Consider the following 114419-nt stretch of genomic DNA (forward strand, 5'->3'; position numbering starts at 1 on the left):
AGCTCAACACCAACGCGAAATACCCCGCCGTCCACGGTGAGCTGCCCGAGGCCGGCCACAACCAGGTCGAGGTCTTCGACGGGCCGCTGGCCGAGCGTGACATCTTCGCCGACACCGCCGGGCGCACGCTCAGGCTCGTCGTGCTGCGCGACATCGAGGAGCATCCCCAGGTGACGCGGCGGCGCGAGACGTCGGTACGGCTGGCGCGAGAGCGCGACGTCCCGGTGACGGAGCTGTCGGCGGAGGGCGTGCACCCGCTGGAACGGATGGCCACGCTGATCGCGCTCGGCGACTACGCGAGCACGTATCTGGCGCTGGGATACGCCATCGATCCGACCCCTGTGTCAGCGATCACGGAGCTGAAGGCCAGAATTTCGCAATAGGATCCCCTTTCAGGCCTTTGTAGTACGTGATCTTTATGAGTGGAGAAGACCGGTGAGCGCGAGCGGCGGTACTAAAGCGATCATTGCGGCCTTGACCGCGAACCTGGCAATCGCCGCGTCCAAATTCGTGGCCGCGTTCTTCACCGGGTCGTCCTCGATGCTGGCGGAGGGCATTCACTCGGTCGCCGACTCGGGCAACCAGGTGCTGCTGCTGGTGGGCGGCAAGCGGGCGGCCAGGGCCAGCACGAAGGAACATCCGTTCGGCTACGGCCGCGAACGCTACTTCTACGCCTTCGTGGTGGCCGTCGTGCTGTTCACGATCGGCGCGGCGTTCTCGATTTACGAGGGCATCCACAAGCTCTCGGATCCGGAGCCCGTGGACGCGCCGATCTGGGCGTTCGCGGTGCTGATCTTCGCGATCATCGCCGAGAGTTTCTCGTTCCGCACGGCCATCAAGGAGTCGAACGCGGTACGCGGCAAGCAGTCGTGGGTCGCGTTCGTCCGCCGGTCCAAGTCGCCCGAGCTGCCGGTCATCCTCCTGGAGGACCTGGGCGCGCTGCTCGGTCTGATCTTCGCGCTGTTCGGCGTGACGATGGCGGTCGTCACCGACGACGGCACCTGGGACGGCATCGGCACCCTGATGATCGGCGTGCTGCTGGCCGTGATCGCGGTGGTGCTGGCCATGGAGACCAAGTCGCTGCTGGTCGGCGAGGGCGCCACCCCCGAGATGGAGGCCCAGATCCGGTCCGCGCTGGAGGGCTCGCCCGAGGTGGCCAGGGTCATCCACATGCGCACGCTGCACCTGGGCCCCGAGGAGCTGCTGGTGGCGGCCAAGATCGCGGTGGAGTACAACGAGACGGCGGCCGAGGTCGCCAAGGGCATCGACGAGGCCGAGCGCCGCATCCGCGAGGCCGTGCCGATCGCCCGCGTGATCTACCTGGAGCCCGACCTCGACCGCCTCCGAAGCAGCACCTCCGCCTCCTGAGGTTCACGACGTGAGCTGGGCCGGGCGCAGGTGCGGGAGGCGCAGCCGGGGCCTGCCGGGCCGGCCCAGGTTGATGAACGCCTCGGCCTGCAACGCCGAGACACCGATGCGGGGCAGGTCGCGGGCGTTCGGATAGACCACGAAGCGGGGCTCCCAGATCGGCCGGAACTTGGCGTTGAAGCGATACAGCGACTCGATCTGGAACCAGTGCGACAGGAAGATCAGCATCCCCCGCCAGGCCCGCAGCACCGGTCCGGCCCCGAGGCGCTCCCCGCGGGCCAGGACCGCGCGGAACATGGCGAAGTTCAGTGAGACCTGCGTGATGCCCAGGGCGGGCGCCGCCTGGAGGGTCTTGACGATCAGGAACTCGTTCAGCCCCGGATCGGCGCCGCGGTCGCGCCGCATCAGGTCGAGCGAGATGCCGCGCGGCCCCCACGGCACGAAGTGCAGCACGGCCCTGAGCTCGCCGTCCTTGTGGGCGGTGGCCACCAGGCACTGGGAGTCGGCCGGGTCGCCGAAGCGGCCGAGCGCCATGGAGTAGCCGCGCTCGGTCTCGGTGCCGCGCCAGGAGTCGGCCGCCTGCTGGATGCGTTCCCGATCGTGGGCGGTCAGGTCGGCGGTGCGGCGCACGCGGCACGTGTAGCCGTTCCGCTCGGTCCTGTTGACCATCTGGCGGACGTTGCGCATGGCGCGGCCCTCCAGCGTGAAGTCGGCGACCTCGACGATGGCCTCGTCGCCGATCTCCAGCGCGGACATCCTGGCCTCGCGCGTCCACACCTCGCCGCCGGTCTCGCCGCAGCCGATGACGGCGGGCACCCAGGCGTGCCGCCTGGCCTCGTTCATGAACGCCTTGATCGCCGCCGGCCAGGCCTCGCGGTCGCCGATCGGGTCGCCGCTGGCCAGCATGACCCCGGACACGACGCGATAGGCGATGGCCGCCTTCCCCGAGGGGGAGAACAGCACGCTCTTGTCCCGCCGCAGCGCGAAGTAGCCGAGAGAGTCGCGTTCGCCGTGCTGGGCGAGCAGCGCGCGCAGGCGCCGCTCGTCGTCCTCGGTGAGCTCGGCGGCCGGGCGTTCGGGACGCAGCGCCAGGTAGAGCGTGGAGACGGCGGTGAGCGTGCCGAGCGCGACCAGGGAGAAGTAGACCAGGTCGGAGACCCGCTCGACGGTGAACGTGACCGGGCCCTCGATCCCGAACAGGCCGAGGAGGACGTGTTCGAGGCGGTCGAGCACGCTGGGACGGCCCACGATCACGTGGGGGCGGGCGCTGACGATCAGGTAGCCGAGGCCCACATCGATGGCGCCGAGCACGAGCAGGTTCCCCAGGGCGCGCCAGCGCGAGCGCGGGTCGGGCAGCGCGGAGAACTCACCTCTGCCCCACACGAGCAGGGCCAGCAGGGCCAGGCTGATCACGGCCGAGGCCGGGCGCAGATGGACGAAGCTCACGGCGGCGCTCACCGGAAGCAGCACCACGACCGCGCGCCAGGCCCGTACCTTCCCGCGGCGCAGCGCGTGCGCGAGCATGATCAGCATGATGCCGACGACCAGGGAGGAGGCTCTGGCGACGGTCGTGACGATGCCGGGCAGGATGTCAGTCCACTCGCCCATGCGGCTGTGCTCGAAACGGGGGAACACAGCCTTGCTGATGTCCAGCAGGCCGACCACCAACGACGCGTAGGCGGCGACGGCGCGAATCCAGGAGCGCTTCACACTCTGAGATTGAAGACCCGGCCGGGTAATCTCCATGTTAACTCCCTGCTTACGGCCCTCCCTGTATCCCATGCCTCATGGGACTGAACTCAATCGGCCTGCTGGCCACCTTCTCGGTGCTGGCGGTGGCGGCGTTGGCGACGACGGTGTGGCAGTGGCCGCGGCTGAGCGCGGCGCGCTGGAGCGCGGTGCTGGGCCGGGTGGGCGCGCTGGCCGTCTGCCAGGCGTTCACGCTGGCCGCCCTGGGGCTGGCGGTGAACCAGTACTTCGCCTTCTACAGCTCCTGGAGCGATCTGCTGGGCACCGACACGGCGACGGCGCCGATCACGGTCGCCGCCTCGGGGCTGCAGGTGCTGAGCACCCGCTCGGTGCCGGGCGGGCGGATCGAAGAGGTGATCATGCCGGGGCCGTCCACGCGCCTGAGTGAGGAGGCGTACGTGTTCCTGCCGACGGCGTACCTGAAGCACACCACGGAGCGCTTCCCCGCGATCCTCGCGCTCACCGGCTATCCGGGTGACCCGCGCAACCTCATGACCCGGCTCGACCTGCCGGGCCGGATGGCGAAGGCGATCGCCCAGCACCAGGTCAAGCCCACGGTCCTGGTCATGATGCGGCCCAGCGTGGTGCTGCCGCGCGACACCGAGTGCGTGGATGTGCCGAACGGGCCGCAGGTCCAGGCGTACTTCGCGAACGACGTCAAACATGACATGACCACTCACTACCGGGTGGCGGAGGGCCGGGACTCGTGGGGCATCCTGGGCGGTTCGACCGGCGGCTACTGCGCGCTCAAGATCGTCATGAGCCATCCCGAACAGTTCTCGGCGGCGGTCTCGCAGTCGGGCTACTTCAAGACGATCGTCGACGGCACGACCGGCGACCTGTTCCACGGGGACAAGTCGGTCGAACAGCGCAACGATCTCATGTGGCGGCTGGCCAACCTGCCCGCGCCTCCTGTCAACGTGCTTGTCACCAGCAGCAGGAAGGGCGAGAGCGACTATCCGGCGACCATGAGGTTCCTGAGCGCGGTGAAGCCGCCGATGCGGGCGTCCTCGCTGATCCTGCCCAGCGGCGGGCACAACTTCAACACCTGGAACCGTGAGCTCCCTCAGGCCCTCCCGTGGCTGGCCCAGCAACTCGCCGCCTGAACGGGGTCAGCGGCCCGAGGGGCGAAGGAGGCGCAGCGCCTTCTCCTTCTCGAAGTCGAGGGCCCGGCGCGGCACCTGGATCCGCCCGATCCGTATCCCGAGGTCGCGGACGGCCGCCGCCACCGTGGGCTCGCTGAGCACCCGCAGCGCGAACGCCAGCTCCGCGGGCGAGACGTCGAACTGTTTCTCCAGCTCCACCCCCTGCGCCACCGCCGCCAGCTCCTCGGGCCCGAACCGCCGGTGTGCCCCCTGCTCCCGCACGGGCGGCAGCAGACCGAGTGCCTCCCGGTATCGGAGCATTCGAGGGGACATGCCGAGCCGCTTCGCGGCCTCCGTGATACGCATTCTTACATTCTTACGTCAGTTTCGGCCGCCCCGAGATGCGCACCCCTCGAAAGGCCGCCTAAACTCGTCGGGACAACCATCAGTGACGCGAGGGGAAACCCGATGGACTTCAAGGTCGCAGACCTTTCACTTGCCGACTTCGGCCGCAAGGAGATCCGGCTCGCCGAGCACGAGATGCCCGGCCTCATGGCGATTCGCAAAGAGTACGCGGCCTCCCAGCCCCTTCGCGGCGCGAAGATCATGGGCTCCCTGCACATGACGATCCAGACGGCCGTCCTCATCGAGACGCTCGTCGAGCTCGGCGCCGAAGTCCGCTGGGTCAGCTGCAACATCTTCTCCACGCAGGACCACGCCGCCGCCGCGGTGGTCGTCGGCCCCAACGGCACGACGGACGACCCGCAGGGCGTGCCGGTGTTCGCCTGGAAGGGCGAGACGCTGGAGGAATACTGGTGGTGCACCGAGCAGGCCCTTACCTGGCCCGGCGGCGACGCCCCCAACATGATCCTCGACGACGGCGGTGACGCCACGCTGCTGGTGCACAAGGGCGCCGAGTACGAGAAGGCGGGCGCCGTGCCGGCCGCCACCGCCGACGACCCGGAGGAGTGGCACGTCATCATCGACCTGCTCACCCGCACGGTCGGCGACGACAAGAGGTGGACCAGGATCGCCGAGAGCATCAAGGGCGTCACCGAGGAGACCACGACCGGCGTGCACCGTCTCTACGAGATGCACAAGAACGGCCAGCTCCTCTTCCCGGCCATCAACGTCAACGACTCGGTCACCAAGTCCAAGTTCGACAACAAGTACGGCTGCCGCCACTCCGTCATCGACGGCCTCAACCGCGCCACCGACGTGCTCATCGGCGGCAAGGTGGCCGTGGTGTGCGGCTACGGCGACGTCGGCAAGGGCTGCGCCGACGCGCTGCGCGGCCAGGGCGCCCGCGTCATCGTCACCGAGATCGACCCGATCTGCGCGCTCCAGGCGGCCATGGACGGCTTCCAGGTGACGACGCTGGACGAGGTCGTCGGCATCGCCGACATCTTCGTGACCGCCACCGGCAACTTCAACATCATCACCGCCGACCACATGGCGAGGATGAAGCACCAGGCGATCGTCTCCAACATCGGCCACTTCGACAACGAGATCGACATGGCCGGCCTCGCCAAGCTGCCCGGCATCGTCAGGAACAACATCAAGCCGCAGGTCGACGAGTGGGTCTTCGAGGACGGCCACTCGATCATCGTCCTCGCCGAGGGCCGCCTGATGAACCTCGGCTGCGCCACCGGCCACCCGAGCTTCGTCATGTCCAACTCGTTCACCAACCAGGTGATCGCGCAGATCGAGCTGTTCGCGAAGACGGCCGAATACCCGATCGGGGTCTACACGCTGCCCAAGCACCTGGACGAGAAGGTCGCCCGCCTCCATCTCGACGCCCTGGGCGTCAAGCTCACCGAGCTCACCAAGGAGCAGGCCTCCTACATCGGCGTCCACGTCGAGGGCCCCTACAAGTCCGACCACTACCGGTACTAGATCTGCTTCTTGAGCTCCGGGAGGGGGTTTCCCGCCTCCCGGAGCTTTCCGCTTCCTGTTTTTACGGCCGAGCACGGTGGGCCGCACGCGCCGACGTCAGTGGCCGTCCGTCATGGCCGGTCGTGAAGGCTCACGGGTCGCTCGCCGTGACGACGCGTATTCTCGGCCGTCTTCTTCGCTCAAAGGGCTGGCATGGATCTCTGGGAAAGTGGCGAGCGGCAGATCTCCTGGGCCGCTCGTTCGATGCCGGTGTTGACCGCGATCGGAGAGCGGTTCGGCATCGAACGGCCGCTGGACGGGCTGAAGATCGCCGCCTGCCTGCACGTCACCGCCGAGACGGCCGTCCTGATGGGGGCCCTGAAGGCGGGCGGGGCCGAGATCGCGCTCGCCGCGTCCAACCCCCTGTCCACGCAGGACGACGTGGCCGAGGCGCTGCGTGCCTACGGGATCGCCGTGCACGCGCGGGCCGGCGTCGATCGGGCCACCTACTACCGGCACATCCACCAGGCGCTCGACCTCGAGCCCGACCTCGTGCTCGACGACGGGTGCGACCTGGTGAACATTCTCCACACCGAACGTACCGACCTGCTCGAACACGTCACGGGCGGGTGCGAGGAGACCACCACCGGGATCATCCGGCTGCGGCAGATGGCCGCCGAGGGCGCGTTGAGATTCCCCGTCGTGGCGGTGAACGACACCCGTACCAAGCGCATGTTCGACAACCGTTACGGCACCGGGCAGTCCACCCTGGACGGCATCATGCGCGCCACCAACGCGATGCTGGCCGGGCGCACGGTGGTCGTGGCCGGGTTCGGGTTCTGCGGGCGGGGCGTGGCCGAGCGGGCCAAGGGGTTCGGCGCGCGGGTGATCGTGACCGAGATCGACGCCGTGAAGGCGCTCGACGCGACCCTCCAGGGGTACGAGGTCCGGCCCATGGCGCAGGCGGCGATGGTCGGCGACCTCTTCGTCACCGTGACCGGCAACCGCGACGTGATCAGGGCCGAGCACCTGTCGGTCATGAAGGACGGCGCGATCCTGGCCAACGCCGGGCACTTCGACGTGGAGATCGACGTGCGGGCGCTGGACGAGCTGGCCACCGAGGTGCACCGCGGGGTGCGGCCCAACACCGACGAGTACCTGATGCCCGACGGCCGGCGGCTGCTGCTGCTCGCCGAGGGGCGGCTGGTCAACCTCACCGCCGCCGAAGGGCATCCCGCGGCGGTCATGGACATGTCGTTCTCCGCGCAGGCCCTGGCCGTGGCGTGGCTGGTGGGCGAGCGTTCCCGCCTCGATCCCGGCGTCTACGACGTTCCGGAGGAGATCGACCACGAGGTCGCCAAGCTGAAGCTGGCCGCGGCGGGGATCGGCATCGACGAGCTCACAGCTGAGCAGGAGGAATACCTGCACTCCTGGAGGGTCGGCTCCTAGTACTCCAGTGACATTTCGCGATCATGGTTCGGATCTGCGCTGGTAGTGGCAGTCGCCGGGTGGCTGGGCGGCGGCGATGGCTGCCGGCGGGGCCGGGGCGGTAGCGGTGCCAGTGCCGATCGGACACTCGCGTCGCGACCTCGGCCGCGCTCACCAGGGCGCCATCGAGTTCGACCCGCCGGTTGCCCGCGATCGCCAGCACGTACCCATCCCGCGCGCCTCCAGGGCGACGCGCAGACGCGGATCTTGCCCGTAGACCTCATCCCCGCTCACCGGCACCCCGCCTCGATCGCGGCCAGGAGCATCTGGATGGCCAGGGCGGGCGTGGTGGCGAAGCCCGTCTCGTCCGGGACACCGGCGCCATGGCAGCGGCCGAGGTCGGCCAGCCAGGTGTGCTCGGGCAGGTAAAGCCGCCGGTCCAGCAGTGCTCGGCCGCGCGTGGTGGCGTAGCGGAGGAACACGCCGATCTGGCTGTCTTCGCGGACGGCGTGTGGACGGCGTCGGCGTCCCGGCGGGCGGTGCGCAGCAGCCGCCGCAGCGTCTGCGGCCCGGTCAGGCCGGCGTGTTCGGCCAGGTTCCAGCAGTTCTTGCGGTCGATGTCGGCCAGCAGCCCGCGCACGTAAGCGCCGGCGGCGCGACGTGGCTCGATGCGGCCGAACCGACCGGCGATCCCGGCCATCAGGTCGTTGAAGATGACCATCCAGCCGTCAGGGTCTATGCGGTGGCTCGCGGCCACCGCACGATCTTTCGTTGTCCTTACAAACACCGAATGATCACGCGGTGGCCGTCGCCATGTAACCCCAACACCTCAAGCCCACCCACGGCGACCTGGAGGCCGCGGTCGCCAAGCTCCCCACCGACCAGTAGATGGCGAAGGTCATGTGCCGGCGCCCAGCGTGACAGATTGCTCCTGCAACGGAACTCCTTGATCAGCTCTCTTGGTCCAACGGTGTTGTCAATGGAGTACTGGGCAGCGCCGATCATCAGCAAGGTCGGTTTCGGCGCCTGGGCCGGACGGTCCTGAGAAACAGCCCTTAATCCACGGATGAAACCGTTGGCGCGGCCGAGGCGTCGTACGCCGCGATCGACCAAGCCCCGGGACGCTTGCCGAGTTTGGCGGCCAGCCGGTCGGCTGTCTTCGGATTGTAAAGGTTGTACCTCCCCTTGCACGCATCCTTGGATGGGCACGAACCGCGTCCGCGCGCGACGGCGGGATCAGGGGGGAAGACCCAGACAGTGATTTGATGATCGCGGCCAAGCCAGCCCGGCTCGTGCGCCTTGTCCGCGAGCATGCTGAGCCCGCCGTCCGGGCCACATATGCCGCCGGCGCTGCTCGTTCCCTCATTGGTGAAGAAAACCGAGCCCGGCTCCTGGCAGAAGATCACGATCTTGATGTTTTCGCTTGTGGGACGGAAGCGAAGACGCTCTTTTGTCGCCGACCGCGGCACCGTCGTTGCCGATAGACGGTTGAGCCCCTTATAGGCGCGTGGTGGCTCTTCGAAGGCCGGCGGGGGCGCGGGCGGGGCCAGCGGCGCGGGTTCGGGAACGCCGATCAGGTTCGACACCAACATGACCACTGTCATGACGACCCCCGCGGTGACGACGGCGGCGCCCGCCGTCCAGCCCCAGCCCCATTGCCGGCGCGGGCGGGGCTGACGTACCGCAGCCTGGCGGGCGATCAGCCGCGCACGGGCCCTGGCCACGGTCTCGGCTGAAGGCGGCGGTTCATCCGGGATCTCCTGCGCGAGCAGCGTGATTTCATCCATCGTGCGCCTCCTTCAGCGGGTTGACGTCGCCCAGTGCCTTGCGAAGTTGCTTGCGTGCCCGGTTGAGCCGGGACGCGACGGTGCCAATGGGGATTTTCAGGGCGGCTGCGACTTCCCGGTGGGTGAATCCGCCCAGCGCCACCAGCAGCACCACGTCCCGGTCGCCGCTGTTCAGAGCGGCAAGCGCCCCCGCGAGTCTGCCAGTGAACCTTCCAGCCGTGACACGCGTGAGCGTCGTGTCCTCGTGGCTTTGCGCCTCGCGTTCGGATGTCCGGCTGAGCGCTCTCCATCTGCGGATCTCGCTACGGCGGTGTCTCGAGATGAGCTTGGTGGCGATGCCGTACAGCCAAGGTCTGACCTCGCCGCGCGAGGGTTCATATCCGCCTCCGGCAGCGATGAGAAAGACCTCGCCCGCCAGGTCGTCGGCGTCGTCTCTGGAAAGCCGCTGGGCGATGTAGCGGTGGATCTCGGCGAAGTACGCGTCGAAGATCTGATCAAGGTCCAGTCCCGGATGGGTGGAAACGCTCATGCGAGCGGCCCCGTTGGCATTCGTGATTGGGTCACGCACTGCTCTCCGTCCGATTCGAGAAGGCGGTCACCTCTGATTGCCCGATGTGCCGAAATGTTTTCACCATCCCTGCGAGGCATGCCGAACGGCCGGGTCGGGCTGATCGCGCCCCAGGAGGCCAAAGGCATCACCACCGACGGACGGGCGCGCACTGCAGCGCTGTGGCCCTGGCCAAGGCCGTTATGCACGCCCCCGGGCTACTGGCCGCACTCGTTCTGACCCGGCACCACTCGATCGTGGACGTTCTGCACTGGTCAGATTGGCGCCGCCGTCACCAGGCCACAGCCCGACGCTGCCACTACCAGCGCTGATCCCAGCCGTGATCGCGAAATGTCGCTGGAGTAATAGACGGGCTGGAGCGCGCTGTGGGGTTGGCGTGGCCGGTGATATTGCAGGATGATCGGATGATCCTGGAATGTCCGGCGGTGGAGAAAGGGTCTGCTGCGTGAGTCCGTCCCCCAAGTTCCTTCCGAGTGCAGGGTTCGTCTTCTCCGCCGCCGGTGTCGCCGGCGTGGTCATGCAGATGCTGTCCGTCGTTTACCCTGACGGCGACCCGGCCAAGGCGCGCGAGGCCGCCCGCCTGTTGCGGCAGCTGGCCACGCGGGTGGACGTCAGCCTGGACGACGTGGAGGAGGTCGCGCGCACGGTATGGCGGCCGCCCAGCTCCGGCGCGGGGATCGACGCCTTCAGGACATACTTCAACGACGAGGTGGCGCCCTATCCGCCGCACGTGTCCGCATACCTCCGCGGGCTGGCCGACGCGGTCGACGACTACGCGGACATGCTGGAGCAGACCCAGCACGCGCTCAAGACGATGGCCATGATCCAGTGGCTCGAGCTGCTGATGTTCTTCTGCTGGCCGGCGATCGACAAGAAGGTCCAGACGCTGATCAACTGGGCGATGCGCAGGAAGCAGGCGGGGCTGCTGCTCAGGATGTTCAATCATGAGGTGGGCAAGCGGTTCATCTACGCCGTGGGGGGCAGCTTCGCCTACATGGTTCTTGACCAGGGGCTCGTTGACGGGATCAAGAAGCTGAGAGGCGAGGACCTGGGGTCGTTGGGCGACCGCGGAAAGTACATGGTGACGAACTTCGCCGCGGCCTTGGTCTTCTACCATGTGGATCCCGCCAACTTCAGAGCGGCCACCAACCTGCTGTCGAAGAACAAGGTGACGCAGAACGCCGCCGCGTTCCTCGATAAGGCCGCCGACCTGCTGCCGAAGAACAAGGCGGCGCAGGACGCCATGTTGTTCGTGACCGGGTCCTCTATCTTCACCACCACGGCGAACGCGCTCAACCGGCCCGGCGACGTGATCGACGATCCGCGCAGCCTGTTGCCCACCTGGGAGCAGATGCTCGCCAAGCTGGGTGTCGCCGCAGGCCAGGACCAGTTCAGGCGCATGCGGGGATACTGACCGCCGGTGACCACGTAGCTAGTCCTGGCTGAAACGCCTGACCTCGTCGGCGAACGGGGTCAGGCCGTCCGTCATCATCCCGGCCATCTGCTTGGTCAGGTCCGTGGCGGCGGCGCTCGCGGCGGCGAGCACGGCCTCCGCCAGCGCGTCCGCGCCGAGCCGCATCGCCCGCGGGTCGATGCGCAGGCCGCCGAGCGCGCCGCTGGGCAGCACCTCGGCCTTCACCTGGCCATTGGCCGCCTCGCCGCGGCCGCGGACGCTGTCGAGGCTCTCTCGCAGCTCCTGCAGCGGCCGGATGTCGGCCTGGAACTGGGTGAGAAGGCGCTGCATCTCCTCGTCGAGGAAGGGGGCGCCGTCGTCTGGTGTGGGCATCGGGTCTCCGAACAACGTCAAGGGGTGAACTTCTTGTCCGACTTCGAGTACTCGGGCGGGTCGGACACTTTCGGCAGGGATTCGATGGTGGCCCAGTGCGCGACGTCGAAGCCGGTCTTCATGCCGGCCAGCCGTTCGGCGACCTCGGGATAGACGTCGCGTAACGCGTTGACGTACGTCTCGGCCTTCTTCAACGCGCTGGAATAGCCCTGTCTGAAGGTGTTCGCCGTCTCATCCGTGCCGGCGAAGTCGCCCAGGGAGGCGATGGCGTCGAGAATCCGGCGGGTGTCCCTTGCCAGCTCGTCGTGCTCGGCGACGAATCCGCCGGCCGCCGTGATGAAGGTGCTTCCGCGGACATCGGTGTTCGGCATGCCCGGGCGTTGAAGGCCGGGAGAGCTCGGCGAAGGGGTGGGGGCGGGGTACGTGGGAGACGGCGACGCCCCAGGCGTTCCGGTGGGTGACGGCGTCGGGGTCGGGGTCGGGGTCGGCGTCGGTGTGGGCGTGGGGGGAGGGCTTGGCGACGTCGGGCTCGGGCTGGGCGTCGGGGTCGTGGGGCTCGGGGTGGGTGTGGGGCTCGGGGACGTCGGGCTCGGGCTGGGCTCCGAGGTCGTGGGGCTGGGTGTGGGTGTCCCTGAGGGTGTCCCGGTGGGGGTCGGTGTCGGCGTCCCCGTGGCCGAGGGACTGGTCGACGGCGTCGGCGATGCGGTTGGAGCGTTTGAATCTGCCATGGACGTGACACTCTCCTCGCGCATTGCCTGCACTACCTGCAGGGATAGTGTACTTTAGTGCCGGGACGAGGCCCTCGTCCTCAGAGTCCCGGCCCTCCTAGAGGGCTGACTGCATCTGCTGCATGCGGCGGATCTCGGCGGCCTGCGTCACGCTGACGTCGCCGGCCAGCTCCTCGATCCGGATGTGCGAGCCGCTCGTCAGCACCTGCTCCGACATCTTGATCGCCCCCAGATGGTGGTTGATCATGAGCTCCAGGAACATCCGGTCGAAGTCCTTGCCCTTGGCGGCCTTCAGGGCCTCTATCTGGGCGGGCGTGGCCATCCCCGGCATGCCCTCGTGTGCGGCGTGGTGGTCGGGCACCGTCTGCTGCTGCTCCCGCAGCCACGTCGTCATGAACTGGATCTCCGGCCCCTGGGCGTCCTTGATCCGGCTCGCCAGATTCTTCAGCTGGGCCGACTCGGCCCGGCTGGGCGCGAGGAGCGACATGTCCAGGGCCTGGCGGTGGTGGACGATCATGTCCTGGACGTACTTGATGTCGGCCGCGTTGGCCGTGGCCGAGGGGACGGCGGTGGCGGCCTCACTTGGCGACAGCGTCCTGGCCTGCTCCCCGGGGCGACCGGGGGCGATCACGGGGGCGGTCGAGTCGGCCCGTGGGGCCGGCGGCGGAGAGGAGGAGGTGCAGCCGGAGAGGGCAACGACCGTGCCCATGACCACAATGAGCGCGGCGCGCACCCACAACCTCCCTGACTGACTCGGTCGAGAATGCGCACTCTAGGTCATAAGCGGACAAATTAAAAGAGGGTGAACAGGAACAAAATTTGACAAGTTGTCTGCTTGGCCGGTCGAGGGAGGAAAGGCGAGGATGGCGTAGATTTATGCCCCCTTTATAGGAGGATCCCGAGTGTTCACCCTCCGCAGGGCCCTCACCCTGGTCACGGCGGTCGTGGCGATGGCCGGCGTCGTCTTACCGGCCCAGGCCGCGGACATCCCGGCTCCTGGCGAGATCGTCATGAGCCCCAACATCAAGCACGTCACCAACGTGCCCAAGCCCGAGGCTCTGGCCGACATCCACACGGACATGGCCTTCCAGGGCGACTACGCCTACGTCGGTAACTACTACGGCTTCTCGATCTACGACATCAAGCGCCCGAAGCGGACATCGCTGGTGAGCTCCGTCGTCTGCCCCGGTGGCCAGATGGACATGTCCGTCTACGGCAACCTGCTCTTCGGCTCCGTGGACTCCTCGCGTAACGACGACTCGTGCAACAGCACGTCGCAGCCCGCGTCGGTCAAGGAGTCGTGGGAGGGCATCCGCATCTTCGACGTCTCCGACAAGGCCAACCCGAAGTACATCAAGTCGGTCGAGACCAACTGCGGCTCCCACACGCACACGCTGGTGCCCGACCGCAAGCGCGAGAACGTCTACATCTACATCTCGTCCTACAACCCGAACGCCACGTTCCCCGACTGCCAGCCGCCCCATGACCTGATCTCGATCATCAAGGTGCCGCTGCGCGACCCGACGGCCGCCACTGTGATCGCGACGCCGAACCTCTTCCCCGACGGCGGCTACGGCGGCGTCCAGCTGCCCTACCCGGACGGGAAGTCGGCCACCACCGGCTGCCACGACATCACGGCCTACCCGGAGAAGGGCATCGCCGCGGGCGCCTGCATGGGTGACGGCATCCTGCTCGACATCCGCAACCCCGAGCAGCCCAAGGTCACCGCGACCGTGCGCGACGAGACGAACTTCGCCTTCTGGCACTCGGCCACGTTCAACAACGACGGCACGAAGGTCATCTTCACCGACGAGCTCGGCGGCGGGACCAGGGCGACCTGCAACGAGGCCATCGGCCCGAACCGGGGCGCCAACGCGTACTACGACATCGTGAACGGGCAGCTCCAGTTCAGGAGCTACTTCAAGATCTCGCGCCACCAGGCCGACACCGAGAACTGCGTGGCGCACAACGGCTCGCTGATCCCGGTCAAGGGCCGCGACATCATGGTGCAGGCGTGGTACCAGGGCGGGATCTCGGTGGTGGACTTCACCGACTCTGCCCACCCGCAGGAGATCGCGTTCTTCGAGCGCGGCCCCGACAACACCGCTCCGGCGCTCAGCGGCGGCTTCTGGTCCGCGTACTACTACAACGGCTACATCTACGGGTCCGACTTCAACCTGGGCCTGGACGTGCTGAAGATCAACGACTGGCGTACCAACCGGGCGAACGGCGTCAGGATGCGCTCACTCAACGCGCAGACCCAGACGTCGTATCCCGAACACGGCCACTGATCACCCGGCGGCGAGGACCCCGACCGGGTCCTCGCCGTTTTCAGTTATCCGGACACATCGATAAGGAGTCCCGGAGTGTTCCATTCGCGCCGTGCCCTCGTCATGGCCGCGGCCGCCGTCGCGTTGGCGCTGACGAGCGTCCCCGCCCTGGCCGCCGACATCCCGCCGCCCGACACCGTGGTCACCAGCCCCAACGTGACCCACGTGCTGAACATCCCCAAGCCCGCCCCGATCGCCGGCACCATCAACACCGACATCGCCTTCCAGGGCGACTACGCCTACGTCGGCAACTACGGCGGCTTCTCGATCTACGACATCAGCAACCCCAAGAAGGCCAAGCCGGTCAGCTCCGTCGTCTGCCCCGGCTCGCAGATGGACGTCAGCGTCTACGGCAACCTCCTGTTCACCGCCGTGGACTCCTCGCGCAGCGACGACTCGTGCAACAGCACGGCGCTGACCGCCGACCACAAGGAGGCCTGGGAAGGCGTCCGGATCTTCGACGTCTCCGACAAGGCCAACCCGAAGTACATCAAGTCGGTCGAGACCAACTGCGGCTCCCACACCCTGACCCTGGTGCCGGGCAAGGGCCGCGACCGGAACAAGAACGTCTACATCTACGTCTCGTCCTACAACCCGAACGCGACGTTCCCCGACTGCCTGCCGCCGCACGACAAGATCTCGATCATCAAGGTGCCGCTCAGGGACCCGGCGTCCGCGGCAGTCGCGGCCACCCCGGTGGTCTTCCCCGACGGCGGCAACGAGACCCAGCCCGGCCTGCTCCTGCCGACCAGCGGCTGCCACGACATCACCGCCTACGCCGAGAAGGACATCGCGGCGGGCGCGTGCATGGGTGACGGCGTGCTGTTCGACATCTCGGACCGGCTGAACCCGAAGGTCACGGCCAGGACCACGGACCCGAACTTCGCGTTCTGGCACTCGGCCACCTTCAGCAACGACGCCAGGAAGGTCGTCTTCACCGACGAGCTCGGCGGTGGCGGCGGGGCCACCTGCAACGAGGCCACCGGGCCGAACCGCGGCGCGGACGCGATCTACGACATCTCGAACGGGCAGTTCACGTTCAAGAGCTACTTCAAGATCCCGCGCTACCAGGCCGACAGCGAGAACTGCGTCGCGCACAACGGCTCGCTGATCCCCGTCAAGGGCCGGGACATCATGGTCCAGGCCTGGTACATGGGCGGGCTGTCGGTGTGGGACTTCACCGACTCGGCCAACCCGAGGGAGATCGGCTATTTCGAGCGCGGTCCCCGCTCGGCCGGCGGTGGCGGCGGCATCTGGTCCGCTTACTACTACAACGGCTACATCTACGCGGCCGACTTCCACGAGGGCCTCGACGTCGTCAAGGTCACCGACCCGCTCACGAACGGCGCCAGGCACGTCCGTACCGACCGGTTGAACGTGCAGACGCAGGAGTCGTACCGCAACTGGTGGCACAACTGACCGACCGCCGCACTCACTGAGGCGGAGCGAACCCGCCCGGAGTCGCCCTCGGCGGCTCCGGCGCGGGAGGCCGGGGCTGAGGTTGTGGCTGGTACGGGCCCGGCTGCTGGTAGGGCACCGGAGGTTGCGGCTGGTACGGCCCTGGTTGCGCGTAGGGGGCCTGGGGCGGGCGGCCGTTGGCGGCGCGTTGCGCGAGACGTACCTGCTCTCTCCTGCGGCGCTCGGCCAGGATGGCGCTCAGGTACGCGTGCGGCGGCACCCCGGCGGGCGCCGCGGGCGAGACGAAGGACGCCACCTGGGTCGCGATCCGCACCCCCATCTCATGCTGGACCTGCGGCGACAGGTCGTGCCAGCGCGACAGGTACTGCCGGGCCGCCTGCGCCACCTCGTCGGGGAGCTGGGAGAGCTCCAGCGTGGCCGCCCAGGCCGCCAGCGGTGGCGGCATCACGATGAGCTGCCCGGAGTCGCGCGGCGCCCGGTCGGAGATCACGATGGTGCCGGCGAAGACGTCGCCGAGCCGCTTGCCCCGCTGCGAGACCAGCGACGCGATCAGCGCGGGCGCCCCGGAGAGCATCCAGAACTCCACGATCCCGGCCAGGCCGCGGAACAACGCCTGCCTGAAACGCTCGGGGCTGCCGTCGTCGCTGACCACCCGGAGCCCGAGCGCGAGCTTGCCGAGGCTGCGTCCCCTGGTGAGCGACTCGAAGATCACGGGGTAGCCGACCAGCACCAGCACCATGAACACGATCATCGCGGCCCCCAGCATGGCCGAGTCCGAGATGACCGAGAACGCGCCCAAGATCGCGTAGGCGGCGATCAGCACCGTGAACTGCACGGCCATGTCGATGACGATCGCCAGAGCGCGCGAGGGCATCTGGGCGATCCGCACTTCGACGACGACCGCGTCGCCGGTCACAACCTCAGACATATGTGGAGCCTAACGGCTATGTACTGGTGTTTGAGCGGCCAGAATGTTCGGGTGGACATCGATGCGTTCGTCACAGCTCACCGCCCCGTGTGGGACCGGCTCGATCACCTGGTCAAGCGCCGCTCGTCGCTGACGGGTGCCGAGGTGGACGAGCTGGTGGACCTCTACCAACGCGTGTCCACCCACCTCTCCATTGTGCGCTCCTCGTCCAGGGACGCGATGCTGACCGGGCGGCTGTCGGCGCTGGTGGCGCGGGCCAGGTCGGCGGTCACCGGGGCGCACACGCCCGCCTGGCGGGAGCTGGTGAGGTTCTTCACGGTGTCGTTCCCCGTGGTGGCCTACCGGGCGCGGTGGTGGTGGCTGGGGAGCACGGTGGCGTTCGTGGCGGTCGCGTGGGTGATGGGCGCGTGGGTGGCGGCCAACCCCGACGTCCAGGCGTCGATCGGCTCCCCGGACGAGATCGCCCAGCTCGTCGACCACGACTTCGTCAACTACTACTCCGAGCACCCGGCCGCCTCCTTCGCCAGCCAGGTGTGGGCGAACAACGCGTGGGTCGCGGCACAGACGATCATCTACTCGGTGCTGCTCGGCCTGCCGATCCCGTACGTGCTCTACATGAACGCCGCGAACGTCGGCGTCTCCGGCGGTCTCATGGCCTCCCGCGACAAGCTGGACATCTTCTTCGGCCTGATCACGCCGCACGGGCTGCTGGAGCTGAGCGCCGTGTTCCTGGCGGCGGCGGTCGGGATGCGCCTGGGCTGGACGGTCATCGACCCTGGGCCGCGCCGGCGGACGGAGGCCCTGGCCGAGCAGGGCCGGGCGGTGATGAGCGTGGCGCTGGGGCTGGTCGTGGTGCTGTTCGTGTCGGGCCTGATCGAGGCGTTCGTCACGCCCTCCGGGCTGCCGACGTGGGCGCGCGTGGGCATCGGCGTGCTCGCGGAGGCGGCCTTCCTGCTGTACGTGATCGCCTTCGGCCGCCGCGCCCTCCGCCAGAACGAGACCGGCGACCTCGAACGCGCCCCGGACGTCGCCCCCACGGCCTGACGCCCCCTACCAGCCGCCTCGCCCTTGGAGCCGCCCGCCCCTACAGCCGCCCGGCCGCCTTCAGAGCCAGGTACGCGTCCGCGATCGCGGGGGCGATGTCCTCCGGAGGCGCGTCCACGACCTCCACCCCGTGCCGCCGCAGCCGGGCCGTGATGCGCCTGCGTTCGAGCTGGGCGTGCTCGGCCGCCGCCGCGTCGTACACCTCCTCGGCCGACGTCCGGCGCCCCGCCATGGCCGCCACCCGGGGGTCGGACACCCCGGCCACCAGCACCAGGTGGCGCGAGGAGAGCTGGGAGAGCACCGGCATGAGCCCCTCGTCCAGGGCCGCCCCGTTGAGATCGGTGAGCAGCACGACCAGGCAGCGCCGCTTGGCCCGCGACAGGATGGCCGCCACCATGCCCTGCGAGTCGGCCTCGATCAGCTCCGCCTCGATCGGCGCCATCACGTTGACCAGCGACGACAGCAGCTCGGTCCGCGACGCCCCGCTCACCCAGGCGCGCACCGCCCGGTCGTAGGCGAGGAAGTCGACCTGGTCACCGGCCCTGGCGGCCAGCGCGGCCAGCAGCAGCGCGGCGTCCATCGACCAGTCGAGCCGCGGCCAGCCGGGCGCCGGACGCGGATCCGGCCGTACCAGCAGCCCGCCGCCGCCCGCAGTGGCCCCGGCCATGGGGATGGGCGCGTCGCCTACCCGGCCCGCCGAGGTGCGGCCGGTGTCGAGCACGATCAGCACGCGGCGGTCGCGTTCCGGGCGCCAGGTGCGTACGACCACGTCGTGGCGGCGCGCCGTGGCCCGCCAGTCGATGGAGCGCACGTCGTCGCCCACCACGTACTCCCGCAGCGAGTCGAACTCCGTCCCCTGCCCGCGCACCAGCGCCGGGTGCTGGCCGTCCAGCTCGCGGAGCCGGGCCAGCCTGGACGGCAGGTGCTTGCGCGACAGGAACGGCGGCAGCACGCGCACCGACCACGGCGCCCGATGGCTGCCCTGGCGGGCGGCCAGGCCCAGCGGCCCGAGCGAGCGCACCGTGACCGCCACGGACGAGCGGTCGCCGCGCCTCGTCGGGGCGAGCGTCACGACGATCTTGCGGCGCTCGCCCTTGGGCACGTCCAGGTCTGCGACACGTGGCGTGGCGCCCGCCGACGGCGGCCAGGCGTCCCTGAGCGCGCCGCGCACCCGCCGGGGACCGGGGTTCTCGACGATCAGCTCGACCGTGGCCCGCTGGCCGAGCCGTACGAGCGTGTCGCCGGAACGGTGGAACCTCAGCGGGCGCACGGCGCCGGCGAACACCAGGTCCACCACGATCGCGGCAGCCAGCAGCAGGCAGACCCCGGCCAGCGCGGCCCCGGGCTGGGGCGCCAGCAGCACCACGACGATCCCGATCGCCGCGACCAGCCCGGCACGTCCCGTGAGAGCCATCAGCGCGGGACCGGGACGGAGGCCAGGATGCCGTCGAGCAGGCCGTCGGCGGTCGCGCCCTCCAGCTCGGCCTCCGGCCGCAGCTGGACCCGGTGCCGCAGCGCCGGCCTGGCCAGCGCCTTGACGTCGTCGGGAGTCACGTACGGGCGCCCGGACAGCCACGCCCACGCCCGCGAGGCCGCCAGCAGCGCCGTGGCGCCACGCGGCGAGACGCCGAGCTGCAGCGACGGCGAGTTTCTGGTGGCGCGGGCCACGTCCACGATGTAGCCGAGCACCTCGGGCGCCACGTGCACCTTCGAGACCGCCTCCCGCCCGGCCGCCAGGTCGTCGGCCGTGGCGACGGCCTTGACCTCGCTCAGGTCGCGCGGGTCGAAGCCGCGGGCGTGCCGTTCGAGCACCGAGATCTCCTGCTCGCGCGGCGGCAGCGGCACGGTCAGCTTGAGCAGGAAGCGGTCGAGCTGGGCCTCGGGGAGCTGGTAGGTGCCCTCGTACTCGACGGGGTTCTGCGTCGCGCACACCACGAACGGGTCGGGCAGCGGCCGCGCCGAGCCCTCGACGCTGACCTGCCGCTCCTCCATCGCCTCCAGCAGCGCCGCCTGGGTCTTCGGCGGGGTGCGGTTGATCTCGTCGGCGAGCAGCAGGTTCGTGAACACCGGCCCCTCGCGGAACTCGAACTCCGCGGTCTTCGCGTCGTAGATCAGCGAGCCGGTCACGTCGCCCGGCATCAGGTCCGGCGTGAACTGCACCCGTTTGAAGTCAAGGGACAGGGCGGCCGACAACGTGCGCACCATCAACGTCTTGGCCACGCCCGGCACGCCTTCGAGCAGCACATGCCCCCTGCAGAGCAGTGCGATGACCAGCCCCGTCACCACCGCGTCCTGGCCGACCACGGCCTTGGACACCTCGGCGCGCAGCGCCCCCAGCGCCTCCCTGGCCGAGTCGCCGAAGCCCGTGACGCGGAACGTCTCCTCAGAGTTCACTGACCTGCCTTTCGATGAAGTCCAAATATCCGGCCAACCCGACGAGCCCGGCGTCGTCCGCCGGCGGCGGCCCGTAGAGCGCCGCGCCGACCTGGTGGGCGTCCTGGCCGGTGCGGGCGGCGAGCGCCGCGACGACCTCGTTCGGGCCGGCCCCCGATCCGAGCCCCAGCCTGGGCGTCAGCCGGTCGATCGTGCCCTCGCGCAGCGACTCCGCCGCCCGCTGGCGCGCGCGCCTGGCCCGGTAGAGCCTGCCGCGGCCCTCGACGGTCTCGGCCGCGCGCACGACGACAGGCAGCTTCTCCGTCACCACGGGGCCCAGCCGCCTGCCCCGCCAGAACGCCGTGACGGCCAGGGCGATGAGGGACATGTAGACGGTCCAGCGGATGCTCTCGGGCATGAGGTCGTACATCGACTTGCCGCGCTCGCCCGGCAGCTCGGCGACCGGCGGCGGGGTCGCGGGTCGGACCAGCCAGGTCACGGGCCTGCCGGTGCCGATCAGGTTGAGCGCGAGCGCGGCGTTGCCGTCCTCGGCCAGGCGCAGGTTGGTCATGAAGGCGCCGTCGCCGACGAGCGTGGTGACGCCGCCCGCGTTGGGGAAGCTGACCAGCGTGTAGCCGTCGCCGGCCGGGTAGCAGCCGGTGGCTCCCGAGGGGCCACTGAAGACGGCGCCGCCCAGGTGGACGCTGCCCGCGGCCCGGGCGGCGGGTAGCGCGCACTCGGGCTCGCGCGAGCGCGTGCGCACCAGGCCCGGCTCGCTGCGCACGCCGGGGGCGAGGGCGTGGAGGCCGGGGACGTCGCCGACGATCAGCCGGTCGCCCTGGATCCGGGCCAGGTCGTATTCATCGAAGTACGACATGTCGGTGATCAGCAGCAGCCGGTTGCCGCCCGTGGCCTTGGCGGCGGCGGCTTCCACGGAGTCGACCCGGTCCACCGTGACGCCCCGGGACCTGAGCACCTCGGCCAGCGCCTTGGAGCCCGCCACCGTGGTGTCGTCGGGGTCCAGGGCCCGCGACGGGCGCGACTCCGGGCCGAACAGGACGCCCGCGACCGCGATGAGCACGATCAGGAGGCCGAGCAGGACGATGATCCGGCTGCCGCGCCAGGTGGAGCGGGCGGTGGGGGAGGTCGAGTAGGACGCGTCGCCGGCGGGCCGCGTGAGGACGCTCATGCCGTCCCACCTGCCCCGGGCCGCTCGCCCGGGGACGCGCCGACCGGGGTCCAGGCCGTGGCCCCCGCGCCGGCCCCGACCGGGACCGGGCGGGCCTGGCGGAGCTGCTCGTCCAGGTCGGCCATCGCCTCGTACGCCTCCCGAGTCCCCGTCACCCCGCCGTACGTCACGTCGTCGAACGACCGGGCCGCCGTCGCCAGCCTCGTGGCGAAGTCGGGCAGCGAGAGAGCCGCCTCGCGGGTCAGCTCGTCGGCCGTTCGCCCCGGCATGCCGTCGACGAGCGCGCGTTCCTCCAGGTCGCGGGCGATGGCGCGGAGCCGTTCCTGGATGGCCTCGGTCCAGCGCTCCTCGGCGGCCAGCCCGGCGGCCGCCGATCGGTGCTCGGCGGCCGTCATCACCCGCTCGCCGAACAGTCCGCCCACCGCGAGCGCGTTCCTGCGGGTGGCCTTGCGGAGCTGCCACGAGATCAGCACGATCAGCGTGAGGATGATCAGCACGATGATCACGGAGGCGACGACGCCTCCGGCGGTGCCCCCGCCCGCGGCCGTGTCCACCAGGTCGCCGAGGAACTGCATGACCCGCCGGTAGATCAGGTCGAGCAGGGACTCCTTCTCGTATGCAGGCTTGAGGAGCTCCTCCGCGGCCCGGCGCGCGGCCTCCTCCCTGTCGATCGGGCTCACGGCCGGGCGGAGTTGGAGGGGTGCCAGAGTTCGTCCGCGGAGGCGTGCACCCATCCCTGACGCTGCTGCTCGATGGCCGCCGTCTGCAGCACGAGGTCGAACGCCTCGCTGCGCATGCGCCGGTCGGCGTAGAGCAGACCGGCGACCCCGGCCTGGAACGGATAGGTGAGCATCGAACCGAGCGTGCCGCCGATGGCGATGAGCACGGCCGACACGACGGTGGTGGCCATCGATCCCGCGCCGAACATGCCGAACAGCGTGCCCGCCAGCGTGAAGGGCACCGACAGGATGCCCGCCACGAGCCCGACCAGGATGGACGTGAGCAGCAGGATGCCGAAGACGCGCCAGAAGTCGCCGGTCACCAGCTGCCACGAGCGCCGCATGGCCTCGATCGCCCCTCTGCCCTCCAGCACCACGATGGGCGAGGCGAAGGCGAAGCGGGTCGTGAAGAACAGGTAGTAGGCGAAATAGGCGACCATGAACAGCAGGGTCAGCCCGAGGACCACGCCTGCTCCGCCGGAGACGTTCATCGCGATCACCACGATGAGCAGCACGATCACGACCAGCGGCACCAGCATGATGACGGCCATCAGCCCCACCACGCCGAACAGCGCGGGCACCCTGCCCTTGACGAGCTGCCACGCCTCCCCGGCGGTGATGCTGCCGCCGAAGACGGCCCGGCCGAGGATCCTGGTCAGCACGCCGGTCAGCAGCGTGACCACGACGAACTGGACCACGTACGAGACGAGCGTGCCGCCGTACTGGGCGGCGACGCCGTACACGCCGGTGAGCTCGTCGGAGGTGGTGGACAGGCTCTCGGGGTCGTCGAACGCGCCGCCCATGGTGTCGAGCACGAACGCCTGCCCGACGGCCACGGGCACGGAGGCGAGCAGGGCGGCGACGGCCGACAGGCCGAGCACGGCCTTCGGGTTGGACCGGATCAGCTTGATCGTGCCGTCGAGGATGTCACCGAGGCCCAGCGGGCGCAGCGGGATGATCCCCGGTCTCAGCGCCGGCGGGGGCGGCGCGTAGCCGTAGCCGGGCTGAGGATGCGGATGGGGCGGATAGGGTGTTTGGGGCCCGGGTCCCAGTGGCTGATGTTGCTGAAGGGGCTCCCCGTACGGCTGCCCGTAGGGCGCCTGCTGCGGCGCACCTGGCGCGGTCCACGGGGAGGCCGGCGGGGCGCTGTAGGGCGGGGGCTGTTCGGCCGACCAGCCTGATGGCGTCTCGGGCGGGGGACCGTGACCGTCTGACATATCCCAATCCTGGCATGCTGAACGGGGCATTGGTGTCGCTGAGCGCATTCGCCGTCTCCTCCTTGCCGTATTCCGCGGCGAATCCGGTCAAGGTTCAGGTCCAGGGGATGGCAGAAAGTTGCTCTGTTACCGCAGACTTGAGATTGCGGTCGCGGGGGGCGAACCTAAAATTCGCCTTTTGCATGGCTCATGTCACACTCATGGGCCGACCAAGGGTAACCTTCAGCGATCGTGCGGGTATGTCCCACAATGCGTAGAACGAATGAGGGGCCATGAAAGGTCGCGTGCTGGTCGTCGATGACGACGCCGCTCTCGCCGAGATGCTGGGGATCGTGCTGCGAGGGGAAGGCTTCGAGCCGTCTTTTGTCTCCGACGGCGACAAGGCCCTCGACGCGTTCCGGGATACACGCCCGGACCTTGTCCTGCTCGACCTGATGCTGCCGGGGGCGGACGGCATCGACGTCGCGCGCAGGATCAGGGCTGAGTCGGGGGTTCCGATCGTCATGCTCACGGCCAAGAGCGACACGATCGACGTCGTTCTCGGACTGGAGTCGGGGGCCGACGACTACATCGTCAAGCCGTTCAAGCCGAAGGAGCTCGTGGCCCGGGTGCGGGCGCGGCTTCGCCGCACCGATGAGCCGACCCCCGAGATCCTCCAGATCGGCGACATCACCATCGACGTGGCAGGACACTCGGTCAAGCGGGGCGAGGAGACGATCAACCTCACGCCGCTGGAGTTCGACCTGCTGGTCGCGCTGGCCCGCAAGCCGCGCCAGGTGTTCACCCGCGAGGTCCTGCTCGAGCAGGTCTGGGGCTACCGCCACGCGGCCGACACGCGGCTGGTCAACGTGCACGTGCAGCGGCTCAGGGCCAAGATCGAGAAGGACCCGGAGCACCCCGAGATCGTGGTGACGGTCCGCGGCGTCGGCTACAAGGCCGGCCCCGCCTAGTCCACGACTCCTCCTGTCATGCCCCCGGCGAAGAAGCGTTCCCGCCGACGGACATTCCGCCAGATCCTCGGCGGCGTTCGCCGGCGGGTGCGCCGTGCGGCAGGCAGGACACGGAGCGTATGGCGGCGGTCGCTCCAGCTCCAGGTGGTCACCAGCACGCTGGTGATCTCCGTGATCGTGGTGGTCGTGCTGGGCACGTTCCTGTCCGAGCAGATCAACCGGTCGGTCGTGCAGAGCAGCCAGCGCTCCTCCGCCAGCGAGGCGTTCGCCGACCGCCTCCAGATCGCCGACGCGCTGGCGCCCGAGACCGACGACCCGACCAAGCCCGCCGACAGCGGCAAGAAGGGCTCGGCCAACCCGCTCGACGACGTCATGGACATCGTCACCGGATCGGGTGAGAACGGCTCCAAGAAGCGCTATGACGTGCTGATACTCAACGAGGCGATCCCCGGCCAGTCGCGGGCGTCCGGGGGCGTCGTGCCGTCCAACGTGCCGGAGAGCCTGCGGCACAACGTGCAGAAGAAGACCGTCGGCTCCATCGAGAAGATCAAGTTCGTCGGCGAGAGCCAGCCCAGGCTCACGTACGTGGTCGGCGGCACCGTGCACGTGCCGTCCAGCGGCCAGAGCTACGAGGTCTACCACTTCTTCCCGTTCACGGACGAAGAGGAGCTGCTGTCCAACGTCCGGCTGGCCATCGTCGTGGTCGGCCTCGGGCTCGTGCTGCTGCTCGCCGCCATCGCGTACCTGGTCGCCCGCCAGGTCGTCACCCCCGTACGGCTGGCGCGCCAGGCCGCCGAGCGCCTGGCCTCCGGCAAGCTGGACGAACGGCTCAAAGTACGAGGCGAGGACGACCTGGCCCGCCTGGCGAACTCGTTCAACGAGATGGCCGCCAACCTGGCGCTGAAGATCCACCAGCTGGAGGAGCTCTCGCAGGTCCAGCGGCAGTTCGTCTCCGACGTCTCCCACGAGCTGCGCACGCCGCTGACGACCGTGCGCATGGCCGCCGACCTGCTCTACGACGCCCGCGAGGACTTCGACCCGATGGCCGCCCGCTCGGCGGAGCTCATGCAGGCCCAGCTCGAACGGTTCGAGTCGATGCTGGCCGACCTGCTGGAGATCAGCCGCTACGACGCCGGCGCCGCCACGCTCGACCTCGACTCCGTGGACGTGCGCGACGTGGTGCTGCGGGCCATCGCCGACTCCGAGGCGCTGGCCGAGCGGCACACGACCCGCTTCGAGCTCCGGCTGCCCAACGAGCCGTGCATGGCCGAGATCGACAACCGCAGGGTCGAGCGGATCCTGCGCAACCTGCTGTTCAACGCCATCGAGCACGGCGAGGGCAGGGACATCGTGGTCACCATCGGCGCCGACCGGGACGCGGTCGCCGTCGCCGTGCGCGACCACGGGATCGGGCTGAAGGGCGGCGAGGACACGATGGTGTTCGACCGCTTCTGGCGGGCCGACCCGTCGCGGGCGCGGACGATCGGCGGCACCGGGCTCGGGCTGGCGATCTCGCGCGAGGACGCCACGCTGCACGGCGGCTGGCTGCAGGCGTGGGGGCAGCCGGGGGAGGGCTCGCAGTTCAGGCTGACGCTGCCGAGGACGGCCGGGGCCGATCTGAAGGGCTCGCCGCTGTCGCTGGTGCCGCCGGAGATCGAGATGCGACGTACGTGGCGCACGGCCATGACGCCGGTGCTGCTGCCGGCCTCGGCGGACGGGGCCGACCATGACGACGACTAGGCGTCTTACCGGGCGGCGTGAGCGGATTCGGCGGCTCGGCGCGGTGTTCGGGATCGTGGTCGCCGTGGTCTGCGCGAGCTCCGGCTGCACCGTGATCCCCGTGACCGGTCCCATCACCCTCAACGAGGCCGGCAGCGGCGACCCGCTGAGCAAGCCGTTCCACCGCATGATCGCCTTCCCGCCCGACAAGACCTGGAACGAGGAGCAGACGATCAGGGGTCTGCAGGCGGCCATGGCCGCCTACGCCGACGACCCGACCATCCTGCCCCAGTACCTGACCCAGGAGGCGCGGGCCAAGTGGAGCGCCTCGGGGCCGGTGACGGTGGTCGACGACGCGTACGAGGTCCTGCCACCCCCTCAGCGTGAGGGTCTGGGGCCGGTGGAGAAGGTCATGCTCAAGGGTCAGTGGGTGGCGCGCATCAACGAGGACGACTCGTACGCCCCCACCGCGGGCAAGTGGGAGGACTACTCCGTCGAGCTCGTGAAGGCCGAGGGCGGCGGTTACCTGGTCAAGAGCCTGCCCAACGGGCTGCTGCTCACCAACTCCGACGTGACCCGCGCGTACCGGGCCACGAACCTCTACTACCTGAACGGCAACAGCCCCAACACGCTGGTCGTCGACCGCGTACGCCTGCGGCTGAAGCCGACGGAGACGTACGCGCAGACCATCCTGCAGCGCCTGCTCAAGAGCCCCACCTCGGCCTTGCAGGGGGCGGTGACGACGAGCTTCCCGCCCGACACCAAGATCGAGTCGATCAGGTCCGGCGAGGACCGCGTGGTGATCAACCTCTCCGGCCCCCTCGACACCCTCGACCTGAGCGCCGAGGACTCCCTGCGGGCCCAGATCAGGTACAGCCTGAACAAGAACGAGATCGCCAAGGGCCGCGTCATCGAGATCCAGGTGAACGGGGAGTCCTACTCCATCGACCGGCCCGACTCCGACGACGACTGGCTGGACGCCACCAGCGACGACGCGTACTACATCAGCAAGGGCGCCGTCCACTACATGAGCAAGGACGGGCCCGCGGGCACCGTGCCGGGTCCGGCGGGGCAGCAGCGCGAAGGCTTCCACGACTTCGCCCTGTCCAAGGACGGGGGGTACGTCGCCGCCCAGACCTCGACCGGCATCTCGGTGGCGGCGCTGACGCAGTCGGGGCGCTGGCAGGAGGTCATACCGGGCACGCTGACCCCGCCCACGTGGCACCGGGACGGGTCCCTATGGACCTACGACAAGACGAACGGCGCCCTGCTCCGGTACGACCCGATGAGCGGGAAGGGGCCCCAGCGGATCTCCGCGCCCAAGCTGACCGGGCTGGACGTCACCCGGCTCAGGATCGCCAGGGACGGCGTGCGGGTGGCGGTCACCACCGGGCAGAACACGGTCCAGATCGGCGCTCTCACCGGTGGGGCGGCAGGGATGATGCTGGGCAACTTCCAGGCGCTGACCACCACCGAGGGGGGAAACAAGATCCTCGACGTGGCCTGGGAGGACGTCGAGCACCTGCTGGTGCTGGTGGAGGGCCAGGCGGGGCAGGTGCTCAACGAGATCAACGTGGGGGACGGGGAGACCGAGGGAGTGCCCTTGAAGGAGCCGCTCGCGTCGGTGGCCGCGGTGAAGGACCGCGTGCTGGCGGAGGCGAAGACGGCCAAGGGCAACCAGATCATCGAGCTCAGCCAGGACCGGCAGTCCTGGACCACCAAGATCGAATCCGGCGCCAGCACCCCGCTCTTCCCCCTGGGTTAACGCTCACCTGGGCCGGCCGCCCACCTGGGTCGGCCGTTCACCTTGGGTCGGCGGCTCCTCGGCCCGGGCGGAAATTGTCGGTCGCGGGCGGCATCCTGGCACGCGTGCTGACCGCCGTGCTCGATCTCGTCCTCCCGCAGTCCTGCGCCGGGTGTGGCGCCGTAGGGGCGCGGTGGTGCGCGGGCTGTCATGCCGAGCTCGTCGGCGCGCCGGCCAGGCGGTTGCCCGAGCCCGTGCCGGGCGGCCTGCCCGACTGCTGGTCGGCGGCACCGTACGAGGGCGCGGTGCGCAGGGCGGTCGTGGCTTACAAGGAGCGGGGCGCGGTGGCGTTGGCAGGGGTGCTGGCGGAGGCCGTGGCGTTCACCGTCGTGACGGCGGTCAACGGCGCGAAGGCACCCTGGGCCGGCGGGCGGTTCGCGGTGGTGCCGGTGCCGAGCGCGCGGCGGACGCGCCGGCACCGGGGCCACGACCCGGTCGGGCGGCTGGCGGTGCTGGCCGTCAGCCGGCTGCGGGCGTGGGGCATGCGGGTGGAGGTCTGGCCGGTGCTGAGCCAGGCGCGGCGGGTGGCCGACCAGGCGGGGCTGAGTTCCGCCGAGAGGAGCTCCAACCTCGCGGGGTCACTCCAGGTACGGCGAGCTGCGAAAGGCCCTCCAGCGGCCGTTGCGGTGCTTCTGGACGACATCGTCACGACCGGGGCCACCCTCGTGGAGGCCGCCAGGGCGCTGAGCTCGGCGGGGGTGCAAGTGCCGCTGGCCGCGACCGTGGCCGCGACACGCCGAAGATCTTGAAAAGGATTACGGTTACGGTGCGTAAAGAAAGATCCAAATCGCTATCCTCACCAGGAGGCCACATGTCACTTCCCCCAGGGTGGCGGCGGGGCTGCTCAGTAGGCCGGAGCTCCATCCTCATAAGGGTTGCCGATCGGTTGAATAGGGCATTTGGGAGGGCATGAGGACCTCGGGAAAATCACGGTACGTGATCCTTTGGTCGATCCTCCGGCTGACATTCGCGCAGGATGCGGATAGCGTTCTGACATGGCACCCGTTCGGGTCCGTGGTTGCGCAGGGTCGGGGTCCCCGGCTCTGCTAGCCGATGCCAGCCGCAGGCAAAACGGTCCACGTAAGGCGACTCTTTGTCGACCGATCACGGTGCGGCTTAGGGGTAAGTCCTGCCTTCCCGAGGGTCCAGATGTCCCTCGCCAGAAGAGAAGGGCAGTAGTGGCAACAGAGCTGCGAAACCCTCAGCAGGCGGATGTGGGGTCGAAGACCAGGTCGGCCGGACGGGTGCCAACCGAGTTCCCGGTGACGCAGAGTCGGAAGAGGGTAACGGTGACAGAAAGGCAGACAGCAGACCCCGTCCGACAGGCACGTCGTCGGGCGCTCTTGCTCAGTCGCTAGACCGAAGGGGGGCTGTTGCATGGACATCATCGTCAAGGGCCGGCACACAGGTGTGAGTGATCGGTTCCGTGACCACGTGACGACCAAGCTGGCCAGGATCGAACGTCTGGACAACAAACTCATCCGAGTCGATGTGGAGGTGTCGAAAGAACGCAATCCGCGCCTCGCTGACCAGCGCGAGCGCGTCGAGCTCACCATTCACTCTCGAGGACCGGCCATCCGCGCCGAAGCCTCGGCCGACGACCGATTCGCAGCCCTCGACATGGCCCTCGACAAGCTGGAAGGCCGCCTCAGGCGGCTGGCCGACCGGCGCAAGGTCCACCACGGCAACCACTGCCCGCCCTCTGTGGCGGAGATCACCGCGACACTCCCCGACGTCGCGGACCTGCCCCCGCGGGCGGCCACCGTCCCCGCCGAGGCCGAAGAGGACGAGCAGGTGCAGCGCGACCAGCGCTACGACGACATCGTCCCGATCGAGATGGACGGCGAAGGGCCGCTCATCGTCCGAGAGAAGTTCCACAAAGCGGAACCCATGACCATCGACCAGGCCCTCCTCGAGATGGAGCTGGTCGGGCACGACTTCTACCTGTTCCGTGACAAGGAGAGCGGCCAGCCGTGCGTGGTCTACAACAGACGCGGCTACAACTACGGCGTGTTGCGGCTCGTAGAGCCATGATCGCGCGCTAAAAGATCTTCTCGACCACCCTAGAACCGCGGCTCCCGTGCCATCATGGCGGTTCAACGGCTCTGGCCCCCCGACGAGGAGGAGACGTGAGCGAGCTCAGTCAGGTTCAGATGGGCGAGCGAAGCGAGGCAAAGGCTGTCGCGAGGCGGACCAAGGAGGCCTCGTGACCGAGTCTGGCGAGGTCCGTACGTCAGCGAGCGAGCCGATCCGCGTGCTGATCGTTGACGATCACGAGCTGATCCGGCGCAGCCTGGCTCTCGCGCTGGCCGCTGAGCCCGACATCGAGGTGGTCGGCGAAGCGAGCGACGGGCAGGAGGCGGTCGAGTTGGCCAACCGCCTCATGCCCGACATCGCGCTCATGGACGTGCGCATGCCACGGCAGGACGGGATCGAGGCCACGAAGGGCATCAAGGCCTCGGTCCCGAGCACGCGCGTCATCATGCTGACGGTGAGCGACGAGGAAGAAGACCTCTTCGAGGCCATCAAGGCAGGCGCCACCGGCTATCTGCTCAAGGACGTCCAGATCAACGACGTGCCGGCCGCGGTGCGCGGCGTGCACGGAGGCCAGTCCTTAATCAACCCGGCGATGGCCGCCAAGCTCATCACCGAGTTCCAGAGCATGAGCCGCAAGGAGTCCGAGCGCCCACCCCAGCTCCCCGTCCCCCGCCTGACCGATCGCGAGATGGAGGTCCTGCGGCTGGTGGCCAAGGGGATGAACAACCGCGAGATCGCCAAGCAGCTGTTCATCTCCGAGAACACCGTGAAGAACCACGTACGCAACATCCTCGACAAGCTGCAGCTGCATTCGAGGATGGAGGCCGTGGTCTACGCGGTGCGAGAACGCATGCTGGAGATCACCTAGCCGCCTAGCCCCATCACCCCGGCCCCACCTACGGCCAGGGGACAGGCGGCCACCCGCACCCACCAGGCCCCGTCATCTCTGCCCCCACCCGGGCAGCCACGGGGCACGCGGTCACCTACGCCTGCGAGGCCGTGTCGCTCCGGCCCCGCCTGGGCGGTTAAGGGACAGGGCAGCCACCTCCGCCCCCGAGGCCGTGTCGCTCCGGCCCCGCCTAGAGGCGACCACGCAGCAGACGACCATCCGCGCCCACCCGGCCCCGTCACTCCGCTCCCACCTGGGCGGCCACGCGGCAGGCGGCCGTTCACCCCCGCGAGGCCGCGTCACTCAGGCCCACCTGGGCGGCCGGCCGCCAACGCCCACCAGGCCGCGTTGCTCCGGCTCCCACCTGGGCGGCCAGGGAAGGCAGGCAGGCCGCCACCGCCGCCCGCCCTCCTAGTGCCGTGCCGTCGTGCTGGGCTGCTATCGGGCGGCGGCGGCGTTCAGGGTGGGGACGAGCTCGGGGGGATCGGCGCGCTCGACGCGTACGGCGTCGCAGCCCACCCACTCCGCCGCCGACCACAGGGCATCCGCCAGGGCGTCGGCCCACTTGGCGGGCGACAGGCCCGGCTCCAGGTGGAGCTGCCGGATCACCAGCGTGCTGCCCTCGCGGGCCGGGTCGACGCGGCCGATCAGCCGGCCGCCGGCCAGCACGGGCATCGTGAAGTAGCCGTGGACCCGCTTGTGCTTGGGGACGTACAGCTCGAGCGTGTACTGGAAGCCGAAGACGCGCTCGGTGCGGCCGCGGTGCCAGATGAGGGAGTCGAACGGCGACAGCAGCGTCGTGCGGTGGCGCCCGCGCGGCTCGGACTCCAGCGCCACCGGGTCCGCCCAGGCGTTGGGGGAGCCCTTCTTGCCCGGCCAGCCCGCGACCGTCACGGGCACCAGGCCTGCCGCGCCGCTGCGCAGGGCCTCGTCGAGCATGGCGGCGTACTCGCCCTTCAGGCGCAGGAAGTCGATGAGGTCGGTCCTGTTGGCCACGCCCAGGGACCGGCCCGCCACGGCGGCCAGGCGTACGACGCACTCCTCGTCGGAGAGGTCATCGGCCAGGAGCTCGGCGGGGACCACGCGCTCGGCGAGGTCGTAGACGCGCCGCCAGCCGACACGGCGGCTGCAGACCAGCTCACCGATGTCGAGCAGCCACTCCAGGCCGATCTTGGAGTCGGACCAGTCCCACCACGGGCCGCCGTTCTTGGCCCCGCCGACGTCCGACGTCATCAGCGGGCCCTGCTCGCGTACCTGCTCGAGCAGCTTGTCCACCCCGTCGGGGACCTCGTGCCAGCGGTAGCGCCGCTTACGGTACGCCCGGCGCCGGAACGAGTAGAGCGGCCAGTGCTCGATGGGCAGGATGCAGGCGGCGTGGCACCAGTATTCGAAGCTATGGGCGGGATTGTGCCAGTAGGCCCGCTCGATGCCGGCCCGCCCCACCGCCCCTAGACGGGCGTAGGCGACCAGCTCGTGGGAGCGGGCGAGCACCGAGATGGTGTCGAGCTGCACGGCGCCCAGCCTGCGCAGCATCGCATGCGCCCCGCCCTTGCGCGCGTCGGCGCCGATCATGCCCTGGGAGCGAAGGATGATCCGGCGCGCCTCGTCGAGGGTCAGGTCGGTGGTGCCGGTCATGTTTGCGATTGCGGATGGCGATGCATGCGAGCAATGTAGCGACGCCCACTGACAAAACACCCCCGCCGGCCCCACCCCCGGGGCACCCCACCACCATTCGCGCCGGGCCCGCCCATGTCACGTGCCCCGCAACACCGACCGCACCCGCCGACGCCACCCGCGCCCGGCCTGGCAGCAGGCAACGGCACCCGTGCCTGCCATCCCCGCCCGGCCTGGCAGCAGGCAACGGCGCGCAAGCCCGATCCGCGCTCGGTGCGCCCACCGTCGACGCCACCTGCCTCGCCCTGCCGACGCCGCCTGGCCCGATTGTGGCTGTCCGCCGCGTGCGCGATCCCTCGCCCTTGCCCGACACGCGCGGTGGGCTCGTCGTTACGGGGATTGTGCTTGCCTATTACGAAAGGCCCATTGAGGTGCGCGCAGGCGGTGCGGGAGACCGGTCGGCGGCGGCGTGAAGAGCGTGGGAGATGGGAGCTGGCGGGGCACCCGTGGGGTGGGTGCCCGCCCGGTGAAGCCTGCGTCAGCGGTGATCTTCAGAGCGCATGCCCACGCGGGGCGCGTCGATCACGACGTCGGTGAAGATATCGAAGACAAGGGCCAGGATGCCGCCCACGACGAACACTCCGGCGCCGACCCAGACGAGCGTCCAGTTGGCGACCGTGAGACCGAAGCCGGCCACGACCGTGCCCACGAGCATCACCGTCACCGCGAGCCACGATGACGCGCGCCCGGCGTGGCTGCCGAGATTCTCCGTATGCTCCGACTTCTTCCCCTCAACCATGACTAATCCTTCCTTTGCCGGTTATCGCGCTTATTGGTGCGAGCCGGCTCTCAACCGGCATACCCTCTGCCTTGCCCCATTCTCCCAGACGGGTGTGGCGCCCTCGTCGTCACGGTGGCTGTGTCTGGTTGCGGAACCGCCTACGATGGCAACGGGGAAGTTTGTCTCGGCCTCTCCTCCTGGCGGCGCCGCCGGGGTAGACCTGCGAGGAGCTTTACATAAAGTGGCAGCCATTCTCGACAAGATCCTACGTGCCGGCGAAGGTAAGATCCTGCGCAAGCTCAAGCGGATCGCAGACCAGGTCAACTCCATCGAGGACGACTTCACGAGCCTGTCCGACGCGGAGTTGCGTGCGCTGACGGATGAGTTCAAGCAGCGCCATGCAGACGGTGAAACGCTCGACGATCTGCTTCCCGAGGCGTTCGCGACCGTGCGCGAGGCGGCCCGCCGCGTGCTCGGCCAGCGGCCCTACGACGTGCAGATCATGGGCGGCGCCAACCTTCATATGGGCAACATCTCTGAGATGAAGACCGGTGAGGGCAAGACGCTGACCTGTACGCTGCCGGCGTACCTCAACGCGATCTCCGGCAAGGGCGTCCACGTCATCACGGTCAACGACTACCTGGCCAAGCGTGACGCCGAGACCATGGGCCGCATCCATCGGTTCCTCGGCCTCGAGGTCGGCTGCATCGTCGCCGGCCAGCAGCCGGACGAGCGGCGCAAGCAGTACCAGGCCGACATCACGTACGGCACCAACAACGAGTTCGGCTTCGACTACCTGCGCGACAACATGGCGTGGTCGCTCGAGGAGTGCGCGCAGCGCGGGCACAACTTCGCGATCGTCGACGAGGTCGACTCCATCCTGATCGACGAGGCCCGTACGCCGCTGATCATCTCCGGCCCCGGCGAGCAGTCGGGCAAGTGGTACCAGGAGTTCGCCAAGATCGTGCCCCGCCTGCGCAAGGGCGTCGAGGCGAAGAACCCTGGCGAGGAGAGCACCGGCGACTACATCGTCGACGAGAAGAAGCGCACGGTCGGCATCCTGGAGGCCGGTGTCGAGAAGGTCGAGGACTGGCTCGGCATCGACAACCTCTACAAGCCCGAGCACACCCACCTCGTCGGCTTCCTGAACAACGCGCTCAAGGCCAAGGAGCTGTTCAAGAAGGACAAGGACTACATCGTCGCCGACGGCGAGGTCCTGATCGTCGACGAGTTCACCGGCCGCATCCTGCACGGGCGCCGCTACAACGAGGGCATGCACCAGGCCATCGAGGCCAAAGAGGGCGTGAAGATCAAGGACGAGAACCAAACTCTCGCCACGGTCACCCTGCAGAACTACTTCCGCCTCTACTCCAAGCTGAGCGGAATGACCGGTACGGCCGCCACCGAGGCCAACGAGTTCCACCAGACGTACAAGCTGGGTGTCGTCCCGATCCCGACCAACCGGCCGATGGTCCGCAAGGACCAGGCGGACGTGGTCTACAAGACCGAGGACGCCAAGTTCGACGCGGTGGTCCAGGACATCAAGGAGCGCTACGAGGCCGGGCAGCCGGTGCTCGTCGGCACGACCTCGGTGGAGAAGTCCGAGCGGCTGTCCAAGGCGCTCAAGCGCCGCGGGGTGCAGCACGAGGTGCTCAACGCGAAGAACCACGCGCGTGAGGCGTCGATCATCGCCGAGGCCGGGCGCAAGGGCGCGGTCACCGTCGCCACCAACATGGCCGGTCGAGGCACCGACATCATGCTCGGCGGCAACTCCGAGTTCCGCGCCGACCTCGAGCTGCGCCAGCGCGGCCTCGACCCGGTCGAGACGCCGGAGGAGTACGAGAAGGCCTACCCCGAGGCGCTGGAGAAGGCCAGGGCGGCGGTCAAGGCCGAGCACGACGAGGTCACCGCGCTCGGCGGCCTCTACGTTCTCGGCACCGAGCGCCACGAGTCGCGCCGGATCGACAACCAGCTCCGCGGCCGCTCCGGCCGTCAGGGCGACCCCGGTGAGTCCCGGTTCTACCTGTCGCTCGGCGACGACCTCATGCGCCTGTTCAACTCGGCCAGGGTCGAGATGATCATGACCAGGCTGCAGATCCCCGACGACCAGCCGATCGAGTCGGGCATCGTCTCCAAGGCCATCGCCTCCGCCCAGCACCAGGTCGAGCAGCAGAACTTCGAGATCCGCAAGGAAGTTCTGAAGTACGACGAGGTCATGGACCGCCAGCGCAAGGTCATCTACGCCGAGCGCCACCGCGTGCTTGAGGGCGCCGACCTGCACGAGCAGGTGCGCGGCTTCGTCGGCGAGGTGATCGAGGGCTACGTGCAGGGCGCCACGTCCGAGGGCTTCGCCGAGGAGTGGGACCTCGACAAGCTGTGGAAGGCGTTCGGGGAGCTCTACCCGATCTCGGTCAGGATCGAGGACCTCGTCGAGGAAGCCGGCAGCCGCGAGGAGCTGTCCGCCGACCTCATCTCCGAGAAGGTCAAGGCCGACGCGCTCGAGGCGTACGCCAGGCGCGAGGAGGAGTTCGGCCCCGAGACCATGCGCGATCTGGAGCGCCGCGTGATCCTCTCGGTCCTCGACCGGAAGTGGCGCGAGCACCTGTACGAGATGGACTACCTGCGCGAGGGCATCGGCATGCGGGCCTACGCGCAGAAGGACCCGAAGATCGAGTACGCCCGCGAGGGCTTCGAGATGTTCGCCGCGATGCTCGAGGGCATCAAGGAGGACTCGGTCGGGTTCCTGTTCAACCTCGAGGTGGAGGTGCAGGAAAACCCGATCGTCGAGGAGGAGGACGCGGTCATCGCGGAGACCCGCTCGATCATCGCGCGCGGGCTGCGCGGGCCTGAGCGGCCGGCCGAGCTCGAATACACGGCGCCCGGCGAGCAGGGCGAGGTCGAGCACACCCGCGTCCGCACCACTTCGGCGGAGCGGGCCGCGTACGGCAACGTGGAGCGCAACGCGCCCTGCCCGTGCGGGTCGGGCAAGAAGTACAAGCGCTGCCACGGCGATCCCAAGAACGCGGCCTGACGCTCTTTTCCGAGACCCCCACCTCGTGTGGGGGTCTCTTTTTTTGTGCTGCCTTTCTTCGATGCTTTTTCTGGGCTTTTCAGTGCCTTTTCTATGCTGTTTCGAAGTCAGTGCAGAGCCATTGGGTGCCTCGCCGTTCGAGGCGCATCGCGAGGACGCGGTTGCGGTCGCCGCAGTGCACCAGCATGCACATCTCCACCGCGCCGTCCCTGGGCTCCTTGACGTGCACGCTGCCGGCGAACGGGGGGCGGCTGGTCCGGATCATCTGGCCTGCCTGGACCAGCTCCCGGTAGGCGCGGGCTGTGAGCTTGTCGGCCACGGTCTCCGGCGGGCGGCGGCCCGCGAGCACCTCGGCCAGCGCCTGGCCGAGGTGGCGCAGCTTGCGCTCATCGGGGATGGATCCCGGCGGGCCCCATACGAGGGGGTGGGGGTCCAGGGCCAGGGTGCCGTGGATTTCCGGGGGCGCGATTTCCGATGTCGGCTGCTCTTCGTCGTAGGGGGGTTCGGGGGTGGGGGTGACGCCGATGCGGGGGGTTGTTGACACGCATCCTCCAAATTCTTGGACGAAGAAAGAATCGTAATAAGGAGTTTTCGGTCTGGCCTAGGAATACAAATGGCGCCAACTTCTTCTGAGGGCGGTTGGGTTTGTCCGTCTTTGATGGAGAAGATTTCTGGAAGTTGGATCCCCCTGGAGTGGGGGTGGAGGGCTGTTCCGGACGCGATTGGCTGGTTTGCGGGTTGTCTCAAACCTTTTTGGTCGTGCGCGTTCTGGATTGGTGGTCGTCCCTTTTGCTGGGGTGGGGTTGGGCTCGCGCTGTTGATTGGCGCCGGGTACGGCCGTGGGGCGTCTCGCCGACGCGGCGCTTTGGAGGACGGGCGGGGCGCGGCGGTTGTGGGGCTGCGTGGGGGCGGTTGTGGGGCGGTGGTCGGGCTGCGTGGGCGTGCCGTCTGTGGCGCCTGAGCTGTGCTGTGGTGGGTGCTGGTTTCCCGCTGTGGTTGGCGTCGGGGTTTTCGCCGGCGTGGCGGTTAGGTTTCGCCTGAGTCGACGTCGGGTTCTGGTTCGCGGCCTGGGGTCAGGATGTTGAGTTTGCGGATGAGGAAGGTGAAGACGGCGTAGTAGATGACGCCGTAAATCGCTCCCAGTATCAGGATTCCGGGCAAGTTCTCGGTGTTCGACTTGCTGGCGTTGAGGAGCATGTCGAGCAGGCCCGCCGAGAAGCCGAAGCCCAGTTGGCCGCCGATCAAGGTGGTCAGGGCCATGGCCAGGCCGGTCAGGATGGCGTGGACCACCAGGAGCAGGGGCGCGACGAAGATGAAGGCGAACTCGATCGGCTCCGTGATCCCCGTGACGAAGGACGCCAGGGCGGCCGAGAGCATGATGCCGCCCACCGTGGCGCGGCGGTGGGGTGGGGCGGCGCGCCACATGGCGAGGGCGGCGGCGGGCAGGGCGAACATCATGATGGGGAAGAAGCCGGCCATGAACTGGCCGGAGTGCGGGGCGCCGCCGAAGTAGCAGTTCCAGTCCCCGCCCAGCACCCGGCCGCCCACCTCGCACTGCGGCACCACGTACCAGACGACGGAGTTGACGAAGTGGTGCAGGCCGAGGGGGATGAGGAGGCGGTTGACGAGGCCGTAGATGCCGGTGCCTATGGGGCCGATGGCGGCCAGGGCCTCGCCGGCGTGGCGGATCCACTCGCCGATCACCGGCCAGAGCCAGCCGAAGACCACGCCGATGAGCAGGGCCACGATGGAGGTGATGATGGGGACGAATCGGCGACCGCCGAAGAAGGCCAGCCAGGACGGCAGCTTGATGCGGTGGAAGCGCTGCCAGAGGACGGCGGTGACCAGGCCCATGACGATGCCGCCGAGGACCTTGGTCGGGTTCTGCATGCCGTAGTTGATGATCTCCTTGATGCCCTGGGCCTGGGCCTCCTTGATGAGGACGGTGTCCCGGATGTCGGAGCCGAAGAACATCACCTTGGTCACCCGGTCGAAGACCAGGTAGCCGACCACGGCGGCCAGGGCCGTGGAGCCGTCGGCCTTGCGGGCGAAGCCGATCGCCACTCCCACGGCGAACAGCAACGGCAGGTTCTCGAACAGCGCGGCGCCGGCCGCGGCCAGCACCTCGGCGACCTGGTTCATCCAGGCGAACCCGGCCACGTCCGCCAGGCCGCCCGGCTCGGCGCCGTTGGAGCCGAGCATGTCGGGCTGCCCGAAGCGCAGCAGCAGGGCGGCGGCGGGCAGGGCGGCGATGGGCAGCATGAGGGAGCGGCCCAGCCGCTGGAGCACGGTCATCACGCGAGCGAACGGCGAAGGCCGGGCGGCGGTGGTCTCGTTCACCGGGCGTTCCTCCGAGCCGGGTGAGGCCTCAGCCCCGTCTTACGGGCATTTCCAGGATGGTGCGCAACTGGTAGCGATCCGCACGATACGTGGACACGCCCAGCTCCGCACAGACGCCGCCGGCGAACGACCTGCGCTGCAGCAGCAGTACGGCGCCGCCGCGCGGGAGTTTCAGCAGGTCCGCGTCGCTCGGGTCGGCGATGCCGCCGTCGATGGTGAGCTCGCCGGCGTCCATGACGAGGCCGTAGCGGCTCTCCAGCAGCTCATACAGTGATTTATCCGACAAGTCGTGGGAGCCCAGGTCGGGGGCGAGCTTGACCGGGATGTGCGCCCGTTCGATGGACAGCGGCTCCCCGTCGGCGGTCCGCAGCCGCTCGATGAAGTGCACCTCCTCGCCCGGCTGGATCCCCAGCTCCTTGGCGAGGTGCGCGCTGGCCCGCACGATCCGGCGATCGAGGTCGCGCGAGCCCGGGATCATGCCCCGTGCCCTCATGTCGTCGGTGAACGACGTCAGCTGCAGCGCCAGCTCGATCTTGGGCCGGGCGACGAACGTCCCCTTGCCGGGCACCCGGTGCAGGCGGCCCTCGGACACGAGGTGGTCCACGGCCTGCCGTACGGTCATCCTGGACAGGCCGAAGCGCTGGCAGAGCTCGCGCTCGGACGGGATGGCCGCCCCGATGCTGAGCTCGTCGCTGTCGATGAGGTCCAACAGGATCTCGCGAAGCTGGAAATACTTGGGCACCGGGCTGTCCGGATCGATGTGCGCCACGGATCCTCCCCTCGATCGCAACCTTGGCAATGGGTTATGGTTCGTACTGGTCTAGTCCGGACTAGACCACATGTCGCGAAAGACGGTCAAGTCCGCGTCGCAGTCGATCAAGGAAAGAGCCCGAGATGACCACGAAGATGCGCAGCGAGATCGCCGAGCAGCCGGCCGCGCTGCGGGCCACCCTGGACTCCCTGCTGCCGAGGGTCGGCGAGGTGAGAGCAGTGGGCGAGCAGACTCGCCAGCTGCTGTTCATCGCGCGCGGCACCTCTGACAACGCTGCAGTTTATGGGCGCTACCTGGTCGAATCACACGCGGGCCGTCTGGCCGCGCTGGCCGCACCCTCGATCGCCACGACGTACAAGCGCAAGCTGGACCTCGACGGCGTGCTGGCGGTCGCGATCTCGCAGTCGGGGCGCACCGAGGAGATCGTCGAGACGCTGGCCTGGGCCAAGGACTGCGGGGCGAGGACCGTCGGCATCACGAACGGGGGCGAGCAGAGCCCCCTCGCGCAGGCCGCCGACGTGGCCCTGTGCACGGTCGCCGGCGAGGAGAAGGCCGTGCCGGCGACCAAGACGTACACGACGCAGCTCGCGGCGCTGGCCGTGCTCGCGCTGGGGCTGGGCGCCGACGTGGACGCGGAGGACCTGCGGCGGGTGCCGGAGGCGGTGGAGAAGCTGATCACCGAGCCGGGCGACCTGGAGGCCGTGGTCGAGGGGCTGCTGGACAAGCCGGGCGTGGTCGTGTCCGGGCGCGGGCTGGCGTTCTCGACGGCCCTGGAGACGGCGCTGAAGCTCAAGGAGGCCTGCTACCTGCACGCCATGGGCCTGTCCTACGCCGACCTGCTGCACGGCCCCATCGCCGTGGTCGACGCCGACACGCCCGCGCTGCTGGTCGCCGCCGAGAACAGCCCGACCCTGGCCGGTACGGTCGCGCTGGCCGAGCGGGTGGTGGCCGCGGGCGCGGCGGCGTACACGATCGGTGGCGGCGACGCGCTCGCACGGGCGGGCACCGCCGCGCTGAACGGCCCCGACCTGCCCGAATGGGTCGCGCCGATGGGGTTGATCGTGCCCGGCCAGCTGCTCACCGAGGCGCTGGCCCGCAGGCTCGGCATCGACCCCGACGCGCCGCGCGGGCTGAACAAGGTCACCCAGACCGACTGAAATAGCCTGGTCACAAGAGCTCTAGGGAGGGCCGGATGGCGGCTGACGCGAACGCGATCATCGCCGGTTTGGGCGGGGCCGACAACATCATCGATATCGAGCCCTGCATCACCCGGTTGCGCACGGAGGTGCACGACGCGTCCAAGGTCGATCAGGCCGCCCTCAGGGCGGCGGGCGCGCATGGCGTGATGGCCGCGGGGAACGTGGTCCAGGTCGTCGTCGGGCCGGAGGCGGACACCATCGCCAGCGACATCGAGGACATCATCGGCTAAGGGCGAGACCATGACGACTGTTCTCGCCCCGGTTGAGGGGGCAGCTGTGGGGTTGGCCGCCGTGCCCGATCCGGTGTTCTCCGCCGGGCTGGTCGGGCCGGGGGCCGCGATCGACCCGCTGCGCGGGCCGGGAAAGGCCGTAGCCCCCATAGCTGGAAAAATCATGAAACTGCATCCGCACGCGTACGTCATCGTCGGAGACGACGGCAGAGGCGTCCTCGTGCACCTGGGCATCGACACGGTCCAGCTCAAAGGCCAGGGGTTCGAGCTCCTGGCCGCCGAGGGCGACCGTGTGAGCGCGGGGCAGCCCGTCGTGGCCTGGGACCCGGCGGTCGTCGAGGCGGGCGGCCGCTCGCCGGTCTGCCCGGTCGTCGCGCTCGACGCCCTCTCAGAGGCCGTGACCGAGGTCGCGGAGGGGGCGGTTCACGCGGGGGACGAGCTCTTCCGATGGGAATAGCTCCGGAACGAGCGTGTCCGCCGAGACGGCAGAATGTACACGCGCTATCGCACGAGGGTCCGGCTGGTCTGGACCGGCACCAAAGGAGGAGTAATGGGTGAGCGCAAGGTCACCGTGGCGGCGGAAGTGGGGCTGCACGCCCGGCCCGCCGCGACGTTCGTCCAGCGGGCGAAGAAGGCCCCCATGGACATCACGGTGACGAAGTCCCACGGCAGCGAGAAGGTCAACGGCAAGAGCATTCTCGCGATCATGGCCCTGGACGTCAGGCAGGGCGAGACCGTCGTGATCAGCGCGGAGGGCGATGGGTCGGAAGAGGTCCTCGACGAGCTGGCCGCGATCGCCGCGGCGCCATGAACCTGCGGGGGGTCGGGGTCAGTCCGGGCATCGGGCACGGCCCCGCGTACGTTCTGACCGTCTCCGTGCCCGAACCCCCCGAGGGCGCCACCTACACCGGTGAGGCGGATCAGGAGAAGGAGCGCGCGATGGCCGCGCTCACGCAGGTCGCGGGAGAGTTGGAGGCCCGGGGAAACCAGGCGGGCGGCGAGGCCGAGGAGATACTCAAGGCCCAGGCGCTGATGGCCGAGGATCCCGGGCTGGTCGTCAAGGTGCGAACGCTGATCGACCGCGGCCTGGCCGCCCCGAGGGCGGTTTTTGAAGCTTTCACGAAATATCGGGACGTACTGGCCGGGTCCGGGGGCTACCTGGGCGAGCGGGCCGCCGACCTCGACGACATCAGGGACCGCGTGATCGCCCTGCTCTACGGGCACGCCATGCAGGGGCTTCCGATCGCCCCCGAGGAGCCGTACGTGCTGGTCGCCAGGGACCTCGCGCCCGCCGACACGGCGCTGCTGCGCAAGGAGCACGTCGCCGCGTTCGTCACCCAGGAGGGCGGCCCCACCAGCCACACCGCGATCATGGCCAGGGCGATGGGCGTGCCCGCCGTCGTGGCCTGCCCGGGCGCGCTGGACATCCCGCCGGGCGTCCGGGTGATGGCCGACGGCACGTCGGGAGACGTACGCGTCGAGCCGGCCGAGTCCGACGTGGCCCAGGCGGTCGGCGCGGACGCCGCGCGGCAGGCGGCGATCGCCGCGGCGAAGGGGCCGGGCAGGACCGCCGACGGGCACCCGGTCCCGCTGCTCGCCAACATCGGCGGCCCCGCGGACCTCGACGCCGCCCTCAGCGCCGGAGCCGAGGGGATCGGGCTCTACCGGACCGAGTTCCTCTTCCTCGGCAGGGCCGAGCCGCCCTCCGCGCAGGAGCAGCGGCGGGCCTATCGCGCGGCGCTGGAGGCGTTCCCCGGCGGCAAGGTGGTCGTGCGGACGCTGGACGGAGGCGCGGACAAGCCGCTGGCGTTCCTGCCCGCGCCCGCCGAGCCGAACCCGGCGCTGGGGGAGCGGGGGCTGCGCAGGTTCAGGAGGTTCCCCGAGGTCATGGAGGCGCAGCTCGGCGCGCTCGCGGCCGTCGCCTCCGAGCGGCTCCAGGTGATGGCGCCGATGGTGGCCACGGCCGAGGAGGCCGCGTGGTTCGCGCAGGAATGCCGGGCCAGGGGCCTGACGAACGTGGGCGTGATGGTCGAGATCCCGTCGGCCGCGCTGCGCGCCCGCGAGTTGCTCACCCGGGTGGACTTCGTCTCGATCGGCACCAACGACCTCGCCCAGTACGCCTACGCCGCGGACCGCCAGGTCGGCGCCGTGAGCGCGCTGCACGACCCGTGGCTGCCCGCCCTGCTGGACCTGGTCGCCATGACGGCGACCGCCGCCGCGAGAGCGGGCAAGCCGTGCGGCGTCTGCGGCGAGTCGGCCGCCGACCCGGCGCTGGCCTGCGTGCTCGTCGGGCTCGGGGTCTCCTCGCTGTCGATGGGCGCCGCGGCGCTGCCCGCCGTACGCGCTGTGCTGGCCGCGCACACGCTGGAGCAGTGCCAGCGGGCCGCCGAGGCCGCGCGGGCGCAGACGACGGCGGCTCACGCGCGTGCGGCGGCCCGCGTGCACCTGTCCGGGCTCGCGCGGCTGGGGCTGTAACCGGGTCCACATCCGGCCGTCTTGGTAAAGGGACGGTCTGGTGTGGGTCGTCGCATGGATACCTTTGGAGGCATGCTTCAACGGATCGGTACGGCAGGCCTCCTCGCGATCGCTCTGACAGCCTGCGGCTCAGGCGGCAGCCCGGCGGGTGCGACCCCGACCGGAGGAGGCAAGGCCGCACCGCCCGCGCAGACCACGCCTTCGGTGCCGCAGAGCCCGCCGCAGGCGCGGCAGGGCGCCGTCGAGCGCGCCCTGGCGAAGATGAGCGTCGAGGAGAAGGTCGGCCAGCTCTTCATGCCCGTCCTGTACGGCACCGCCGCCGACACGGTGTCGGGCGAGAACCAGGCCAGGTACGGCGCCCAGACCCCGGCCAAGGTGATCGCGAAGTACCACCTCGGCGGCGTGATCCTCTTCCCGCACAACATCAAGGGCGTCGGCCAGGTCGTCGGCCTCACCAACGGCCTGCAGCGGGCGTCCGGGGACGTGCCGCTCCTGATCGGCACCGACCAGGAGAACGGCCTGGTGGCCAGGATGTCCGCGCTCATGACCGACTTCCCCGGAGCCGCCGAGATCGGCGCCACCAAGAACCCCGACCGGGCGCGGGCCGTGGCCAGGGCCACCGGCGAGGAACTGCGCGCGCTCGGCGTCAACCTCGACTTCGCCCCGGTCGCCGACGTGAACGTGAACCCCAAGAACCCGGTCATCGGCCGCCGGGCGTACGGCAATGACCCGGCGCGGGTGGCGAAGATGGTCGCGGCGGCGGTCAAGGGGTTCGGCGAGGCGAAGGTGGCCGCCACCGCCAAGCACTTCCCCGGCCACGGCGACACCGACGTCGACAGCCACACCGGGCTGCCGGTGATCAAGCACACGAAGGCGCAGTGGGAGAAGATCGACGCGCCCCCGTTCAGGGCGGCGATCGACGCGGGCGTGGACGCCGTGATGAGCGCCCACCTCGTCTTCCCCAAGCTCGACCCGTCGGGCGACCCGGCCACGCTGTCCAAGCCCATCCTGACCGGCCTGCTGCGGCAGAAGCTCGGCTTCAAGGGCGTGATCTCCACCGACGCGCTCAACATGGAGGGCGTGCGCAAGAAGTACAACGACGGGGAGATCGCGGTGCGGGCCGTGCTGGCCGGGGCCGACCTGCTGCTCATGCCGAACGACCTGCCGAAGGCCTACCAGGCGGTGGTGGCGGCGGTGCGGTCGGGCCGGATCTCGAAGGAGCGGCTCGACCAGTCCGTCACCAGGCTGCTCACGCTCAAGCAGGCCAAGGGCTACCTGCCCGAGGCCCCCGCCGCCGACGCGGAGAGGGCGGCCGGCGTGCTGCGCTCCGCGGCGCACCGCAAGCTGGCCGCCCAGGCCACGCGCTAGCTAGTGCGCGCCGCGCAGGCCGCCGGCGATGAACATCCCGGCCAGCATGGCGAACAGGAACGCCTGCAGGAACTGGATGAACATCTCGAACGCGGTCATCACGATCGTCATCAGCACGCCGAGGACGCCGAGCCCCGCGCCCAGCGGGGTGAGCCGCTCGAACAGGAACCAGAAGCCCACCGAGCTGAAGAAGGCCACGAGGATGTGGCCGGCGAACATGTTCGCGAACAACCGCACGAAGTGCGTGAACAGCGACGTGATGAACACCTCGGCCAGGATCAGCGGGGCGTAGAGCCCGTACGCCCAGCCGGGCAGGCCGGGCAGGTGCACGATGCCCCTCAGGTAGCCGCGCACGCCGTGGTGCCGGACGCCGAGGTAGACCTTGATGCCGTACACGATGAGAGCCAGCACCAGGGGGAAGGCGATGTGCGCGGCGACGGGGAACTGGATGAGCGGGACGATGCCCATCAAATTCCAGATGAGCACGGTCAGGAAGATCGTGAGGAGGAAGCCCATCCACCGGTCGGAGTCGGCGCCGAGGTTGGGCCTGGCGATCTGGTCGCGTACGAACGTGTACGCGTACTCGCCGATGCTCTGCCAGCCGCGGGGGATGATTTTCGGCTTGGCGAACGCGGCCCAGCACAGGGCGATGGTGATGACCGAGCTGAGCAGGGCAATGAGCACCGGTTTGGTGAGCCATTCCGGGCCGCCGGGGAAGATGGGCGCGAACTCGAAGAGTTCGAGGCCGGGGGCGGTCCATCGGTCAGGGGAGGTGATCAGGATCGTCGTCCGCACGGCGGTCCTTTCTGGGTAGCGACTATCGCTGGAAGCACACCTTAACCGGATATATCGGGCGACCTTTTTATGGGGTTTTATCGGCTTATAAGTGCCGATGACGTTCTATTCTGGAACGGTGCTTACGGGTGTGCTCATCGACTGGGGCGGGGTGCTGACGACCAGCCTTTCCGACTCCATCGCGCGCTGGATCGCGGCGGACAGGATCGACGGCGACCACTACCGCCAGGTGATGCGGGAGATGGTCGACCACGCTTACGGCGACGGCGCCGGTGAAAGTGTCGTCCACGCGCTGGAAAGGGGCGAGATCGACGGCACCTTCTTCGAGCGCGACCTCGCCGCCCGGCTGCTGACCCTGGACGGGGTGCCGCCCGTGGCCGAGGGGCTGCTGGACCGGATGTTCGCGGGATTCGAACGCGTTGACGCAATGTACGACATGCTCCGCGACGTACGGAAAAATGGTGTCAAAACGTGTTTGCTATCTAACTCCTGGTCGAATGAGTATCCCCGTGCCGACTGGGACGAGTTCTTCGACGCGGTCGTGATCTCCGGCGAGGTCGGCATGCGCAAGCCCGAGCCGCGCATCTACCACCACGCGGTCGAGCTGATCGGCCTGGCCTGCGAGGAGTGCGTGTTCATCGACGACATCGAGGCCAACATCCTGGCCGCCCGCGCGCTCGGCATCGCCGGCATTCATCACAAAGATGCCAACTCGACCATCGAGGAACTCGAGTCTCTCCTCAGTCTCACGCTGAGACGGGCATGATAGAGCCCTTGCACGCTGAGACGGGTCCGCCGCCGAGCGCGGACCTCCGTCTCGGCACGCCGAGCTGAGCTCGGCCAGAAAGAAGCACGAAAGGTTCGTCATGCGCGTCTATCTGCCGTGCACTCTCCCGGCCCTGGCCCAGGCGGTCGAGGCGGGAGAGCTGGGCCCGGCCCCGCTGACCGGCTACGCGGTGACCCCCGCGCTGACCGAGTGGTACGCCTCGGGCGACACCGAGGAGCTCGAATACGTGGCGCTCACCGAGGCGGCCCGCGCCTCGCTGCGGAGGCTGGCCGCCGACCGCGCCGACGGCGTCGAGACCGCGTTCCGGCGCGTGGTGGTCGCCGCCGAGGTGCCCGAGCGCTCGATCTCCGCCGGAGTCGATCTGGAGGAACGGGCGAGAGTGCGCCTCGCCGACCCGATCCCGCTGGCCAAGGTGGCCGCGGTGCACATCGACGACCACGAGGCGATGCCCGACATCGAGGCCGCCGTCGCCGCGCTGCCGGCCGCCGACGAGGGCGACGACGACGCGAGATTCACCGTGGACGGGGCCGAGGCGCACGAGCTCATGTGGTACGCCACACAGGAGATCCCCGACCTCCTGGGCTCATAACGGAGGCGTTACATCGATCACACTTCCTTGACCATTTGGAGCCGGGCCTCGCTAAGGTCCCGATCTAGCAAGTGTTGTTTTACGCAAGGAGTCGGTTCCAAGTGAAGCTTCGAGTTACGGCCACCGTAGTGGGCGCCGTGGCAGCGGTCCTGCTGGCGGGCGGTCCCGCGAACGCGCAGGCCAAGCCCTACGACCACCAGGACCCGGCCAAGTCGGGCTGCTGGAACTCGGCCAAGGTGGTGCGGTCGGCCGTCATCAAGAGCCGCCTCGAGCCCAACGTCGGGACGATCAAGCTCTGGTGGTCGGGCAAGTGCAAGACCAACTGGGTCGAGATCCGGACGGCCTCCTCGGCGACCGGCACCATCAGCGTGTACGCCAAGGACGGCCGTTACGACCAGTTCCGCTTCAAGGCGGGCAACAAGGGCCGTCACTGGGGCAACATGATCTGGGCCAACAACATGTGCGCCTGGGGCAGCGCCTCGATCCAGTGGAACGGCGGCAGGGGCGGCCAGAACGGCTCCGGCACCACCGGCAAGGCCTGCAAGTAGGTCTTCCGCGCTCTTCCCTCAGGGGCCGTGGCCGGATGGTCGCGGCCCCTGTGCTGGGCGTTCATCGAAACGTCACACGTGCCGTCTAAGCTTGTCGCAACATGACAAAGCACATCATCTGGGATTGGAACGGCACGCTCTTCCACGACATCGACGCCGTGGTGGGGGCCACCAACGAGGTCTTCAAGCCGTACGAGCTTCCTGAGATGACCGTCGACGGCTTCCGCGCGGTCTACACCCGGCCCATCTGGGTCGCCTACGAGCGCATGCTCGGCCGCCCCCTGACGGAGGGGGAGTGGGAGCTGCTCGACGACGGGTTCCACGAGCACTACTTCCGGTTGAGCGACGCCTGCGCGCTGGCCGCCGACGCCGAGCTGGCCCTCACGAGCTGGACGGGCACCCAGTCGCTCTGCTCGATGGCGCCGCACGCGCACCTCATCCCCAAGGTCGACTCGTTCGGCATCACCAGGCACTTCACCCGGATCGACGGGCTGCTGGGCACCACCGGCGGCGAGAAGGCCGCGCACATGACGGAGCACCTCAAGGCCATCGGGGTGGATCCCGGCGAGATCCTGGTGATCGGCGACAGCGTGGACGACGGGCTCGCCGCGCGGCACGTGGGGGCCAGGGCGGTGCTGTACACGGGCGGGATGACGCCCCGGGCCGAGCTGGAGAGCATCGGCTTCCCCGTGGTCGACACGCTGGCGGACGCGCTGAATTTCGCGTAAGCCTTCATGCTCGAATCGCCAGGGCGCCGACTTCGCGCATCGCGCAGGCCGTACCGTATCTGAAGACGAACGGCGGCGCCCGCCGTACCCTATGCAGGGTCACCCCCCAGGAGGCTGCCATCAACCGCCTTGTGCTGTGGAACATCGACCTCACGCTGGTCGACGTCGCCATCGTGACCAGAGACGCCTACGCGGAGGCGTTCCGCTTCGTCACCGGGCGACCGCTGGTCAAACTCGTGCCCCCGCTGGGGCGCCCGGACTCCGAGATCGTCTTCGAGACGCTCGCCGTCAACGGCATCCAGGCCGAGGACGAGCATCTGCCCAGGTTCCTGTCGGCGCTCGCCGTGGCCTTCGCCGACCGGCGCGGGCGGCTGGCCAAGGAGGGGCGGATGATGCCGGGAGCCAAGGACGCGCTGAAATCGGTGTCCAGGCTCGACGGCGTGATCCAGACGGTGCTGACCGGGACCATCAAGAGCAACGCCGTGCACAAGTTGAAGGCGTTCGGGCTGGACAAGCACATCGACTTCACGCTGGGCGGGTACGGCGAGGAGGTCTACCCCAAGGCGACGCTGCTGCAGGTGGCGCAGTCGCGGGCCAAGGAGCGCCTGGGCACGCCGTTCACCGCGGCGAACACCGTGGTGATCGGGGACTCCACGCGGGACGTCCAGGCCGCCAAGATCGGCGGCGCGGCGATGATCGGGGTCGCCTCGGGGCGGTCCATGGCCGCCGAGCTGCGCGAGGCGGGGGCCGACGTGGTGCTGCCCGACCTCTCCAACGCCTCCGAAGTCGTCGCCGCCGTGGCGGGCCTCACCTCCCCGGTCGGCCGCACCGCCTGACCTTCCCGCTGCGGCGCATCACGTGCCGCTGCTGCCGAGGGTGTTGAGGAAGCGGGCGGCGGCCGGGGCGGCTACGCCGGCGCCGGTGCCGGCGCCCTCGGCGATGACCGCGAAGGCCAGGTCGCCGCGGTAGCCGATGAACCACGAGTGGGTCGGCGGCTCCTTGCCGGACCCGAATTCCGCGGTGCCCGTCTTGCCGGCCGTGCCCTTGGGGAACCGGACGGCGTGGGCGGTGCCGTCCGTCACCACGGCCGGCATCAGCTTGCGCAGGGCCGCCACCACGCCTTCCTCCAGCGGCCGGGGGTTGGTGGGCTGGGCGTCCGGGATCCGCTCCTCCTTGACGAGGGTCGGGGAGATCCAGGCGCCCGAGGCGATGGCGGCCGCGACGGAGGCCATGTTGAGCGGGCTGGCCAGGACGCGGCCCTGGCCGATGGCGGCGGAGGCGAGGTCCGTGTCGTCCTTCGGGTCCGGGAACTCGGCGCGGACGGCGGGCACGCCGGGAGTGATCGGGGCGCCGAAGCCGAAGCTGCGCGCGACCTGCGCCAGCCGCCCGCCGTTCAACTGGCCCACGCTCATCTCCCCGAACGTCGTGTTGCACGAATGTGCGAACGCGTCCTGGAACGACAGCGTGCCGAACTCCTCGAAGTCGGCGTTGTGGAACTCGAAGCCGCCGATGTTCTTCTTGGCGGGGCAGGTGACCTGGCGGGACGGCTCGACCCCGTCCGCGACCAGCGCGGAGGCCGTCACGACCTTGAACGTGGAGCCGGGCGGATACTTGCCGAGCAGGGCCCGGTTGAAGCCCCCAGGCTTGTTCACCACCGCGAGGATCTCGCCGGTCGAGGCGCGCAGCGCCACCAGGGACGCCGGTTGCGAGACGTCCTCCAGCGCCTCGGCCCCGGCGCGGTGGACCTTCAGGTCGATGGTGGTCTGGAGCGGGCGGTATCCACTGGCGCGGACGACTGTCTGGATGGGTTTGTCCCCCTCGTACAGGTCGATCCGGGAGCGGGCCGGCTTCTTGAAGCGGTCGGAGAAGGTCTGCCTGATGCCCTCCACGAGCTGCTGCACCGATCCGGGCGCGGACGGCGTGTTGATCGCGGTGCCGTCGGCGGCCAGGACCCGCAGCGGGTCGCCCTGCTGGGAGACGACCCGCAGCGCGCGGCCCTTCTTGAGCAGAGGGTGGATGGAGGCCGGCGTCCAGGCGACCTTCCACCTGCGGTCGCGCTCCACGAGCTTGAGCTCGCCGCTGTAGGTCCAGTCCTGCCGGCCGAGCAGCTTGGCCTGGAAGCCGACCTCGTCCCCGGAGGAGGAGGCGAAGACCCCCGTCGGCCTGGGGCGGTGGAAGGACGCCTCGGTGACCTTGAGGTCGGTGCGGAAGCGGCGGTGCCAGGTCTCGAAGTCGGCGGGCGGGTCGGCCACCAGAGCGCGCATCCCCGCATAGTCCTGGGCGGACCAGGCCGAAAGATACTTGTCGGCCGTCTCCTCCGGCGAGCCCTCCGTGCGCAGCGCCCAGATGACGCCTCCCGCCGCCACGACCGGGATCAGGAGCCCCGGAATGATCCATGGCCAGCGGCGGCGGCGCCGTGTGTAAATTGTCCCCGTTTGCGGTGCCATGGAGCAGAGGACACCAGAGGGATGGCAAGGGTGTCCAATACTGATATGACCGCCTTAAAGATATAAATCTGGATATAGTGGCTGGTCGTGGACCTCGTCCGGCACCTTCGCTACTTCACCGTCGTCGCGGAGGAACTCCACTTCGGCAACGCCGCGATCCGGCTCGGCATGGCCCAGCCGCCGCTCAGCCAGCGCATCAAGCGCCTGGAGGAGGAGCTCGGCGTGCGGCTGTTCGACCGCTCGGCCCGCCAGGTGCGGCTCACCGAGGCGGGCCGGCTGCTCCTGGGCGAGGCCCGCGAGATCGTGGCCAGGGTGGACCGGCTGCACGAGCTGGCCAGACAGGGCGAGGGCACGGTGCTCAAGGTCGGCCTCCCGCCCGACCTGGCCGCCGCCGCCATCGCCGCCCTGGTCGCGGGCTTCCGCGAGACCAATCCCGTGGTACGCCTCGCGCCCGCCGAGATCTGGACCGCCGACCAGGTGACGGCGCTGGCGGAGGGGACGATCGACGTCGGCCTCGTGCGCCACCCGGTCGCCGCGCCCGGCCTGCGGTTCGGCCAGGTGCTCGCGCAGCCGCAGGGCGTCCTGCTGGCCGAGGGCGACCCCCTCACCGGCGTCGGCGAGGTGCACCTGGCCGACCTGGCGGGGCGGGAGCTGCTGATGCCGCCCCAGGAGGGCGAGCCGGGGCTGTACGCGGAGATGCTCTCGGAGTGCCGCCGGCACGGCTACGTCCCCGTACAGGTGCACGAGGGCGCCGGGCTCGGGCTGGTGCTGGCGGGCGCGGCGGTGGCGTTCGGGCCGAAGGTGGAGCTCCCGGGGCTGGTCTGGCGGCCGCTGCTAGGCTCGCCGATCACGTGCCGGGTCTCCACTGCCTGGCGCCAGGCGGCGGCCGCCCCGATCGACGAACTGGTCGACGACTTCTCGGCCGTCGCCGTACGCACGCTGAAGGAGAGCGCCGGGATGACGGACGAGGGCGCGGTGTCCGTGCGGCGGATCAGCCGCAGGCCGGGGATGCTGGCATGAGCGGACCGGACTTCGAGGCGCTGTTCCGCACGGCGGGGGTGCGGGGCCGGCTGTACGCGGCCGACATCGACTCGGGGCGCGAGGTGGGGCACGGGCCGGACGAGCCGGTGTCCACGGCGTCGATGTTCAAGGTGCCGCTGCTGGTGGCGCTCTGCAGGCAGGCCGACGCCGGGCTCCTGGACCTCTCCGAACGCGTGACCGTGACGGCCCGGGACAGGGTCTCGGGGTCGACGGGGCTCGCGGCGATGCTCGACGACGTGACGATCTCGCTGCGCGACCTGGCGTACCTGATGATCGCGGTGAGCGACAACACCTCGGCCGACGTGCTGCTGGGCCGGGTCGGGTTCGAGGCGGTCAACACCATGCTGGCCGGGTTCGGGCTCGACGGGACGCGGGTGACGCAGAGCGCCCGGGAGCTTCTCGGCAGCATGGCTGTCGACGCCGGGCACGCGTGGCCGTTCGTGGATCCGGAGGACATCGCGCGGCTGAGCGCGCTTGACCCCGCGCGGACGAACCGGTCCACCCCGCGCGAGCTGGCGGCGCTGTTCGGGATGATCTGGCGGGACGAGGCGGCCTCGGAGGAGTCGTGCGCCTGGATGCGCGGCGTGCTCAACATGCAGGTGTGGCCGCACCGGCTGGCCTCCGGCTTCCCGTACGACGACGTCGCGGTCAGCGGCAAGACCGGCACGCTGCCCACGCTGCGCAGCGAGTCGGGGGTCGTCGAGTACCCCGACGGCCGGCGCTACGCCGTGGCCGTGTGCACCCGCTCGTTCAGCACCGCGCTCAACCAGCCGCGCGCCGACGCGGTGATCGGCACGGCGGCGCGTATGGCGGTGGACCACCTACGGAGATAGCAAGTTATGTGGGAGTCCGGGTATGACATTCCTCCGGACGGGCGACAGGATGGGCACATGGTTGCTGAGGGCGCGCTTCTCTGGGAGCCGAGCGAAGAGGTCGTCGCGAAGGCCAGGCTGACCCGCTACCTGGAGTGGCTGGGACGGCCCGGACCCTATGAGGACGTGTGGCGGTGGTCCGTCGAGCACCCGGGCGAGTTCTGGACGTCGATCTGGGACTACTTCGACGTGGTCGGCGACCGGGGCGACGGGCCGGTGCTCTCCGGGACGATGCCGGACGTCACCTGGTTCGAGGGGAGCACGCTCAACTACGCCGAGAACGCGCTGCGCCGCACCGAGGGCACCGCCGTGGTGTTCGTCTCCGAGGACGGCGCCCGCCAGGAGCTGACCCGCGACGAGCTGCGCGAGGAGGTCGCCCGCGTCCGGGCGGGGCTGGTCCGCCTCGGCGTGCGGCGCGGCGACCGGGTGGCCGCCTACCTGCCGAGCATCCCGCAGGCCCTGATCGCCTTCCTGGCGACCGCCTCCCTGGGCGCGATCTGGTCGGCCGGCTCGCCCGACTTCGGGGTGCCGAGCATCGTCGACCGGTTCAAGCAGATCGAGCCCAAGGTGCTCATCGCGGTCGACGGCTACCACTACAACGGCAAGACCTACGACCGCTCCGACGCCGTCAACGAGATCGCCGCCCAGCTGCCCACGCTGCGCGCGACCGTGTGGATCCCCTACCTGGCGGCGCTCGACGAGGGCCGCGCGCCCCAGCAGGCCGAGCCCGCCGAGTCGCACACCCGCGAGCTGCCGCACGGCGAGGTGATCGGCTGGGAGGGGCTGCGGGCCGAGGAGGGGCCGCTGGAGTTCGAGCGGGTGCCGTTCGACCACCCGTTGTGGATCCTCTACTCCAGCGGCACGACCGGGCTGCCCAAGCCGATCGTGCACGGCCACGGCGGCGTGGTGCTGGAGCACCTCAAGTCCCTGGCCTTCCAGCAGGACGTCGGCGAAGGCGATGTGTTCTTCTGGTACACCACCACGGGCTGGATGATGTGGAACTACCTCATCGGCGCCCTGCTGGTGGGGGCCACGCCGGTGCTGTACGACGGGGCGGCCACCTATCCGTCGCCGGCCGCGCTGTGGCGGATCGCCGACTCCGAGGAGGTGACCTACTTCGGGGTCGGGGCGCCGTACATCATGGCCTCGCTGAAGGCCGGGATCCACCCCGAGGGGCTGGAGCGGCTGCGCGGCATCGGCTCGACCGGGTCGCCGCTGCCGCCGGAGGGGTTCGCGTGGGTGGCCTCGGAGCTGCCCGGGGTCCCGCTGGGGTCGTTCTCCGGCGGCACGGACGTGTGCACGGGGTTCGTCGGGGCGACCATGCTCCACCCGATCAGGGCGGGGATCATCCCGTGCCGGGCGCTGGGGGCGAAGGTCGAGTCGTACGACTCCACGGGCAAGCCGGTCGTCGGCGAGGTGGGCGAGCTCGTGCTGACCGCGCCGATGCCGTCGATGCCGGTGATGTTCTGGAACGACCCCGACGGCCGGCGCTACTTCGAGAGCTACTTCGACGTCTACCCCGGGGTGTGGCGGCACGGCGACTGGATCAAGATCAACGATGACGGCAGCTGCGTGATCTACGGCCGCTCCGACTCGACCCTCAACCGGGGCGGCGTCCGGATGGGCACCAGCGAGTTCTACCGGGTCGTCGAGCGGTTCGACGAGATCGCCGACAGCCTCGTGATCGACACCGGGCAGCTCGGGCAGGAGGGGCGGCTGCTGCTGTACGTGACGCTCGCCGAGGGCGCGACCCTGACCGAGTCGCTCCAGCGGACCCTCTGCGACGCCCTGCGCAAGGAGCTGTCGCCCCGTCACGTGCCCAACGAGATCCACGCCGTCCCCGGCATCCCCCGCACGCTCTCCGGCAAGAAGCTGGAGGTGCCCGTACGCAAGATCCTGCTGGGCACGCCCGTCGAGCAGGCGGCCAATCCCGACGCCATGGCCAACCCCGAGGTGCTGCGCCACTTCAGGCCGGCAGCAGAATGATCTTGCCGCGCGTCCGGCCCCGCTCGGCCGCGCGGTGGACCTCCGCCAGGTCGGTCAGGGGCCGATACTCGGCCGCCTCCACCGTGAGCTTGCCCCGATCGATGAGCGCGGCCAGCTCGGCCAGCTGAGCCGGGTCGTTGCGGGCCACGAAGTGGGTGCCGCCCTCGATCGGGCTGGCGATCGTGACCGTCCGCCGCCCGAGCCCGGCCAGGGCGGCGGCGCCCTCCTCGGGGAGCGCGGCCAGGTTCAGCACAACGTCCATGCTGCCGGGGAGCGGGGCGGTGGTGTAGTCGATCACCTCGTCGGCGCCGTACCGCTCGACCGCGGCCGCGCTGCGCGGGCTCGCCGTGGCGAACACGGTCGCGCCCGCGAGCTTGGCGAGCTGGACGGCGAACATGCCGACCCCGCCGCCCGCCCCGTTGATCAGCACCCGCTCGCCACGGGAGATACGGGCGTGCTCGTGGATCGCCTGCCAGGCCGTGAGCCCGGCCACCGGGACGGCGGCCGCGTGGGCGAGCGGGATGCTCTGCGGCGCTCTGGCCAGGACGCTCGCGGGCACGGCCGCGTATTCGGCGCCGGGGCCGTCCACCAGGCCGAACACGCGGTCACCCGGGGCCAGGCCCGTCACGCCCGCGCCCAGTGCGACGACCGTGCCCGAGACGTCCGCGCCGAGCGTGTACGGCAGGCTCACCGGGAGCACCTCGCGCAGCAGGCCCATGCGCAGGCCGATCTCCGACGGGTTGAAGGAGGTGGCGGCCACTTCGAGCAGGACCTGTCCCGGACCCGGGCGCGGCGTGGGGATCCGGTCGAAGCGGATCTCGCCCCCGTATTCGTGGATGCGGGCGGCGGTCATGGTCTCGGGCGGTTCGCCTGGGGTGCGGAACTCCTCGGCGTGGTCGGCCGCCCACGCGCTGAACGTGCGGGGTGCGGCCTTCGTGACCTCCTCGACCGTCGGCGTGACGGGGGCCGGGTGGCGGACGAGGTCCGACTGGGCCTGGAGCATGCCGTCCACAGCTTGTGGGGGCCAGCCCGTGGCCAGGAGCTCCGTGCGGGTCCGGGCGGGTGGGACCTCCTCCCAGCGCGCCGGAAATTTCGTGATCTGGGAAATGATGCCGACCTGGTCGGCCTGGTTGATCGACTCCGGGCCGGTCAGGTCGTAGACGGCGCCGTGGTGCCCTTCCTCCAGCAGCGCCCGTACCGCCACCGCCGCGAGGTCCCGCTCGTCAACCACGGGCATGGCGGCCTGGCCGTACGAGCCGCGCACCACCCCCGCCCGCACCCGCGCCGCCCACCGCAGCGCGTTGGCCGCGAAGGCGTGCGGGCGCAGGACCGTCCACTCCAGCCCCGACTTCTCGATCAGCCGCTCGACCTCGCGCTCGTGGTCGCGTACCGCGGCGGAGGAGAGGTAGACCACCCGGCGCGCGCGGCGCGCGATCGCGTCGATCACCGGCCGCGCCCCTTCCGCCGTGGCGAACGGCCACACCAGGAACACCGACTCCACCCCGTCGAGCGGCAGCGAACCGGGGTCCGCCAGGTCGCCCTGGGCCCTGCCGAAGGGCCTTACCTCGGCCCCCGCCTCCGTCAACCGCGCCGCCACCAGCCTGCCGACCGTACCGGTCGCGCCCGTCACCAACACCGTTCTCATGCATGCCACCGTAGAGGTCGGCTGCGAGACAACCAATGCGTCAGGGAGCCGGATTTCATACGCGATCGTCCTCCCGTATGCTTCCGCCGTGGACGTGCTCAGCGACGTGATCGCCCTCATGCGCACCGGCAGCCCCCGTTCGGCCCGCGTCGAATGGCGCGCGCCCTGGGGCCAGCGGTTTCCCTCTGTGCCTGGCTCCGCCGGATTCCAGGTCGTCCTGCGGGGGTCGAGCTGGTTGATCCAGCCGGACGGCGACCCGATCGCGCTGTCGGTGGGTGACGTGGTCTTCTTCCCCCACGGCCACGGCTACGCCATGGCGGACTCGCCGTCCACCCCGCTGGCCGAGCCCGACTGCGACCCGCTGGACGACGGTCCCGGCCTGTTCGCCTCCGCCACCGTCGATGAGCTCGCCGACGGGCCCGCGTCGACGGTGCTGCTGTGCGGCGGCTACCGGCTCGATCCGGGCCGGGTCCACCCCATCCTGCGCGAACTGCCCGACATGATCCACCTCCCGGCCGGCCTCGGCCTCCACACCGAGCTGCGCGCCGCCGTCGAAGCCCTGGGCGCGGAGATCCAGCGCCCGCGGCTGGGCGCCGACACGGTGGTGTCGTCCCTCCTGGACCTGCTGCTGCTCTACATCCTGCGGGCCTGGTTCGAGGGGGAGCACGGCCACTGTTCGGTCGGCGGGTGGGCGCAGGCGCTCGCGGATCCCGGCATCAGCGCCGCGCTGGACGCCGTCCACCGGGATCCCGCCCGCCCGTGGACGGTCCAGGAGCTGGGCGCGCGGGCGGGGCTGTCGAGGTCGGCCTTCTCGCGCCGCTTCGGCGAGCTGATCGGCCGGCCGCCGCTCGCCTACCTCACCTGGTGGCGCCTGGCCACGGCGGCCCACCTCATGCGTCAGTCCGACGCCCCGCTGGGCCAGATCGCCGCCAAGGTCGGCTACACCTCGGAGTTCGCCTTCGCCAACGCCTTCAAGCGGGAGTACGGCGTGGCGCCCGGCAGATATCGCCGCGAGGTCTGCCCGGCCGGATTTCTTGCCCCCGCGCAAATAGGTTAAAACGTAACAATTTCCGAACGACTTCGGGTGCTTGGGAAACTTGTATTGGCCAGGCATTGACGCTTCGCCACTCGCTGATTTACCGTCCTCCCACCGCTTAAAACGATTTTGCCGGGAGTGCGGCAATGAATGAGACTCCCGTTCTATCCCTTTCGCAGGTCAGCAAGGCGTTCGGCGCGGTGCGCGCCGTACGCGAGGTCTCTCTTGAGCTCTTCCCCGGCGAGGTCCACGCGCTGGCGGGGGAGAACGGCGCGGGCAAGTCGACGATCGTGAAAATCCTGTCCGGCGTGCACCGGCCGGACTCGGGCCGGATCCTGCTGGACGGCGAGCCGGTGGAGTTCGGCGGGCCCGCGGACGCGCAGCGGGCCGGGGTCGCGGTCATCTACCAGGAGCCGACCCTCTTTCCCGACCTGTCGGTCATGGAGAACATCTTCATGGGCCGGCAGCCCCGCGGCCGCCTCGGCATCGACCGGCGGGCCATGCGCGCCGGCGCCGCCGAGCTGTTCGGGCGGCTCGGCGTGCACCTCGACCCCGACCAGCCGGCCCGCGGCCTGTCGATCGCCGACCAGCAGCTCGTGGAGATCGCCAAGGCGCTGTCGCGGCAGACGCGGGTGCTCGTCATGGACGAGCCCACCGCCGCCCTGTCGGGCACGGAGGTCGCCCGGCTGTTCGGCGTGGCCCGGACGCTGCGCTCGCAGGGCTGCGCGCTGCTGTTCATCTCGCACCGGCTGGAGGAGATCTTCGACCTCTGCCAGCGGGTCACCACCCTGCGTGACGGCGCGTACGTGGCCGAGGACCTGATCGCCGGCATCACCCCCGACGACCTGGTACGCCGCATGGTCGGCAGGGAGCTGGAGGCCCTGTTCCCCAAGCAGGAGACGGAGGCCGGCGAGGTCGCGCTCAAGGTGCGCCGGCTCACCCGCGAGGGTGTCTTCACCGACGTGTCCTTCGAGGTGCGGCGGGGCGAGATCGTCGCTCTGGCCGGGCTCGTCGGGGCCGGGCGCAGCGAGGTGGCCAGGGCCGTGTTCGGCATCGACCGCTGGGACGCGGGCAGCGTCGAGGTGGCCGGCAGGCGGCTGCGGCCCGCCAGCCCCACGGCGGCCATGGCGGCGGGGCTGGCCCTCGTGCCCGAGGACCGGCGGCAGCAGGGGCTCGTCATGGACCTGTCCATCGAGCGCAACATCGGGCTCGCCGGCCTGGCCGACGTGCGCCGGGGACCGCTGGTCTCCCGGGCGGCCGAGCGGGAGCGGGCCCGGGACTGGGCGGTGCGGCTGCGGCTGAAGTTCGCGCGGCTGACGGACGCCGTGAACGTGCTGTCCGGCGGTAACCAGCAGAAGGTCGTGCTGGCCAAGTGGCTGGCGCGCCGGCCTTCGGTGCTCATCGTGGACGAGCCGACCCGCGGGATCGACGTGGCCACCAAGGCCGAGGTGCATCGGCTGCTGTCGGAGCTGGCCGGGAGCGGGGTGGCGGTGCTGATGATCTCGTCCGAGCTGCCCGAGGTGCTGGGGATGGCCGACAGGGTGCTGGTCATGCACGAGGGACGGCTGGCCGCGGAGATCCCGCGCGCGGACGCCACGGAGGAGAGCGTGATGGCCGCCGCCACCGGAAGGAGCCTCGCGTGACCGCCACCGCCACCAGGACCGAGGCCGTGCGCCGCAACGGCGGGCGGCGGCTCGTGGACCGCGTCGCGCGGGTGCGCGAGCTGGGCATCGTGGTCGCGCTGGGCCTCCTCTTCGGCGTCACCGGCGCGGTCAACCCGTCCTTCCTCACCTACGCCAGCCTGCGCGACATCCTGCTGAACTCCGCCATCGTCGCCATGCTCGCCGTCGGCCAGACGCTCGTGGTCATCACCAGGAACGTGGACCTGTCCGTCAGCTCCGTGGTGGGGCTGTCGGCGTTCGGGGGCGCGCTGATCCTGGCCGACCACCCGGGCGTGCCGATCCCGGTCGTGATCGCGGGCTGCGTGGTGCTCGGCGCCCTGTGCGGGGCGGTCAACGGGCTGCTCGTCGGGGCGGCCAAGGTGCCCGCGCTGGTGGCCACCCTCGGCACCCTGTACGCCTTCCGCGGCATCGACTTCGCCTGGGCCGGCGGACGCCAGGTGAACGCGGCCGACATGCCCGAGGGCTTCCTGTCCCTGGGGACGCGCTCGGTGCTCGGCGTGCCGCTGCTCGCGCTGGTCGCCCTGGTCGTGCTGCTGGTGGTCGGGTGGATGCTGGGCAACCTGCGCGCCGGGCGCGAGCTGTACGCCATCGGCTCCAACCCCGAGGCGGCGGTGCTGGCCGGGATCCGGGTGCGGCGCAGGATCATCGCGGCGTTCGTGGCCAACGGGGCACTGGCTGGGCTGGCCGGGGTCATGTGGGCGGCCCGTTTCGGCACCGTGGACGCCACCGTGGCGACCGGCAAGGAGCTCGACGTGGTCGCCGCCGTCGTGGTGGGCGGGGTGGCCATCTTCGGCGGCAGCGGCACGGTGTACGGGGCGGCGCTCGGGGCCCTGCTGCTGACCGGCATCACCAGCGCGCTGGCCGTGCTCCGGGTGGACGCGCTCGCCCAGACCGCCATCAACGGCGCCCTGCTGCTGGCCGCCATCGTCCTCGACCGGGTGCTCGCGCTTCGCGTCGCCGCGGCCCTGCGCCGCCGCAGATTCCACGATCCCGCAGACCCCACCGACCCTGCCGGCCGCGCAGACCCCGCCGCTCCCGCCGACCCCGCTCACCGTGCCGACCCCGCCTCCGGGAGGACCGCCGATGGCAGCTGATCTCGCTCGGATGGCGCGCCGGTGGGAGGGGCTCATCCTCGTGCTGCTCGTCGGCGTGTGCCTGTGGGCCTCGCTCGGCGTGGACGGCTTCGCGAACGGGTCCAACGTCTCCTTCCTGCTCCTCGACACCACCGAGATCGCCCTCATGGCCCTGACCATGACGCTGGTCATCGTGGCGGCCGAGATCGACCTGTCGGTGGCCTCCACGCTGGGCCTGTCGTGCGCGGTGCTCGGCTGGCTGTGGAACGCGGGGCTGCCGATCGAGGCGATCATGCCCATCTGCCTGCTGGTGGGTGCCGTGTGCGGCGCGTTCAACGGGTTGCTCGTGACCCGGCTCGGCCTGCCCTCGCTGGCGGTCACCATCGGGACGTTCGCGCTGTTCCGCGGCCTGGCGTACGTCATGCTGGGCGACCAGGCGGTGGCCGACCTGCCGCCCGCGTACACGAGCCTGGCCACCGCGTCCATCGGCCCGATCCCGCTGGCGTCCGTGCTGGTCGCGGTGCTGGCGGGGGTGGCGGCCACGCTGCTGCACGCGACCGGGCTGGGCCGCTCGATCGTCGCGCTCGGCTCGAACGTGGAGGCCGCCTACTTCGCGGGCGTCCGGGTCAAGCGGATCAAGTTCTGGCTGTTCGTGGCCTCCGGGGTGATGGCGTCGCTGGCCTCCCTCGTCTACACGTTCCGCTATGCCAGCGCCAGGGCGGACAACGGCGTCGGGCTCGAACTGGCCGTGGTGGCCGCCGTGCTGCTCGGCGGCGTGTCGATCTTCGGCGGTCGCGGCACGCTGCCCGGAGTCCTCATGGCGGTGCTGCTGCTCGGCGTCGTGCGCAACGCGCTCATCCTCGCCGACGTGGCCAACGAGGTCCTGAACTTCGTGACGGGCCTGCTGCTCGTCGCATCCGTGCTGGCGCCGAACTTGGGGGCGGTATGGCGGCGGCGCACATCACCACAAGTGGAAGGGAAGTCCGCTTCATGACAACGCGCACCCCTTGGCGGCCAACGGCGCTCCTTGCCGGACTCGTCCTGCTGACGGCCGCCTGCGGCGGCACCACCAAGAGCGACGTGGCACAGCAGTCCTCCGCCTCCGCCACGGCCGCCGCCTCGTCGGCCCCGGCCGCCGATCCGAACGCCCCGCTCAAGCAGGGACTGAAGATCGCCTTCCTGCCCAAGCAGGTCAACAACCCGTACTTCACGATCGCCGACGGCGGCGGGATCGAGGCCGCCAAGGAGTTCGGCGGCGAGGGCAAGGAGGTCGGGCCGTCCGACGCCAGCGCGTCCTCTCAGGTGTCCTACATCAACACGCTGATGCAGCAGAAGCAGGACGCCATCGTCATCTCCGCCAACGACCCGAACGCCGTCGTGCCCGCGCTCAAGCAGGCCATGGCCGCCGGGGTCAAGGTCGTCAGCTACGACTCCGACACCGCCCCCGAGGGCCGCAACGTGTTCGTCAACCAGGCCAGCCCGGAAGACCTGGGCCGGACCGAGGTGCAGCTGCTGGCCGAGCAGATCGGGCACAAGGGCAAGATCGCCGTGCTCTCCGCCACCCCCAACGCGACGAACCAGAACACCTGGATCGACTTCATGAAGGACGAGCTCAAGAAGCCCGAGTACAAGGACATGGAGCTGGTCAAGGTCGCCTACGGCAACGACGACGACGACAAGTCGTTCGCCGAGACGCAGGGGCTGCTGCGCTCGTATCCGGACCTGGCGGGCATCATCTCGCCCACGACCGTGGGCATCGCCGCGGCGGCCCGCTACCTGTCGGACTCGCCGTCCAAGGGCAAGGTCAAGCTGACCGGGCTCGGCACCCCCAACCAGCTCAGGAAGTTCGTCAAGGACGGCACCATCGAGGCGTTCGAGCTGTGGAACCCGGCCGACCTGGGCTACCTGGCCTCGTACGCGGCGGCGGCACTGGCGTCCGGGCAGATCACCGGGGCCGAAGGGGAGAAGTTCAAGGCCGGCAAGCTCGGCGAGTACACGATCGGGGCCAAAGGCGAGGTGCTGCTGGGCAAGCCGACCGTGTTCAACAAGGACAACATCGACAAGTTCGACTTCTGACGCTCACGGCCGGCCGCGCGGCACGACCAGGCCCGTCTCGTACGCCATGACGACGGCCTGGGTCCTGTCGCGCAGGCCGAGCTTGTTCAGCACCCGGCTCACGTGGGTCTTGACCGTCTCCTCGGTGACCACCAGCCGGGCCGCGATCTCGGGGTTGGACAGGCCCTCGGCGACCAGGCGCAGGACCTGCGTCTCGCGCGGGGTCAGCGCGGACAGCCCCGCCGCCTCCGGTCTCGGGCCGCCCATGCGGGCGAACTCGCTGATGAGGCGGCGGGTGACGGCCGGGGCCAGCAGCGCCTCGCCGGCGGCGATCACGCGTACGGCGTCGAAGAGGCGCTCGGCGGTGACGTCCTTGAGCAGGAAGCCGCTGGCTCCGGCGCGCAGGGCGTCGTAGACGTACTCGTCCAGGTCGAACGTGGTCAGGATGAGCACCCTCGGCCCGCCGCTGAGGCGCCTGGTGGCCTCGATGCCGTCCATGACCGGCATGCGCACGTCCATGAGCACCACGTCGGGGGACAGCTCGCGGCAGACCCGCACCGCCTCGGCCCCGTCGGCGGCCGTGCCCGCGACCTCGAAGTCCGGCTGGGTGTCGAGCAACTCGGCGAACCCCGTCCGCACCACCAGATGGTCGTCGGCGATCACGATCCTGAGCCTGGCGGGCTCGCTCATCCGCCCTCCTCGTCCCGCCCGGGCAGGCGGGCCTCCACGAGGAACCCGCCGCCCTGGGCGGGGCCCGTGCGGAGCTCGCCGCCGACGGCCGCGGCGCGCTCGCGCATCCCGGACAGGCCGTGCCCACCACTGGGCCCACCACTGGGCCCACCACTGGGCCCGCCACTGGGCCCGCCACTGGGCCCGCCACTGGGCCCGCCGCCTTCCGTGTTCGACGGCCCCGGGCCGTTGTCGCGGACGAGCAGGAGCAGGTCAGGGCCGGTGTAGTCGAGCTCCACGTCCACGGCGGCCCCGGGCGCGTGGCGGCGCGCGTTGGTGAGCGCCTCCTGGATGATCCGGTACGCGGCCAGCTCCACGCCGGGATCGAGCTCCACCGGCGAGCCCCGCAGGACGAGCCGGGTGCTCGTGCCCGACGCCTCGCGCGACTCGTCGAGCAGCTCGTTGAGCTCGTGCAGGCGCAGCCCCGGCTGCGGACGCCAGGTTGACTCGGCCTCGGCGTCCTCGCGCAGCACGCCGAGCAGCCGTCGCATCTCCGTCAGCGCCGCCCGCGCGGTGTCGCCGATGGCCAGCAGCCGCTCCGCGCCCGCCTCCGGCATGCCCGGGACGGCCAGCCGGGCGGTCTCCGCCTGGACGGCGACCATGGAGATGTGGTGGGCGACCACGTCGTGCAGCTCGCGGGCGATGCGGGCGCGCTCGCCGCGGGCGGTGTGCTCGACCAGGCTGTCGGCCATGACCTGCCGCGCGGCGGTGTCGGCACGGGCCCTGCGGCGGGCCCGTACGGCGATCCCGGCCAGCGCCACCGCCGGGGCCAGGCAGGCGAGCAGCAGCGTGAGCGCCCGCACGCGCTCGCCCGGCCCGATCGCCACCGCCAGCACCGGGTACGGCACCGCGACCAGCACGGCCGCCGCCGGCGCGCCGTGGCGGCCGGCCCGGTAGCCGGCGATCAGCTGCGCCACCGCGCCCGCCACGGTCAGCGTGTGGAAGGCCAGGACCGACAGCGCGCCCGCCCCGGTCGCCAGGAGCGCCGCCACGGACGGCTGGGCCCACAGGAGGGGGAGCGGCAGCGTGGTGGCCAGCGCGAGCAGGGGGAAGACCATGAGGAGCAGCGGGGCCGTGCTGTCACCGGCCGGCGGCAGCGCGTCGGGGCTCACGGGCCGGCCGCCCACCGGCGCGCTCACGGTCTCCGAGAGCGGGGACGCGCTCCCGGCCTGCGTGATCGACTCGGCCACCGCGAGCACCGCCAGCGCCACCCCGAGCACGACCGGCAGGTGCCGGGCCACGGCGGGACCGTACGGCACGGCCGCCCCCAACCGGCGCGCCCACGCGACCGGCACCGCGACGACGCGGCTCCACCTCCGGTCCTGCACTCGTTCCACCAGGTCATTGTCCCGGGCGCGGGCAATTGTGGCATCCCTCGTAAGAGGGACGAGGCGTAGCTGGCGCCAGCGAGGCCGCAGATCGCTCCGCCGCGTGACGACTCAGGCCGGGGCCGCTGCCTAGTGTGCGTGCCGTGGAAGCAACCATCGAAGTCAGCGGCCTGCGCAAGCAGTTCGGCCGGACCCGGGCGCTGGACGGGATGACGTTCACCGTGCTGCCCGGCCAGGTGACCGGGTTCGTCGGGCCGAACGGCGCGGGCAAGTCCACCACCATGCGGGTGGTGCTCGGCCTGGACGCGGCCGACGAGGGCCACGCCCTGGTCGGCGGGCGGCCGTACGCGAGCCTGCGCAGCCCGCTGAGCCACGTCGGCGCGTTGCTGGACGCGGCCGCGCTGCAGCCGGGCCGCACCGCGCGCAACCACCTCCTGTGGCTGGCCCACTCCCAGGGCCTGGGCGCCAGGCGGGTGGACGAGGTGATCGAGCAGGTTGGCCTGACGCCCGTGGCCCGGCGCCGGGCGGGCGGCTACTCGCTGGGCATGCGCCAGCGCCTCGGCATCGCCGCGGCGCTGCTCGGCGACCCGCCGGTGCTCATGCTGGACGAGCCGTTCAACGGTCTCGACCCCGAGGGCATCGTGTGGATCCGGGGCTTCCTGAGGTCGCTGGCCGCGGAGGGGCGTGCCGTGCTGGTGTCCAGCCACCTGATGAGCGAGCTCCAGGACACCGCCGGCCATCTCGTGGTGGTGGGCAGGGGCCGGGTCGTCGCGGACACCAGCGTGGCCGACCTGATCGCGACCGCCTCACAGGACCGGGTCACGCTGCGCACGCAGGCGCGTCCGGAGGCGATGACGGTGCTGGCCGCGGCCGGGGGCACCGTGACAGTCACCGATCGCGACACGCTGGTCGTCTCCGGGCTGGCGGCCGAGCACATCGTGCGGCTGCTCGGCGCGCGGGCGGTGCCGTTCTCCGAGGTGGCGGCCCACCGGGCGTCGCTGGAGGAGGCGTACCTGGACCTCACCAGGGACGCGGTCGAGTTCAAGGGGGCGGCGCGATGACCACCGCGACCCCCTACCGCTCGGGCCGGCGGGCCGGGCGCGACGGCTTCGCGCAGCTGCTGCGGGCCGAGTGGACCAAGCTGCGCACGGTACGCGGCTGGATGGCGGGCCTGACGCTGACGACGCTGCTCATCGTCCTGCTCGGGGTGCTCTTCGCGACCGGCAGCCGCTCCTCCTGCATGAACGGGCCGATCGAGGTGCCCTGTCCGGCGCCGCCGACCGGGCCCGGCGGCGAGGCCGTGGAGGACCGTTTCTACTTCGTGCATCAGCAGCTCGACGGCGACGGCAGCATCACCGTACGCGTGAACTCCATGACCGGGCAGCTCCGCAAGCCCGACGTGACGCCCGGCGTCCGCAACGTCGTCCCCGGCGTCACGCCGTGGGCCAAGGCGGGGGTCATGATCAAGCAGAGCGTCCGCCAGGGAGCCGCGTACGCGGCGATGATGGTCACCGGGAGCCACGGGGTGCGGATGCAGCACGACTTCACCGAGGACGTGGCGGGGCTGCCCGGCGGGGCCCCGCGATGGCTGCGGCTGACCCGTACCGGCGAGACGGTCGTCGGCGAGGAGTCGGCCGACGGCTCGCGGTGGACCAGGGTGGGCACCGCCCGGATGGCCACCGGGAGGGTCCGCATCGGGCTGTTCGCGGCCTCTCCCGGCGACCTGACCGTGACTTCCAACGTGATCGGCGGGGCCGCGACGGCCTCCCGCTTCGCCGAGGTCACCGCCGACATGGACCAGGTCAGCCTGCGGGGCGTGGCGGCCGGGGGCACGTGGACCCGCGACGACATCGGCGTCGCGCTCGAGGCCGACGGCACCCCGCACCATCCGGGCGGGCTCGTGCGGTCCGGTGACACGTTCAGGATCACGGGAGTCGGCGACATCGCGCCGACCATGGAGGGCATGCCCGCCGAGCGCGTGCTGACCGGGGTGCTGGCGGGGCTGGTCGTCGTCATCGTGGTCGCGGTGGCGTTCGTCACCGCCGAGTACCGGCGCGGGCTCATCCGCACCACCCTGCTGGCCAGCCCGCGGCGCGGCCGGGCGCTGGCGGCCAAGGCTGTCGTGATCTCCGCGGCCGCCTTCGTCTTCGGGCTGGTCGCCGCCGCCGTCACGGTGCCGGTCGGACGGGCTCTCCTGGCGGGCAACGGCAACGTCCTGGCGCCCTTGACGCCGCTCACCGCGCTGCGGCTGATCATCGGGACCGCCGCGCTGCTCGCCGTGGCGGCGGTCTTCGCGCTGGCCCTCGGGTCGCTGTTCCGGCGCAGCGCCGTGGCCGTCATCGCGGCCATCGTGGCGATCGTCGTCCCGTACCTGCTGGCGACCACCTCCCTGCTGCCCGACGAGGCGGCGCGGTGGCTGCTGCGGATCACTCCGGCGGCGGGCTTCGCGATCCAGCAGAGCATGGTCACGTACGAGCAGATGACCGTCCGCTTCGCCCCGGCGGAGGGCTTCTTCCCGCTGCCGCCCTGGGTGGGCTTCGCGGTCCTGTGCGCCTACGCCGCACTCGCCCTGGCCCTGGCCGCCCATCGACTGCGCCGGAGGGACGTATGAGACGCGAGGTGCACGCCGAGTGGACCAAGCTCCGGACGGTGGCCGGGCCCGGGTGGCTGCTGGCCGGGGCCGTCGTGCTGACCGTGGCCCTGAGCGCCCTCGCGGCGGCCGTCGTGTCCTGCGCGGCGGCGGGCTGCGGGCAGGACGCCGCCAAGATCAGCCTCGTCGGGGTGCAGCTGGGCCAGGCGATGGTCGCCCTGCTGGCCGTGGTGGCGGTCTGCGGCGAGTACAGCACGGGCATGATCCGCACCAGCCTCGCCGCGATGCCGCGCCGGGCCACCGCCCTGGCCGCCAAGGCGGTGGTGGTCGGCGGGCTCACGCTGGGCGCGGGGACCCTCGCCGTGCTCGGGTCCGTGCTGGCGGGGCGGCTCCTGCTGCCGGGCAGCGGCTTCACGGCCGCGCACGGCTACCCGCCGCTGTCCCTGGCCGACGGGCCGACCCTGCGTGCCGCCGTGGGCTCGGTCCTGTACCTGGTGCTGATCTCGCTGCTCAGCCTCGGCCTGGCCACCGCCGTACGCGACTCGGCCGCGGCCGCCGGGGTCGTGATCGGGCTCCTGTACGTGTTCCCGGTCGCGATCCTCATGGTGTCCGACCCCGAGGTGCAGCGGCTCCTGTGGACGTTGTCCCCGACGAACGCCGGGCTGGCCGTCCAGACGACCGTGGATCTCGCCTCCCTCCCCGTCGGCCCGTGGGCGGGTCTCGGCGTCCTCGCCACGTGGTCCGCCGCCTCCCTCGTGGGCGGCGGTCTGCTCCTCCGGTACCGCGACGCGTGACCGGATCACGAATAGAGGGGAAATGCCGGTATTTACCGGGATTGATATTCCGGCGGACTTTGCTTGACAAAACCTCCCGTTGGATGTGAATTATCGGCGATCTGGGTACGCGTCGATTTATGAGCATAAGGGGAATGGCGGCGTTGGCCGCGGGATGTTTTCTGCCGCTGTTGGCCGCGGCGCCCGCCCTGGCGGACGAGCCCTCGCAGGGGGACACGGGCGTCCAGGCCGACACGGGTGTCCCGGCGGTGATGACGGTGCCGGAGGTGACCACGGACCCGGTGGTGAAGCCGGTGCCGGAGGCGGTGAAGACGGTCAAGGGCGTCAAGGGCGCCCGCGCCGGGAGGATCGGTGTGCTGAGGCCGGGCGACCGGGGCGAGGCGGTCAGGCAGCTCCAGCGGCGGCTGCACGACGGCGGCTTCTACTTCGGTCAAGCGCACGGGATCTACGACGAGCAGACGAGGTACGCCGTCTGGGGGTTCCACAAGAGCAGGGGAATGGTGCCGAGGGGCGAAGTGGGGCCGAAGACGTGGGCGGCGCTCAGGCGGAGCAAGGGCCTGCGCCCCCTGGTGCCCCAGGGCGGCGCCGACCGGGTCGAGATCAGCCTGACCCACCAGCTGCTCACCATCTATCGCGACCACCGCCCGGCGCTGGTCACCCACATCTCCACCGGGGCCGAGGTGCATTACTGCGAGAAGGGCCACTGCGGAAACGCGGTCACGCCGGTGGGCGACTTCCGCGTGACCAGGAAGGCGCCCGGCTGGACGACGAGCCGGCTGGGCTCGATGTTCAACTCGCTCTACTTCGTCGGCGGCATCGCCATGCACGGCTCGACGGAGGTGCCGCTGAGACCGGCCTCGCACGGCTGCGTACGCATGCCGCTGTCGACGTCCGTGCGCGTGTACAACATGGTGAAGGAGGGGGAGCCGGTGTACGTACGCGGACAGATCTAGATGCCCTGGGGCAGCCGGAACAGCCGGCCGGGGTCGTAAGTGGACTTCACCTCGGCCAGCCGGGCCGCATTGGGCCCGTAGTACGCATTCCGCCAATTACTCAAATCGGGGTCGATGTAATTAACGTAAGCATGATCACCGAAAAATGGGGACATGTCGGAATGTAGCCCGCGCAGCCACCGCCGATCCGTCCCCTCCGCGTAATACTGCACGCTGTAAAGCGCCGCCCGATGCGGAAACGCCGTGTCCGCGGGACCGACCCGGCCGATGGCCCCTCCCATGGCGTCCAGCAGCACCGAGTGCCGCCCGCCGCGCTCCACCCCGTTCGCCAGCGCCCGCACGCCGTCCGCCGGCAGCTTCCGGTAAGCCATGTGCGACTTGGCCGCGAACGCCTCCCGCGGCATCCGCCGGCACTCGTCGATCGACATGGCCGCGCAGCCGCCCATGATCTTCATGCCGTCCAGATAGGGGACCGTCCGGGCCGAGCGGGAGGAGGGCTGCCCGATCTTGGCGACGAGCGGGGCCAGCAGCCGGTCGAGCGCGCGCTTGCCGCCCACGTACGTGCCGACGACCGCGACGTCCAGGCCGCCGCCCGAGCGCCCCAGGTGCAGCGAGGACCACAGCTCGTCCGGCGCCGAAGGCCCCCACGACTGCCACGCCTTGACCGCGGCTCCCGCCTTGGCCCACGGCCAGTGCAGGAAGAACACGGTGACGTCGCGGGCCGCGAACGTCCTGAACGTGAAGGACACCGCCACGCCGAAGTTCCCGCCGCCACCGCCCCTGCAGGCCCAGTAGAGGCCGGCGTTGCGCGAGGCGTCGCAGTCCAGCGTCCGGCCGTCGGCCGTGACGACGCGTACCGACTGGAGGTTGTCGCACGTGAGCCCGTACTTCCGCGACACCACGCCGATGCCGCCGCCCAGCGTGAGACCGCCGACCCCGACCGTGGGGCAGGACCCCGCGGGGATGCTCACGCCGTGGCGGGCGAGCCGGTCGTAGACGTCGATCAGCTTGGCGCCCGCGCCGATCGTGGCCCGGCCGCCCGCATAGGCGACCGAGCTCATCCTGGACACGTCGATCACCAGCCCGGTGCCCGTGGACCAGCCCGCGTAGGAGTGACCCCCCGAGCGGGTGGTGACCGGCACGCCGCTCGTGCGCGCGAACGTCACGCACGCCGACACGTCGGCCGCGTTCGCGCAGTAAGCGACCCCGCCCGGCCGGATCCGGTCGTAGGCGGGGTTGTACAGGCGGCGCGCGGTGTCATATCCGGCGTCGCCCGGCAGCACGAGCGTGCCCTTCAGCTGTCTGCGCAGCCTCGCCCAGTTGGGCGGCGGCGCGGAGAGCCCGGACGTGCCGGTAGGCCGCGCGGTGGCGGCCAGCGGGGCGAGCGCGGCGACATGCAGAAAGTCCCGGCGGTCCATGGACGCCTCCGTGGTGATCGGTGTTGAGCCGATCGGTGAGACGTCCGGGTGACCCGCCAGGTTTGGTCACATCTCCATCACTTCGGGCTTACCCGGCGCTCCCTCCGAACGCGTTCCTGGGTGTGGCGGAGCCCACCCGGGTGAGCCGCGGCGGGCCGCTCTTCTCGGCTTTCTTGAGCACTCCGTCCTTGACGAGCCGCAGCGGCGAGCCGGACGGCTTCGGAGCCGGGCCACCGTGACCGTCTCCCGTGGTCTGGACCATCCGCAGGGCCAGCGCGGGGCACATCTCGACCGTGCGCCGCGCCTCCTTGGCCATCCAGCCCGGGACGGTCCTGAACGACGGGAACCCGTAGTCGTCCAGTTCCACGAACTCCGGCAGCAGGTGGGCACAGAGCCCGTGGCCCGCGCAGCGGGACCAGTCGACCTCCAGCCGGTACTCCACGTAATCCTTCTCGGGCTCGGGCATCGGCAGCGCGCCGCGGACCGGCCGGCCGCACGAACCGTGCTCCAGGTGGAGAGCGATCTCGCTCTCGAACGCGTCCAGCGCCGACAGCACGAACTTGGCCGTGCCGTCCGGGTGGAAGCACGCCCCACGCCGCTCGACGCCGCGCACGCAGCGCCGTACGGCGTCCACGGAGCCGCTGCCCTCGACCAGCGCGTTCATGGCCCAGGCCAGGTCCGGCAGGCCGAGCCGGCACGGGCCGCACTGGCCGGCCGACTCGCCCGCCAGGTAGGAGGTGACCCGGGCGGCCTCGCCCAGCGAGCACGTCGACTCGCCGAGCGGGACGATGATCCCGGCCCCAAGAGTCGCGCCGGCGAGCTTCATGCCCTCGCGCGAGATCACGGCCGTCTGGGCGACCTCGGCCGACAGCCACGCGCCGTGGTAGCCCCCGATGAGCACCCCGTCGCCGATGTCGGCCTCGGTGAGCGCGAGCACGTCCGCCAGGTACGTGCCCGTCGGCGCCTCGATGACCGCGCCGTTGGCCGCGCCGCCGCTGACGGTGAGCAGGATGGTGCCGGGCTCCTTGGGGGTGCCGACCTCGGCGTACCTCTCCGGGCCGAGCTCGGCCAGCAGCGCCAGCTGCGCGTACGTCTCCGTGTTGGACAGCAGGGTCGGCAGCCCGTCCACGCCGCTGATCGCCGCCCGCCTCTTGCGCCCGGGCGGGATGCCTATCTCGCCGTTGACGGCGTTGACGAGGGCGCCGCCCTCCCCGGAGATGAACCGCTCCTTGATCCCGACCACCCGGATCGGGATGCGGCTCTCGGCGCCTCCGGCGACGTTCGCGGCCCGGCGCTCGTCCACGGCGGCGTTGACGGACGCCTCGGCGACCTCGCCGCCGGCCGTGGCGAGAACCACCTCGCGGGCGCCCAGCGCCTCGGCGGCCAGCACGGCGCCGTCGAGGACCAGGTGGGGGTTGCGGGTGAGCAGCATGGCGTCCTTGGAACTGGCCGGCTCGCCCTCGGCGCCGTTGATGAGGACGACGCACTCGCCGCTCGAGCCCACCGCGTCGGCGACGGCCCGCAGCTTGCGCGCGAACGGGAACGCCGCCCCGCCACGGCCGCGCATGTCCACCTCGTTGGCCATCGAGATGAGCTGGTCCAGGTCGCGCGGTTTGGGGGAGCCATGGAGGGTGCGGTGGGCGGGAAGATCCAGTCGGCGGGTCTGGTCCAGCCCGGCGGTCAGCCGGGCCGGACCCATCCGTAAGACCCGCGGCACTCGGGCCGGAATCACGATCGCTCCTGTCGGGTTGCGGGGGTCAACCGGGTCTTCTGAGGCGGTCTCATCCGGCCTCCCGATACCTGCGCCGCTCGGCGAGGCTCACCGGTGCGTTCCTTCTCGGGCCCGTGGCCGCGGCCGCGGCCGCTGCCGCCGCGGCGGCGGCGTTCCCCGCCGCGACCTTCTGCGGCTGCTCGGCGGGCACGCCCATGGCGGCGGGGTTGGTCACCGCCGGCCCCTGGATCTTCTCGAGTGTGATCGGCGGACGGAAGGCCGCGGCCAGCACGCGGATGACCAGCGCTCCGCCGACCGCCGCGATGCTGGCCACGTAGGACCAGGCCACCCAGCCGGCCGGAGGGCGGCCGGCCGTCAATCCGTGCATGATGGCGACGGGCCAGCCCAGGTACGCGACCGAGTGCATCACTCGCCACATCCATGGCCTGGCCTTCGCCGCCCAGCGCCTCCTGAGCAGCCCCGTGACCACAGCCACGATCATCATGTCGAAGGCCAGGATGCCGAGACCCTTGTTGATCCCCGCGATGGGGACGACCGCCGCGCCCGGGGGCACGTGCCCCAGGCTGATCATGAGTGAGATGTGTGTGATCAGGAAGATCATCCCGAGAAGGCCGAAGGCCTTGTGGGCGAGCTGCGACCTGACCCGGTTGACCGGCGACAGGAAGACCCGCTCGGTGGTGATGATCCCGAGCGCGACGGTCGCGGTGAACGTCACCAGGGCCATCACGCCCGCGTAGAACTCGAGGAAGGCGACCACCCGGCCGAGGATCGCGATGCCGCGGTCCGTCCTGGTCAGCGCGAACGCCGACAGCACGACGGCCATGACCATGGCGCTGGCTCCCAGTCGGACACTGCGCGTGTCTAACTTGGTGGGAGTGTGCCGGGGGTGTCGTCTGTGGAGCATCTAAGGTTCCCTCCAAGGTCGGGTGAGGGTGCGACTCGGAAGGCTGGGTAGCCCGTGAGGGCTCTCAGATCAGCATCGGCGGCCCCGGTTGATGCAAGAGACGACGAACTGCATCAGCCGATCGGGCATCACGTTCGCGAAGTCCGCGTGGTCGGTGATCGGGTTGTGCTTCTGTTCAGGGAAGGCGTCCACGGCGTATGACGGGCCCTGCGGCACGGTGTACGTGAGGGTCATGCGCAGAGCCGGCACCGCCTTGGTTCCTTGCGGGCAGGCGCCACCCTGTCCAGGGAAGACCACGTGCGTTCGGTGATTGGCGCTATCAGTGTTCTGGCCGTCCCAGCAGCTAGGGAAGTCCAGAATACGAACGACTTGGCTGCCGCGCGGGCAAAGCGGATATTTGTCGGGACTTATGCGATTTTGGAATCCCGTGCAGGACCAGGCGGCCCTGGCGTTGCCGGCGCCGTTGGTGGCGGCCTTGGCGTCACCGGTGATCAGCCTGAGGAACCTCGGCATCGCGACGACCTGGGAGGAGGCGTTGCCGCGGAACTGGAGCGTCACGGAGCGGGCACGCAGCACCTGGCCGACGTTGCCGTCCGGGTCATCGGTGTTCGCGTCCACCTTGCGGTCTCGAAGGACCGGCCAGAAGTAGGTGGATTTATCGCCCAGCCGGCACGTGGTGCCCGCGGCGGCGAGGCTCTGGTCCGTGGAGAAGCCGTCCGTTGACAGGTTGCCCACGTAGTCGTGGAGGTGGTGGGCTCCGTTGCTCACGCCGGGGGCGACGATGAAGTTGTCCGGGTTGTTGTGGCCGTTGCGGTTCGTCCCGCACTGGGAGACGAAGGAGCCGCGCGAGCCGCCCCTGCCGATGCGGGCGTCAAGCTGACGCGGCGCTACCTGGCGGATGTCGACGAAGTCCTCGGGGAACGGACCCAGATCGGCGCACTCTTCCTCGTCACCGCCCGCCGTGGGGGACGCCGTGGGGGAAGGGGAAGCGGTTCCGTTCCCGTTGTTGCCGTTGTTCCCGTTATTGCCGTTGTTGCCCTGGCCCGGGTTCCTGGTCGGCCGGTTGCGGCGGCCGAACGTCTCGGCGGTCTGCTCCGGGTCGGGGTCCTGGGCGGTCTGCTCCGCGTCGGGGTCCTGGGCGGGGTCGAGCACGGCGCGCCCGCCGCCCTGGCCCTGCTGGTCGGCGTTCTGCTGCTGGTCGCCGTTCTGGTCCTGCTGCTGGCCGTTCTGCTGCTGGTTGTTGTTCTGGTCCTGCTGGTTCTGGTCTTGGTTCTGGCCGTTCTGATCCTGGTTCTGGTTCTGATCCTGCTGCTGCTGGTTCTGATCCTGTCCCTGCTGATCTTGATCTTGTTGCTGGCCCTGGTCCTGGTTCTGATCCTGGTTGTTGTTCCGGTTCCGCTGGCCCTGCTGCTGCTCCTGGGCGGCCTGGGCCGGGTCGCAGTGGTCGGCGCGCGCCGGGCCGACGCCGATGACGGCCGCGGACACCAATCCGCTAGCCACCACGGCCAACGCGGACATGGTCGCGGCCATGCGTCTTGATCTCGTCATGCGTCTCTCCTCTTTTCGACCGCCATCGCGACGGGTGGAGCTGGTGGGGGCGTCGGGGGCTCGGGCAACTGGGTGTGATCGACCAGGCCGGTGGACTCCAGGAGCGCCATGTGGCGCATGACGAAGTTGATGCCTGCCTCGGCGAACTTCCTGATCTCCGCGTTGCGCGTGCCGGCCCGTACGCTCGCCACGACGGTGAAGACCTTGCCGTGCGCGGCACGCAACAGGTTCGCGTAGTCCTTGTCGAAGGCGGGTCCGCGCTCTGCGGCCAGCTGGGCCATCCAGCTCTGCTGGTCGGCATTGGGCTCGCTGGGGATTGCCACCCCGAGCTTCTTGGCGGTTTGACGGGTCAGCAGGTCCAGCCTCTGGTGGTCCTGCATGATCAGCCTGCCGACTTCCTTGACGCGTTGGGACTCGGCGCGGGTCTGGGCATACTCGCCCGCGGGCATCTCCCAGAGGCCGGCCTGCCGCACCTTGACGAGCAGGTCACGGTCGGCGGCCGTGACGGGCCCCGATGAGGTCTGGGTCGCCGCAGTGGCGGCGGGATCGATCGAAGGCGGCATGACCAGCACGATCGTCACCGCGGCCGCCACGACGAAGCCACCGAGCATGAACAGCTCGCCACCGCGCAAAAGCCTGTGCATGGTCGGAGGTACGCGGGTCTCTCGGGCTTGGTTCAGCACATGGCCGGAGATAGTTAGAAATGACTGGAGTTATCGGAGTGGCTACCGCTGAGATAACGAAGGTGTAAAGATGTGCCCCGTGCTAGGTCACCTCGACGGCAGGTTCGAGAGTGCGGATGCCGAGGCGGAGCATCGCATCGCGGTGCTTTACCAGGAGTTCGGCGGCCCTCTGCTGCGCCACGTACGCAAATCGACAGGTAACGACCTTCAATGGGCCGAAGACGTGGTGCAGGAGACGCTCGTCCGAGCCTGGAAAAACTCGGCAAGACTGCAGTGGGAACCAAGCCTTATATGGGCGTGGCTACTGACGGTAGCCCGCCGCATCGTTATCGATGGACGTCGACGGAAGAGCGTCCGGCCTCAAGAGGTCGAGCCGCCCGAAGTCGACATGATGGCCGTACCCGACGGCTCGGAGCGAGCTCTGTCGCGGATGGTCGTCGCCGACGCCCTTCGCAGCCTCTCTGAAGAACACCGGGAAGTCATAGAGCAGACCTACCTCCGAGACCGTACGATAAGTGAAGCGGCGGAGATACTGGGGATACCGCCGGGCACGGTGAAGTCCCGGCTCTATTACGGGATCCGGGCTCTCCGCGAACTGCTGCGGGACAAGGGGGTAGCCGGCTGATGCATGACGAGGTGGCTGCCTATGTCCTCGGAGTCCTCGATGAGGACGAGCACGAGGCCTTCGAGCGCCACCTCGATACTTGCGAGAGATGCCAGGCGGAGCTGATTGAGCTTGCCGAGCTTCCGGAAGAGCTCGACGAGCTCAAGAACGCTCCCGCAGCCTCCGACGACGACCCCCCGAGGTCGATGTCACGCTGACGTCTGTACGTTGACGTCTGTGCCCTTTTCGGGTGGTATCGGTACGGCGAGGCATTGCGTCCGGTGTAGCGTGACCGGACGGTCAGGGGGAGGTGTTCGGTGGGCATCGACGGAGATGCGCCCGTTCCCCCGCATCGGCGGTTCGGCGAGGAAGGCGGCCGGCTGTCGTACGGCGGCTATCTTCGCCTGCCCGCACTTCTCGCACAGCAACGGCCGCAGTCCGAAGCGCCCGACGAGCTGCTCTTCATCACGATCCACCAGGTCTACGAGCTGTGGTTCAAGCTGCTGCTCCACGAGCTGGAGAACGCCCGCGAGGCCATGTTCGCCGGCAAGCTCTGGCGGGCCAGGCATCTGTTCCGCCGGGTGCACGCGGTCGAGAAGGTGCTGATCGAGCAGGTGGACGTCCTGGAGACGATGACGCCCCAGGACTTCCTCATGTTCCGGGAGAAGCTGGCGCCCGCCAGCGGCTTCCAGTCGGTGCAGTTCCGGGAGCTGGAGTTCCTGTCCGGGCTGAAGGACGAGCGCTATCTCGGCAGCTTCAGGCACGCCAGCGACACGGAGCTCGCACGGCTGCGCCGCAGGCTGGAGGAGCCCACGCTGTGGGATGCTTACCTCACCGCCCTCTCCCAGCGTGGCCTGCCGGTCTCCGACGACGAGATCATGGGCTCGCTGCTGGCCGTGGCGAGGGACCGCGGGTCGTACGACGACCTGTGGCAACTGGCCGAAGACCTGCTGACGCACGACGCGACCGCCGCGCAGTGGCGGATGCGTCATGTCCAGATGGTCGAACGCCAAATCGGCACCAAGTCGGGCACCGGCGGCTCGACAGGTGCCCCCTATCTGCGCGGCAGAACGCGTTTGCACTACTTCCCGCTGCTGTGGGAACTAAGGGCCTGGCTATGAACAGCTTTGGCAAACCCTCACAAAGGAGTGAGACCGAAATGCCCCTCGACGAGGCCAAGGACGAGCTGCTCCAGCGAGCCGCGGAAAGTTGCGCGGCGAGCAGCGAACATGTGGGCCCAGAGGAGGCCCTGTCCTTCCTCCGGTTCTACTACCGGCACGTCGCGCCGGAGGATCTGCTCGACCGCAACCCCGTTGACGTGTACGGCCCCGCGATGTCGCAGCGGCAGCTGGCCGAGGTCCGCCCCCAGGGCCGCGCCGTCGTCCGCGCCTACACCCCCACGCTGGACGAGCACGGCTGGGACCCGGGCCACTCGGTCGTCGAGGTGGTCACGGACGACATGCCGTTCCTGGTCGACTCCGTGACGATGGAGCTCGACCGCCACGACCTGGGCATCCACCTGCTGGTCCACCCTCAGATGCGGGTGCGCCGCGACATGACGGGCCGGATGCTCGGCCGCGGCCAGGAGGACGTCACCGGCCAGATGCTGGTCGAGTCGTGGATGCACATCGAGGTCGACCGGCAGGCCGACCCGGAGGCGCTCAAGGCGCTCGAAGCCGACCTGCAGCGGGTGCTCAGCGACGTGCGCTACGCGGTCGAGGACTTCAGGAAGATGCGGGCGCTGGCCGTACAGACCGCCGAAGACCTGAGCATGAGCCCGCCGCCGCTGGAGCCCGCGGAGGTCGAGGACAGCATCGACCTGCTGCGCTGGCTCGCCGACGGGCACTTCACCTTCCTGGGCTACCGCGAGTACCGGCTTGACCACACCGACGAGGGCGAGACGCTGCGGGCGCTGCCGGGCGCGGCGCTGGGCATCCTGCGCGACGACAAGGTCGGCTCGGACAGCTTCTCGGCGCTGCCCGCCGAGGTGCGCGCCAAGGCGCGCGAGAAGCAGCTCATGATCACCACCAAGGCCAACTCGCGGGCCACCGTCCACCGGGCGACCTACCTCGACTACATCGGGGTCAAGATCTTCTCGCCCGAGGGCGAGGTGGTCGGCGAGCGGCGCTTCCTCGGCCTGTTCACGCACGTCGCCTACAACGAGTCGATCTCCAGGATCCCCGTCCTACGCCGGAAGCTGGCGGCCCTGCTGGACAAGGCCGGGCTGGCGCCCGACAGCCACGACGGCAAGGACCTGATCGAGATCCTCGAGACGTTCCCGCGCGACGAGCTCTTCCAGACCTCGGTCGACCAGCTCCTGCCGATCGCGCTGGGCGTGCTGCGGCTGCGCGAGCGCAAGCAGGTCAAGCTCTTCCTGCGCCGCGACGACTACGGCCGCTACATCTCCTGCCTGATCTACCTGCCGCGCGACCGCTACACCACCAAGGTGCGGCTGAAGATGCAGGAGGTGCTGCTGAAGGCCCTGGGCGGCAAGTCGCTCGACTACAGCGCGATGATCGGCGAGTCGGTGCTGGCCCGGCTGCACGTGGTCGTGCGGGGCGAGCGGGGCAGGCAGCTCCCGCCGCCGAGCGTGGACGTGGAGGAGCTGGAGGCGCGGCTGGCCGCCCTGACCCGCTCCTGGGAGGACGACCTGGCCACCGAGCTGGGGCGGATGGCCTCCGAGGACGAGGCGCCCGCGCTCATCAAGCGGTACGCCTCCGCCTTCCCCGAGGGCTACAAGGCGGACTTCCCGCCCAAGGTGGCCGTCGTGGACCTGCGCCGCCTGGAGGACCTCGTGGCCGTGGGCGACGGCGCGGAGGTGGACATCAACCTCTACGAGCCGTACGACGCGGCCGAGGGGGAGCGGCGGCTCAAGATCTACAAGGTCGGCTCGCCCATCTCGCTCTCCGAGGCGCTGCCGCTGATCCAGCGGCTGGGCGTCGAGGTCGTGGACGAGCGGCCGTACGAGATCGACCGTGACAACGACCCCAACACCAAGAACGCCTGGATCTACGACTTCGGCCTGCGGTACACGCCGACGGAGGAGGTCGGCAGGGACGACTTCAAGCGGCTGTTCCAGGACGGGCTCAGCGCCCTCTGGAAGGGGCAGGTCGAGGCCGACGACTTCAACTCGCTCATCCTGAGCGCCGGGCTGACCTGGGAGCAGGTCGAGATCCTCCGGGTGTACGCCAAGTACCTGCGCCAGGCCGGGGGCACGTTCTCGCAGACCTACATGGAGCGGGTGCTGGCCGGGAACGTGCGGCTGGCGCGGCTGCTGGTGAGCCTCTTCGAGGCCAAGCTCGATCCGCGGCGCGGCGAGGACGTGCGGCTCGATCTCGCAGAGGCGCTCAACGAGGAGATCCTGGGCGCGCTCGACGAGGTGGCCTCTCTGGACGAGGACCGGATCCTGCGGGCGTACCTGGAGATGATCCAGGCGACATTGCGCACAAATTACTTCCAAACAGTCGATGGGCACCGCAAACCGTACATATCTCTCAAATTCGACCCGCAGGCGATCAGCGTCCTGCCGCTGCCGCGGCCGAAGTTCGAGATATTCGTGTATTCGCCGCGGGTCGAAGGCGTGCATCTGCGCTTCGGGAAAGTGGCGCGGGGCGGGCTGCGGTGGTCGGACCGGATGGAGGACTTCCGTACGGAGATTCTCGGTCTGGTAAAGGCACAGATGGTGAAAAACACCGTCATCGTCCCCACTGGGTCTAAAGGCGGATTTGTCGTTAAACAGCCGCCTGTGTCCGGAACGCGGGAAGAGATGCTCGTCGAAGGCGTCGCCTGCTACCGGACGTTCATCTCCGGCCTGCTCGACGTGACCGACAACCTCGTGGACGGCAAGGTCATGCCGCCGCCCGACGTGGTCAGGCACGACGGCGACGACACCTACCTCGTGGTCGCCGCCGACAAGGGCACCGCGACCTTCTCCGACATCGCCAACAGCGTGGCCAAGGAGTACGGCTTCTGGCTGGGCGACGCGTTCGCCTCCGGCGGCTCGATCGGCTACGACCACAAGGCCATGGGCATCACCGCCCGCGGCGCCTGGGAGTCGGTCAAGTACCACTTCCGGACCACGGGCCTGGACGTGCAGAACACCGACTTCACGGTGGCCGGGATCGGCGACATGTCCGGTGACGTGTTCGGCAACGGCATGCTGCTGTCCCGGCACATCCGGCTGGTGGCCGCCTTCGACCACCGGCACATCTTCGTCGACCCCTCGCCCGACGCGACCGCCTCCTACGCGGAGCGGCAGCGCCTCTTCGAGCTGCCGCGCAGCTGCTGGGAGGACTACGACGCCAAGCTGATCTCGCCCGGCGGCGGCGTCTTCCCCCGTACGGCCAAGTCCATCCACGTCACGCCGCAGATGCGCGAGGCGCTCGGCATCCCCGCCGGGGTCACCTCCCTGGCCCCCAACGACCTGATCAGCGCCATCCTGCGGGCCCCCGTCGACCTGCTGTGGAACGGCGGCATCGGCACGTACGTCAAGGCCGGCTCCGAGTCCAACGCGGACGTGGGCGACAAGGCCAACGACGGGCTGCGGGTCAACGCCGCAGACCTGCGCTGCAAGGTCATCGGCGAGGGCGGCAACCTGGGGTTCACCCAGCTCGCCCGCATCGAGTTCGCGCTGAACGGCGGGCTGGTCAACACCGACTTCATCGACAACTCGGCCGGGGTCGACACCTCCGACCACGAGGTGAACATCAAGATCCTGCTCGACCAGGTCGTCCGCGACGGCGAGCTGACCGACAAGCAGCGCAACCAGGTCTTCACCTCGATGACCGACGAGGTCGCCGACCTGGTGCTGCGTGACAACTACGCGCAGAACGTGGTCCTCGCCGCGGCCCGCACCCAGGCCGTCGAGATGCTCCACATCCACTCCCGCTACCTGCGCCGCCTCGAACGGGACGGCCTGGTCAACCGGGAGCTGGAGTTCCTGCCCTCGGACAAGACGCTGGCCGAGCGCCGCCAGGCCAGGCTCGGCCTGACCGCGCCCGAGTTCTCCGTCCTGCTGGCCTACACCAAGCTGGTCGCCGACGCCGAGCTGCTGGGCTCCGACCTGCCCGACGACCCCTACCTGGCCTCGTGGCTGGTGTCGTACTTCCCGTCCGCGCTGCGTGAGCGCTTCCGCCCCTACATGGACGCCCACCCGCTGCGGCGCGAGATCATCACCACCTGCGTGGTGAACGAGCTGGTCAACTCCATGGGCACCACGTTCATGTACCGCTTCGGGGAGGAGACCGGGGCCTCGACGCCCGACATCGTGCGTGCCTACCTCGTGGCGCGCGAGGTGTTCGACCTGCCCAGCTTCCACCGGGCCGTGGAGGCGCTGGACAACAAGGTCGACACGGCCACCCAGATCGCCATGCTGCTGGAGGCCCGCAAGCTGGCCGAGCGCGGCACCCGCTGGCTGCTGGTCAACCGCCGGCCGCCGCTGGACCTGGCCGGGTCGGTCGCCTTCTTCGTGAAGGGCGTCAACGGCCTGCTGTCCCACCTCCCCAAGCTGCTGACCGGGCCCGACCTGGCCGCCTACGAGGAGCGCCGCGACTCGTTCGCGGCCAGGGGCGTGCCGCTGGAGCTGGCCGAGCGGGCGGCCGCCATGGTGCCCGCGTACTCCATGCTGGACCTGGTGGAGGTGGCCTCGCTGACGGGCCGCCCGGTCGCCGAGGTGGCGGAGGTCTACTTCGACCTGGCGGACCGGCTCCAGCTGGCCCGCCTGCGGGAGCGCATCATCGCGCTGCCCCGGGACAACCGCTGGAACTCGATGGCCCGCTCCGCCCTGCGCGACGACCTCTACGCCGCGCACGCCTCGCTGACCCGCGACGTGCTGGCCCACAGCACGCCTGGACTGCCGCCGGAGGAGCGGCTGGCCCGGTGGTCGGAGGCCAACTCGGCGGCGGTCTCCCGGGCGCGGCAGACGCTCTCGGAGATCTGGGAGAGCGACCACTTCGACCTGGCCACCCTGTCGGTCGCCCTGCGGGCGATCCGCACCCTGGTGTCGGCCAGCAACCTCCCGCACACGGAGGCCTAGGCCGGGCCCGGCCGCGCCCCGCGGAGCGGGGCGCGGCCCCTTCCAGGGAACCCTGGAGGGTCACCAGCTGCCGTTCTCCAGCGCCTGCTGGAGGCGGGTCGTCAGCGCGGCCAGGTCGACGCCTGCCAGGGCGAACGCGCGGGGCACGGTGCCGACCTCGGCCTCCAGGATCCCGAGCACCAGGTGGCCGGGTCTCAGGTCCTTCTTGCGCTTGGCGTGGGCGAAGCCGCGTTCGAGGCAGAGCCGCCCCGAGGCCCCCAGGCTCACGCGGCGGTCGGGGTCGGGGGTCGCCGCGGGGAGGCCGAACGAGGCGAGCGACACCCCGGCCGTGCCCAGGCTGTGCTCGAACTCCCGGTCCAGCGCGTCGCGGATCGCCTGGCGGTCCAGCCCCGCCGAGGTCAGGATCTCGTGGGCGGCGGTGCCCTCCTGGGCGGCGATGCCCAGGAGCAGGTGGTGCGCCTCTATCGCGGCGGATCCGTCCTGCCTGGCTTCGGTTTCGCCGTGCAGGATGACGTCATTGATGTAGTGGTCGATCGCGCTCACTGTCGTCTCCTCAGCGTGACGCCGGCGGCGATGAGCCGCTTGACGTGCTTCTTGTGCACCGCTTGGCGAGTGACTCCGAGCGCCTCGGCGACCTGCGGCCAGCTCCAGCCGGCCCGCATCGCCTGCTCGACGGCGGCGTCCTCCAGCTGATCGGCGAGGCGCCGCAGTGCGACCACGGCCGCCAGCGCGTCAGCGGGCTCCTGGGGTACGGGAATGTCGGCCGACATGCAAGCAACGATAGTTGACTACATGTCAATTAGTCAACTTGAGTTGCTATTGACCGGAGGCGCGCGTCAGGGCGCCGTCGTGGGCGATGACGGCGGCGGCGGCCGGGGCCTTCAGAGGAGGCACCACGGTGGCGTACTGGTGCGTCTCGATCAGCTTGAGCGAGCGCCGCAGCACCGGACTGGTGATGGCCCACTGCGCCTGCTCCGGCACGGGGATGTAGTCGTCCTCGGCCGTCTTCGTGGTCGTGGACGTCGTGCGGGACAGCGAATACTGGATCAACGCCCCGCCGCCCTTCGTGCGCAGCGCGTAAACCGGGTAGTTGTCGGCGCTGAAGATCGAGTCGTAGCTGAACCCGTCGTTCTTCGCCTTCTCCCGGAGGCTGGCGATCTGCTCGGCCACGTCCGTCGTGTAGGGGCCCGCCGCCAGCAGCCCCGCCGTGACCCCCGCGGATCCCGTCTCGGCCACGCTGGCGTGCACGGGACCCATGAACTGCGGGCTGATCGTGACCGTTTTGTCATCGGGCGCCACCGTGGTCGCGTAGCCGTCGGCGTCGAGCTCGACCTCGGGCGTCTTCTGCCCGGACAGGAGCTGCGCCGCGGAGCTGAGCCGCCAGCGGTCGGACTTGGCGAACGTCAGCAGCGTCGGGCTCCCGTTGCGGGTCGCCAGCGCGCTGAACCACGGCGCCCGCTCTCCCGCCGGGAACTTCGGCACGTACAGTGTCGGCGGCCCCCAGCGGTAACGCGGCGGCGCGTAGTCTGCGGCGAGGTAGGCGGCCACGGTGAGCTGCGTCTGCCCGCCCGTCGTGAGATCGACGGCCAGCGCCAGTCGGCCCTGGAGGTCGCTCTTCACCCTCAGCGTGTCGTCGGTGACCGTGATCTCGTTGAACACCTTGGCGGCCTCGTCCAGCGTGACCGCCTGCTCGGCCACGGAGGGCGAAGGGGACGCGGAGGAGGTCGCGGCAGCCTTGGACGGCTCGGCCGGGGAATTGCCCGTGCAGGCGGTCGCCGCGGCCAGTACGCCGGCGGCGAGCGCCAGCACCTTCCGCCGACCGTATGCACGCACCTCGCCATGTTATTCGCGCCCGCGGGGCGCCGGGCCCTCCGGTGCCCGAACGGAAGCCGCCTCTTGACCACATGGGCGGGATGGGGGGTGTAGGCCTCCGGGGGAAGTAGGCTTGGGAGACGTGGCAGGCATCGATCCGGCAGAAGAGATCAACGAGCTCGCGGGCACGCTCCGCAGCATCCAGGACGTGCTCGACCTCGACGCGATGCGCAAGCAGATCGAGGAGCTGGAGCAGCAGGTTGCCGCACCGGACCTGTGGGACGACCCCGACCAGGCGCAGAAGGTCACCAGCAAGCTCTCTCACCTCCAGGGTGAGCTCAACCGCGTCGAGGGCGTCGCGCGCCGTCTCGACGACCTCAACGTCCTCTACGAGCTGGCGGCCGAGGAGGGCGACGACGACACGCGCGCCGAGGCCGACAAGGAGCTTGAGTCGCTCAAGTCCGACATCGGGGCTCTGGAGGTGCGCACGCTGCTCTCGGGCGAGTATGACGCCCGCGAGGCGCTCGTCACGATCAACTCCCAGGCGGGCGGGGTCGACGCCGCCGACTGGGCCGAGATGCTGCTGCGCATGTATCTGCGCTGGGCCGAGCGCAAGGGCTACTCGACCGAGGTCTACGACACCTCCTACGCGGAGGAGGCCGGCATCAAGTCGGCCACGTTCACGATCAAGGCGCCCTACGCGTACGGCACGCTCCGTGGCGAGCACGGCACCCACCGGCTGGTCCGCATCAGCCCGTTCGACAACCAGGGCCGCAGGCAGACCTCCTTCGCCGGGGTCGACGTCGTGCCGGTCGTCGAGCAGACCGACCACATCGACATCAACGAGGACGAGATCCGCGTCGACGTCTACCGGTCGAGCGGCCCGGGCGGCCAGGGCGTCAACACGACCGACTCGGCGGTGCGCATCACGCACCTCCCGAGCGGCATCGTCGTCTCCTGCCAGAACGAGCGCTCGCAGCTGCAAAATCGCGCCACCGCCATGAACGTCCTGCAGGCCAAGCTGCTGGAGCGCAAGCGGCAGGAGGAGGCGGAGAAGATGTCGGAGCTGCGCGGCGCCACCACGACGTCATGGGGCACGCAGATCCGCAACTACGTGCTGCACCCGTACCAGATCGTGAAGGATCTGCGCACGGGCACCGAAGCCGGCAACCCGTCGGCCGTCCTGGACGGCGACCTCGATGGGTTCATCGAGTCCGAGATCCGCTGGATGCGCCGCCAGGAGTCGGGGACGGCCGGCTAGAGCCCGCTCAGGTGCTTGAGCACCAGGCTCACGAAGAGCAGGACGACCAGCAGAAGGGCGATCAGAGCGGGTGACAGCCCGGCGAAGCCGTGCTGGTGCATCCGCTCCCTGCTGGCACGGCAGGTGGGGCAGCGTCCCTCGATCACAGGGTGGGCGCACTGCGCGCATACGAGGTGTTCACAACTCATGACAGCCCCAAGTCTAGCCGCACAATCGTTTTGTTTCCGTTATGGACTTTCCATGCCAGTCTTCCCCCTAGACTGTCGTCTGGCCAATCGGAACGTCGATCATCAGTAAAGACCGCGTAACCCGATCGGCCGGTGGCGGGAAGTGGGCATGTGCCACCCTCGCTTCCGTCCTGACCCCTAGACTGGCATGCCGTGATGCTCTCGTGATCCATTTCGATAATGTCACCAAGGTCTACGCGAACCAGAACCGGCCCGCCCTCGACCACGTGTCCGTTGACGTGGACAAGGGCGAGTTCGTGTTCCTCGTCGGTCCCTCGGGATCAGGCAAGTCCACGTTCCTGCGTCTGATCCTCAAGGAGGAGCGGCCCAACTCCGGCGCGATCCATGTCGCCGGTAAAGACCTGGCCCGCCTCTCCAACTTCAAGGTGCCGCACCTGCGCCGCCGCATCGGCTGCGTGTTCCAGGACTTCAGGCTGCTCCCGAACAAGAACGTCTACGAGAACGTGGCGTTCGCCCTCGAGGTCATCGGAAAGCCCCGGCGGTTCATCCGCAAGGTGGTGCCCGAGGTCATCGAGCTGGTCGGCCTGGAAGGCAAGGCCCACCGCATGCCCGACGAGTTGTCCGGCGGCGAGCAGCAGCGCGTCGCCATGGCCCGCGCGTTCGTCAACCGGCCCATGATCCTGCTGGCCGACGAGCCCACGGGCAACATCGACCCCGCGACGAGCATCGGCATCATGAAGGTGCTCGACCGCATCAACAGGACGGGCACCACGGTCGTCATGGCCACGCACGACGCGGCCATCGTCGACTCCATGCGCAAGCGCGTGGTGGAGCTGGAGGACGGCAAGATCGTCCGTGACCAGTCGCGTGGCGTCTACGGCCAGGCGTACTGACAGGGAGCTGCAGACAGAACATGCGGGCGAATTTCATCTTCTCCGAGGTCTGGATCGGCCTCCGTCGCAACCTGACCATGACGATCGCGGTGGTCATCACCGTTGCGGTCGGCATGGCGATGCTGGGCGTCGGCTTGATGATCAACGCCCAGGTCGGCATGATGAAGGGCTACTGGGACGACAAGGTCGAGGTCTCGGTGTTCCTGTGCACCAAGGGCTCGGCCATGGAGTCCTGCAAGGGCAAGGAGGTCTCCAACGCCCAGAAGGAGGCCCTCGACGCCCTGATCAAGGGCACCCCCGGGGTCAAGGAGGTGTTCTTCGAGGACCAGTCGACGGCGTACCAGAACTTCCAGAAGCTGTACGCGACCAACAAGGCCCTGGTGAGCACCGCCAAGGTCGAGGACATGCCGCAGTCGTTCCGCATCAAGGTGGCAGACCCCAACAACTACAAGTCCGTCGTGCAGGCCCTGCAGGGGAAGCCAGGCGTGTCGCAGGTGCTGGACCAGGCCCAGTTGGTCGGTCCGTTCTTCGAGATGCTCGACAAGCTCGCGTTCTACGCGCTCGCGGTGGCCATCATCCTGGTGCTGGCGGCGGCGCTCCTGATCGGCAACACGGTGCGACTCTCGGCGTTCAACCGGCGTAGAGAGACGGGCATCATGCGTCTGGTCGGCGCGTCCAACCTCTACATCCAGCTCCCGTTCGTCATGGAAGGCGTCATCGCCGGCCTGATCGGCGGGGTGTTCGCGGCGATCATTCTGATCGTCACGAAGGTCTTCCTCTTCGAGGAGCTGGGGCGCTACCTGGGCGACGCGACCGCGCAGCTGGGCTGGAACGATGTGGCCCAGACCATCACCATCACCATGGTCATCGGTGTGGTCATCTGTGTGCTTGCATCGTTCGTGACGCTCCGCCGCTACCTGAGAGTCTGAGGATCGCCGGTAAAGTCGAAGCATGCCACGTGAGACCGGGCGTAAGGTCATCGCCCAGAACAAGCGTGCCAGGCACGACTACCTCCTCGAGGACACCTTCGAGGCGGGTCTCGTGCTGCAGGGCACCGAGGTGAAGTCGCTGCGCGAGGGCCGCGCCTCGCTCGTCGACGGCTACGCCAGCATCGACGACGGCGAAGCGTGGCTGCTCAACGTCCACATCCCCGAATACTCCCAGGGGACGTGGACCAACCACGCCGCCCGCCGCAAGCGCAAGCTGCTGCTGCACCGCAAGGAGATCGACAAGCTCGCCACCAAGACGAAGGAGGGCGGGCTCACGATCGTGCCGCTGACGCTCTACTTCAAGGACGGCAGGGCCAAGGTCGAGATCGCGATCGCCCGAGGCAAGAAAGACTGGGACAAGCGGCAGGCGCTGGCGGAGCAGCAGGCGAAGCGGGAGATGGCGCGGGCCCTGCGGCACCGCAACCGATGAGACGGCGGCACCGCACCCCATGACACGCGCTCGCCGCATCCTTTCCGCGGCCGCCACCCTGGCGGTCGCCGGCACGACCCTGACCGGCTGCTTCGAGGAGCCCTCACCGCACGACGCGGTGCGGGACTTCCTCGTGGGCTGGCAGTCGGGCGACTACGAGCTCGCCGCCGGCCGCACCGACGGCGACCAGGCCACCGTGCGCAAGGCGCTGTCCGACGCCAAGCTGGAGCTCGACGCGGCCTCCTTCCGCTTCAAGATCAAGAGCCTCAGCATGACGGGCGAAGAGGCCAAGGCCGACTTCGACGCCGAGGTCGACCTGGGGGAGAACAACCCCCTCTGGGAGTACGACGGGATGCTCCCGCTCCACCTGGTGAACGGCACCTGGAAGGTGCGCTGGTCGCCTTCGGTGCTGCATCCCCAGCTCAAGGAGGGGCAGCGGTTCGCCGTCGACACCGACCCGAGGCCGCGCAAGCCGATCGTCGACCGCACGAACGAGCCGCTGCAGGGCAACACCGTCTTCTACAGCGCGGGCGTCTACCCCGCCAAACTCGGCGATCGGGCGGAAGAGGTCGCCGCCAAGCTGTCCAAGATCACCGACTACGCGCAGGACCGCCTGCTGAGCCGCATCAGGTCGTCGCCGCCCGACAAGTTCGTGCCGCTGGTCACGTTCGGGCGCTCGCGCTACCAGACGATGAAGTCGAAGCTCGACGCCATCGACGGGATCGAGACGGTGCAGCAGGACCAGCCGGTCAACCCGGAGCCGCCGCAGCAGATCGTCGGCAGCGTCAGCGCGCTCACCCCCGAGACCGAGCAGAAACTCGGCGGCCCCGAGCGGGCCGGTGACTCGGTCGGCAGGAGCGGCCTCCAGCAGGCCTACCAGGACTACCTGACCGGTTCGACGCAGACCAAGGTGATCACGCTCGACCTCAAGACCGGCAAGCAGGTCGCCCTGCTGAAGGAGTGGCGGGGCCGGGAGAACGTCTCGGTGAAGACCACCATCGACCGGTCCGTCCAGGCGGCGGCCGAGCAGGCGGTGGGCGAGACGGAGGCCAGCCTGCTGGTGGCGGTGCAGCGCGACACCGGCCAGATCCTCGCGGTCGGGGCCCAGGGCGAGCTGACCCGGCAGAAGGACCTCAACCAGGAGATGGGCGCGCTGGCCGGCAGGTTCCCCGCGGGCACGGCGTTCTCGATCGTGGCCGCGGACGCGCTGCTCAAGCGCGACGTCAGCCCCAAGCTGCGGCTGGCCTGCCCGGACGAGCGCACGGTCGGCGGCGCCAAGTTCGTGCAGGCCGCGGAGTCCACCGGGGTCACGCCCTCGGCCACCTTCCAGGAAAACTTCGCCAAGGGCTGTGTCACCGCGCTGGCCTCGCTGGCCCGCCGCGTCACGGCCGACGATCTGGACAGGAGCGCCAAGGCGTTCGGCGTGGGCCTGCCGTGGCGGCTGCCGCTCAAGTCGTTCAGCGGCGCGCTGCCCCCGCTGGCCGGCGACGCCGACAAGGCCAAGGCCATCGCGGGCCAGAACGTCGAGGTCAGCCCGCTCAGCATGGCGCTGGTGGCCGCCGCGGTCGCCTCGGGCACCTGGCGCCCGCCGGTGCTGGTGACTGACCCCAAATCGCCCGACCCGGCGGCGGAGGCCGCGCAGACCCCGCAGCCCGCCCCCGTACCCGTGGACCCCAAGGTCCTCGCGACGCTGAAGCGGATGATGGCGGCCGGCGCGACCGGCACGCCCGCCCAGGCGGGCAAGGGCAGGGTCTACGGCGTGACGGCCACGGCGGGCAGCCAGATGAAGTGGTTCGTGGGCTGGCAGGGGGACGTGGCGGTCGCCGTGCTGGCGCGCAACCACGACGCCGGAGCGGTCGCGGGCAGCTTCTTCTCGGCCCTTCGGAACTCTCCGTGAAATTGTTGTCGCGCTGAGCAACCATCCGAGGGTCCGGCTGCGTCTTACTGAGTGACTGGGCCCGCTCGGGGGGTTGCGGACCTAGTCGCCGTGATGAGATCAGGACTTCATCTCGGGGGAAGTCCTGCCGTCCGGACCGGCTCGACCCTGCCGGTCGGCCCCCGGGAGCGCGCGCCGCTGAGCCGTGCTCCCGGGGGTTTCGTCATGGGGAATCAAGTTGGCGTTGGGGGCGTTGTTCCCTGTAGATTCTTGTTGCTCACCTCCTCGGAGGTGTGTTGACAACTGCACAGGGGGTGACTGGCTTCGACTTCGACTTTGCAAGCCAGGTGAAGCGGGCCGAGGACTGCGGACATAACCTCGTTAATCCTGTGACCGCAAACAACAAGTGCCAATTCCAAGCGCACTGTGGCTGCCCAGGATTCCCTGGGCCTCGCTGCCTAAGTAGCGAAACCACTGTCAGCCCGGGAGTGCCTTCGGCCCGGTGTCTGGCATCGCTAGAAGGCTCAACCGCTCGACCCGGCCACGGGGGAGAGCGGGAAACCAAACAGTGGCTGGGCCCGTCGGCGACTCGCCTGCGTGATCGCCGGGGCCGAGAAAAGCACAGCAGGCTGCGCCCGGAGAAGCCCTGACTTGGGGTTGAAGGACGCGGGTTCGATTCCCGCCACCTCCACACCATCAGACCGCCTCTGTCCCACCGCGAGTGGGGCAGGGGCGGTTTTTTGTGTACGCACGGGTGCGGACGGTGATCGGCGGCGGCACGCAGGGCGAGCAGGGGTCCCAGGTCGCGTCGCCGTGTTCGGCTCCAGCGCCGGGACGCTGGGCGATCAGCCCGGGAGCTTGTCACCCTGGAGGCCCCCGGGGTGGTGGGTCTCTGTGAAGGCGGGCTGTTGGTCGACTAAGTGAGCAAACCTCGTCGATAACCCTCGCCGACGGCGGCGGCGCGGTCGCGGACGCCGAGTTTGTCGTAGATGTGCAGCAGGTGGGTCTTGATGCTGGCCTCGCTGATGAAGAGCTTGGCGGCCGCCTGCCGGTTGGAGGCGCCGTCGGCGATGAGGGCTAGGACTTGGAGTTCGCGGTCGGTGAGGGCAGCCTTGACCGGTCTGCGTACCTGGCCCATCAGGAGGCCGGCGACGGAGGGGGACAGCACCGGCTCGCCGGCGGCCGCGGCGCGGACGGCACGCAGGAGTTCGTCGGTGGGGGCGTCTTTGAGGAGGTAGCCGGTGGCGCCGGCTTCGATGGCGGGCAGGACGTCGGAGTCGCCGTCGAAGGTGGTCAGGACGAGGGTCTTGATGTGCGGGTGGGACTTGCGCAGGGCGGTGATGGCGGTGACGCCGTCCATTTCGGGCATGCGCAGGTCCATGAGGACGATGTCGACCTGGAGTGCGACGGCGCGGTCGATGCCTTCGCGGCCGTTGGCGGCTTCGCCGGCGACGTGGATGTCGGGTTCGGCCTCGAAGGCGGCGCGCAGGCCGTGGCGGACGATGGGGTGGTCGTCGACGATGAGGAGGCGGATCACCGGGGGTTTCCTTGGAGGGCGGGGACGGTGGCGCTGACGGCGGTGCCCTCGCCGGGCGTGCTCTCGATCTCGAGGGAGCCGCCGACGCCACGTAGGCGTTGTCTCATGCTGCTGAGGCCGAATCCCTTGCTGTCGGGATTGTGGATGCCGGTGCCGTCATCGCGGATGTCGAGGAGGACGACGGCGCCGGTGTAGGAGAGGGTGAGACCGGCGCGGGTGGCGCCCGCGTGTTTGGCGACGTTGGCGAGGGCTTCCTGGGCGACACGGAAGAGGGTGACCTCGATGGCGGGGCTGAGGGGGACGCGGTCGCCGGTCACTTCGACATGGAGGTCGACGCCGGTGGTCTGGGTCCAGTTGCGGGCCAGGGTGGCCATGGCTTCGGGGAGGTGGGCGTCCTCGAGCTGGTGGGGCTGGAGGGCGGCGACGGAGCGGCGGGCTTCGGTGAGGCTGTCCTGGGCGAGGCCGAGCGCGAGTTCGAGGTGGGTGCCGGCGTCCTCGACGCGTTGGGCGGCGCGTAGCTGGGTGATGATGCCGGTGAGGCCCTGGGCGAGGGTGTCGTGGATCTCGCGTGCCATGCGCTGGCGTTCGTCGAGGATGCCGGCCTGGTGGGCTTGGGCGAGGAGCTGGGCGTGGAGGTCGGCGTTCTCCTCCAGGGCGGTCTGCAGGTCGCTGACCGCCTTCCGGTATTTGCGCTGCCGGTCCTCGAGCCTGATCCCGGCGATGTGGCCGCCGCCGATGGTAATGGTCTGCACGGCGATGATCACCAGGTAGAAGGCGATGAGCTGGATGGTGGCCTGGGTCCAGTCGAGCGTCGATCCGTACAGGACGAAGGAGGTGGCGGCGACGGCGGCGAAGGTCCACTTGGAGGGAGCGAAGTTGCCTGCGAGGAAGAAGCCGGAGATGCAGTAGATGATGAAGATGGGGTCGTGGAAGGTCAGCAGCGCGGCGGTGGCCAGAACGCCGGCGAAGTGAATGGTGACGGCGACCCTCCGCCGGCGCACGGCGGCGGGGACGAGAGTGCGGACGCCGAGAATCCAGGCGAGGGCCAGGGCGGTGAGCACGAGGGTACGGGGGATCCCGCCTTCGGGCCGCTCAGATGAGGCCAGGCTGATGGCGAGGGAAGCGGCGAGGGTGATGTACGGGACGATCCCGACGACGCGCTCGAAGCGTCGTTCCCAGGTGGAGGGCGGGAAAGGGTCGTTCATCCGGGGCGCCCCTCCTCTCGGGGACGGATGGGTTTCACCTGGTGCCGGCCGATGAGGACGAGCTTAGGCGCATGGGGATCAGGATGGCGTAGCCGTACATGAGCAGCCCTAGGGCGATCATGAAGATGATGGTGGGCCATTGCCAGATCGGCGGGAGATGAAGGGCGAGGAACCATACGGGGTTCTCGATGCCGAAGATCTTCATGATCATGGGCACGAGTCCCTGGGGGAACAGGGGAAGCCAGGCGATGGTGTAGCTGATCGTGACGCCGATGCGGTGCTGGATGGGGAGGTCCGCGGTGGTGGGTTTGTCGGCCTGGGGTGCCGGGCCGTGCTTCATGAGGTTGAGCAGATCGATCCCGTGGTTCTCGAGTCTGCGGTAGGCGATCTTGCCGAGTCCCCAGGCACTGAGGGCGCCGGTCAGCACACCGGTGGCGATGCCGGCCCAGGGGTGAAGGAGGATGGCGCCGGCCGCGGGAAGGGCGGTTGCGGGGACCGTGACGAGCACGAGCCAGGCGAGGCCGGTTTCGGCGGTTTCGTCGGCGCCGGTGCTGAGCGGGTTGCCGCCGCGCTTGTGGGGGTCGGTGCCGGGGACGAGCGAGGTGACGGCGAGCAGGACGATGACCCCGGCGCCGCCGCCGAGGAGGGCGGGGAACAGGCCGAGTACCCACGGCCAGGCCCAGGTCTGGCCGCTGACGAGGGTGCCGGCCAGGGAGAGGACGACGGCGGCTGGGCCGACGATGAGGAGCCAGGCCAGTTGGCGGCCGCGTACGTCGGCGCGTTCCGCGCCGGGGGTCATGAGGGTGAGCCATAGGGCGGTCCCGTCGGCGCCGTAGAGGTTGGCCGAGGACGCGGCGGCCATCACGATCGCGATGAGTCCCGTGAAGGGCACCATGATCCAGGCGCCGATGGTGACGAGCAGGAGGGGGGCGACGATGGCGTAGGAGAAGGCGGTGGCGAGGAGCTGGATGCGGACGAGGTCGCGCCACCAGGCGCGCAGTTCCTTGGCGGCGGCGATGCGGGCGCCGCTGGTGGCGGGGAGGGGGCGGGGCGTGCCGCGGCGGGGCGGCACACCGCCTCGTGCGGCCGAGACGACGCGCCGCGACAGCAGGCCGGCCCAGGCGGTCAGGAGGAGGGCGATCACGCCGGCGTTGGCGACGAGGATGGCGAGGGCGAGGGGCCAAGGGGCTTCGACGGCGGCCACGCCCCATCCGGAGGGCAGGACGCGGACGAGGACCTGGGACCAGGCGGCGGTGTCAGCGCCGCCGAGGGCCACGGCGGGTGCCCAGCCGTTGCTGCACAGGGCGATGGCGGTGCCGGTGACGATGCCGACGGCGGCCGCGGTGGCGCGGGATCTGACGAACAGGCCGATGAGCGCCACGATGACGCGGGAGATCATCACCATGGTGATGAGCGTGGTGACGGCCGCTGCCAGGCCGATGAGCACTCCGGCCGGGCCGAAGCGCCAGCCGTACACGGGCAGGGACAGCAGGGCGATGAGATTGACCGCGGGTACGGGGCCCGCGAAGGCTCCGGCGAGCAGTGCCGCCGCGATCCGGCCTGGCGTGGCCGGGAGCATGGAGAAGTATTCGGGGCGGAGGGCCTCGCTGCCGCCCCCGATGAAGATGGGGCCGAAGATCCAGCCGGAGAGCCACACGGCCAGGGTGAGGGGCAGGTAGGCGGGCCACAGGACGGCGACGGCGATCGTTCCGAAGGCCAGGATCAGCCCGAGCGAGACGCCGGTGTAGAGGTTGGAGGCGTTGTCGCCGCGCAGGGAGTTGCGCATGAGTGCCAGCCGCATGCGGATCATGTGCTGTGCCATGGCGGCCGGGCCGGGGGTCAGGAGGTGAGCCATGCCAGCCCCTCCGCTCCTCCGGTGCGGGCACCGACGAGGTCGACGAAGGCGTCCTCCAGGGTTCCGGAGCCGCGTACGTCGGCCAGCGGCCCGGCGGCTACGACGCGGCCGTCGGAGATGACGCCCACCTGGTCGCAGAGCTGCTCGACGAGGGCCATGACGTGGCTGGAGATGATCACGGAGCCGCCGTTGGCCGCGAACCTGCGCAGGATGGTCCTGATCGTGGCTGCGGAGACGGGGTCGACGGCCTCGAAAGGCTCGTCCAGGACGAGCAGGCGGGGCGCGTGCAGGAGGGCGACGGCCAGGCCGATCTTCTTGCGCATGCCGGTGGAGTATTCGATGACCAGGGTCCGCTCGGCGGAGTCGAGTTCGAGGATCTGGAGGAGTTCGTCGGTGCGCTCGGCGACGACGGCGGGCTGCAGGCCGCGCAGCAGGCCGAGGTAGGTGAGGACCTCGCGGCCGGTGAGCCGTTCCGGCATGGCGTTGCCGTCGGGCAGCACGCCGATCAGTCCCTTGGCCTGGACGGTGTCACGCCAGACGTCCACGCCGAAGATCTCGGCGCTGCCGGCGTCGGGGCGGAGCAGGCCGACGGCCATGGCCAGGGTGGTGGTCTTGCCGGCGCCGTTGGGGCCGACCAGGCCGTAGAAGGATCCGGCGGGGACGGTGAGGTGGATGTCGTCGACGGCCAGGTGGTCGCCGAAGGCTTTGCGGAGTCCGGTGGTGCGGAGGGCGGGCTCCCGGTGTGTTGGCATGCCTTGAGAGTCGCGCGGGGGCGGGGGTGGCGGATCGTCCGGGCGGGGAGCGGGACGGTGGATTCCGGCATCAACCGATCGGTTGATGGGGGGAGGCTTAGCAGCAGACCCCACATTGCTGGCGCCCAGCTTCCGCTGACGCGCCGATCCAGCACATTTGGTACCGCTGACACCGCAGACCGTAACCAACGTGTGTTTTACATGTGCTTAGGTAGGTCTCTGACATTTTGCGTGCCGGAGTGAGGGTAAAGGGTGTCAAGGTACGGCTGGCGTCACTCGGTGTTCGCGCCTGTGGTGGGCCTGGTGTTCTCCGCGCTGCTGATGGCGGGCGGACTGGTTGAAGCGCTGCTGGTGTCCGTGGGCGCGACCACGGCCCCCGTGGCGGCGGAGCTTGTGGTCACGCTGATCATCGCGGTGTTCCTGACCGCGGTGCTCAGGATAGTCAGGGCCGTTCCGGACATCCGGCGGGAGAACGCCGCGACGGCTCAGGCCGTGACGAATGTCCAGGCGGTGAAGCCGACCGACGACACGCTGGTGGCGCGGCGGCTCAAGCTGTTCAAGGAGGCGGCCGAGGCCGGGAACGACTGCGAGGCGGTCCTGAGCGCCCGGTCCGCGCTGGACGAGAGCGAGATGGCCAACAAGCACCACATCGACCACGCGCTCATCTGGGCGCTGCCGGTCTTCGGGTTCATCGGCACGGCGCTGACGATGGGCGCGATGGTCAACTCGTTCTCGAACGCCCTGGACCGCGAGGGCGACCCCGGGGTGCTGATCGCCGCGCTCAAGCAGCACGTGCTGCCCGAGCTGGCCTCCGCGTTCGGCGTCACGCTGATCGCGCTGTTCCTGAGCGTGCTGGCGTTCGGCGCGATGGCCCTGGTCGAGCGGGGCGAGCGGGCCGGCGTGGTGGCCGCCGACGAGGTGTTCCTGATCTACATCGCGCGGCTGCCCGCCAAGCAGGCGGCCCCCGCCATGCACGGGCTCACCCAGGAGCTGGCCCAGTCCAGGGGCCGGACCGAGGAGCTCGTCAAGGGCCTGGACGCGCTGCGTACCGCGGTGGAGCGGCTGAGCGCGGCCGAGAGCCGCCCGCAGAAGTACACGCTGGTGAGGGAGCCGTGAGGAGGCGGCCCGCCCGATCGTTCGCCCCGCCGCTCGATCTGCGCTTCATCGACCTGTTCATGGCCATCGTCCTGGCGCTGTCGTTCGTCGCGATCATGCTCACCGTCGTGGCGCGGATGCTCCCGACGGACTCCCCCGCGACTCCGCCGCGCCAGGAGAGGAGCGTCGCGCAGCTGAAGAAGCAGCTCGACGCGGCCGTGGAGGCCAAGAGGAAGGCCGAGACGGAGCTGCGTACCACGCAGCAGCAGATCGCCGACCAGACGGCCTTCGCGCTGCCCTGGTGGCTGATCGGGTTCTGCGCCGTGCTCGGCGTGCTCGCCGTCTTCATGGGCTGGCGGATCCGGCTGTGGAACAAGGGGAACCTGCCGCGCCTGCGAAGCTGGCTGCTGGTCACCTTGGTGGTGGCCGTGGTCACGGCGGTGCTCAGGTCGCTGAGCGACGGCGACGGCTATCTGCTGCTCGCCGAGATCCCCTGGTGGGCCGCCGACGCGCTCTGCCTCGGGCTGTTGCTGGTCGCGTACGTGCTGATCTCCGTCATCCGGGAGAGCCACACCACGCTCGGCGAGATCAAGGCCCGCTCGGCGCGCACCGAAGCCCGGTAAATACCGTCGCATCGGTGCGTATGGCCCGGTAAGGTCCGGACCAGACTGGCCGCGGGACTCAGGTACGACTTCCGGAACCCGCTTGTACCGCGATGCTTCGCAGCTCGTGCCCCCATTCCCCGGCCAGTCCGCCGACCCCCGGGGGAGCCCATGGAGACCTACGCCGACCTGATCGAGTGCGAAGACGTCCTGATCTTCGCGAACGCGGCCATCACCTCCACCGGCCAGCGCGAGTTCCACGGCACGGCCGGCGAGCAGCGGCTCTCCCTCGACTTCCTGCACCGCTACGTCCAGGGCAACTATCCCGACCTGTACGCCGCCACGCTGGCGCTCGACATCAACGACCACAACGCCGCCCTGATCATCGCCAACCTGCTGAGCGGGCGCGCGGGCGACGGCCGGCTGATCGCCTGGCGGCTGGAGCGGATGAGCCCGCCCCGGGTCTACCGGCTCTTCGGGCGCCTGCGTCGCGACGGCGTCAACAACCGGCGCACCAGGACCGTCATCCGCGACTGGCTCACCGGCCGCCCCGACCTGGCCTTCGACGCGGTCAAGTATCGGGCGCAGGTGAAGTCGGCCGTGCGCCACGCCCACCTGCGGCTGCCGGGCGAGCTGGGCGACTTCCTGTTCGCGCCGTTCAGCCGGGCCCGCTACGAGACGCCCGTCCTGGAGGCGTGGCGCCGCGCGCACTTCGACAAGGGCGCCCTGTACGACCTCCCGTACACCGTCGCCGAGGGGTTCGCCGCCCGCCACGGCATCGGCAGGGAGATCTTCCTGGAGCGCATCGCGCCCCGGCTGACCAGGCTGGAGCGGCTGCGGCTGACGGAGTCCGCGAGCCGGGGCGGGGTGGACACCGAGGCGGATCTGGCCGCGATGCCGCTGGTCAGGCTGGCCTCGTACATCCTCTCGCTCCGCGCCGACGTGCGCACGAGCCGTCGCGCCGAGCTGGTGGGCGCGCTGCGGGCGGCGGCGGCCCGCGTGGCCGGGGCGCGGGCGGGCACGTGGGGGAGCGTCGCGGCGGTGCTGGACGACAGCTTCTCCTCGTTCGGGTCGCCGGTGAAGCGCCGCCGGCCGCTGGCGGTCGCGCTGGCCTGCCACTACCTGCTGGAGGCCCTGGCCGGCGACTACCGCGGCCTGTGGCTGTCGCGCAGGACCGACCCGCTCCAGGTGCGCCCGTACGGGCCCACGCCGCTGGGACAGCGGATCCTCGACGCGCTCGAACACCGGCCCGACTTGCTCGTCATCGTCTCCGACGGCTGGGACAACGCGCCGCCGGGGCTGGCGGGCGAGGTGCTGCGCGTCTGGCGGCGCAAGCTCGATCCGGGAGGCGAGGTGGGCATCGTGCACGTGAACCCCGTCTACGACGCCGACCAGTTCGACGTGCGGCGGCTGTCGCCCATGGTGCCGACGGCCGGCATCCGCGACGCCGAGGACCTGCCCGCGCTGGTGGAGCTGGCCCGGTTCGCGGAGGGGCGCACGGGGCTCGGGGAGTTGAGGACGTACCTGGAAGATCGGGCGGCACGGCGATGATGGATCTCACGGGGCTGGAGACGCGGCCCGCGCAGACCTGGGGAGGGCTGCGGCTGGTGCCGCTCGTGCGCCGCGAGCCCATCGAGGACCTGCGGCTGCACGCCAAGGTGTACGGCGACGAGCTGTCCATGGTCCACCTGCCGGACAAGACCCTCTACACGGCCTACATCCCGCACGCCTTCGTCGCGTCGTGGACCGGCGACGGGACCCCGGCGGCGAGCTACGGCACGCAGCTCGGGCAGCCGCTGAGCCACATGTGCATCAGGACCAGGCGCCGGATGGCCCGGCGGGTGGACAAGGGCCGGCTCCGGTTCCTGCCGCTGCACCTGGCCCTGGAGGGCTACCTCGCGCTGCACTTCGGCGGCCCCGTGGTCGCGTGGGAGGAGTGGTCGCGGCAGGCGCTCGTCCACGGGCTGTCGCCCCGCTCCGAGGAGGTCTACGCCGGGGCGGAGCTGCGCGGGCTGGAGGACGCGCTCAAGATCTTCGAGATCTACCCCGGGCAGTGCGGGCTGCTGCTGTACGCCGGTGACACGCTGGCCAGCGCTTTCGTGGTGCCGCACCCGGAGGACTACCGGGCGCTGCACCCGACGCTGGTCCGCGACATGTACGGCGAGCTGATCTACGACTATGCCCTGTTCTACCCGGCCAGGGACTTCCCCGCGGTGATCGACGAGAGCGCGGTCACCTCGCTGTCCGACCTGCGGGCCGAGGCCGTACGCGCCGAGCGGGACTGGGCCGGCTTCCACGACTCGGTGATGGCCGCAGGCCTTCTCCGCGCCCCCGCGCGGGTGGAGGAGGTCTACCGGATGGGCAGGTTCATGCTGAGCCGGTTCCTGCCCGCGTTCGAGCGGAAGAGCGAGAACCACATCGGCGAGACGATCACCGACGCGGACGGACGGCTGGCCTACCTGAAGACGTTCAGGCTGTCGGAGGCGCAGGTCAGGCGCGGTCACCTGCTGAGCACGCTGGCCGAGCACGACTGGAGCCTGCCGGCCGCCGCGGAGGGCCTGCGGGTGAGCGCCGCCGAGCTGGGGCTGCGGCTGGAACGGGCCGGGTTCGGGCACCTGCTGCGGCAGGACGTCCTGGACGGCTACCGCAAGGCGCTCAGTGAGCGCAGCCGGCGTACTCGTCGAGGCGCAGCATCGCCGCCAGCATGAGCGGGAGCATCGCCACGTGCGCCGCCGTCATCATCGTCCCGGCGTCGATGGCGCCCAGCCAGAGCAAGGGGAACAGCGGCACCACCGGGACGAACATCGCGGCGCACATCTCCAGCGTCGAGGCCCAGCCGTGCCCGCGGATCCGCATCCACGCGGCCATGCCGATCGACATGTTGACCGCCATGACCAGGTAGGCGAGCTCGGGCTGCTGCTCGTGGGACAGGCTGAGCCCGAGGGCGGACTGCAGCATGCCGAGCGCGAACATCCCGGCGAACATGGCGACGATCATTTCCACGTAATGGAGGGCGAACCTGCCCCAGCGGCGGCCGGTGCCGGTGTTTGTCGTTGTCATGCCACGACTGTCCCCGGGGCGCCGCCGCGTGCCAAGGGAGGTGGGCCGAGGAGGTCCGGAAACTTGGGCTCTCTGTCCTTCGGCCCTACAGTCGTGACCATGGAGGTACGACGGGTCGTCGTCGTGGCGTACGAGGCGGTGGGGTTACTCGACGTCGCCTGCGTCACCTCGACGCTGGAGGAGGCCAACTGGCACGGCGCGGCACCCTGCTACGAGGTGCGCGTGGCCACGCCGGGCGGGCATCCCGTCACCTGCGGCACCGGGCTGACCGTCCAGGCCCAGCTGGCGCTGGAGCGGATCAACGGGCCGCTCGACACGCTGGTGGTGTCCGGCGGGGTGGGCCACGACGACGCCGCGGCCAGCCCGCTGATCGTCGGCCACGTCCGCAGGCTGGCCCGCGAGAGCCGCCGCGTCGCCTCCGTCTGCACGGGCGCGTACGTGCTCGCCGCCGCCGGGCTGCTCGACGGGCGGCGCGCCACCACGCACTGGCAGCTGGCGCACGAGCTGGCGGCCCGGCATCCCGCGGTGGCCGTGGACGCCGACCCGATCTTCATCCGCGACGGCAACGTCGCCACCTCCGCCGGCGTCACCGCCGCCCTCGACCTCACGCTCGCCTTCGTCGAGGAGGACAACGGCCCCGAGCTGGCCCGTACGGTGGCCCGCAACCTGGTCACCTACCTGCAGCGGCCCGGCGACCAGGCGCAGATGAGCATGTTCGTCAGCGCTCCCGCCCCCGCGAACAACCTGGTCCGGCGGACCATCGAGTACATCGGCGCCCACCTGCGCGAAGACCTCACCACGCCCTCGCTGGCGGCCGAGGCGGGGGTGAGCGAGCGGCACCTGACCAGGCTCTTCCTCCAGCACCTGCAGCTGACGCCTGGGCGATATGTCCGGCAGGCCCGCACCGAGGCCGCCGCCCACCTGCTGGCGTCCACCTCGCTGCCGATGGCGTCCGTGGCCGTGCGGTGCGGGTTCGGGACGGCGGAGACCCTGCGGCAGGCGTTCGTCGACCGGTACGGGATCCCGCCGTCGCGCTACCGGCTGACCCAGGCGGCCGGGTGACCCGATCCAGGGAAATGCCGGGATCTGGCTAGTCTGTCTGCGATGAACGAGGTCATTGGCGGGTACACGCTGCGGCGCCTGCTCGGGCGCGGCGGCATGGGCGAGGTGCATCTCGCCTCGACACCCACCGGCGGCCTGGCGGCGGTCAAGGTCATCCATCCGGCGCTGGCCCGTGATCCGGCGTTCAGGCGGCGCTTCGACCGGGAGGTCGCGGCGGCCCGCCGGGTGGCCAGGTTCTGCACCGCGCCCGTGCTGGACGCGGGGATCGACGGCGACGTCGCCTACCTCGTCACCGAATACGTCAAGGGGCCCGACCTGGCGCAGGCCGTGAACGAGCAGGGGCCGCTGTCAGGCGGGAACCTGGAGGCGCTCGCGGTGGGCATCGCCACCGCGCTGAGCGCCATCCACGGGGCCGGGGTGATCCACCGCGACCTCAAGCCGTCCAACGTGCTGCTCTCGCCGCTCGGCCCCCGGGTGATCGACTTCGGCATCGCCCAGCTCGTGGAGCACGACAGCCTGGCCAGCCAGGCGATTCTCGGGACGCCCGCGTTCATGGCGCCCGAGCAGGTGCGCGGGGAGCCGCTGACCCCCGCGGCCGACGTGTTCGCGTGGGGCGGGGTGATCGCGTTCGCGGGGACGGGGCGGCTGCCGTTCGGGGGCGGGGCGCCCGCCGAGGTGCTGTACCGGATCACGCAGGAGGGGCCCAGGCTGGACGGGCTCGACGAGGGGATCAGGCAGGTCGTGGAGCGGGCGCTGGCCAAGGATCCGCGCCTGCGGCCGACGGCCCAGCGGCTGCTGGCGGACCTGGTCGGCGGCACCCGCCTGGCGACGGCCACCGAAGTGGTGGAACGCACCTGGACGGGCACCACGACGGCCGACGTGCGGCCCGCACCTCAGATGCCGCCTGCAGCGCCGGTGCCGATGCCGGTGCCGAAGCGGAGGCGGTGGTGGTGGGTCGCGGGGGCCGCCGGGCTCGTGCTCGCCGTCGCCGCCGCCGTGACCGTCCCCGCGTTGTCGCAGCAGAGCTGGCCGTACGAGGCCGATTTCGGCGACTCCTGGGAGATCGGCTCGTCAGAGGGCGGCAGCGCGCGGCCGGCGGGCTCCGGCTACGAGCTGACCGTCAAGCCGGGCTGGCGGCTGTGGAAGTCGGCCCCCAGGCAGGAGCCGGACGGCGGCGTGATCGTCAGCGCGAAGGCCACCCTCACGGAGGGGAGCGGGGAGTACGGTGTGTGGTGCCACGGCTCGGCGCGCTCCGGAGATCGTTACGAGTTCGCGGTGAGCGGCTCGGGCAAGGTCACGATCGTCAAGCGCCGCACGGGCACCCGGGGCACGACCCTGTACGGCCCGGCGGACGCGCGGAGCGCGGCCGTCAACCGCGTCGTTGCGGAGTGCGGCGAGAGCAGGGGCAAGGTGACGCTACGCATGTGGCTGAACGAACGCCTGGTCGCGGAGGCGTCCGACTCCGCCGCGCCCTACGGCCCCGGCGAGTCCGGCGTCCACGCCGCCTCCGGCGCCACCGGGTCCGCCCGCGTCCGCTTCGACTCCTTCGCGCTCAGGCCGGCGGGCACGTGATGCTGAGAGGTGCGTGAACGTGCGCTTCGGCGTGCTCGGGCCGCTGCGGATCGAGGCCGGTCAGGTGCCGGGGCCGGCCAAGCACCGCACGTTGCTGGCCGCGCTGCTGCTGTCGGCCCGTGAGACGGTGCCGGCCGAGCGGCTGATGTCCGTGGTGTGGGACGACCGGCCGCCGGCCTCGGCGGGGTCGGTGCTCAGGGTGTACGTGAGCGCGCTGCGCAAGCTCGTGGACGGCATCCACACGGTGCCGGGCGGCTACCTGATCGACGTCGAACGGGACGACGTCGACTGCCACCGGTTCGAGCGGCTGGTCGGCGGGGCGCGGCAGGCTCGGGCGGCGGGCCGGGGGGCGGAGGCGGCCGACGGGTTCAGGGCGGCCTTGGCGCTGTGGCGGGGGCAGGCGCTGGCCGACGTCGAGTCGTCCGTGTTGCGCCGGGCGCACGGCGTACCGCTGGAGGAGCTGCGCCTGACCGCGCTGGAGGAGCGGGTGGAGCTGGACCTGCGGCTGGGCCGGGGCGCGGAGGTGATCGGGGAGCTGCGGGCGCTGGTCGGGGCGCATCCGCTGCGCGAACGCGCCTGGGTGCGTCTCATCGAAGCCCTCCACCAGGCGGGACGCCGGTCGGAGGCGCTCGGGGCCTACCAGGACGCGCGCCGGACGCTGGTGGACGAGCTGGGCCTGGAGCCGGGCGCCGAGCTGGCCGACGCTCACCAGCGGGTCCTGGCCGGCGAGGACCGCCCTTCGACAGCTGTCGGCGATCGCGCCCCGGTCGACGAGCTGCCACCCGACATTTCCGATTTTGTCGGCCGATCGCCCGTACTCGAGTGGATCGTCCGGACGGCCCGCGAGCACGTGTCCGCCCCCGTGCACCTCGTCCTGCACGGCCCGCCCGGCTGCGGGAAGTCGGCCGTCGCGGTGCACGCCGCCACCGGGCTCGAACGCCCCGACGGCCGGCTCTACGCCTCGCTCGGCGCCCGGCCGCCCGGTGCCGTGCTGGAGGACCTGCTGCGCTCGCTGGGCTGCCCGGACGGCGCGGTCCCGCCGGCGCTCGACGAGCGGGTGCGGCTCTACCGGAGCATGACGGCACGCAAGCGGCTGCTCGTCGTGCTGGACGACGCCGCCGACGAGGCCCAGGTGCGTCCGTTGCTGCCGACCGGTCCCGGCAGCCTCACCCTGGTGACCAGCCGGTCGCCGCTGGCGGGGCTGGAGGCGGCGCGGGCGTACGAGATGGGGGTGCTCGACGGGGACGAGGCGGTGGCGATGCTCGGTGAGGTGGCCGGGCACGAGCGGGTGCGGGCCGAGCCCGAGGCGGCTCTGCGCATCGTACGGCTCTGCGGCCACCTGCCCCTGGCCCTGCGCATCGCCGGCTCCCGGCTGGCCAGGAAACCGGGCTGGACGCTCGACCACCTGGCGGGCCGCCTGGGGGACGAACGGCGCAGGCTCGACGAGCTCAGCGCGGGCGACCTCGCCGTGCGGGGCAGCCTCGCGCTCGGCTACCGGGGCCTGGCGGACCCGGAACGGCGGCTGCTGCGCGGGCTCGGCGCGCTGTCGGCGCCCGACTTCGCGTCGTGGGTGTTCGGCACGGACCTGGAGCCGCTCGCGGAGGCCGGGCTGCTGCAGTCGCGCGGCCTGGACGAGGCCGGCCAGGAACGGTACGGCTGGCACGACCTGACCCGGCTCTACGCCGCCGAACGCCTCGCCGAGGAGGAAGGCGGCCCGGAACGCGTGCTGGCGGTCATCTCGGGCGCGATCCTCGAACGGACCCGGCAGGCCAGGGCCTCCCTCCTGCCCGCCGAACCCGGCACCGGGCGCACCGAGGTCCACCTGCCCGGCACGGGGCCTTTGGAGACCGGCTGGCTGCGGCACGAGGCACGCTGGCTGAGCGCCGAACGCCGCTTCCTGGTGGCGGCCGTCGGGGACTTCTACCGCGTGGGCCTGTACGAGGCCGCCTGGCGGCTGGCCTTCTACCTCACCCCGCTGTTCGAACTGGGCGCGCACCACGATGACTGGCACGCCACCACGGCGACCGGGCTGGACGCGGCCAGGGCGGCGGGTCACCGGCACGGCGAGGCGCTCCTGCTGCGCGGCCTGGCCGACCTGCACCGAGCCGAAGGGCGCACCGAGTCGGCGGCCGCGGCGCTGCGGGCGGCCCAGCCGCTGGTGGAAGGGCTGGAGCTGGCCAGGGTCACACTCCGGCTCGGCCTGGTCCAGGCCCGCCCGGCGGAGGCGGAGCAGGCGTTCGTACGGGCCCTGCGGGTCTTCGAGGAGGCGGGCGACCGGCGCGGGCGGGCCGATGCCTTACGGGCGCTGGGCGCGTTGCGCAGGGACGAGGGCCGGCTCAACGAGAGCCTGAGCGCGTACCAGGACCTCGGCGACCCGCGTGGCGAGGCGGAGGCGCTGCTCGACCTGGGCAGGCTGCACCTGGGCGGGGGCAGGCTCGCCGAGGCCCGCGGGTGCGTGGAGCGGCGGCTGCGGATCAACCGCCGCCTGGGCGACCGGCTGCCCGAGGCGGGGGCGCTGCTCGTACTGGCCGAGGTCGCCAGGGCGGAAGGCGCGCCAGGAGCCGCGGCCGGCTCCGCGAGGGAAGCGCTGGAGACGTTCGTCTCGTACGGGGACCGCCGGGGTGCCGCGCAGGCCCTTATGGCGCTCGCCCGGGCCGCGCTGGACCTCGACGACATTGACGATGCGGTTGAGGCGCTTACGCGTGCTATGGGAGAGTTTGACCGCCTCGGTGACGAGCAGGGCAGAGCCGAGGCCGACCGGCTCGCGCAGGAGGCCCGTAGACGGCGTGGCCGGCGGATATAGCGGACTATGCGGATCCTGAACGCCGCCTCCCTACGGTGAGAGCCACATCCCCGACAACGAAGGTGATCTCAGAATGCGAAAGACGATCGCGCTGGCTGTCGCGGCGGTCGCGCTGGCCGGTTGCGGTGCGCTCCCGGGGTGGCAGGTCGGCGGCGGCGGCGAGGAGAAGCAGCCCCAGACCGTCGCGGAAACCACCACCGAACCCCCGGCCACCGCCACGGCGCAAGCGGCGCCCCCGCAGGAGACCAGGGTGATCGCCAGCCGCGAGGCCGACGTGTACGGGGCCGGGGAGCACGGCAAGGCCCGCGTCGACATCACCGCGCTCAAGCGCCAGGGCAGGACCCTCAGCCTCAACTGGACGATCACCGCGCTCGACGGCAAGATCAACGTCCACAACGGCCTGGGCACGGCCCCGCTCGACTTCACGGTCTCGGGCGTCTCCCTGATCGACCCGGTGAACGCCAAGCGCTACCGCGTGGCCCGCAACGGCACCGACGAGAACGCGAAGTGCGTCTGCTCCGGCACCCAGGGCCAGTTCCTGGACAAGGGGGAGGCCTCCACGCTGTACGCGGTCTTCGCGGCGCCTCCCGCGGACGTCACGAAGATCAACATTGAGATGCCCATGATCGGCGTGCTCACCGATGTTCCGATCTCTTAGCGTCGCACTGGCCCTCGTCCTGTCGCCCACCCCCGCGCCCGGCGCGCCGTCCGACGCCGTGGGCGCGGTGGAGGACCTGGTGCTGCCCGTCGAGGACATCATCGGCGAGGTCGAGTCGCTGGACGGCACCGAGAGCGAGACCAAGCAGGGGCGCCAGGTGACGGTCTCGCTCACGAGTGACGTGCTGTTCGCGCTGGACAAGTGGCGGCTGACCGCGAAGGCGAGGCAGCGGCTGCAGGAGGTGGCCGCGAAGGTGAACGCCGACGGGGCGGGCGGGGCGGTCAGGGTCGAGGGGCACACGGACGATCAGGGGAGCGACTCGTACAACCTCGCGCTGTCGCGGCGGCGGGCGCAGGCCGTGGAGACGGCCATGCGCGGGCTGCTCACGGGGGCGGGGGTGAGCCTGGAGGCGCGGGGGTACGGCGAGAGCCGGCCGCGGCGGCCCAACGTGGTGGGCGGGAAGCCGGTCGCGAAGAACCGGGCGCAGAACCGGCGGGTCGAGATCGTCTTCACCGCCAAGCAGTGACCCCCTGAGGTCCCTCGGACGGACCGACGGCCGCACTCCGGCTGAGGTCCTCCAGGGCCCGCCCGTGGGCGGCGGCGCCTCCGGCATGCGGTCCCTTGGGCCCCGCCCGTCGGGCTGAGGGCCTCGCGGCGGGCGGTGGGGGCGTTGCCCGCACGCGGGTTCCCTTTGAGCGCCGGTGCGGCGAGGTGGTGATCGGCGCAAGGGGTGCCGTCTGCGGGGTGTCACTCGGTGCGGAGCTGGCCCAGGGTGACGGTGACCGTGGTTGTGGTGCCGTCGGAGCGTTGGACGCCGACCTTGGCCTTGTCGCCGGGCCTGAGGGCGGCGATGGCCTCCGCGAGGGACGCCATCGTCGGCGTGTTCTTGTCGTTGATCGAGACCACCACGTCACCGGCCTTGATCCCCGCCTTCTCCGCCCCGCTGCCCGGCTCCACCCGGATGACGCCCACCCCGATCGGCTGCCCCTCCGTGCTGATCACCGTGCTGCCCTGGATGCCGAGCGCGGCCCGGTGGCTGTTGGTGACCTTGCCGTACTTGACGATCTGGGTGGCGATGTCCCTGGCGGTGTTGCTCGGGATCGCGAACCCGATGCCCGGTGCGGCGCCCCCGCCCAGTTCGGGGTCGGTGGCCGCGAGCGTGGGGATGCCGATCACGTTGCCCGACAGGTCCACGAGCGCTCCGCCGCTGTTGCCCGGGTTGATGGCGGCCGAGGTCTGGATGGCGCCGGCGATCGTGGCCCCGGGGGAGCCCGCCTCCTGAGGCTCGGAGACGGTACGGCCGAGAGCCGAGACGATCCCGTTCGTCACGCTGCCCGACAGGCCCAGCGGGTTGCCCATGGCGAGCACGATCTGCCCGACCCGCAGCTTGGACGAGTCCCCGAACCGCGCGGGCCGCAGCCCGTTCGGGTTGTCCACCTTGATGACCGCCAGGTCACCCGCGTTGAAGGACTTGACGAGCCTGGCCGAGCGCGCAGGGCCGCCGGTGGCGATCGTGACCTCCATCTTGGTGGCCTGGCCGACGACGTGAGCGTTGGTGACGATGTGTCCCGCGGTGTCGAGCACGATGCCGGACCCGAGCCCGACCCTGGTGGTGATCTGGACGATGGACGGCAGGACGTCGGCGATGACGTCCTCGTACGCCGACTCCAGCGAGTGCAGCGACAGCGGTGAGGGGGAGGCCGACGGCGAGCTGTGCGGAGTCGCGGGCGACGGTGTGGCACTGGAAGTGGTGGGAGGCGCGCAGCCCGCGAGCAGCAGCACGAAAGCAGTGGCCAGTATCGCGACGATCCCCCTCATGGCAGGACTCTTCCCAGCTCAGCCCGAAAGATACGCTTCCCGTACGTTGTGCCTGCTCAGCTTGCCGGTCGGCGTGCGCGGCAGCGACTCCCGGTACTCGATCACCCGGGGATGCTTGAGCTTGGCCAGCCGGGGAGCGCAGTGCCGCAGCAGCTCCGCCGTGAGTTCGTCCCCGGCCACCGTGCCGGCCGCCGGCTGCACGAGCGCCACGACCTTGTGCCCCCACTCCGGGTCCGGTACGCCGATCACGGCCACGTCCGCGACGGCCGGGTGTTCGAGCAGCGCCGCCTCGATCTCGGCCGGGTAGATGTTGACCCCGCCGGAGATGATCAGGTCGGTCCGCCGGTCCAGCAGGAACAGGTAACCGTCGTCGTCGAGGTAGCCGATGTCCCCAGGTGTGTACGCCTGGCCGCGCATCGCCGCCGCCGTCTTGTCCGGGTCGCGGTGGTACTCGAACCGGTTGATCCCGCCGATGTAGACCAGCCCCGGCGAGCCCGGCCCCATCTCCTGGCCGTCCTCCCCGACGATCGTGAACGACATCCCGTCCAGCGCCCTGCCGACCGTGCCCGGCCTGGCCAGCCACTCCTGCGAGGACACCATGGTCGCCACGGCCGCCTCGGTGGAGCCGTAGTACTCCCACAGCACAGGCCCGAGCCAGTCGATCATCGCCTGCTTGGTGGCCGGCGGGCACGGGGCCGCCCCGTGGTAGAGGTGGGTGAGGGACGACAGGTCGTACGACTCCCGATCCGGCACCCCCAGCAGCCGGTGGAACATCGTGGGCACCATGAACGCGTTCGTCACCCGATGCCGCTCGATCAGCCGTAGCGCCTCGACGGCCTCGAACCGCTCCGGCGCCACGATCGCGTGCCCCGACTGCAGCGCCATCATGGCCTGCCCGTACGGCGCCGAGTGGTAGAGCTGCGAGCACACCAGGTGCACCCCGCCGAAAGGCAGCCCGAAGTGGCGCCAGCTCTTGCGCATGAGGATCGGGTACAGCTCCTCCGGCGTCAGGTCCAGCAGCCGCCGACGTACTCCTTTCGGCCGTCCCGTCGTCCCGGAGGTGTAGAGCATCATGGATCCAGCCCGCCGGTGCGGGGGTGCGGTGGCGGGCTGCCCGTCGGCGAGCTCGGCGACCGTGCGGGCGTCCGGCGAGATCACCACCTCGGCCCCGCAGTCGGCCACGATGTAGTCGATCTCCTCGGCGGTGAAATGCCAGTTGACGGGCACGAGGTAGGCGCCGGTCTGGTACGTCGCGAGCATCATGGTGAGGGCGTCGAGCCCGTTCTTCAGCACGGTGACGACGCGGTCTCCGGGGGCGACTCCGCGTGCCGTCAGACCGTTGGAGACCTGGTTCACCCGGGCGAGAAGTTCACCGTAAGTGGCGCCGGTGTCACCGAGGAGCGCGGGACGTTCAGGGTCATGGGCTGCGATCTCGTAAAAACCCCTCATGTTCGCAGACCTTACAGAATTAGATTCTGCAGGGGTATTGAAGGAATTATCCAGCTCTCTTGTGACGTAACCTCAAGGCCATGGCGGACGTCGGCGACAAGAGACCTTCATACGATTCACCCACCACTCCGTTCCGCAAGGTCGTCCTGCCTGCCGAGGAGACGGTCAAGATCCCCCGCCCGCCGGCGGCGGGTCCGTCCGTCCCTCTCAGGCCCCCGGCAGGCAACCCGCCGGTGCAGCAGAACCCTCCCCAGCAGGCGCCTCCCCAGCAGCACCCCATCAATCGAGGCGGTCCCGGCCCGATCCCGCAGCCCCCGCTCGCGCCGCCTCCGGCGTACCAGGCCCCGATGCCCCCGCTGCCGCCCATCCCCAAGCCGCCGAGGCGCGGCATCGGTGACATTCCGATCAAGGTCGTCTATCTCCTGGGTGCGATCCTTGTCACCGTCCTCGCCGTGTTCCTGATCTTCGTGGTCTTCTCCGGCGACGTGCCCACCAACAAGCAGCCGGCCGAGCGGGTGGCCCCGGTCGCCCCCGTGCCGAGCTCCGGCGCCGCTTCGGCTTCGGCCGCCCCGAGCGCCACCGAGACCCCGATCGCGCTGCCGCCGGTGCCGAAGAGCAAGGCGTACCCGACCCTGTCGGGCACCGCGTCCGTGGTCACCGGCCTCATCAGCGACAAGAACACCGGGATCACCTACCCCAGGCTGGCCACGCCGTGGAAGGCCAAGTCGTTCCCGCCGTTCTCCATCGCGCAGCGCATCGGCAAGGTGGCCGTCCCGCACACGGTGGTCGCCTCGGCCATGTTCCCGGGTGACTCGCCCACGACGAAGCCCTCCAAGGACGCCGACTACCGCGAGCTGGCCACCCAGGCCGCCCGCTGGTCGCTCCGCACGCAGTACCCCGCGGGCGCCACGCTCGCCTGGACCGCCTCCCGGAAGATCCCGGTCGGCAAGGGCTGGACGCTCGGCTACCAGGTCACCTACACCTTCAACGGCAAGCAGCAGGTCGCCCAGGCCATGGTGACGGTCGTCGAGGTGGGCAAGACCAAGCCCGCGATGCTCCTGGCCTCCATCCCCGAGACGAACAAGAAGCGCTGGGCGGACATCAACACCCTCGTCCAACGGGTTCGACCGCTCTAGGCCAGAAGCATCCTCTAGAATATGGTTCTAGGTATGGGTCGGACCTGGCATGGAGGATGAGCATGGCGATCGGGTTGAGCGAGGAGCACGAGGCGCTCCGTGAGTCGGTGAGCGGCTGGGCCGAGCGGAACATCCCGTCCGAGCTGCTGCGCGCCGGGACGGACGGGCGTCCGCCGTTCTGGGCGGGCCTCGCCGAGCAGGGGCTGCTCGGCCTGCACGTGCCCGAGGAGTACGGCGGCTCCGGCTACGGGCTGCTGGAGACGGCCGTGGCCATCGAGGCGCTGGCCGAGCGCATGGCCCCCGGGCCCTACCTGCCGACCGTGCTGGCCAGTGCCGTGATCAACGCCTCCAAGCGCCCGGAGCACCTCGAGTCGTTCGCCGACGGCACCCTCACCGGCGCCGTCGCCCTGACCGGCTCGCTGACCGGCACCCGCACCGAGGACGGCTCCCTGGTCGTCTCCGGCACGGCCGACCCCGTGCTCGGCGGTTCGCTGGCCGACGCGCTCGTGCTGCCGGTCGCCACGGACGACGGCGAGGAGTGGATCCTCGTCGACGCCTCCGCGGTCACCGTCACCGAGGTCAAGTCGCTCGACCTGACCAGGCCGGTGGCCAAGGTGGAGCTGTCGGAGCTGGTGGTGCCCGCAGAGGGCATCCTGGGCGGCGTCCAGCGCCCCGACGTGCTGAACCTGGCCGCGATCCTGCTCGGCGCCGAGGCCGCGGGCCTGGCCTCGTGGTGCGTCACGGCCGCCGCCGAGTACGCCAAGGTACGCGTGCAGTTCGGCCGCCCGATCGGCCAGTTCCAGGGCATCAAGCACAAGCTCTCCCGCATGCTGGTCGCGCTGGAGCAGGCGCGCGCGACGGTCTGGGACGCCACCAGGGCCGACGGGAGAGAACTGGAGTACGCCGCCGCCATCGCCGGCGTGATGGCTCCCGACGCCGCCGTGCAGTGCGCCAAGGACGCCATCCAGACCTTCGGCGGCATCGGCTACACCTTCGAGCACGACGCCCACCTCTACTACCGCCGCGCGCTCACCCTGCGCGCCCTGCTCGGCTCCTCGTCGGAGTGGGCGGCCAAGGTGACCGAGCTGGCCCTGCAGGGCGTCGCCCGCGAGATGCAGATCGACCTGCCCGAGGACGCCGAGGCACTGCGCGAGTCGATCCGGGCCGAGATCGCGGAGATCGCCCGGTTGGAGGGCAAGGAGCAGAAGCGGGCACTGGCCGACCGTGGCTTCGTCATGCCGCACCTGGCCAGGCCGTGGGGCCGCGACGCCAGGCCGCTGGAGCAGGTGCTGATCGCCCAGGAGCTCAAGGCCGCCAAGGTCAAGCTGCCCGCGATGATCATCGGTGCGTGGGTGGTGCCGTCCGTCGCCGCGTACGGCACCCAGGAGCAGCAGGAGCGCTTCCTGCCCAAGACGCTCAGCGGCGAGATGATCTGGTGCCAGCTGTTCTCCGAGCCCGGCGCAGGCTCCGACCTGGCCTCGCTGCAGATGAAGGCGGAGCAGGTCGAGGGCGGCTGGAAGCTGAACGGGCAGAAGATCTGGACCTCCGTCGCCCACGTGGCCGAGTGGGGCATCTGCATCGCCCGCAACTCCAGCGAGGGCTCCAAGCACCAGGGCATCACGTACTTCCTGGTGGACATGAAGTCCCCGGGCGTCACGGTCCGGCCGCTGACCGAGATGACCGGCGAGAACCTGTTCAACGAGGTCTTCCTCGACGACGTCTTCGTCCCCGACGACCTGGTCGTGGGCGAGGTCGGCGACGGCTGGAAGGTCGCCCGCAACACGCTCTCGAACGAGCGCGTCTCGCTGTCGTCCGGCTCCGGCGGCACCGGAGCGTCCGTACCCGACCTGCTGGGCCTGATCGGACGCCTCGGCCGCGAGCTGACGCCGGCCGAGGCGCAGCAGGTGGCCGCGGTGGCCTGCGAGGGCCACTCGATCAACGCGCTGTCGCTGCGGGTCACGCTCAAGCAGCTCGCCGGGGCCGAGCCGGGCGCGGACGCGTCCGTGCGCAAGCTGCTGTCCACCTCCCACGCCCAGCATGTCTCCGAGACGGCGGTGGATCTGCTGGGTCCGGCGGCGGTCGTGGGGGCCGACATGAAGCTCGGCGACCCGGGCTACTGGAACCGTGCGGTGCTCGCCACCAGGGCGATGACCATCTACGGCGGCACCACGGAGGTGCAGCTCAACATCATCGGCGAGCGCATGCTGGGCCTGCCCAGGGACCCCGAGCCCGGAAAGTGAGCGTCATCCCCCCACGGGCTGCGGGGGGACGGCGGTGGCGTTCACGGCGGGTCTGGGGATGCCGACCCTGATCTCGCCGACGCAGGCGGACCGGCCGTCCAGGGTGCGCAGCACCAGGTCGGTCCCGCCGCCCTCGACGGCCGCGTACGTCGAGCCCAGGTCCTTGCCCGCGGGCACCCGCGTCTCGGGCCCCCCGAGCCGTACGGACAGCGTGGTCTCCACCGGGTTCAGGTAGCCGATCTGCGCCGTCCAGGTCCCCTTGGGCAGGGACAGGGGAAGGCGGAACCGGACCTCCGCCGGGCCCACTCGCGTGCAGGGGGACCGCCCGGGGACGACGGCGCCCTCGATGGACACCGGGCGCAGGCGGCCCTGCTCGTCGAAGACGAGCGGGCCGCTGACCGGCCCGTTCAGCCGACCGGTCCAGGTGACCGGGCGCGCGGCGATGGGGCCGAGCACCTTGGACGTCAGCGCGTACTCGTAGAAGAACGTGGCCACGACCACCTTCGGCGGCACGTACGTGTCCACGATGACGGTGCCGGGCGGCGTGCGTTTGAGCGCCACCCGTGCCGTCTCCACGTAGCTCTTGACCTGCTGCCCGAGGGGCAGCCGGCCGTAGGCCGTCACCGACCAGACCGAGCCCGCCGCGACGGCGGCGGCCACCGGCACCCACGCGAACCTCAGCCGGGACGCGGGGCGCAGCCAGGGCCGCTCCTCGTCCCGCAGCGGGATGAACGCCAGGCCGATCACCAGCGCCAGCACCATGGACGTGGAGGAGATGTAGCGCAGCTCGTAGCCGCCCAGGTCGGGGCCGAGCTGCTCCACCCGCCCGATCAGCACCGGCACCACGTCGGCGAGCAGCACGTAGGCGAGCAGGACCAGCCAGGCCAGCCAGGCCCGCCTGCGGTAGCGGATCGAGACCGCCACGGCCACGGCCGCCAGCCCGAGCGCGGCCCAGGCCAGTGCGGGCGGCGTGGCGGCGATGGCGTAGTCGTCCCCGATGGGCAGCCACTTCCACGGCCCGCCGAACGTGCTGGGCGCCAGCGAGCCCCACAGCAGCGTCCAGGCGAACCTGGCCGCGACCGGCAGGTCCGGCAGGCTCGGCTGCACGGTGTCGTCCGTGAGCTGCACGGATGTGAAGAGCTGGCGGAAGAAGATCACCGCGTAGACCGCGATCACGCCGGCGTACAGCACCCAGGCCGGCCACTGCCGGGGGCGGCGCAGCCACCCCACGCTCAGCGCGAGCGCGAGCACCAGGATGAACGGCGCCTTCACGAAGAAGGCCATCGCGACCGCCGTCCAGGCCGCGGCGGCCAGCGCGTGCCTGAAGCGGCCGGTCCTGGCATAGTGCACGTGCGAGCTCAGCGCCATCGGCAGCGCGATCTGGAACGGCAGCGTCTCGATCAACACCGCCCACCACGACAGCGACGAGATCGTCATCGGGGTCAGCAGGTAGAACGCGAGCGGCACCAGGATGGCCGGGCGCGGCCCGAACAGCAGCCGCAGCAGCCGGAGGAGCGCCAGACCCGCGGCGCCGAGCAGCGTCATCGCCACGGCGTGGGCCAGCACGTCGTTGTAGACCCCCAGCCGGCCCAGCGCCCACTGGATCGCGAACGGCCCGGGCACGAGGTGGCCGTAGTCCACCCGCATGAGGTAGTCCCAGGTCAGGCCGTGCTCCAGGCCGCGGGCGATGAAGGTGAAGTCGTCCTGCCTGAAGTAGGAGCGCCGTACCAGGTCGAACTTCCAGACCAGCTGGACGGCCACCATGACCAGTCCGGCGGCCAGCACGGCGTCGCCGCGCGTCCACGGGCGGCCCTCGGCGCCACGCGTCCGCGGGCGGCTCTCGGCCGTCGTCTCGCTCGTCGTCACCGGTCCCTCTGGCCCCGTCGCTCGCGTGGATCGGTCCCGCGCCGCCCCCTTCGGGGGTGTCGTGATCACCGAGAGAGCACCTGGATCTGGCGAAAGACTAACAATCGGGGGACATGCCGGGAATGTCTGTGGCTGGGTTGTGATGTCATAGCGGGATGCCGCAGACCAGGAGGGCCGGAGCAGCCTGCGCGCTGCTCGGTCTCGTCCTGGGTTGTCTCGCCCTGGGGCCCGCGCTGAAGTGGGGGTTCGTCCTCGTCCAGGACATGGTGTTCGTGCCGGAGCCGCGGTTCTCGCGCTTCACCTTCGGGCTGGCCGGCGGGGCGCCGCGGGTCGTGCCGAGCGACGCCGTCGTGACCGCGCTGGCCTCGGTCGTCCCCGCGGAGCTGGTGCAGAAGACGATCCTGCTGGGGGTGTTCGCGCTGGGCTGCGCGGGGGCGGGGCTGCTGGTCCCGTCGGCCGCGCTGGGGCCCAGGCTGGTCGCGGGAGCGTTCTACGTGTGGAACCCGTACGTCGCCGAGCGGCTGCTGATGGGGCAGTGGGCGCTGCTACTGGGGTACGCCGGTTTGCCGTGGGTGGTGCGGGCGGCGTGCGCGCATCGTCGCGTGGCCGTGGCGATGGTGCCGGCCGCGGTGGGCGGGTTCGCCGCGATGGCCGTCACCGCGATCACCGTCATCCCCTCCGCCTGGTACGGCCGGCGGAGCGGCGAACGCTCAGGCCCGAGAGCGGTAGCTCGCGTGACCAGCGAGGGCCAAGTGAGCGCGACCATCGAACACAGCGGCGAGCGGTCAGGCCTGAGGGCCGCGCGGGCGGCGGGCCTCGTCCTGGCGTTCAGCCTGCCCTGGCTGGTGCCCGCGCTG

At 70.3% G+C, this 114419-nt stretch carries 100 protein-coding genes, 1 other RNA gene and 1 pseudogene (2 of these 102 running past the window's edge); 62 read left to right on the plus strand and 40 right to left on the minus strand.

The window, feature by feature from the left end:
- Both ACIBI9_RS13335 and ACIBI9_RS13340 read left to right on the plus strand, forming a co-directional pair.
- Positions 1-383, plus strand: partial view of an SIS domain-containing protein gene (locus tag ACIBI9_RS13335; protein WP_397222246.1) — the end only. It extends 724 nt beyond the left edge of the window; the window shows 383 of its 1107 coding nt (coding positions 725-1107); its start codon lies off the left edge, out of view; it ends in the stop codon at positions 381-383.
- A gap of 52 nt (positions 384-435) precedes the next feature.
- The gene (locus ACIBI9_RS13340) at positions 436-1368 is read left to right on the plus strand and encodes a cation diffusion facilitator family transporter (RefSeq protein ID WP_397222247.1); all 933 of its coding nucleotides are present in this window, start codon (positions 436-438) and stop codon (positions 1366-1368) included.
- 3 nt (positions 1369-1371) lie between these two features.
- Here the strand turns inward: ACIBI9_RS13340 and ACIBI9_RS13345 are convergent, their stop codons facing one another.
- Positions 1372-3078 carry a phosphatidylglycerol lysyltransferase domain-containing protein gene (locus ACIBI9_RS13345; RefSeq protein ID WP_397222248.1) on the minus strand — a complete coding sequence of 569 codons (1707 nt, stop codon included), beginning with the start codon at positions 3076-3078 and terminating at the stop codon, positions 1372-1374.
- Between the two features lie 77 nt (positions 3079-3155).
- Between ACIBI9_RS13345 and ACIBI9_RS13350 the strand changes: the two genes are divergently transcribed.
- Entirely contained in the window at positions 3156-4223 is a 1068-nt protein-coding gene (locus tag ACIBI9_RS13350) for an alpha/beta hydrolase (protein WP_397222249.1), read from the plus strand.
- A 6-nt stretch (positions 4224-4229) separates the two neighbouring features.
- On the opposite strand, the gene ACIBI9_RS13355 is transcribed toward ACIBI9_RS13350, so the two are convergent.
- A complete protein-coding gene (locus ACIBI9_RS13355; RefSeq protein WP_397222250.1) occupies positions 4230-4568 on the minus strand; it encodes a MerR family DNA-binding transcriptional regulator in 339 nt (112 codons plus the stop codon).
- A gap of 102 nt (positions 4569-4670) precedes the next feature.
- On the opposite strand from ACIBI9_RS13355, the gene ahcY reads away from it, so the two are divergent.
- Both ahcY and ACIBI9_RS13365 read left to right on the plus strand, forming a co-directional pair.
- Positions 4671-6098 (plus strand): adenosylhomocysteinase, encoded by a 1428-nt coding sequence (ahcY, locus tag ACIBI9_RS13360; RefSeq protein WP_397222251.1) that lies wholly within the window; start codon positions 4671-4673, stop codon positions 6096-6098.
- A 192-nt stretch (positions 6099-6290) separates the two neighbouring features.
- Positions 6291-7526, plus strand: a complete 1236-nt coding sequence (locus tag ACIBI9_RS13365; protein ID WP_397222252.1) for an adenosylhomocysteinase — start codon at positions 6291-6293, stop codon at positions 7524-7526.
- 269 nt (positions 7527-7795) lie between these two features.
- Here ACIBI9_RS13365 and ACIBI9_RS13370 read toward each other — a convergent pair whose 3' ends face one another.
- The 3 genes from ACIBI9_RS13370 to ACIBI9_RS13380 all read right to left on the minus strand — a co-directional run bounded on the left by ACIBI9_RS13370 (position 7796) and on the right by ACIBI9_RS13380 (position 9821).
- The gene (locus tag ACIBI9_RS13370) at positions 7796-8230 is read right to left on the minus strand and encodes a transposase (protein ID WP_397222596.1); all 435 of its coding nucleotides are present in this window, start codon (positions 8228-8230) and stop codon (positions 7796-7798) included.
- A gap of 330 nt (positions 8231-8560) precedes the next feature.
- Positions 8561-9292, minus strand: coding sequence for a hypothetical protein (locus ACIBI9_RS13375; RefSeq protein WP_397222253.1), 732 nt, complete (start codon positions 9290-9292; stop codon positions 8561-8563).
- The gene (locus ACIBI9_RS13380) at positions 9285-9821 is read right to left on the minus strand and encodes an RNA polymerase sigma factor (protein ID WP_397222254.1); all 537 of its coding nucleotides are present in this window, start codon (positions 9819-9821) and stop codon (positions 9285-9287) included. The genes ACIBI9_RS13375 and ACIBI9_RS13380 overlap by 8 nt, the downstream gene beginning before the upstream one ends.
- 484 nt (positions 9822-10305) lie before the next feature.
- On the opposite strand from ACIBI9_RS13380, the gene ACIBI9_RS13385 reads away from it, so the two are divergent.
- Entirely contained in the window at positions 10306-11274 is a 969-nt protein-coding gene (locus ACIBI9_RS13385) for a hypothetical protein (protein WP_397222255.1), read from the plus strand.
- Between the two features lie 18 nt (positions 11275-11292).
- On the opposite strand, the gene ACIBI9_RS13390 is transcribed toward ACIBI9_RS13385, so the two are convergent.
- Complete coding sequence (locus ACIBI9_RS13390) at positions 11293-11646, minus strand: YbaB/EbfC family nucleoid-associated protein (protein WP_397222256.1); 354 nt, start codon at positions 11644-11646, stop codon at positions 11293-11295.
- Positions 11647-11663: 17 nt separating this feature from the next.
- Positions 11664-12017: a hypothetical protein gene (locus ACIBI9_RS13395; protein WP_397222258.1), complete on the minus strand. Its 354-nt coding sequence runs from the start codon at positions 12015-12017 to the stop codon at positions 11664-11666.
- A 52-nt stretch (positions 12018-12069) separates the two neighbouring features.
- Between ACIBI9_RS13395 and ACIBI9_RS13400 the strand changes: the two genes are divergently transcribed.
- On the plus strand, positions 12070-12432 hold the full coding sequence (locus ACIBI9_RS13400; RefSeq protein WP_397222259.1) for a hypothetical protein: 363 nt from the start codon (positions 12070-12072) through the stop codon (positions 12430-12432).
- 39 nt (positions 12433-12471) lie between these two features.
- Here the strand turns inward: ACIBI9_RS13400 and ACIBI9_RS13405 are convergent, their stop codons facing one another.
- On the minus strand, positions 12472-13107 hold the full coding sequence (locus ACIBI9_RS13405) for a DUF305 domain-containing protein (RefSeq protein ID WP_397222260.1): 636 nt from the start codon (positions 13105-13107) through the stop codon (positions 12472-12474).
- A gap of 169 nt (positions 13108-13276) precedes the next feature.
- Between ACIBI9_RS13405 and ACIBI9_RS13410 the strand changes: the two genes are divergently transcribed.
- Both ACIBI9_RS13410 and ACIBI9_RS13415 read left to right on the plus strand, forming a co-directional pair.
- Positions 13277-14665: an LVIVD repeat-containing protein gene (locus ACIBI9_RS13410; RefSeq protein WP_397222261.1), complete on the plus strand. Its 1389-nt coding sequence runs from the start codon at positions 13277-13279 to the stop codon at positions 14663-14665.
- Between the two features lie 102 nt (positions 14666-14767).
- The gene (locus tag ACIBI9_RS13415) at positions 14768-16123 is read left to right on the plus strand and encodes an LVIVD repeat-containing protein (protein WP_397222597.1); all 1356 of its coding nucleotides are present in this window, start codon (positions 14768-14770) and stop codon (positions 16121-16123) included.
- A 13-nt stretch (positions 16124-16136) separates the two neighbouring features.
- Here ACIBI9_RS13415 and ACIBI9_RS13420 read toward each other — a convergent pair whose 3' ends face one another.
- Positions 16137-17051 (minus strand): RDD family protein, encoded by a 915-nt coding sequence (locus ACIBI9_RS13420; RefSeq protein ID WP_397222262.1) that lies wholly within the window; start codon positions 17049-17051, stop codon positions 16137-16139.
- A gap of 51 nt (positions 17052-17102) precedes the next feature.
- On the opposite strand from ACIBI9_RS13420, the gene ACIBI9_RS13425 reads away from it, so the two are divergent.
- Positions 17103-18095: a stage II sporulation protein M gene (locus ACIBI9_RS13425; RefSeq protein ID WP_397222263.1), complete on the plus strand. Its 993-nt coding sequence runs from the start codon at positions 17103-17105 to the stop codon at positions 18093-18095.
- A 40-nt stretch (positions 18096-18135) separates the two neighbouring features.
- Here the strand turns inward: ACIBI9_RS13425 and ACIBI9_RS13430 are convergent, their stop codons facing one another.
- Genes ACIBI9_RS13430 through ACIBI9_RS13450 form a run of 5 tightly spaced genes read right to left on the minus strand, consistent with a single transcriptional unit; the run spans position 18136 to position 23593 of the window.
- Positions 18136-19509: a DUF58 domain-containing protein gene (locus tag ACIBI9_RS13430; protein ID WP_397222264.1), complete on the minus strand. Its 1374-nt coding sequence runs from the start codon at positions 19507-19509 to the stop codon at positions 18136-18138.
- Positions 19509-20489 (minus strand): AAA family ATPase, encoded by a 981-nt coding sequence (locus ACIBI9_RS13435; protein ID WP_397222265.1) that lies wholly within the window; start codon positions 20487-20489, stop codon positions 19509-19511. Before ACIBI9_RS13435 ends, ACIBI9_RS13430 begins: the two co-directional genes overlap by 1 nt.
- Positions 20479-21657 carry a DUF4350 domain-containing protein gene (locus ACIBI9_RS13440; RefSeq protein WP_397222266.1) on the minus strand — a complete coding sequence of 393 codons (1179 nt, stop codon included), beginning with the start codon at positions 21655-21657 and terminating at the stop codon, positions 20479-20481. Before ACIBI9_RS13440 ends, ACIBI9_RS13435 begins: the two co-directional genes overlap by 11 nt.
- A complete protein-coding gene (locus ACIBI9_RS13445) occupies positions 21654-22337 on the minus strand; it encodes a DUF4129 domain-containing protein (RefSeq protein WP_397222267.1) in 684 nt (227 codons plus the stop codon). Before ACIBI9_RS13445 ends, ACIBI9_RS13440 begins: the two co-directional genes overlap by 4 nt.
- Complete coding sequence (locus ACIBI9_RS13450) at positions 22334-23593, minus strand: glycerophosphoryl diester phosphodiesterase membrane domain-containing protein (RefSeq protein WP_397222268.1); 1260 nt, start codon at positions 23591-23593, stop codon at positions 22334-22336. The genes ACIBI9_RS13445 and ACIBI9_RS13450 overlap by 4 nt, the downstream gene beginning before the upstream one ends.
- Before the next feature lie 272 nt (positions 23594-23865).
- Between ACIBI9_RS13450 and mtrA the strand changes: the two genes are divergently transcribed.
- The 6 genes from mtrA to ACIBI9_RS13480 all read left to right on the plus strand — a co-directional run bounded on the left by mtrA (position 23866) and on the right by ACIBI9_RS13480 (position 30971).
- The gene (gene mtrA, locus ACIBI9_RS13455) at positions 23866-24543 is read left to right on the plus strand and encodes an MtrAB system response regulator MtrA (protein ID WP_043620615.1); all 678 of its coding nucleotides are present in this window, start codon (positions 23866-23868) and stop codon (positions 24541-24543) included.
- An 18-nt stretch (positions 24544-24561) separates the two neighbouring features.
- Positions 24562-26283, plus strand: a complete 1722-nt coding sequence (mtrB, locus tag ACIBI9_RS13460) for an MtrAB system histidine kinase MtrB (RefSeq protein ID WP_397222269.1) — start codon at positions 24562-24564, stop codon at positions 26281-26283.
- A complete protein-coding gene (locus ACIBI9_RS13465; protein ID WP_397222270.1) occupies positions 26270-28027 on the plus strand; it encodes an LpqB family beta-propeller domain-containing protein in 1758 nt (585 codons plus the stop codon). Before mtrB ends, ACIBI9_RS13465 begins: the two co-directional genes overlap by 14 nt.
- Positions 28028-28131: 104 nt before the next feature.
- The gene (locus tag ACIBI9_RS13470; RefSeq protein WP_397222271.1) at positions 28132-28815 is read left to right on the plus strand and encodes a ComF family protein; all 684 of its coding nucleotides are present in this window, start codon (positions 28132-28134) and stop codon (positions 28813-28815) included.
- Between the two features lie 628 nt (positions 28816-29443).
- Entirely contained in the window at positions 29444-30100 is a 657-nt protein-coding gene (hpf, locus tag ACIBI9_RS13475) for a ribosome hibernation-promoting factor, HPF/YfiA family (RefSeq protein ID WP_397222272.1), read from the plus strand.
- A gap of 172 nt (positions 30101-30272) precedes the next feature.
- Positions 30273-30971, plus strand: a complete 699-nt coding sequence (locus tag ACIBI9_RS13480; protein WP_364834445.1) for a response regulator transcription factor — start codon at positions 30273-30275, stop codon at positions 30969-30971.
- Positions 30972-31430: 459 nt separating this feature from the next.
- Here ACIBI9_RS13480 and ACIBI9_RS13485 read toward each other — a convergent pair whose 3' ends face one another.
- Both ACIBI9_RS13485 and ACIBI9_RS13490 read right to left on the minus strand, forming a co-directional pair.
- Positions 31431-32627 carry a winged helix-turn-helix domain-containing protein gene (locus tag ACIBI9_RS13485; protein ID WP_397222273.1) on the minus strand — a complete coding sequence of 399 codons (1197 nt, stop codon included), beginning with the start codon at positions 32625-32627 and terminating at the stop codon, positions 31431-31433.
- 517 nt (positions 32628-33144) lie between these two features.
- The gene (locus tag ACIBI9_RS13490; protein WP_397222274.1) at positions 33145-33405 is read right to left on the minus strand and encodes an HGxxPAAW family protein; all 261 of its coding nucleotides are present in this window, start codon (positions 33403-33405) and stop codon (positions 33145-33147) included.
- Between the two features lie 223 nt (positions 33406-33628).
- Here ACIBI9_RS13490 and secA point away from each other — a divergent pair, with 223 nt between their 5' ends.
- Positions 33629-36418, plus strand: coding sequence for a preprotein translocase subunit SecA (gene secA / locus ACIBI9_RS13495; protein ID WP_397222276.1), 2790 nt, complete (start codon positions 33629-33631; stop codon positions 36416-36418).
- A gap of 91 nt (positions 36419-36509) precedes the next feature.
- Here secA and ACIBI9_RS13500 read toward each other — a convergent pair whose 3' ends face one another.
- The 3 genes from ACIBI9_RS13500 to ACIBI9_RS13510 all read right to left on the minus strand — a co-directional run bounded on the left by ACIBI9_RS13500 (position 36510) and on the right by ACIBI9_RS13510 (position 39527).
- Positions 36510-36962, minus strand: a complete 453-nt coding sequence (locus ACIBI9_RS13500; RefSeq protein WP_397222277.1) for an Rv3235 family protein — start codon at positions 36960-36962, stop codon at positions 36510-36512.
- 482 nt (positions 36963-37444) lie between these two features.
- Positions 37445-38758 carry a PTS transporter subunit EIIC gene (locus ACIBI9_RS13505; RefSeq protein WP_397222278.1) on the minus strand — a complete coding sequence of 438 codons (1314 nt, stop codon included), beginning with the start codon at positions 38756-38758 and terminating at the stop codon, positions 37445-37447.
- Positions 38759-38786: 28 nt separating this feature from the next.
- Positions 38787-39527 (minus strand): GntR family transcriptional regulator, encoded by a 741-nt coding sequence (locus ACIBI9_RS13510; RefSeq protein ID WP_397222279.1) that lies wholly within the window; start codon positions 39525-39527, stop codon positions 38787-38789.
- Between the two features lie 125 nt (positions 39528-39652).
- On the opposite strand from ACIBI9_RS13510, the gene ACIBI9_RS13515 reads away from it, so the two are divergent.
- The 6 genes and pseudogenes from ACIBI9_RS13515 to ACIBI9_RS13540 all read left to right on the plus strand — a co-directional run bounded on the left by ACIBI9_RS13515 (position 39653) and on the right by ACIBI9_RS13540 (position 44802).
- Positions 39653-40687: an SIS domain-containing protein gene (locus ACIBI9_RS13515; RefSeq protein ID WP_397222280.1), complete on the plus strand. Its 1035-nt coding sequence runs from the start codon at positions 39653-39655 to the stop codon at positions 40685-40687.
- Positions 40688-40719: 32 nt separating this feature from the next.
- Positions 40720-40959, plus strand: a pseudogene (locus tag ACIBI9_RS13520) (glucose PTS transporter subunit EIIB); the annotation flags it as partial.
- Positions 40960-40969: 10 nt separating this feature from the next.
- Complete coding sequence (locus ACIBI9_RS13525) at positions 40970-41416, plus strand: PTS glucose transporter subunit IIA (RefSeq protein ID WP_319712751.1); 447 nt, start codon at positions 40970-40972, stop codon at positions 41414-41416.
- Positions 41417-41509: 93 nt separating this feature from the next.
- Positions 41510-41770, plus strand: a complete 261-nt coding sequence (locus ACIBI9_RS13530) for an HPr family phosphocarrier protein (protein WP_397222281.1) — start codon at positions 41510-41512, stop codon at positions 41768-41770.
- Positions 41767-43434, plus strand: coding sequence for a phosphoenolpyruvate--protein phosphotransferase (ptsP, locus tag ACIBI9_RS13535; protein WP_397222282.1), 1668 nt, complete (start codon positions 41767-41769; stop codon positions 43432-43434). The genes ACIBI9_RS13530 and ptsP overlap by 4 nt, the downstream gene beginning before the upstream one ends.
- A gap of 72 nt (positions 43435-43506) precedes the next feature.
- Positions 43507-44802, plus strand: coding sequence for a glycoside hydrolase family 3 protein (locus ACIBI9_RS13540; protein ID WP_397222283.1), 1296 nt, complete (start codon positions 43507-43509; stop codon positions 44800-44802).
- Here ACIBI9_RS13540 and atpB read toward each other — a convergent pair whose 3' ends face one another.
- On the minus strand, positions 44803-45597 hold the full coding sequence (gene atpB / locus ACIBI9_RS13545) for a F0F1 ATP synthase subunit A (RefSeq protein ID WP_397222284.1): 795 nt from the start codon (positions 45595-45597) through the stop codon (positions 44803-44805).
- Between the two features lie 97 nt (positions 45598-45694).
- Here atpB and ACIBI9_RS13550 point away from each other — a divergent pair, with 97 nt between their 5' ends.
- The 5 genes from ACIBI9_RS13550 (at position 45695) to ACIBI9_RS13570 (ending at position 49085) form a co-directional block, all read left to right on the plus strand.
- The gene (locus tag ACIBI9_RS13550) at positions 45695-46363 is read left to right on the plus strand and encodes an HAD family hydrolase (RefSeq protein WP_397222598.1); all 669 of its coding nucleotides are present in this window, start codon (positions 45695-45697) and stop codon (positions 46361-46363) included.
- Positions 46364-46463: 100 nt separating this feature from the next.
- Complete coding sequence (locus ACIBI9_RS13555; protein WP_397222285.1) at positions 46464-46973, plus strand: DUF6912 family protein; 510 nt, start codon at positions 46464-46466, stop codon at positions 46971-46973.
- A gap of 101 nt (positions 46974-47074) precedes the next feature.
- A complete protein-coding gene (locus ACIBI9_RS13560) occupies positions 47075-47521 on the plus strand; it encodes a DUF2690 domain-containing protein (protein ID WP_397222286.1) in 447 nt (148 codons plus the stop codon).
- Between the two features lie 101 nt (positions 47522-47622).
- Positions 47623-48249 carry an HAD family hydrolase gene (locus ACIBI9_RS13565; protein WP_397222287.1) on the plus strand — a complete coding sequence of 209 codons (627 nt, stop codon included), beginning with the start codon at positions 47623-47625 and terminating at the stop codon, positions 48247-48249.
- A 131-nt stretch (positions 48250-48380) separates the two neighbouring features.
- Positions 48381-49085 carry an HAD family hydrolase gene (locus ACIBI9_RS13570; protein ID WP_397222288.1) on the plus strand — a complete coding sequence of 235 codons (705 nt, stop codon included), beginning with the start codon at positions 48381-48383 and terminating at the stop codon, positions 49083-49085.
- Between the two features lie 18 nt (positions 49086-49103).
- On the opposite strand, the gene ACIBI9_RS13575 is transcribed toward ACIBI9_RS13570, so the two are convergent.
- Positions 49104-50615 carry a penicillin-binding transpeptidase domain-containing protein gene (locus ACIBI9_RS13575; RefSeq protein ID WP_397222290.1) on the minus strand — a complete coding sequence of 504 codons (1512 nt, stop codon included), beginning with the start codon at positions 50613-50615 and terminating at the stop codon, positions 49104-49106.
- A gap of 168 nt (positions 50616-50783) precedes the next feature.
- Between ACIBI9_RS13575 and ACIBI9_RS13580 the strand changes: the two genes are divergently transcribed.
- Genes ACIBI9_RS13580 through ACIBI9_RS13590 form a run of 3 tightly spaced genes read left to right on the plus strand, consistent with a single transcriptional unit; the run spans position 50784 to position 54595 of the window.
- On the plus strand, positions 50784-51716 hold the full coding sequence (locus ACIBI9_RS13580) for a LysR family transcriptional regulator (protein ID WP_397222291.1): 933 nt from the start codon (positions 50784-50786) through the stop codon (positions 51714-51716).
- Positions 51713-52570, plus strand: coding sequence for a serine hydrolase (locus tag ACIBI9_RS13585; RefSeq protein ID WP_397222293.1), 858 nt, complete (start codon positions 51713-51715; stop codon positions 52568-52570). The genes ACIBI9_RS13580 and ACIBI9_RS13585 overlap by 4 nt, the downstream gene beginning before the upstream one ends.
- A gap of 57 nt (positions 52571-52627) precedes the next feature.
- Positions 52628-54595 carry an acetoacetate--CoA ligase gene (locus tag ACIBI9_RS13590; protein WP_397222295.1) on the plus strand — a complete coding sequence of 656 codons (1968 nt, stop codon included), beginning with the start codon at positions 52628-52630 and terminating at the stop codon, positions 54593-54595.
- Here the strand turns inward: ACIBI9_RS13590 and ACIBI9_RS13595 are convergent.
- Positions 54576-56240 (minus strand): zinc-binding dehydrogenase, encoded by a 1665-nt coding sequence (locus ACIBI9_RS13595; protein ID WP_397222298.1) that lies wholly within the window; start codon positions 56238-56240, stop codon positions 54576-54578. The two genes, ACIBI9_RS13590 and ACIBI9_RS13595, sit on opposite strands and share 20 nt — an antisense overlap.
- A gap of 88 nt (positions 56241-56328) precedes the next feature.
- Here ACIBI9_RS13595 and ACIBI9_RS13600 point away from each other — a divergent pair, with 88 nt between their 5' ends.
- The 5 genes from ACIBI9_RS13600 to rhaS all read left to right on the plus strand — a co-directional run bounded on the left by ACIBI9_RS13600 (position 56329) and on the right by rhaS (position 62107).
- Positions 56329-57297, plus strand: coding sequence for an AraC family transcriptional regulator (locus ACIBI9_RS13600; protein ID WP_397222300.1), 969 nt, complete (start codon positions 56329-56331; stop codon positions 57295-57297).
- A 125-nt stretch (positions 57298-57422) separates the two neighbouring features.
- A complete protein-coding gene (locus tag ACIBI9_RS13605) occupies positions 57423-58919 on the plus strand; it encodes a sugar ABC transporter ATP-binding protein (protein WP_397222302.1) in 1497 nt (498 codons plus the stop codon).
- Positions 58916-60052, plus strand: coding sequence for an ABC transporter permease (locus ACIBI9_RS13610; RefSeq protein WP_397222304.1), 1137 nt, complete (start codon positions 58916-58918; stop codon positions 60050-60052). Before ACIBI9_RS13605 ends, ACIBI9_RS13610 begins: the two co-directional genes overlap by 4 nt.
- Positions 60042-61025: an ABC transporter permease gene (locus tag ACIBI9_RS13615; protein WP_397222305.1), complete on the plus strand. Its 984-nt coding sequence runs from the start codon at positions 60042-60044 to the stop codon at positions 61023-61025. The genes ACIBI9_RS13610 and ACIBI9_RS13615 overlap by 11 nt, the downstream gene beginning before the upstream one ends.
- Positions 61022-62107, plus strand: coding sequence for a rhamnose ABC transporter substrate-binding protein (rhaS, locus tag ACIBI9_RS13620; protein ID WP_397222306.1), 1086 nt, complete (start codon positions 61022-61024; stop codon positions 62105-62107). Before ACIBI9_RS13615 ends, rhaS begins: the two co-directional genes overlap by 4 nt.
- A gap of 3 nt (positions 62108-62110) precedes the next feature.
- On the opposite strand, the gene ACIBI9_RS13625 is transcribed toward rhaS, so the two are convergent.
- Positions 62111-62776: a response regulator gene (locus tag ACIBI9_RS13625; protein ID WP_397222307.1), complete on the minus strand. Its 666-nt coding sequence runs from the start codon at positions 62774-62776 to the stop codon at positions 62111-62113.
- Positions 62773-64152 (minus strand): sensor histidine kinase, encoded by a 1380-nt coding sequence (locus tag ACIBI9_RS13630; protein ID WP_397222308.1) that lies wholly within the window; start codon positions 64150-64152, stop codon positions 62773-62775. Before ACIBI9_RS13630 ends, ACIBI9_RS13625 begins: the two co-directional genes overlap by 4 nt.
- A gap of 134 nt (positions 64153-64286) precedes the next feature.
- Between ACIBI9_RS13630 and ACIBI9_RS13635 the strand changes: the two genes are divergently transcribed.
- From ACIBI9_RS13635 to ACIBI9_RS13650, 4 genes are all read left to right on the plus strand, one after another.
- Complete coding sequence (locus ACIBI9_RS13635; RefSeq protein ID WP_397222309.1) at positions 64287-65204, plus strand: ATP-binding cassette domain-containing protein; 918 nt, start codon at positions 64287-64289, stop codon at positions 65202-65204.
- The gene (locus tag ACIBI9_RS13640) at positions 65201-66754 is read left to right on the plus strand and encodes an ABC transporter permease subunit (protein WP_397222310.1); all 1554 of its coding nucleotides are present in this window, start codon (positions 65201-65203) and stop codon (positions 66752-66754) included. Before ACIBI9_RS13635 ends, ACIBI9_RS13640 begins: the two co-directional genes overlap by 4 nt.
- Positions 66751-67527, plus strand: coding sequence for an ABC transporter permease (locus ACIBI9_RS13645; protein ID WP_397222311.1), 777 nt, complete (start codon positions 66751-66753; stop codon positions 67525-67527). Before ACIBI9_RS13640 ends, ACIBI9_RS13645 begins: the two co-directional genes overlap by 4 nt.
- A gap of 134 nt (positions 67528-67661) precedes the next feature.
- The gene (locus ACIBI9_RS13650; protein ID WP_397222312.1) at positions 67662-68480 is read left to right on the plus strand and encodes a L,D-transpeptidase family protein; all 819 of its coding nucleotides are present in this window, start codon (positions 67662-67664) and stop codon (positions 68478-68480) included.
- Here the strand turns inward: ACIBI9_RS13650 and ACIBI9_RS13655 are convergent.
- The 5 genes from ACIBI9_RS13655 to ACIBI9_RS13675 all read right to left on the minus strand — a co-directional run bounded on the left by ACIBI9_RS13655 (position 68477) and on the right by ACIBI9_RS13675 (position 74726).
- A complete protein-coding gene (locus tag ACIBI9_RS13655; protein ID WP_397222313.1) occupies positions 68477-69898 on the minus strand; it encodes an FAD-binding oxidoreductase in 1422 nt (473 codons plus the stop codon). The genes ACIBI9_RS13650 and ACIBI9_RS13655 overlap by 4 nt on opposite strands.
- 88 nt (positions 69899-69986) lie before the next feature.
- Entirely contained in the window at positions 69987-71630 is a 1644-nt protein-coding gene (locus ACIBI9_RS13660) for an NADH-ubiquinone oxidoreductase-F iron-sulfur binding region domain-containing protein (protein ID WP_397222314.1), read from the minus strand.
- A 49-nt stretch (positions 71631-71679) separates the two neighbouring features.
- On the minus strand, positions 71680-72459 hold the full coding sequence (locus ACIBI9_RS13665; RefSeq protein WP_397222315.1) for a hypothetical protein: 780 nt from the start codon (positions 72457-72459) through the stop codon (positions 71680-71682).
- 144 nt (positions 72460-72603) lie between these two features.
- A complete protein-coding gene (locus ACIBI9_RS13670; RefSeq protein WP_397222316.1) occupies positions 72604-74082 on the minus strand; it encodes a DUF1996 domain-containing protein in 1479 nt (492 codons plus the stop codon).
- Positions 74079-74726, minus strand: a complete 648-nt coding sequence (locus ACIBI9_RS13675; protein ID WP_397222317.1) for a DUF4142 domain-containing protein — start codon at positions 74724-74726, stop codon at positions 74079-74081. The genes ACIBI9_RS13670 and ACIBI9_RS13675 overlap by 4 nt, the downstream gene beginning before the upstream one ends.
- Positions 74727-74835: 109 nt before the next feature.
- Between ACIBI9_RS13675 and ACIBI9_RS13680 the strand changes: the two genes are divergently transcribed.
- The 4 genes from ACIBI9_RS13680 (at position 74836) to ACIBI9_RS13695 (ending at position 81403) form a co-directional block, all read left to right on the plus strand.
- Positions 74836-75390: a sigma-70 family RNA polymerase sigma factor gene (locus ACIBI9_RS13680; RefSeq protein ID WP_221519425.1), complete on the plus strand. Its 555-nt coding sequence runs from the start codon at positions 74836-74838 to the stop codon at positions 75388-75390.
- Positions 75390-75587: a zf-HC2 domain-containing protein gene (locus ACIBI9_RS13685; RefSeq protein ID WP_397222318.1), complete on the plus strand. Its 198-nt coding sequence runs from the start codon at positions 75390-75392 to the stop codon at positions 75585-75587. The genes ACIBI9_RS13680 and ACIBI9_RS13685 overlap by 1 nt, the downstream gene beginning before the upstream one ends.
- A 99-nt stretch (positions 75588-75686) precedes the next feature.
- Entirely contained in the window at positions 75687-76490 is an 804-nt protein-coding gene (locus ACIBI9_RS13690; RefSeq protein ID WP_397222319.1) for a tryptophan 2,3-dioxygenase, read from the plus strand.
- 38 nt (positions 76491-76528) lie between these two features.
- Positions 76529-81403 carry an NAD-glutamate dehydrogenase gene (locus ACIBI9_RS13695; RefSeq protein ID WP_397222321.1) on the plus strand — a complete coding sequence of 1625 codons (4875 nt, stop codon included), beginning with the start codon at positions 76529-76531 and terminating at the stop codon, positions 81401-81403.
- Positions 81404-81463: 60 nt separating this feature from the next.
- On the opposite strand, the gene ACIBI9_RS13700 is transcribed toward ACIBI9_RS13695, so the two are convergent.
- Genes ACIBI9_RS13700 through ACIBI9_RS13710 form a run of 3 tightly spaced genes read right to left on the minus strand, consistent with a single transcriptional unit; the run spans position 81464 to position 83236 of the window.
- Positions 81464-81946 carry a Clp protease N-terminal domain-containing protein gene (locus ACIBI9_RS13700; protein ID WP_397222322.1) on the minus strand — a complete coding sequence of 161 codons (483 nt, stop codon included), beginning with the start codon at positions 81944-81946 and terminating at the stop codon, positions 81464-81466.
- Positions 81943-82173: a hypothetical protein gene (locus ACIBI9_RS13705; RefSeq protein WP_397222323.1), complete on the minus strand. Its 231-nt coding sequence runs from the start codon at positions 82171-82173 to the stop codon at positions 81943-81945. Before ACIBI9_RS13705 ends, ACIBI9_RS13700 begins: the two co-directional genes overlap by 4 nt.
- Positions 82174-82219: 46 nt before the next feature.
- Positions 82220-83236, minus strand: coding sequence for a hypothetical protein (locus ACIBI9_RS13710; protein WP_397222324.1), 1017 nt, complete (start codon positions 83234-83236; stop codon positions 82220-82222).
- A 121-nt stretch (positions 83237-83357) separates the two neighbouring features.
- Here ACIBI9_RS13710 and prfB point away from each other — a divergent pair, with 121 nt between their 5' ends.
- The 6 genes from prfB (at position 83358) to ssrA (ending at position 89546) form a co-directional block, all read left to right on the plus strand.
- A complete protein-coding gene (prfB, locus tag ACIBI9_RS13715) occupies positions 83358-84476 on the plus strand; it encodes a peptide chain release factor 2 (RefSeq protein ID WP_397222325.1) in 1119 nt (372 codons plus the stop codon).
- Between the two features lie 391 nt (positions 84477-84867).
- Positions 84868-85557 (plus strand): cell division ATP-binding protein FtsE, encoded by a 690-nt coding sequence (ftsE, locus tag ACIBI9_RS13720; RefSeq protein WP_091079803.1) that lies wholly within the window; start codon positions 84868-84870, stop codon positions 85555-85557.
- Between the two features lie 20 nt (positions 85558-85577).
- Positions 85578-86486 (plus strand): permease-like cell division protein FtsX, encoded by a 909-nt coding sequence (gene ftsX, locus ACIBI9_RS13725; protein WP_397222326.1) that lies wholly within the window; start codon positions 85578-85580, stop codon positions 86484-86486.
- A 22-nt stretch (positions 86487-86508) separates the two neighbouring features.
- Positions 86509-86976: an SsrA-binding protein SmpB gene (gene smpB / locus ACIBI9_RS13730; protein ID WP_397222327.1), complete on the plus strand. Its 468-nt coding sequence runs from the start codon at positions 86509-86511 to the stop codon at positions 86974-86976.
- 19 nt (positions 86977-86995) lie between these two features.
- Positions 86996-88873: a penicillin-binding transpeptidase domain-containing protein gene (locus ACIBI9_RS13735; protein ID WP_397222328.1), complete on the plus strand. Its 1878-nt coding sequence runs from the start codon at positions 86996-86998 to the stop codon at positions 88871-88873.
- 289 nt (positions 88874-89162) lie between these two features.
- Positions 89163-89546, plus strand: a transfer-messenger RNA (tmRNA) gene (gene ssrA / locus ACIBI9_RS13740).
- A gap of 222 nt (positions 89547-89768) precedes the next feature.
- Here the strand turns inward: ssrA and ACIBI9_RS13745 are convergent.
- Genes ACIBI9_RS13745 through ACIBI9_RS13760 form a run of 4 tightly spaced genes read right to left on the minus strand, consistent with a single transcriptional unit; the run spans position 89769 to position 94201 of the window.
- Positions 89769-90389: a response regulator gene (locus ACIBI9_RS13745; RefSeq protein ID WP_397222329.1), complete on the minus strand. Its 621-nt coding sequence runs from the start codon at positions 90387-90389 to the stop codon at positions 89769-89771.
- Entirely contained in the window at positions 90386-91594 is a 1209-nt protein-coding gene (locus tag ACIBI9_RS13750; RefSeq protein ID WP_397222330.1) for a sensor histidine kinase, read from the minus strand. The genes ACIBI9_RS13745 and ACIBI9_RS13750 overlap by 4 nt, the downstream gene beginning before the upstream one ends.
- 34 nt (positions 91595-91628) lie before the next feature.
- Positions 91629-93449, minus strand: a complete 1821-nt coding sequence (locus tag ACIBI9_RS13755; protein WP_397222331.1) for a hypothetical protein — start codon at positions 93447-93449, stop codon at positions 91629-91631.
- Positions 93434-94201 carry an ABC transporter ATP-binding protein gene (locus tag ACIBI9_RS13760; protein WP_397222332.1) on the minus strand — a complete coding sequence of 256 codons (768 nt, stop codon included), beginning with the start codon at positions 94199-94201 and terminating at the stop codon, positions 93434-93436. Before ACIBI9_RS13760 ends, ACIBI9_RS13755 begins: the two co-directional genes overlap by 16 nt.
- A gap of 279 nt (positions 94202-94480) precedes the next feature.
- On the opposite strand from ACIBI9_RS13760, the gene ACIBI9_RS13765 reads away from it, so the two are divergent.
- The 4 genes from ACIBI9_RS13765 to ACIBI9_RS13780 all read left to right on the plus strand — a co-directional run bounded on the left by ACIBI9_RS13765 (position 94481) and on the right by ACIBI9_RS13780 (position 98606).
- Entirely contained in the window at positions 94481-95317 is an 837-nt protein-coding gene (locus ACIBI9_RS13765; protein ID WP_397222333.1) for a hypothetical protein, read from the plus strand.
- Positions 95314-95919, plus strand: a complete 606-nt coding sequence (locus ACIBI9_RS13770; RefSeq protein ID WP_397222334.1) for a hypothetical protein — start codon at positions 95314-95316, stop codon at positions 95917-95919. Before ACIBI9_RS13765 ends, ACIBI9_RS13770 begins: the two co-directional genes overlap by 4 nt.
- Before the next feature lie 150 nt (positions 95920-96069).
- Complete coding sequence (locus ACIBI9_RS13775) at positions 96070-97449, plus strand: hypothetical protein (protein WP_397222335.1); 1380 nt, start codon at positions 96070-96072, stop codon at positions 97447-97449.
- Entirely contained in the window at positions 97446-98606 is a 1161-nt protein-coding gene (locus tag ACIBI9_RS13780) for an ARPP-2 domain-containing protein (RefSeq protein WP_397222336.1), read from the plus strand. Before ACIBI9_RS13775 ends, ACIBI9_RS13780 begins: the two co-directional genes overlap by 4 nt.
- Here ACIBI9_RS13780 and ACIBI9_RS13785 read toward each other — a convergent pair.
- Positions 98554-98958 carry a hypothetical protein gene (locus ACIBI9_RS13785; RefSeq protein WP_397222337.1) on the minus strand — a complete coding sequence of 135 codons (405 nt, stop codon included), beginning with the start codon at positions 98956-98958 and terminating at the stop codon, positions 98554-98556. The genes ACIBI9_RS13780 and ACIBI9_RS13785 overlap by 53 nt on opposite strands.
- Positions 98959-99057: 99 nt before the next feature.
- Here ACIBI9_RS13785 and ACIBI9_RS13790 point away from each other — a divergent pair, with 99 nt between their 5' ends.
- From ACIBI9_RS13790 to ACIBI9_RS13810, 5 genes are all read left to right on the plus strand, one after another.
- Positions 99058-100020, plus strand: coding sequence for a GlxA family transcriptional regulator (locus ACIBI9_RS13790; protein WP_397222338.1), 963 nt, complete (start codon positions 99058-99060; stop codon positions 100018-100020).
- Positions 100021-100062: 42 nt separating this feature from the next.
- Positions 100063-101592 (plus strand): serine/threonine-protein kinase, encoded by a 1530-nt coding sequence (locus ACIBI9_RS13795; protein WP_397222339.1) that lies wholly within the window; start codon positions 100063-100065, stop codon positions 101590-101592.
- A 13-nt stretch (positions 101593-101605) separates the two neighbouring features.
- Positions 101606-104395 carry a BTAD domain-containing putative transcriptional regulator gene (locus ACIBI9_RS13800; RefSeq protein WP_397222340.1) on the plus strand — a complete coding sequence of 930 codons (2790 nt, stop codon included), beginning with the start codon at positions 101606-101608 and terminating at the stop codon, positions 104393-104395.
- 73 nt (positions 104396-104468) lie between these two features.
- Positions 104469-105053: a hypothetical protein gene (locus ACIBI9_RS13805; RefSeq protein WP_397222341.1), complete on the plus strand. Its 585-nt coding sequence runs from the start codon at positions 104469-104471 to the stop codon at positions 105051-105053.
- Positions 105037-105579, plus strand: coding sequence for an OmpA family protein (locus ACIBI9_RS13810; protein WP_397222342.1), 543 nt, complete (start codon positions 105037-105039; stop codon positions 105577-105579). Before ACIBI9_RS13805 ends, ACIBI9_RS13810 begins: the two co-directional genes overlap by 17 nt.
- Before the next feature lie 221 nt (positions 105580-105800).
- Here the strand turns inward: ACIBI9_RS13810 and ACIBI9_RS13815 are convergent, their stop codons facing one another.
- Together ACIBI9_RS13815 and ACIBI9_RS13820 are read right to left on the minus strand one after the other, a co-directional pair.
- Positions 105801-106871, minus strand: a complete 1071-nt coding sequence (locus ACIBI9_RS13815; protein WP_397222343.1) for a S1C family serine protease — start codon at positions 106869-106871, stop codon at positions 105801-105803.
- Positions 106872-106889: 18 nt separating this feature from the next.
- The gene (locus ACIBI9_RS13820; RefSeq protein WP_397222344.1) at positions 106890-108320 is read right to left on the minus strand and encodes an AMP-binding protein; all 1431 of its coding nucleotides are present in this window, start codon (positions 108318-108320) and stop codon (positions 106890-106892) included.
- An 80-nt stretch (positions 108321-108400) separates the two neighbouring features.
- Here ACIBI9_RS13820 and ACIBI9_RS13825 point away from each other — a divergent pair, with 80 nt between their 5' ends.
- Both ACIBI9_RS13825 and ACIBI9_RS13830 read left to right on the plus strand, forming a co-directional pair.
- Positions 108401-109456: a hypothetical protein gene (locus ACIBI9_RS13825; RefSeq protein WP_397222345.1), complete on the plus strand. Its 1056-nt coding sequence runs from the start codon at positions 108401-108403 to the stop codon at positions 109454-109456.
- Between the two features lie 62 nt (positions 109457-109518).
- Positions 109519-111696, plus strand: coding sequence for an acyl-CoA dehydrogenase (locus ACIBI9_RS13830; protein WP_397222346.1), 2178 nt, complete (start codon positions 109519-109521; stop codon positions 111694-111696).
- A 3-nt stretch (positions 111697-111699) separates the two neighbouring features.
- On the opposite strand, the gene ACIBI9_RS13835 is transcribed toward ACIBI9_RS13830, so the two are convergent.
- Positions 111700-113562 (minus strand): hypothetical protein, encoded by a 1863-nt coding sequence (locus ACIBI9_RS13835; RefSeq protein ID WP_397222347.1) that lies wholly within the window; start codon positions 113560-113562, stop codon positions 111700-111702.
- 155 nt (positions 113563-113717) lie between these two features.
- On the opposite strand from ACIBI9_RS13835, the gene ACIBI9_RS13840 reads away from it, so the two are divergent.
- A protein-coding gene (locus ACIBI9_RS13840) for a hypothetical protein (protein ID WP_397222348.1) crosses the window boundary here: on the plus strand, positions 113718-114419 show its start. Its footprint extends 957 nt past the window's final position; 702 of the gene's 1659 nt are visible here — the first part of the coding sequence; its start codon is at positions 113718-113720; its stop codon lies beyond the right edge, outside the window.

Source organism: Nonomuraea sp. NPDC050451, from assembly GCF_044458585.1.

What these genes read in the sequence shown, in the direction of transcription:
- ACIBI9_RS13795 (WP_397222339.1), top strand. Translation starts at nt 100,063, where the DNA reads ATGAACGAGGTCATTGGCGGGTACACGCTGCGGCGCCTGCTCGGGCGC.
- ACIBI9_RS13365 (WP_397222252.1), top strand. Translation starts at nt 6,291, where the DNA reads ATGGATCTCTGGGAAAGTGGCGAGCGGCAGATCTCCTGGGCCGCTCGT.
- smpB (WP_397222327.1), top strand. Translation starts at nt 86,509, where the DNA reads ATGCCACGTGAGACCGGGCGTAAGGTCATCGCCCAGAACAAGCGTGCC.
- ACIBI9_RS13395 (WP_397222258.1), bottom strand. Translation starts at nt 12,017, where the DNA reads ATGCCGAACACCGATGTCCGCGGAAGCACCTTCATCACGGCGGCCGGC.
- ACIBI9_RS13515 (WP_397222280.1), top strand. Translation starts at nt 39,653, where the DNA reads ATGACCACGAAGATGCGCAGCGAGATCGCCGAGCAGCCGGCCGCGCTG.
- ACIBI9_RS13590 (WP_397222295.1), top strand. Translation starts at nt 52,628, where the DNA reads ATGGTTGCTGAGGGCGCGCTTCTCTGGGAGCCGAGCGAAGAGGTCGTC.
- ACIBI9_RS13735 (WP_397222328.1), top strand. Translation starts at nt 86,996, where the DNA reads ATGACACGCGCTCGCCGCATCCTTTCCGCGGCCGCCACCCTGGCGGTC.
- ACIBI9_RS13525 (WP_319712751.1), top strand. Translation starts at nt 40,970, where the DNA reads ATGACGACTGTTCTCGCCCCGGTTGAGGGGGCAGCTGTGGGGTTGGCC.
- ACIBI9_RS13665 (WP_397222315.1), bottom strand. Translation starts at nt 72,459, where the DNA reads ATGGTCATGGCCGTCGTGCTGTCGGCGTTCGCGCTGACCAGGACGGAC.
- rhaS (WP_397222306.1), top strand. Translation starts at nt 61,022, where the DNA reads ATGACAACGCGCACCCCTTGGCGGCCAACGGCGCTCCTTGCCGGACTC.
- ACIBI9_RS13830 (WP_397222346.1), top strand. Translation starts at nt 109,519, where the DNA reads ATGGCGATCGGGTTGAGCGAGGAGCACGAGGCGCTCCGTGAGTCGGTG.
- ftsX (WP_397222326.1), top strand. Translation starts at nt 85,578, where the DNA reads ATGCGGGCGAATTTCATCTTCTCCGAGGTCTGGATCGGCCTCCGTCGC.
- ACIBI9_RS13595 (WP_397222298.1), bottom strand. Translation starts at nt 56,240, where the DNA reads ATGAGAACGGTGTTGGTGACGGGCGCGACCGGTACGGTCGGCAGGCTG.
- ACIBI9_RS13750 (WP_397222330.1), bottom strand. Translation starts at nt 91,594, where the DNA reads ATGAACGACCCTTTCCCGCCCTCCACCTGGGAACGACGCTTCGAGCGC.
- ACIBI9_RS13695 (WP_397222321.1), top strand. Translation starts at nt 76,529, where the DNA reads ATGCCCCTCGACGAGGCCAAGGACGAGCTGCTCCAGCGAGCCGCGGAA.
- ACIBI9_RS13675 (WP_397222317.1), bottom strand. Translation starts at nt 74,726, where the DNA reads ATGCACAGGCTTTTGCGCGGTGGCGAGCTGTTCATGCTCGGTGGCTTC.
- ACIBI9_RS13780 (WP_397222336.1), top strand. Translation starts at nt 97,446, where the DNA reads ATGATGGATCTCACGGGGCTGGAGACGCGGCCCGCGCAGACCTGGGGA.
- mtrB (WP_397222269.1), top strand. Translation starts at nt 24,562, where the DNA reads ATGCCCCCGGCGAAGAAGCGTTCCCGCCGACGGACATTCCGCCAGATC.
- ACIBI9_RS13670 (WP_397222316.1), bottom strand. Translation starts at nt 74,082, where the DNA reads ATGACGAGATCAAGACGCATGGCCGCGACCATGTCCGCGTTGGCCGTG.
- ACIBI9_RS13555 (WP_397222285.1), top strand. Translation starts at nt 46,464, where the DNA reads ATGCGCGTCTATCTGCCGTGCACTCTCCCGGCCCTGGCCCAGGCGGTC.
- ACIBI9_RS13350 (WP_397222249.1), top strand. Translation starts at nt 3,156, where the DNA reads ATGGGACTGAACTCAATCGGCCTGCTGGCCACCTTCTCGGTGCTGGCG.
- ACIBI9_RS13650 (WP_397222312.1), top strand. Translation starts at nt 67,662, where the DNA reads ATGGCGGCGTTGGCCGCGGGATGTTTTCTGCCGCTGTTGGCCGCGGCG.
- ACIBI9_RS13430 (WP_397222264.1), bottom strand. Translation starts at nt 19,509, where the DNA reads ATGGCTCTCACGGGACGTGCCGGGCTGGTCGCGGCGATCGGGATCGTC.
- ACIBI9_RS13755 (WP_397222331.1), bottom strand. Translation starts at nt 93,449, where the DNA reads ATGGCTCACCTCCTGACCCCCGGCCCGGCCGCCATGGCACAGCACATG.
- ACIBI9_RS13605 (WP_397222302.1), top strand. Translation starts at nt 57,423, where the DNA reads ATGAATGAGACTCCCGTTCTATCCCTTTCGCAGGTCAGCAAGGCGTTC.
- ACIBI9_RS13810 (WP_397222342.1), top strand. Translation starts at nt 105,037, where the DNA reads ATGTTCCGATCTCTTAGCGTCGCACTGGCCCTCGTCCTGTCGCCCACC.
- ACIBI9_RS13815 (WP_397222343.1), bottom strand. Translation starts at nt 106,871, where the DNA reads ATGAGGGGGATCGTCGCGATACTGGCCACTGCTTTCGTGCTGCTGCTC.
- ACIBI9_RS13440 (WP_397222266.1), bottom strand. Translation starts at nt 21,657, where the DNA reads ATGAGCGTCCTCACGCGGCCCGCCGGCGACGCGTCCTACTCGACCTCC.
- ACIBI9_RS13465 (WP_397222270.1), top strand. Translation starts at nt 26,270, where the DNA reads ATGACGACGACTAGGCGTCTTACCGGGCGGCGTGAGCGGATTCGGCGG.
- ACIBI9_RS13485 (WP_397222273.1), bottom strand. Translation starts at nt 32,627, where the DNA reads ATGACCGGCACCACCGACCTGACCCTCGACGAGGCGCGCCGGATCATC.
- ACIBI9_RS13705 (WP_397222323.1), bottom strand. Translation starts at nt 82,173, where the DNA reads ATGTCGGCCGACATTCCCGTACCCCAGGAGCCCGCTGACGCGCTGGCG.
- hpf (WP_397222272.1), top strand. Translation starts at nt 29,444, where the DNA reads ATGGACATCATCGTCAAGGGCCGGCACACAGGTGTGAGTGATCGGTTC.
- ACIBI9_RS13760 (WP_397222332.1), bottom strand. Translation starts at nt 94,201, where the DNA reads ATGCCAACACACCGGGAGCCCGCCCTCCGCACCACCGGACTCCGCAAA.
- ACIBI9_RS13685 (WP_397222318.1), top strand. Translation starts at nt 75,390, where the DNA reads ATGCATGACGAGGTGGCTGCCTATGTCCTCGGAGTCCTCGATGAGGAC.
- ACIBI9_RS13380 (WP_397222254.1), bottom strand. Translation starts at nt 9,821, where the DNA reads ATGAGCGTTTCCACCCATCCGGGACTGGACCTTGATCAGATCTTCGAC.
- ACIBI9_RS13550 (WP_397222598.1), top strand. Translation starts at nt 45,695, where the DNA reads ATGACGTTCTATTCTGGAACGGTGCTTACGGGTGTGCTCATCGACTGG.
- ACIBI9_RS13490 (WP_397222274.1), bottom strand. Translation starts at nt 33,405, where the DNA reads ATGGTTGAGGGGAAGAAGTCGGAGCATACGGAGAATCTCGGCAGCCAC.
- ACIBI9_RS13355 (WP_397222250.1), bottom strand. Translation starts at nt 4,568, where the DNA reads ATGCGTATCACGGAGGCCGCGAAGCGGCTCGGCATGTCCCCTCGAATG.
- ACIBI9_RS13625 (WP_397222307.1), bottom strand. Translation starts at nt 62,776, where the DNA reads ATGAGCGAGCCCGCCAGGCTCAGGATCGTGATCGCCGACGACCATCTG.
- ACIBI9_RS13655 (WP_397222313.1), bottom strand. Translation starts at nt 69,898, where the DNA reads ATGGACCGCCGGGACTTTCTGCATGTCGCCGCGCTCGCCCCGCTGGCC.
- ahcY (WP_397222251.1), top strand. Translation starts at nt 4,671, where the DNA reads ATGGACTTCAAGGTCGCAGACCTTTCACTTGCCGACTTCGGCCGCAAG.
- ACIBI9_RS13615 (WP_397222305.1), top strand. Translation starts at nt 60,042, where the DNA reads ATGGCAGCTGATCTCGCTCGGATGGCGCGCCGGTGGGAGGGGCTCATC.
- ACIBI9_RS13820 (WP_397222344.1), bottom strand. Translation starts at nt 108,320, where the DNA reads ATGAGGGGTTTTTACGAGATCGCAGCCCATGACCCTGAACGTCCCGCG.
- ACIBI9_RS13775 (WP_397222335.1), top strand. Translation starts at nt 96,070, where the DNA reads ATGGAGACCTACGCCGACCTGATCGAGTGCGAAGACGTCCTGATCTTC.
- ACIBI9_RS13645 (WP_397222311.1), top strand. Translation starts at nt 66,751, where the DNA reads ATGAGACGCGAGGTGCACGCCGAGTGGACCAAGCTCCGGACGGTGGCC.
- ACIBI9_RS13375 (WP_397222253.1), bottom strand. Translation starts at nt 9,292, where the DNA reads ATGGATGAAATCACGCTGCTCGCGCAGGAGATCCCGGATGAACCGCCG.
- ACIBI9_RS13530 (WP_397222281.1), top strand. Translation starts at nt 41,510, where the DNA reads ATGGGTGAGCGCAAGGTCACCGTGGCGGCGGAAGTGGGGCTGCACGCC.
- ACIBI9_RS13420 (WP_397222262.1), bottom strand. Translation starts at nt 17,051, where the DNA reads ATGTCTGAGGTTGTGACCGGCGACGCGGTCGTCGTCGAAGTGCGGATC.
- mtrA (WP_043620615.1), top strand. Translation starts at nt 23,866, where the DNA reads ATGAAAGGTCGCGTGCTGGTCGTCGATGACGACGCCGCTCTCGCCGAG.
- ACIBI9_RS13390 (WP_397222256.1), bottom strand. Translation starts at nt 11,646, where the DNA reads ATGCCCACACCAGACGACGGCGCCCCCTTCCTCGACGAGGAGATGCAG.
- ACIBI9_RS13805 (WP_397222341.1), top strand. Translation starts at nt 104,469, where the DNA reads ATGCGAAAGACGATCGCGCTGGCTGTCGCGGCGGTCGCGCTGGCCGGT.
- ACIBI9_RS13785 (WP_397222337.1), bottom strand. Translation starts at nt 98,958, where the DNA reads ATGACAACGACAAACACCGGCACCGGCCGCCGCTGGGGCAGGTTCGCC.
- ACIBI9_RS13415 (WP_397222597.1), top strand. Translation starts at nt 14,768, where the DNA reads ATGGCCGCGGCCGCCGTCGCGTTGGCGCTGACGAGCGTCCCCGCCCTG.
- ACIBI9_RS13540 (WP_397222283.1), top strand. Translation starts at nt 43,507, where the DNA reads ATGCTTCAACGGATCGGTACGGCAGGCCTCCTCGCGATCGCTCTGACA.
- ACIBI9_RS13450 (WP_397222268.1), bottom strand. Translation starts at nt 23,593, where the DNA reads ATGTCAGACGGTCACGGTCCCCCGCCCGAGACGCCATCAGGCTGGTCG.
- ACIBI9_RS13565 (WP_397222287.1), top strand. Translation starts at nt 47,623, where the DNA reads ATGACAAAGCACATCATCTGGGATTGGAACGGCACGCTCTTCCACGAC.
- ptsP (WP_397222282.1), top strand. Translation starts at nt 41,767, where the DNA reads ATGAACCTGCGGGGGGTCGGGGTCAGTCCGGGCATCGGGCACGGCCCC.
- ACIBI9_RS13640 (WP_397222310.1), top strand. Translation starts at nt 65,201, where the DNA reads ATGACCACCGCGACCCCCTACCGCTCGGGCCGGCGGGCCGGGCGCGAC.
- ACIBI9_RS13680 (WP_221519425.1), top strand. Translation starts at nt 74,836, where the DNA reads ATGTGCCCCGTGCTAGGTCACCTCGACGGCAGGTTCGAGAGTGCGGAT.
- ACIBI9_RS13825 (WP_397222345.1), top strand. Translation starts at nt 108,401, where the DNA reads ATGGCGGACGTCGGCGACAAGAGACCTTCATACGATTCACCCACCACT.
- ACIBI9_RS13790 (WP_397222338.1), top strand. Translation starts at nt 99,058, where the DNA reads ATGGAGGTACGACGGGTCGTCGTCGTGGCGTACGAGGCGGTGGGGTTA.
- ACIBI9_RS13585 (WP_397222293.1), top strand. Translation starts at nt 51,713, where the DNA reads ATGAGCGGACCGGACTTCGAGGCGCTGTTCCGCACGGCGGGGGTGCGG.